This is a genomic window from Agathobaculum sp. TL06, from assembly GCF_054658635.1.
In genome coordinates this window covers 1-110,109 of record NZ_BAAGGY010000004.1, presented here as the reverse complement: position 1 = coordinate 110,109, position 110,109 = coordinate 1, and the positions used below count along the sequence as shown (strand labels likewise).

119 protein-coding genes, 1 tRNA gene and 1 riboswitch (1 of these 121 only partly in view) are annotated in these 110,109 nt (G+C 62.0%); of the genes, 83 read left to right on the top strand and 37 right to left on the bottom strand.

Going from position 1 to position 110,109, the window contains the following annotated elements; translation table 11 throughout:
• Together ACYQ3S_RS03745 and ACYQ3S_RS03740 are read left to right on the top strand one after the other, a co-directional pair.
• Positions 1-1,470, top strand: the 3' portion of a protein-coding gene (locus ACYQ3S_RS03745; protein ID WP_459687393.1) for an efflux RND transporter permease subunit. The gene continues 1,647 nt to the left of window position 1, outside the view; 1,470 of the gene's 3,117 nt are visible here — the last part of the coding sequence; the start codon falls outside the window, past its left edge; it ends in the stop codon at positions 1,468-1,470.
• A gap of 93 nt (positions 1,471-1,563) precedes the next feature.
• A complete protein-coding gene (locus ACYQ3S_RS03740) occupies positions 1,564-2,253 on the top strand; it encodes a hypothetical protein (RefSeq protein ID WP_459687392.1) in 690 nt (229 codons plus the stop codon).
• Between the two features lie 44 nt (positions 2,254-2,297).
• Here ACYQ3S_RS03740 and ACYQ3S_RS03735 read toward each other — a convergent pair whose 3' ends face one another.
• Positions 2,298-3,020 (bottom strand): peptidoglycan DD-metalloendopeptidase family protein, encoded by a 723-nt coding sequence (locus ACYQ3S_RS03735; RefSeq protein WP_459687391.1) that lies wholly within the window; start codon positions 3,018-3,020, stop codon positions 2,298-2,300.
• A 105-nt stretch (positions 3,021-3,125) separates the two neighbouring features.
• Positions 3,126-4,109: a stage II sporulation protein D gene (spoIID, locus tag ACYQ3S_RS03730; RefSeq protein ID WP_459687390.1), complete on the bottom strand. Its 984-nt coding sequence runs from the start codon at positions 4,107-4,109 to the stop codon at positions 3,126-3,128.
• A 148-nt stretch (positions 4,110-4,257) separates the two neighbouring features.
• On the opposite strand from spoIID, the gene ACYQ3S_RS03725 reads away from it, so the two are divergent.
• The 3 genes from ACYQ3S_RS03725 (at position 4,258) to ACYQ3S_RS03715 (ending at position 6,599) form a co-directional block, all read left to right on the top strand.
• Positions 4,258-4,494, top strand: coding sequence for a hypothetical protein (locus ACYQ3S_RS03725; RefSeq protein ID WP_459687389.1), 237 nt, complete (start codon positions 4,258-4,260; stop codon positions 4,492-4,494).
• Complete coding sequence (locus tag ACYQ3S_RS03720; RefSeq protein ID WP_459687388.1) at positions 4,472-4,789, top strand: RNA polymerase sigma factor; 318 nt, start codon at positions 4,472-4,474, stop codon at positions 4,787-4,789. The genes ACYQ3S_RS03725 and ACYQ3S_RS03720 overlap by 23 nt, the downstream gene beginning before the upstream one ends.
• A gap of 82 nt (positions 4,790-4,871) precedes the next feature.
• Entirely contained in the window at positions 4,872-6,599 is a 1,728-nt protein-coding gene (locus tag ACYQ3S_RS03715) for a hypothetical protein (protein WP_459687387.1), read from the top strand.
• Positions 6,600-6,642: 43 nt separating this feature from the next.
• On the opposite strand, the gene ACYQ3S_RS03710 is transcribed toward ACYQ3S_RS03715, so the two are convergent.
• Positions 6,643-6,810: a hypothetical protein gene (locus ACYQ3S_RS03710; protein WP_459687386.1), complete on the bottom strand. Its 168-nt coding sequence runs from the start codon at positions 6,808-6,810 to the stop codon at positions 6,643-6,645.
• 102 nt (positions 6,811-6,912) lie between these two features.
• On the opposite strand from ACYQ3S_RS03710, the gene ACYQ3S_RS03705 reads away from it, so the two are divergent.
• On the top strand, positions 6,913-7,164 hold the full coding sequence (locus ACYQ3S_RS03705) for a helix-turn-helix domain-containing protein (RefSeq protein WP_054327498.1): 252 nt from the start codon (positions 6,913-6,915) through the stop codon (positions 7,162-7,164).
• An 86-nt stretch (positions 7,165-7,250) separates the two neighbouring features.
• Here ACYQ3S_RS03705 and ACYQ3S_RS03700 read toward each other — a convergent pair whose 3' ends face one another.
• Both ACYQ3S_RS03700 and ACYQ3S_RS03695 read right to left on the bottom strand, forming a co-directional pair.
• Positions 7,251-7,490, bottom strand: a complete 240-nt coding sequence (locus ACYQ3S_RS03700) for a hypothetical protein (RefSeq protein WP_459687385.1) — start codon at positions 7,488-7,490, stop codon at positions 7,251-7,253.
• A gap of 162 nt (positions 7,491-7,652) precedes the next feature.
• The gene (locus ACYQ3S_RS03695; RefSeq protein WP_459687384.1) at positions 7,653-8,537 is read right to left on the bottom strand and encodes an SPL family radical SAM protein; all 885 of its coding nucleotides are present in this window, start codon (positions 8,535-8,537) and stop codon (positions 7,653-7,655) included.
• Positions 8,538-8,660: 123 nt separating this feature from the next.
• Here ACYQ3S_RS03695 and ACYQ3S_RS03690 point away from each other — a divergent pair, with 123 nt between their 5' ends.
• From ACYQ3S_RS03690 to ACYQ3S_RS03670, 5 genes are all read left to right on the top strand, one after another.
• Entirely contained in the window at positions 8,661-9,491 is an 831-nt protein-coding gene (locus ACYQ3S_RS03690; RefSeq protein WP_459687383.1) for a MerR family transcriptional regulator, read from the top strand.
• A gap of 57 nt (positions 9,492-9,548) precedes the next feature.
• Positions 9,549-10,925, top strand: coding sequence for an MATE family efflux transporter (locus ACYQ3S_RS03685; RefSeq protein WP_459687382.1), 1,377 nt, complete (start codon positions 9,549-9,551; stop codon positions 10,923-10,925).
• A complete protein-coding gene (locus ACYQ3S_RS03680) occupies positions 10,922-11,581 on the top strand; it encodes a CatA-like O-acetyltransferase (RefSeq protein ID WP_459687381.1) in 660 nt (219 codons plus the stop codon). The genes ACYQ3S_RS03685 and ACYQ3S_RS03680 overlap by 4 nt, the downstream gene beginning before the upstream one ends.
• A 501-nt stretch (positions 11,582-12,082) precedes the next feature.
• Positions 12,083-12,349 (top strand): 30S ribosomal protein S15, encoded by a 267-nt coding sequence (gene rpsO / locus ACYQ3S_RS03675; protein WP_031476090.1) that lies wholly within the window; start codon positions 12,083-12,085, stop codon positions 12,347-12,349.
• A 173-nt stretch (positions 12,350-12,522) separates the two neighbouring features.
• Positions 12,523-14,646, top strand: a complete 2,124-nt coding sequence (locus ACYQ3S_RS03670; RefSeq protein WP_459687380.1) for a polyribonucleotide nucleotidyltransferase — start codon at positions 12,523-12,525, stop codon at positions 14,644-14,646.
• 72 nt (positions 14,647-14,718) lie between these two features.
• Here ACYQ3S_RS03670 and ACYQ3S_RS03665 read toward each other — a convergent pair whose 3' ends face one another.
• The 5 genes from ACYQ3S_RS03665 to ACYQ3S_RS03645 all read right to left on the bottom strand — a co-directional run bounded on the left by ACYQ3S_RS03665 (position 14,719) and on the right by ACYQ3S_RS03645 (position 18,215).
• Positions 14,719-15,180, bottom strand: a complete 462-nt coding sequence (locus tag ACYQ3S_RS03665) for a TIGR04076 family protein (RefSeq protein WP_459687379.1) — start codon at positions 15,178-15,180, stop codon at positions 14,719-14,721.
• A gap of 4 nt (positions 15,181-15,184) precedes the next feature.
• Complete coding sequence (gene ndk, locus ACYQ3S_RS03660; protein WP_459687378.1) at positions 15,185-15,589, bottom strand: nucleoside-diphosphate kinase; 405 nt, start codon at positions 15,587-15,589, stop codon at positions 15,185-15,187.
• Positions 15,590-15,672: 83 nt separating this feature from the next.
• On the bottom strand, positions 15,673-16,227 hold the full coding sequence (locus ACYQ3S_RS03655) for a prolyl-tRNA synthetase associated domain-containing protein (protein WP_459687377.1): 555 nt from the start codon (positions 16,225-16,227) through the stop codon (positions 15,673-15,675).
• Positions 16,228-16,276: 49 nt separating this feature from the next.
• Positions 16,277-17,644: an MATE family efflux transporter gene (locus ACYQ3S_RS03650; RefSeq protein WP_459687376.1), complete on the bottom strand. Its 1,368-nt coding sequence runs from the start codon at positions 17,642-17,644 to the stop codon at positions 16,277-16,279.
• Positions 17,637-18,215, bottom strand: coding sequence for a TetR/AcrR family transcriptional regulator (locus ACYQ3S_RS03645; RefSeq protein ID WP_459687375.1), 579 nt, complete (start codon positions 18,213-18,215; stop codon positions 17,637-17,639). Before ACYQ3S_RS03645 ends, ACYQ3S_RS03650 begins: the two co-directional genes overlap by 8 nt.
• A gap of 161 nt (positions 18,216-18,376) precedes the next feature.
• Between ACYQ3S_RS03645 and ACYQ3S_RS03640 the strand changes: the two genes are divergently transcribed.
• Positions 18,377-18,724, top strand: a complete 348-nt coding sequence (locus tag ACYQ3S_RS03640) for a PadR family transcriptional regulator (RefSeq protein WP_082397169.1) — start codon at positions 18,377-18,379, stop codon at positions 18,722-18,724.
• Positions 18,711-20,174, top strand: a complete 1,464-nt coding sequence (locus tag ACYQ3S_RS03635) for a permease prefix domain 1-containing protein (RefSeq protein WP_459687374.1) — start codon at positions 18,711-18,713, stop codon at positions 20,172-20,174. Before ACYQ3S_RS03640 ends, ACYQ3S_RS03635 begins: the two co-directional genes overlap by 14 nt.
• Before the next feature lie 120 nt (positions 20,175-20,294).
• Here ACYQ3S_RS03635 and ACYQ3S_RS03630 read toward each other — a convergent pair whose 3' ends face one another.
• Positions 20,295-20,699, bottom strand: a complete 405-nt coding sequence (locus ACYQ3S_RS03630) for a hypothetical protein (RefSeq protein ID WP_459687373.1) — start codon at positions 20,697-20,699, stop codon at positions 20,295-20,297.
• Between the two features lie 363 nt (positions 20,700-21,062).
• Between ACYQ3S_RS03630 and ACYQ3S_RS03625 the strand changes: the two genes are divergently transcribed.
• The 4 genes from ACYQ3S_RS03625 to ACYQ3S_RS03610 all read left to right on the top strand — a co-directional run bounded on the left by ACYQ3S_RS03625 (position 21,063) and on the right by ACYQ3S_RS03610 (position 24,680).
• Positions 21,063-21,557, top strand: coding sequence for an RNA polymerase sigma factor (locus ACYQ3S_RS03625; RefSeq protein WP_459687372.1), 495 nt, complete (start codon positions 21,063-21,065; stop codon positions 21,555-21,557).
• Positions 21,558-21,621: 64 nt separating this feature from the next.
• The gene (locus ACYQ3S_RS03620) at positions 21,622-22,644 is read left to right on the top strand and encodes a DUF4179 domain-containing protein (RefSeq protein WP_459687371.1); all 1,023 of its coding nucleotides are present in this window, start codon (positions 21,622-21,624) and stop codon (positions 22,642-22,644) included.
• 110 nt (positions 22,645-22,754) lie between these two features.
• The gene (locus ACYQ3S_RS03615) at positions 22,755-23,684 is read left to right on the top strand and encodes a DnaD domain-containing protein (RefSeq protein WP_459687370.1); all 930 of its coding nucleotides are present in this window, start codon (positions 22,755-22,757) and stop codon (positions 23,682-23,684) included.
• A 3-nt stretch (positions 23,685-23,687) separates the two neighbouring features.
• A complete protein-coding gene (locus ACYQ3S_RS03610; RefSeq protein ID WP_459687369.1) occupies positions 23,688-24,680 on the top strand; it encodes an ATP-binding protein in 993 nt (330 codons plus the stop codon).
• Positions 24,681-25,370: 690 nt separating this feature from the next.
• On the opposite strand, the gene ACYQ3S_RS03605 is transcribed toward ACYQ3S_RS03610, so the two are convergent.
• Positions 25,371-25,874: a superoxide dismutase family protein gene (locus ACYQ3S_RS03605; protein WP_459687368.1), complete on the bottom strand. Its 504-nt coding sequence runs from the start codon at positions 25,872-25,874 to the stop codon at positions 25,371-25,373.
• A gap of 113 nt (positions 25,875-25,987) precedes the next feature.
• On the opposite strand from ACYQ3S_RS03605, the gene ACYQ3S_RS03600 reads away from it, so the two are divergent.
• The 6 genes from ACYQ3S_RS03600 (at position 25,988) to ACYQ3S_RS03575 (ending at position 31,383) form a co-directional block, all read left to right on the top strand.
• A complete protein-coding gene (locus ACYQ3S_RS03600) occupies positions 25,988-26,806 on the top strand; it encodes a P-loop NTPase (RefSeq protein ID WP_054327485.1) in 819 nt (272 codons plus the stop codon).
• Positions 26,803-27,246: a NifB/NifX family molybdenum-iron cluster-binding protein gene (locus ACYQ3S_RS03595; protein WP_459687367.1), complete on the top strand. Its 444-nt coding sequence runs from the start codon at positions 26,803-26,805 to the stop codon at positions 27,244-27,246. Before ACYQ3S_RS03600 ends, ACYQ3S_RS03595 begins: the two co-directional genes overlap by 4 nt.
• A 249-nt stretch (positions 27,247-27,495) precedes the next feature.
• The gene (locus ACYQ3S_RS03590; protein WP_459687366.1) at positions 27,496-28,746 is read left to right on the top strand and encodes a DapH/DapD/GlmU-related protein; all 1,251 of its coding nucleotides are present in this window, start codon (positions 27,496-27,498) and stop codon (positions 28,744-28,746) included.
• A gap of 35 nt (positions 28,747-28,781) precedes the next feature.
• Complete coding sequence (locus ACYQ3S_RS03585; RefSeq protein WP_054327482.1) at positions 28,782-29,741, top strand: ribose-phosphate diphosphokinase; 960 nt, start codon at positions 28,782-28,784, stop codon at positions 29,739-29,741.
• 109 nt (positions 29,742-29,850) lie between these two features.
• The gene (locus ACYQ3S_RS03580; protein WP_459687365.1) at positions 29,851-30,378 is read left to right on the top strand and encodes a dihydrofolate reductase family protein; all 528 of its coding nucleotides are present in this window, start codon (positions 29,851-29,853) and stop codon (positions 30,376-30,378) included.
• A 219-nt stretch (positions 30,379-30,597) separates the two neighbouring features.
• Positions 30,598-31,383 (top strand): TIGR00282 family metallophosphoesterase, encoded by a 786-nt coding sequence (locus ACYQ3S_RS03575; protein ID WP_459687364.1) that lies wholly within the window; start codon positions 30,598-30,600, stop codon positions 31,381-31,383.
• A gap of 3 nt (positions 31,384-31,386) precedes the next feature.
• On the opposite strand, the gene ACYQ3S_RS03570 is transcribed toward ACYQ3S_RS03575, so the two are convergent.
• Positions 31,387-33,081, bottom strand: coding sequence for a DUF975 family protein (locus tag ACYQ3S_RS03570; RefSeq protein ID WP_459687363.1), 1,695 nt, complete (start codon positions 33,079-33,081; stop codon positions 31,387-31,389).
• Between the two features lie 59 nt (positions 33,082-33,140).
• Here ACYQ3S_RS03570 and ACYQ3S_RS03565 point away from each other — a divergent pair, with 59 nt between their 5' ends.
• Positions 33,141-34,322: a metallophosphoesterase gene (locus ACYQ3S_RS03565; protein WP_459687362.1), complete on the top strand. Its 1,182-nt coding sequence runs from the start codon at positions 33,141-33,143 to the stop codon at positions 34,320-34,322.
• 258 nt (positions 34,323-34,580) lie between these two features.
• A complete protein-coding gene (locus tag ACYQ3S_RS03560; RefSeq protein ID WP_459687361.1) occupies positions 34,581-36,455 on the top strand; it encodes a DUF4914 family protein in 1,875 nt (624 codons plus the stop codon).
• A 57-nt stretch (positions 36,456-36,512) separates the two neighbouring features.
• On the opposite strand, the gene tsaA is transcribed toward ACYQ3S_RS03560, so the two are convergent.
• Positions 36,513-37,193 carry a tRNA (N6-threonylcarbamoyladenosine(37)-N6)-methyltransferase TrmO gene (tsaA, locus tag ACYQ3S_RS03555; protein ID WP_459687360.1) on the bottom strand — a complete coding sequence of 227 codons (681 nt, stop codon included), beginning with the start codon at positions 37,191-37,193 and terminating at the stop codon, positions 36,513-36,515.
• Between the two features lie 163 nt (positions 37,194-37,356).
• On the opposite strand from tsaA, the gene ACYQ3S_RS03550 reads away from it, so the two are divergent.
• The 3 genes from ACYQ3S_RS03550 to ACYQ3S_RS03540 all read left to right on the top strand — a co-directional run bounded on the left by ACYQ3S_RS03550 (position 37,357) and on the right by ACYQ3S_RS03540 (position 41,111).
• Positions 37,357-38,037, top strand: coding sequence for a response regulator transcription factor (locus ACYQ3S_RS03550; protein WP_459687359.1), 681 nt, complete (start codon positions 37,357-37,359; stop codon positions 38,035-38,037).
• A 3-nt stretch (positions 38,038-38,040) separates the two neighbouring features.
• A complete protein-coding gene (locus ACYQ3S_RS03545; RefSeq protein ID WP_459687358.1) occupies positions 38,041-39,492 on the top strand; it encodes a sensor histidine kinase in 1,452 nt (483 codons plus the stop codon).
• A 149-nt stretch (positions 39,493-39,641) separates the two neighbouring features.
• Positions 39,642-41,111 carry a S1C family serine protease gene (locus tag ACYQ3S_RS03540; protein WP_459687357.1) on the top strand — a complete coding sequence of 490 codons (1,470 nt, stop codon included), beginning with the start codon at positions 39,642-39,644 and terminating at the stop codon, positions 41,109-41,111.
• A 217-nt stretch (positions 41,112-41,328) separates the two neighbouring features.
• Here ACYQ3S_RS03540 and ACYQ3S_RS03535 read toward each other — a convergent pair whose 3' ends face one another.
• The gene (locus tag ACYQ3S_RS03535; RefSeq protein WP_459687356.1) at positions 41,329-42,531 is read right to left on the bottom strand and encodes an ATP-binding protein; all 1,203 of its coding nucleotides are present in this window, start codon (positions 42,529-42,531) and stop codon (positions 41,329-41,331) included.
• Between the two features lie 109 nt (positions 42,532-42,640).
• Here ACYQ3S_RS03535 and ACYQ3S_RS03530 point away from each other — a divergent pair, with 109 nt between their 5' ends.
• From ACYQ3S_RS03530 to ACYQ3S_RS03405, 26 genes are all read left to right on the top strand, one after another.
• A complete protein-coding gene (locus ACYQ3S_RS03530; RefSeq protein WP_459687355.1) occupies positions 42,641-42,880 on the top strand; it encodes a DUF3343 domain-containing protein in 240 nt (79 codons plus the stop codon).
• Positions 42,877-44,004, top strand: a complete 1,128-nt coding sequence (locus ACYQ3S_RS03525; RefSeq protein ID WP_459687354.1) for an aminotransferase class V-fold PLP-dependent enzyme — start codon at positions 42,877-42,879, stop codon at positions 44,002-44,004. The genes ACYQ3S_RS03530 and ACYQ3S_RS03525 overlap by 4 nt, the downstream gene beginning before the upstream one ends.
• A 104-nt stretch (positions 44,005-44,108) precedes the next feature.
• Positions 44,109-45,011, top strand: coding sequence for a diadenylate cyclase CdaA (gene cdaA / locus ACYQ3S_RS03520; RefSeq protein WP_459687353.1), 903 nt, complete (start codon positions 44,109-44,111; stop codon positions 45,009-45,011).
• Positions 45,008-46,354 (top strand): CdaR family protein, encoded by a 1,347-nt coding sequence (locus ACYQ3S_RS03515; RefSeq protein ID WP_459687352.1) that lies wholly within the window; start codon positions 45,008-45,010, stop codon positions 46,352-46,354. The genes cdaA and ACYQ3S_RS03515 overlap by 4 nt, the downstream gene beginning before the upstream one ends.
• Entirely contained in the window at positions 46,351-47,934 is a 1,584-nt protein-coding gene (locus tag ACYQ3S_RS03510; protein ID WP_459687351.1) for an NAD(P)/FAD-dependent oxidoreductase, read from the top strand. Before ACYQ3S_RS03515 ends, ACYQ3S_RS03510 begins: the two co-directional genes overlap by 4 nt.
• 52 nt (positions 47,935-47,986) lie before the next feature.
• Positions 47,987-48,400 (top strand): SoxR reducing system RseC family protein, encoded by a 414-nt coding sequence (locus tag ACYQ3S_RS03505; RefSeq protein ID WP_459687350.1) that lies wholly within the window; start codon positions 47,987-47,989, stop codon positions 48,398-48,400.
• Between the two features lie 120 nt (positions 48,401-48,520).
• Positions 48,521-49,405: a DUF5685 family protein gene (locus tag ACYQ3S_RS03500; RefSeq protein ID WP_459687349.1), complete on the top strand. Its 885-nt coding sequence runs from the start codon at positions 48,521-48,523 to the stop codon at positions 49,403-49,405.
• Positions 49,392-50,003, top strand: coding sequence for a J domain-containing protein (locus ACYQ3S_RS03495; protein WP_459687348.1), 612 nt, complete (start codon positions 49,392-49,394; stop codon positions 50,001-50,003). Before ACYQ3S_RS03500 ends, ACYQ3S_RS03495 begins: the two co-directional genes overlap by 14 nt.
• 1 nt (position 50,004) lies before the next feature.
• The gene (locus ACYQ3S_RS03490; protein ID WP_459687347.1) at positions 50,005-50,511 is read left to right on the top strand and encodes a hypothetical protein; all 507 of its coding nucleotides are present in this window, start codon (positions 50,005-50,007) and stop codon (positions 50,509-50,511) included.
• Between the two features lie 16 nt (positions 50,512-50,527).
• Positions 50,528-51,403: a YicC/YloC family endoribonuclease gene (locus ACYQ3S_RS03485; RefSeq protein ID WP_459687346.1), complete on the top strand. Its 876-nt coding sequence runs from the start codon at positions 50,528-50,530 to the stop codon at positions 51,401-51,403.
• Positions 51,404-51,428: 25 nt separating this feature from the next.
• Positions 51,429-51,692, top strand: coding sequence for an extracellular matrix/biofilm regulator RemA (gene remA, locus ACYQ3S_RS03480; RefSeq protein ID WP_082396900.1), 264 nt, complete (start codon positions 51,429-51,431; stop codon positions 51,690-51,692).
• The gene (gene gmk, locus ACYQ3S_RS03475; protein WP_459687345.1) at positions 51,685-52,245 is read left to right on the top strand and encodes a guanylate kinase; all 561 of its coding nucleotides are present in this window, start codon (positions 51,685-51,687) and stop codon (positions 52,243-52,245) included. The genes remA and gmk overlap by 8 nt, the downstream gene beginning before the upstream one ends.
• A gap of 56 nt (positions 52,246-52,301) precedes the next feature.
• The gene (gene rpoZ / locus ACYQ3S_RS03470; protein ID WP_176564525.1) at positions 52,302-52,691 is read left to right on the top strand and encodes a DNA-directed RNA polymerase subunit omega; all 390 of its coding nucleotides are present in this window, start codon (positions 52,302-52,304) and stop codon (positions 52,689-52,691) included.
• A 3-nt stretch (positions 52,692-52,694) separates the two neighbouring features.
• Positions 52,695-53,900 (top strand): bifunctional phosphopantothenoylcysteine decarboxylase/phosphopantothenate--cysteine ligase CoaBC, encoded by a 1,206-nt coding sequence (coaBC, locus tag ACYQ3S_RS03465; protein WP_459687344.1) that lies wholly within the window; start codon positions 52,695-52,697, stop codon positions 53,898-53,900.
• A 70-nt stretch (positions 53,901-53,970) separates the two neighbouring features.
• Positions 53,971-56,424, top strand: a complete 2,454-nt coding sequence (priA, locus tag ACYQ3S_RS03460) for a replication restart helicase PriA (protein ID WP_459687343.1) — start codon at positions 53,971-53,973, stop codon at positions 56,422-56,424.
• Between the two features lie 25 nt (positions 56,425-56,449).
• Positions 56,450-57,052 (top strand): N-acetyltransferase family protein, encoded by a 603-nt coding sequence (locus tag ACYQ3S_RS03455; protein WP_459687342.1) that lies wholly within the window; start codon positions 56,450-56,452, stop codon positions 57,050-57,052.
• Between the two features lie 6 nt (positions 57,053-57,058).
• Entirely contained in the window at positions 57,059-57,565 is a 507-nt protein-coding gene (gene def / locus ACYQ3S_RS03450; protein WP_459687341.1) for a peptide deformylase, read from the top strand.
• On the top strand, positions 57,562-58,485 hold the full coding sequence (fmt, locus tag ACYQ3S_RS03445) for a methionyl-tRNA formyltransferase (RefSeq protein WP_459687340.1): 924 nt from the start codon (positions 57,562-57,564) through the stop codon (positions 58,483-58,485). Before def ends, fmt begins: the two co-directional genes overlap by 4 nt.
• A 10-nt stretch (positions 58,486-58,495) precedes the next feature.
• Complete coding sequence (locus ACYQ3S_RS03440) at positions 58,496-59,203, top strand: zinc metallopeptidase (protein WP_459687339.1); 708 nt, start codon at positions 58,496-58,498, stop codon at positions 59,201-59,203.
• Positions 59,196-60,545 carry a 16S rRNA (cytosine(967)-C(5))-methyltransferase RsmB gene (gene rsmB, locus ACYQ3S_RS03435; protein WP_459687338.1) on the top strand — a complete coding sequence of 450 codons (1,350 nt, stop codon included), beginning with the start codon at positions 59,196-59,198 and terminating at the stop codon, positions 60,543-60,545. Before ACYQ3S_RS03440 ends, rsmB begins: the two co-directional genes overlap by 8 nt.
• Positions 60,542-61,588, top strand: coding sequence for a dual-specificity RNA methyltransferase RlmN (rlmN, locus tag ACYQ3S_RS03430; RefSeq protein WP_459687337.1), 1,047 nt, complete (start codon positions 60,542-60,544; stop codon positions 61,586-61,588). The genes rsmB and rlmN overlap by 4 nt, the downstream gene beginning before the upstream one ends.
• A 129-nt stretch (positions 61,589-61,717) precedes the next feature.
• Positions 61,718-62,470, top strand: coding sequence for a Stp1/IreP family PP2C-type Ser/Thr phosphatase (locus ACYQ3S_RS03425; protein ID WP_459687336.1), 753 nt, complete (start codon positions 61,718-61,720; stop codon positions 62,468-62,470).
• A gap of 6 nt (positions 62,471-62,476) precedes the next feature.
• Positions 62,477-64,519, top strand: a complete 2,043-nt coding sequence (gene pknB, locus ACYQ3S_RS03420; protein WP_459687335.1) for a Stk1 family PASTA domain-containing Ser/Thr kinase — start codon at positions 62,477-62,479, stop codon at positions 64,517-64,519.
• Positions 64,520-64,536: 17 nt separating this feature from the next.
• Complete coding sequence (rsgA, locus tag ACYQ3S_RS03415) at positions 64,537-65,436, top strand: ribosome small subunit-dependent GTPase A (RefSeq protein WP_459687334.1); 900 nt, start codon at positions 64,537-64,539, stop codon at positions 65,434-65,436.
• Positions 65,406-66,065, top strand: coding sequence for a thiamine diphosphokinase (locus ACYQ3S_RS03410; RefSeq protein WP_459687333.1), 660 nt, complete (start codon positions 65,406-65,408; stop codon positions 66,063-66,065). Before rsgA ends, ACYQ3S_RS03410 begins: the two co-directional genes overlap by 31 nt.
• A 161-nt stretch (positions 66,066-66,226) precedes the next feature.
• On the top strand, positions 66,227-67,420 hold the full coding sequence (locus ACYQ3S_RS03405; protein ID WP_459687439.1) for a pyridoxal phosphate-dependent aminotransferase: 1,194 nt from the start codon (positions 66,227-66,229) through the stop codon (positions 67,418-67,420).
• Between the two features lie 39 nt (positions 67,421-67,459).
• Here ACYQ3S_RS03405 and ACYQ3S_RS03400 read toward each other — a convergent pair whose 3' ends face one another.
• Positions 67,460-68,092 (bottom strand): GNAT family N-acetyltransferase, encoded by a 633-nt coding sequence (locus ACYQ3S_RS03400; RefSeq protein ID WP_459687332.1) that lies wholly within the window; start codon positions 68,090-68,092, stop codon positions 67,460-67,462.
• A 249-nt stretch (positions 68,093-68,341) separates the two neighbouring features.
• Between ACYQ3S_RS03400 and purB the strand changes: the two genes are divergently transcribed.
• The 8 genes from purB to ACYQ3S_RS03360 all read left to right on the top strand — a co-directional run bounded on the left by purB (position 68,342) and on the right by ACYQ3S_RS03360 (position 76,399).
• Positions 68,342-69,772 (top strand): adenylosuccinate lyase, encoded by a 1,431-nt coding sequence (gene purB / locus ACYQ3S_RS03395; RefSeq protein ID WP_459687331.1) that lies wholly within the window; start codon positions 68,342-68,344, stop codon positions 69,770-69,772.
• Between the two features lie 92 nt (positions 69,773-69,864).
• Positions 69,865-71,154, top strand: a complete 1,290-nt coding sequence (gene secD / locus ACYQ3S_RS03390; protein WP_459687330.1) for a protein translocase subunit SecD — start codon at positions 69,865-69,867, stop codon at positions 71,152-71,154.
• Between the two features lie 18 nt (positions 71,155-71,172).
• Positions 71,173-72,087, top strand: coding sequence for a protein translocase subunit SecF (gene secF, locus ACYQ3S_RS03385; protein ID WP_459687329.1), 915 nt, complete (start codon positions 71,173-71,175; stop codon positions 72,085-72,087).
• Between the two features lie 89 nt (positions 72,088-72,176).
• A complete protein-coding gene (locus ACYQ3S_RS03380) occupies positions 72,177-72,968 on the top strand; it encodes a sugar phosphate isomerase/epimerase family protein (protein ID WP_459687328.1) in 792 nt (263 codons plus the stop codon).
• Positions 72,969-73,067: 99 nt separating this feature from the next.
• Positions 73,068-73,523: a transcriptional regulator NrdR gene (gene nrdR / locus ACYQ3S_RS03375; RefSeq protein WP_054326682.1), complete on the top strand. Its 456-nt coding sequence runs from the start codon at positions 73,068-73,070 to the stop codon at positions 73,521-73,523.
• 275 nt (positions 73,524-73,798) lie between these two features.
• Positions 73,799-74,818, top strand: coding sequence for a methionine ABC transporter ATP-binding protein (locus ACYQ3S_RS03370; protein ID WP_459687327.1), 1,020 nt, complete (start codon positions 73,799-73,801; stop codon positions 74,816-74,818).
• Positions 74,805-75,458, top strand: a complete 654-nt coding sequence (locus ACYQ3S_RS03365) for a methionine ABC transporter permease (RefSeq protein ID WP_054326684.1) — start codon at positions 74,805-74,807, stop codon at positions 75,456-75,458. Before ACYQ3S_RS03370 ends, ACYQ3S_RS03365 begins: the two co-directional genes overlap by 14 nt.
• Positions 75,459-75,550: 92 nt before the next feature.
• Complete coding sequence (locus ACYQ3S_RS03360; RefSeq protein ID WP_459687326.1) at positions 75,551-76,399, top strand: MetQ/NlpA family ABC transporter substrate-binding protein; 849 nt, start codon at positions 75,551-75,553, stop codon at positions 76,397-76,399.
• A gap of 88 nt (positions 76,400-76,487) precedes the next feature.
• Here ACYQ3S_RS03360 and fabD read toward each other — a convergent pair whose 3' ends face one another.
• On the bottom strand, positions 76,488-77,405 hold the full coding sequence (gene fabD, locus ACYQ3S_RS03355; RefSeq protein ID WP_459687325.1) for an ACP S-malonyltransferase: 918 nt from the start codon (positions 77,403-77,405) through the stop codon (positions 76,488-76,490).
• A 145-nt stretch (positions 77,406-77,550) separates the two neighbouring features.
• Here fabD and ACYQ3S_RS03350 point away from each other — a divergent pair, with 145 nt between their 5' ends.
• The 10 genes from ACYQ3S_RS03350 to acpP all read left to right on the top strand — a co-directional run bounded on the left by ACYQ3S_RS03350 (position 77,551) and on the right by acpP (position 85,822).
• Positions 77,551-78,540, top strand: coding sequence for a beta-ketoacyl-ACP synthase III (locus ACYQ3S_RS03350; protein ID WP_459687324.1), 990 nt, complete (start codon positions 77,551-77,553; stop codon positions 78,538-78,540).
• Positions 78,541-78,556: 16 nt separating this feature from the next.
• Positions 78,557-79,504 carry an enoyl-[acyl-carrier-protein] reductase FabK gene (fabK, locus tag ACYQ3S_RS03345; RefSeq protein WP_459687323.1) on the top strand — a complete coding sequence of 316 codons (948 nt, stop codon included), beginning with the start codon at positions 78,557-78,559 and terminating at the stop codon, positions 79,502-79,504.
• 13 nt (positions 79,505-79,517) lie between these two features.
• Complete coding sequence (gene fabG / locus ACYQ3S_RS03340; protein ID WP_459687322.1) at positions 79,518-80,246, top strand: 3-oxoacyl-[acyl-carrier-protein] reductase; 729 nt, start codon at positions 79,518-79,520, stop codon at positions 80,244-80,246.
• A 75-nt stretch (positions 80,247-80,321) separates the two neighbouring features.
• Positions 80,322-81,554, top strand: coding sequence for a beta-ketoacyl-ACP synthase II (gene fabF / locus ACYQ3S_RS03335; RefSeq protein ID WP_207724480.1), 1,233 nt, complete (start codon positions 80,322-80,324; stop codon positions 81,552-81,554).
• Between the two features lie 3 nt (positions 81,555-81,557).
• Entirely contained in the window at positions 81,558-82,025 is a 468-nt protein-coding gene (gene accB / locus ACYQ3S_RS03330) for an acetyl-CoA carboxylase biotin carboxyl carrier protein (RefSeq protein WP_459687321.1), read from the top strand.
• A 73-nt stretch (positions 82,026-82,098) separates the two neighbouring features.
• On the top strand, positions 82,099-82,524 hold the full coding sequence (gene fabZ, locus ACYQ3S_RS03325) for a 3-hydroxyacyl-ACP dehydratase FabZ (protein WP_054326691.1): 426 nt from the start codon (positions 82,099-82,101) through the stop codon (positions 82,522-82,524).
• Positions 82,525-82,537: 13 nt separating this feature from the next.
• Positions 82,538-83,884 (top strand): acetyl-CoA carboxylase biotin carboxylase subunit, encoded by a 1,347-nt coding sequence (gene accC, locus ACYQ3S_RS03320; RefSeq protein ID WP_459687320.1) that lies wholly within the window; start codon positions 82,538-82,540, stop codon positions 83,882-83,884.
• A 15-nt stretch (positions 83,885-83,899) separates the two neighbouring features.
• Entirely contained in the window at positions 83,900-84,778 is an 879-nt protein-coding gene (gene accD, locus ACYQ3S_RS03315) for an acetyl-CoA carboxylase, carboxyltransferase subunit beta (protein ID WP_459687319.1), read from the top strand.
• A complete protein-coding gene (locus tag ACYQ3S_RS03310) occupies positions 84,768-85,589 on the top strand; it encodes an acetyl-CoA carboxylase carboxyltransferase subunit alpha (RefSeq protein WP_459687318.1) in 822 nt (273 codons plus the stop codon). The genes accD and ACYQ3S_RS03310 overlap by 11 nt, the downstream gene beginning before the upstream one ends.
• Before the next feature lie 5 nt (positions 85,590-85,594).
• A complete protein-coding gene (gene acpP, locus ACYQ3S_RS03305) occupies positions 85,595-85,822 on the top strand; it encodes an acyl carrier protein (protein ID WP_054326695.1) in 228 nt (75 codons plus the stop codon).
• Positions 85,823-85,889: 67 nt separating this feature from the next.
• On the opposite strand, the gene ACYQ3S_RS03300 is transcribed toward acpP, so the two are convergent.
• Together ACYQ3S_RS03300 and ACYQ3S_RS03295 are read right to left on the bottom strand one after the other, a co-directional pair.
• Positions 85,890-86,948 (bottom strand): hypothetical protein, encoded by a 1,059-nt coding sequence (locus ACYQ3S_RS03300; RefSeq protein ID WP_459687317.1) that lies wholly within the window; start codon positions 86,946-86,948, stop codon positions 85,890-85,892.
• Positions 86,914-87,414: an RNA polymerase sigma factor gene (locus ACYQ3S_RS03295; protein ID WP_459687316.1), complete on the bottom strand. Its 501-nt coding sequence runs from the start codon at positions 87,412-87,414 to the stop codon at positions 86,914-86,916. Before ACYQ3S_RS03295 ends, ACYQ3S_RS03300 begins: the two co-directional genes overlap by 35 nt.
• Before the next feature lie 124 nt (positions 87,415-87,538).
• On the opposite strand from ACYQ3S_RS03295, the gene ACYQ3S_RS03290 reads away from it, so the two are divergent.
• Positions 87,539-88,105 carry a hypothetical protein gene (locus ACYQ3S_RS03290; RefSeq protein ID WP_459687315.1) on the top strand — a complete coding sequence of 189 codons (567 nt, stop codon included), beginning with the start codon at positions 87,539-87,541 and terminating at the stop codon, positions 88,103-88,105.
• A 49-nt stretch (positions 88,106-88,154) separates the two neighbouring features.
• On the opposite strand, the gene ACYQ3S_RS03285 is transcribed toward ACYQ3S_RS03290, so the two are convergent.
• Together ACYQ3S_RS03285 and typA are read right to left on the bottom strand one after the other, a co-directional pair.
• Positions 88,155-88,541, bottom strand: a complete 387-nt coding sequence (locus tag ACYQ3S_RS03285; protein WP_054326698.1) for a RidA family protein — start codon at positions 88,539-88,541, stop codon at positions 88,155-88,157.
• A gap of 44 nt (positions 88,542-88,585) precedes the next feature.
• Entirely contained in the window at positions 88,586-90,412 is a 1,827-nt protein-coding gene (gene typA, locus ACYQ3S_RS03280; RefSeq protein ID WP_459687314.1) for a translational GTPase TypA, read from the bottom strand.
• A 359-nt stretch (positions 90,413-90,771) separates the two neighbouring features.
• On the opposite strand from typA, the gene ACYQ3S_RS03275 reads away from it, so the two are divergent.
• Positions 90,772-90,845 (top strand) — tRNA-Gln (locus tag ACYQ3S_RS03275).
• 112 nt (positions 90,846-90,957) lie between these two features.
• On the opposite strand, the gene ACYQ3S_RS03270 is transcribed toward ACYQ3S_RS03275, so the two are convergent.
• Together ACYQ3S_RS03270 and sigK are read right to left on the bottom strand one after the other, a co-directional pair.
• On the bottom strand, positions 90,958-91,806 hold the full coding sequence (locus tag ACYQ3S_RS03270) for an aldo/keto reductase (protein WP_459687313.1): 849 nt from the start codon (positions 91,804-91,806) through the stop codon (positions 90,958-90,960).
• Between the two features lie 72 nt (positions 91,807-91,878).
• Positions 91,879-92,574, bottom strand: a complete 696-nt coding sequence (sigK, locus tag ACYQ3S_RS03265) for an RNA polymerase sporulation sigma factor SigK (protein ID WP_459687312.1) — start codon at positions 92,572-92,574, stop codon at positions 91,879-91,881.
• Between the two features lie 147 nt (positions 92,575-92,721).
• On the opposite strand from sigK, the gene yajC reads away from it, so the two are divergent.
• The 7 genes from yajC to ACYQ3S_RS03230 all read left to right on the top strand — a co-directional run bounded on the left by yajC (position 92,722) and on the right by ACYQ3S_RS03230 (position 96,756).
• Positions 92,722-93,054 (top strand): preprotein translocase subunit YajC, encoded by a 333-nt coding sequence (gene yajC / locus ACYQ3S_RS03260; RefSeq protein WP_054326700.1) that lies wholly within the window; start codon positions 92,722-92,724, stop codon positions 93,052-93,054.
• Between the two features lie 62 nt (positions 93,055-93,116).
• Positions 93,117-93,530: a TIGR04086 family membrane protein gene (locus tag ACYQ3S_RS03255; RefSeq protein WP_459687311.1), complete on the top strand. Its 414-nt coding sequence runs from the start codon at positions 93,117-93,119 to the stop codon at positions 93,528-93,530.
• 12 nt (positions 93,531-93,542) lie between these two features.
• Positions 93,543-93,686, top strand: coding sequence for a six-cysteine ranthipeptide SCIFF (gene scfA / locus ACYQ3S_RS03250; RefSeq protein ID WP_078096990.1), 144 nt, complete (start codon positions 93,543-93,545; stop codon positions 93,684-93,686).
• Between the two features lie 82 nt (positions 93,687-93,768).
• Entirely contained in the window at positions 93,769-95,139 is a 1,371-nt protein-coding gene (scfB, locus tag ACYQ3S_RS03245; protein WP_459687310.1) for a thioether cross-link-forming SCIFF peptide maturase, read from the top strand.
• Between the two features lie 109 nt (positions 95,140-95,248).
• Positions 95,249-95,722 (top strand): hypothetical protein, encoded by a 474-nt coding sequence (locus tag ACYQ3S_RS03240; protein WP_459687309.1) that lies wholly within the window; start codon positions 95,249-95,251, stop codon positions 95,720-95,722.
• A gap of 65 nt (positions 95,723-95,787) precedes the next feature.
• Positions 95,788-96,327 (top strand): hypothetical protein, encoded by a 540-nt coding sequence (locus ACYQ3S_RS03235; protein WP_459687308.1) that lies wholly within the window; start codon positions 95,788-95,790, stop codon positions 96,325-96,327.
• Between the two features lie 84 nt (positions 96,328-96,411).
• A complete protein-coding gene (locus ACYQ3S_RS03230) occupies positions 96,412-96,756 on the top strand; it encodes a TIGR04076 family protein (protein ID WP_459687307.1) in 345 nt (114 codons plus the stop codon).
• Positions 96,757-96,849: 93 nt separating this feature from the next.
• Here ACYQ3S_RS03230 and thiC read toward each other — a convergent pair whose 3' ends face one another.
• The 3 genes from thiC to ACYQ3S_RS03215 all read right to left on the bottom strand — a co-directional run bounded on the left by thiC (position 96,850) and on the right by ACYQ3S_RS03215 (position 100,327).
• A complete protein-coding gene (gene thiC, locus ACYQ3S_RS03225; protein ID WP_459687306.1) occupies positions 96,850-98,172 on the bottom strand; it encodes a phosphomethylpyrimidine synthase ThiC in 1,323 nt (440 codons plus the stop codon).
• Positions 98,173-98,331: 159 nt separating this feature from the next.
• Entirely contained in the window at positions 98,332-99,522 is a 1,191-nt protein-coding gene (gene thiH / locus ACYQ3S_RS03220) for a 2-iminoacetate synthase ThiH (RefSeq protein ID WP_459687305.1), read from the bottom strand.
• 40 nt (positions 99,523-99,562) lie between these two features.
• Positions 99,563-100,327, bottom strand: a complete 765-nt coding sequence (locus tag ACYQ3S_RS03215; RefSeq protein WP_459687304.1) for a thiazole synthase — start codon at positions 100,325-100,327, stop codon at positions 99,563-99,565.
• Positions 100,328-100,423: 96 nt separating this feature from the next.
• Between ACYQ3S_RS03215 and mscL the strand changes: the two genes are divergently transcribed.
• Entirely contained in the window at positions 100,424-100,840 is a 417-nt protein-coding gene (gene mscL / locus ACYQ3S_RS03210; RefSeq protein WP_459687303.1) for a large conductance mechanosensitive channel protein MscL, read from the top strand.
• A gap of 51 nt (positions 100,841-100,891) precedes the next feature.
• On the opposite strand, the gene thiF is transcribed toward mscL, so the two are convergent.
• Positions 100,892-101,527: a sulfur carrier protein ThiS adenylyltransferase ThiF gene (gene thiF, locus ACYQ3S_RS03205; protein ID WP_459687302.1), complete on the bottom strand. Its 636-nt coding sequence runs from the start codon at positions 101,525-101,527 to the stop codon at positions 100,892-100,894.
• Positions 101,528-101,532: 5 nt separating this feature from the next.
• Complete coding sequence (thiS, locus tag ACYQ3S_RS03200) at positions 101,533-101,727, bottom strand: sulfur carrier protein ThiS (RefSeq protein WP_459687301.1); 195 nt, start codon at positions 101,725-101,727, stop codon at positions 101,533-101,535.
• A gap of 72 nt (positions 101,728-101,799) precedes the next feature.
• A riboswitch (TPP riboswitch) is annotated at positions 101,800-101,902 on the bottom strand.
• An 88-nt stretch (positions 101,903-101,990) separates the two neighbouring features.
• Here thiS and dinB point away from each other — a divergent pair.
• Complete coding sequence (gene dinB, locus ACYQ3S_RS03195; protein WP_459687300.1) at positions 101,991-103,211, top strand: DNA polymerase IV; 1,221 nt, start codon at positions 101,991-101,993, stop codon at positions 103,209-103,211.
• Between the two features lie 90 nt (positions 103,212-103,301).
• Here dinB and ACYQ3S_RS03190 read toward each other — a convergent pair whose 3' ends face one another.
• The 9 genes from ACYQ3S_RS03190 to ACYQ3S_RS03150 all read right to left on the bottom strand — a co-directional run bounded on the left by ACYQ3S_RS03190 (position 103,302) and on the right by ACYQ3S_RS03150 (position 109,996).
• Positions 103,302-103,682, bottom strand: a complete 381-nt coding sequence (locus ACYQ3S_RS03190) for a hypothetical protein (RefSeq protein WP_459687299.1) — start codon at positions 103,680-103,682, stop codon at positions 103,302-103,304.
• A gap of 82 nt (positions 103,683-103,764) precedes the next feature.
• Positions 103,765-105,192 (bottom strand): MocR-like pyridoxine biosynthesis transcription factor PdxR, encoded by a 1,428-nt coding sequence (pdxR, locus tag ACYQ3S_RS03185; RefSeq protein ID WP_459687298.1) that lies wholly within the window; start codon positions 105,190-105,192, stop codon positions 103,765-103,767.
• A gap of 34 nt (positions 105,193-105,226) precedes the next feature.
• On the bottom strand, positions 105,227-105,604 hold the full coding sequence (locus ACYQ3S_RS03180; protein ID WP_459687297.1) for a DUF5655 domain-containing protein: 378 nt from the start codon (positions 105,602-105,604) through the stop codon (positions 105,227-105,229).
• Positions 105,605-105,678: 74 nt separating this feature from the next.
• Positions 105,679-106,170 (bottom strand): N-acetyltransferase family protein, encoded by a 492-nt coding sequence (locus tag ACYQ3S_RS03175; protein ID WP_459687296.1) that lies wholly within the window; start codon positions 106,168-106,170, stop codon positions 105,679-105,681.
• 37 nt (positions 106,171-106,207) lie between these two features.
• Positions 106,208-107,152 carry an AEC family transporter gene (locus ACYQ3S_RS03170; protein WP_459687295.1) on the bottom strand — a complete coding sequence of 315 codons (945 nt, stop codon included), beginning with the start codon at positions 107,150-107,152 and terminating at the stop codon, positions 106,208-106,210.
• Positions 107,145-107,609 (bottom strand): MarR family winged helix-turn-helix transcriptional regulator, encoded by a 465-nt coding sequence (locus tag ACYQ3S_RS03165; RefSeq protein WP_459687294.1) that lies wholly within the window; start codon positions 107,607-107,609, stop codon positions 107,145-107,147. The genes ACYQ3S_RS03170 and ACYQ3S_RS03165 overlap by 8 nt, the downstream gene beginning before the upstream one ends.
• Before the next feature lie 747 nt (positions 107,610-108,356).
• Complete coding sequence (locus ACYQ3S_RS03160) at positions 108,357-108,560, bottom strand: helix-turn-helix domain-containing protein (RefSeq protein WP_459687293.1); 204 nt, start codon at positions 108,558-108,560, stop codon at positions 108,357-108,359.
• Positions 108,532-108,990 (bottom strand): RNA polymerase sigma factor, encoded by a 459-nt coding sequence (locus ACYQ3S_RS03155; RefSeq protein ID WP_459687292.1) that lies wholly within the window; start codon positions 108,988-108,990, stop codon positions 108,532-108,534. Before ACYQ3S_RS03155 ends, ACYQ3S_RS03160 begins: the two co-directional genes overlap by 29 nt.
• Positions 108,991-109,384: 394 nt before the next feature.
• Positions 109,385-109,996, bottom strand: a complete 612-nt coding sequence (locus tag ACYQ3S_RS03150; protein ID WP_459687291.1) for a cytidylate kinase-like family protein — start codon at positions 109,994-109,996, stop codon at positions 109,385-109,387.
• Positions 109,997-110,109: the final 113 nt, after the last annotated feature.

The window sequence follows — 110,109 nt, the reverse complement described above, 5'->3', positions numbered from 1 at the left end:
GAGCTGATTCCGGAGATGGACCAGGGCTCGATCAGCGTATCGGTCGGTATGCCGAGCGGCTCCACAATGGAGGAGACCGCGGCGATTCAGGACCGCATTGTGGCGATCGCGGAAAAAACCATACCGGAAATGGAGCAGGTTTACTACAGCACGGGCAGCTCGGCCTCGGTCATGTCGAGCGCGTCCGGCTCGAGCGTTACGATTTCGCTGGTCGATCTGGAGGAGCGCGACCGCTCCTCTGCCGAGGTCGCCAACCAGCTTCGCCGCGACCTGGCGGATATCGCGGGCTGCGAGATCACCGTCTCGGCCAGCAGCATGTCGATGGGCGAAGGTTCGGATATCAGCGTTCAGCTTTCCGGCAAGGATTATGACCAGCTCGCGGAAGTGGCCGACGATCTGGTGCAGGAAATCAGCACGATACCGGACGCGATCAATGTCGAGTCCTCTTCCGGCGACGAGGTGCCGCGTGTGGCAGTCAAGGTCAACCGCGAGAACGCATCCCGCTTTGGTTTGACCGCGGCCACGATCGGCACGCTGGTGCGCGGCGAGCTGACCGGTTCGACCGCGACCACGCTGCGCATGGGCGGCGAGGAATACGATGTGACCATTTCGGGCGACGAGACGCTTTCGCAGGATATCGACGCGCTCAAGTCGCTGCAGCTTCCGGCCGCGACCGGCGGCACGGTGCCGCTCTCCATGGTAGCGGACGTCTACACCGAGCTGTCTCCGCAGTCAATCACCCGTATCGATCAGGATGAAACGGTCACGATCACGGGCGAAAGCGAATCGGGCGACAGCGTCGGCATCATGCAAAAGGTCAATGAGATCGTAGCGGGCTACCAGTTCCCAGAAGGGGTACAGATTGAAGACGGGGATACATCGGCCTCCAGCATCGCGGAAACGACAGGGTCCCTGCTGACCGCGCTGGCGGTCGCCATCCTGCTGGTGTATTTCATCCTGGCGAGCCAGTTCAACTCGTTCGCCCTGCCGGTGGCGATCATGCTGATCCTGCCGATCGGCCTGCTCGGTTCGCTGATGCTGCTGTGGCCGACGGGCAACAAGGTGTCCATGGTTGCGCTGCTGGCGGTCATTATCCTGGCCGGTACGGTGGTCAACTCCTCGATCGTGCTGGTCGACTATATCCTGCAGCGGCGGGAGCGCGGCGAGGATAAGAACACCGCGATCCTGAACGCCTGTCCGCGCCGCGTGCGTCCGGTGCTGATGACCGCGCTGACCACGATCCTCGGCCTGGTGCCGATGGTGTTTGCGGGCGGCGAAGGCTCGGAGATGATGGCGCCGATGGGCGTGGTAATGATGACCGGCATGGTCATTTCCACCGTTGCGACCCTGTTCATCACGCCGGTATACTATTCGTTGACGGACAGCGTGGTTGAGCGGATCAAAAAATGGGCGAACCGGCCGAAAAAAGAGCATGGCTGGCGGAAGAAATGGAAAAAAGGCGAGGAATAACCGCGTTTGCCGGATAACTGGCCATTGCTTTTTTCGCGTGGATACGGTATCATAATAAAACGTATGGAAACAGCGAAAAAGGAGGCAGGCAAGGTGAAACGATCGATCGCGGTTACCGCGCTTTGCGTACTGGTGCTGTCCGGCTGCGCCGGACAGACCGATACGGTAGGACCGGCGGCGGAGGAGGCCGGCAAGGTTAATCCTCAGCTGCAGGCCCTGGAGCAGGCAGAGCAGGCCGGCCTGCTGGACGGAGACGCCGTGGGCGGCGGAACGCTGTCCGAGGAAGAGGTGCTTCGCCAGGTGGGCGAACTGTTTGACACGTCGCGCTATGTGGCCGCCGCGACCGGCGAGACCCTTTCGGTCGGCGCCGAGGCCGGCCGGACGCATGAATACCTGGTGGTGGAGGTCAGCGATGAGATGGGCGAGCCGGTCGGAAAGCTCGCGGTCGACCGCGAGACCGGAGAGACGTACCATTACCTGGGGGACGGTGTGCTCGACGATTACGCCACCTTCCCGCTGTATGATCCGGCAGCGGTGCATACATACGGCTGGGCGGGTTCCTATGCGGGACCTGCTTCGGTCGGGCTGGAGATCGCGCAGGAGGAGGAAGGCCGGCTGACCTACCGCTTTTCAGACGGCACCGAAGGCGTCGCCGAGATAACGGGCGAGACCGCCAAATCCGCGGACGGGGAGATCAATTTCCTGCTGGCGGAGAATATCGTGACCGTTGCGGGCGGCGGGCTGACAGGCAACTACACCGCCCAGCCCGCAGTAACGGAATAACGCGCGCAAAAAAGCCGCGGGACGTTGGTCCCGCGGCTTTTCCGTTATTCCGTGCCGCTTTCTCCCAGCAGCTCGAGTACGTCGATCGCCGTGCCGGCGCGGGACGCCTCCACATGGACGTGGGGGTCGAGCGCCGCTTCCGCGTCGATGCTTTCCGCGCATGCGCCGAGCGCTTCGCCCGCCGTGACCGCCTGGCCGGCAACGACGCGCACGTCGGTCAGGCCGCGGTAGGTGGTCATCAGGTCCGCGTCGTGCGAAAGCGTGACGCAGGTGCCGTACAGCCCGTCCTCAAAGACCTCCTGCACGGTGCCGTCGGTCAGGGCCAGCACGGTCTCGCCGGCCTCCGCACCAAAGTCCGTGCCGGAATGGACGCGCCAGTCGCCGAACGTGGGCTGGAACAGCAGCTCGTCGCCGGAGAACGGCGTAATGACGGCGCCCGAGGTCGGCCGCACATAGACCGGCGCGGACACGGTGACCGCCGGCTCAGCCGGCGCAGGCTCCGGTTCGACCGGCGCGTCCACCGGCTCGGCCGCCTCGTCCGCAGGCGCTTCCTCGGACATGACCGGCGTATCGTCGGACAGGTCGGGGAGGGCTTCTGTCGGCGAGATGATCGGCGTGCTTGGCGCCGGGGCTGCCTGCTCCGGTGCGGTGGAATTCGACCAGAGCACCCATGCGGATACGGCAATAATCAGGCCGCATACGGTCAGGATGGTGTAAAAGCCGCGCGTAGAAAGGGCAGCGGTGTGTTTGGAATTATATTGTTTCATATCCCTTTACCTCCGTTGACCCAAGTATGGCCGTGGAGATAAAAAAATATACAAAAAATTTGATTTATCTGCGAGGCGCACCGCTCCGGCGCGCTCTGGGAAGCGTCAAATCCGCGTCAGGACCGTATCCTGGTAATAGTTGGAGAGGATATCCTGGTACGTCGCGCCCTGCTCCGCGAGGTATTTCGCGCCGTATTGGGAAAGGCCCACGCCATGTCCATAGCCGATCGTGTGGAAGGTGATACTGTCCTCGGTGGTGGTGATGGTGAAATTGGTGGAGTTCAGGCCGAACAGCTCGCGCACCGCCGTGCCTTCTACCGTCAGGCCGCCGAGCTTTACCGTGATGACGCCGCCCGCATCCGACCGGACGGAGGCCTTGAACCAGGTGTCCGGCGCGCCGGATACCTCGGCGGAAGGAAAGCTTTCCTGAACGGTCTGACGGAAATCCTCCACCGGTACGGTGACGGACGACTCGTATTCGCTGCAGGCCGAGCCGCCGGGGCTGACCTCGCTCTGCAGGTAGGGGATATCCTCGCCCCAGACGTCGGCCGCCGCTTCGGTGCGCGGTCCGCTGACACAGTGGAAGACAGCGGCGATCGGCGCCCCGTCGTAGGTGAGGATCTCCCCCTCGGTATCCCGAACCGCCTGCCGCACGCGGGACAGGTCGCTGCCGGCGGCGGTTTCCACCGCAACGTCGCGGTAGGCCGCGCAGTGGTGGTAATCGTCGCAAAGGTCGGCGTCCGGATGGACGTCGGGACGGCCGCGGGAGAGCTTATAGACCGCGTAGGTGCGCGCCGCGACCGCCTGCGCGCGGATTGCCTCGAGCGGGAAATCGTTGGATATCTCCGCGGCGACAACCCCCTCCACATAGGTTTCCAGCGGGAGTGAGGTCGGGGTTCCGTCGATTTCCACCGTGACGGTTGAATAATCCGCCGCTCCGGCGTCCGCGGCCGCGTCCACCGGCGCGGCGTCGGGGATCAAGGGCATCTCCGGTGCCTGCCCGTCCGCAATCCCGCCAAACGACCACACCATAGGCAGCAGGTACAGGACGGAAACCAGGCCGCAGCCGGCCAGCAACAGCTTGCGCATGTCCGACGCCTCCTTTCTCTGGAACTATATGCAAAGCAATTAATTGATAGAACACCAAATATAGGTTGTTATTGACAGCGCTTCCAATATGTAGTATTATTTGAACTACAGAATACGAACAAATGTTCGATTAAATGGGAGGGCTGTTATGACGCTTCACGAGATGGCGCGGGAATACAGGTCGAATACCGCGTTGCTGGAGCTGCGTCTGCGCCAGCTTCAGGTGGCACAGCGGCGCGCGCGCCAGAAAGAGGTCAAATACCGGTTAAAGCAGCGTATCGGCTGTCTGCGCGTGCTGATCAACGAGAGCCGCAAGACAGCGTTCGTGCTGGAGCATTATTATCAAAAAGGAGGCATGCAGAATGAGGACAAGCGGGCTGTTTGAACGCGAGGCCGACCGTGCGGCATACGAGGATTATGTCGCCGCGCTGGCCGGGGACGACAGCGCGTTCCGTGCGGCGTTTCGGGAGGCGTTTTTCCGCGCTCTGAAGGAGCAGCTGACCGGCAGGCAGTATGAGGTGCTGTGGCTCAACGAGGTGGAAGGGCTTTCCGGCAAGGAGATCGCGTACAAGCTGGGCATCAGCCAGTCGGCGGTGTCGCGGCACCTGACGCGCGGAAAGACGCGGCTGCGGCGGCTGCTGGCATATAACCTGGAGCTGCGCAACCAGAGCTTTTCTTAGACTGTGCGAAAAGGGATTGACAAATACCGAGAGGAGAGTATATAATTGTGCTATTAAAATAATACAAAAGGAGCGGTGAAACATGAACATGAAACGCTGGCTGGCAGGCTGCCTGGGCGCGGCGGTCATACTGGGCTGCCTGCCTCTGGCGGGCGCGGCGGACGATGCGGCGCAGCGGCGACAGGAGGATCTGGACTATTTGGTGGAGACGCTGACCACAAAGCATCCGGATTTTTACGCCAATACGACCGAGCAGGCGGTCGCGGACAAAAAGGCGGAGATCGAAGCCGAGCTGGATACCGCGTCCGATCTGGATTTTGCGATCGGGCTTGCCGAGCTGGCGGCGCTGGCGCATGATTCGCATACGATGCTGTCGGTCGGCAGCGCGCTTTCCGGCCAGCTCAGACAGCTTGGCATGGTGCCGAAATGGTACGGCGGCCGCTGGACGCTGACCGGCGGCGTGGCCGATTGCCGGTCGTATATCGGGCAGGAGATCACGTCGATCAACGGCATGCCAATCGATGAGGTGACCGAGCGCCTTTCGCCCATGATAAGCTACGACAACGCGGTCGAGCAGCGCATACGGGTAGGGCAGCTGCTTTATGTGGCCGATGTGTTGGAACATTACGGTGTCATTGATGCGGATTCCGATATGGTTACGGTCGGCGTGCGGGATGCGGCGGGAAAAGAAACCGTGCTGCATATCCCCTGCATGACGCAGGCCGAGGCGGCAGCGGCGCTGAAAGCGGGGGAATGGATCACCCGCGACATGCTGCGGAAGGACGTGCCTGCGACCGAGCCGGACGGGAGCGTTTACTACAAGCTGCTCGACCTGGGCGGCGGCACACTGTATATGCAGTATAATAAATGCTTTGAGGATCCGAACCTGCCGATGGAGCAGTTTGCCGCTGAGGTCGAAGGAAAGCTCGCCTCCGGCGAATACACAAAGTTCGTCATTGACCTGCGCAGCAACGGCGGCGGGTCGGACGGCGTGCTGTACCCGATCACCTATCTGGCGCAGCAATTCCTGGCCAAAGGAAACGCTGTGTACGCGCTCGCGGGAGAGAATACCTTTTCCTCCGCGCTGATTAATACGGTGCAGCTCAAGGACATCGGCGCTGCTGTGGTCGGTACGCCGACCGGTGGCAGCGTGGATCATTTCGGTGCTGTGACCGTGTTCGAGCTGCCCAATTCCAAGTTCCGCGGCCAGTATTCCAACAAATTCATCGATTTGGGCAGCTATTATGAGGCGGCCAAGCCCTACGGCGTTGAAAGCTTCCCGCCCGATATCACGGTCGGACAGTCCTTCTCGGATTACCTCAACGGCATAGATACCGCCGTGCAGTATATCCTGACGCATGACGCAGTGAAGCCGGAGCTGCGCAAGTCCGCCGTGGTTTCCGGCGCGAAAATAGAGGTGAACGGCACGCCGGTCGCGGCTGCGGCGTATGAAATCGAGGGCAGCAACTATTTCAAGCTGCGCGACCTGGCGATGGCCTTTGCGGGGACGAACACGGCGTTCAGCGTATCCTGGGATGGGGAAGCGAACCGAGTGACGATCGCCGCGGGCGCTTATACGCCGGTCGGCGGCGAGCTGGAGCCGCTCAGCGGCGGCGGGCAGACCGCGGCCCGTGCCACCGCGGAGGTGTATCTGCAGGATATGGGGATGCCGCTGGTCGGCAAAGCCTATGAGATCGACGGCAACCACTATTTCAAGCTGCGCGACCTGTGCTTCATGCTGGGCGTGCGCGTGGAATGGGACGACGCCGCGCAGACCATCCGCATCGATACGACAAAGCCGTATATTTGAAAAAGAATGCAATAAAAATGATCCCCCAGACTTGTCTGGGGGATCATTTTTCGTCTTCCATCGGGATGTGGTCGACCAGAAGCAGTTCGCCGCCGGCGGCGCGCCAGCCCGCAAGGAAAGCCTGCTCCGCCAGGGCGCGGCGGGCGTCGCTGTCCGCAGCGGCGCCGGCTTCCCTGAGGAAGCGCTGCAGGGCCTGTTCGTAAAAAGACATTGTGCAACCTCCATTTGACATTTAGTGAATGTCATTCTTGCTTGCAGTATAGCACATAATAAGGCTGATGACAATTACTAAATGTCAACGGGAGGAAAAAGAATGTACAAGAACCGTTTAGCAGATGGAAGCTGCAATATCTGCGGCAGAAAGGTCGCGCGGCTGCGTTCCGGCCTTTCCCCGAAGGTATCCCAGCGCGCGTTGGCCGAACGCATGCAGTTGGAGGGCGTTGACCTGGATAAGAACGCGATACAGCGGATCGAGTGCGGCAAGCGGTTTGTCACGGATATCGAGCTGCGCGCGCTGGCCGCGATCTTCAAAGTCCCTGCGGAGGAACTGCTGTCGGAAGAGTGACGGCGGGGAGGCCGAAACCGTATGCAGCGCAAAAAGAACGTCCCGCACGCGGCGGGACGTTCTTTTTCCTGTGCGGGCAGCGCGGCTCAGTCCAGATAGCTGCCGACGGGGCTTTGGTTGTACTGCTTGATGATGCGGACGACGATCGAACCGTCCGGCTGTTCGGCCTCCTCCACGATCCTGTACTGGGTGCGGTTGCGTTCCAGCGAACGTTTATAATGCTCGACCTCCTCGCGGATCTGGCGCACTGCGCTGGCGCGCGGCGCGTCCTCCTTGAGCAGAAAGTGCAGGGTTTGGCAGATACAGGCCGCCTGAATGCGTTTCATTCCGGTTTCCTCCCTTTCACAAAATAGTTAAGCTGTCCAAACAGCATGGAGCTTGCGGATAAGCTGCACGCTGCGCTTTTATTTTAGGAGAAAACGGCCGAAACCGCAAAGGCGGTTTTGAACAAATTGCGGCAGGGAATTTTTTGTGCGCTTTGCGCATGGTCAGAAAAACGAAAGCTGTCCGCAGCCGAAGCCGCGCTGGTAGCGGCGGGTGATGTCGCGCATCCGGTAAAAGATGCCCGCTTCGTCGCAGGCGCGGGTGAAAACCGTCCAAAGCTGCCGTGCGTGCGGGCTGGCGCACTGGTAGCGTGTGCCGTAGCGCGCGATGTATTTCTGCTTCAGGCCGGGGAAGGCGCGGTCGAGCTGCTGGTAAAAGTAGGCGCGCTGGCGGTCGCGCAGGGTCAGGCCGAGCGCGGGATAGATATACGGCACGCCCGCCTCTCTGGCCCGCCGTACCAGCGTGCGGATGTTTTCCTCGGTATCGGTCAGCCACGGCAGCACAGGCATGAGCAGGATGCAGGTGGGCAGGCCCGCGTCCGACAGGCGGGCGAGCGCGTCCAGCCGCGCGGAGGGCGGGGGCGCGTACGGCTCGATCACGCGGGCGAGCGCGTCGTCCGCGGTGGTCACGGTCAGCTTGCACAGCACGGGCGCAGCCGCATGGATCTCGCGCAGCACGTCGATATCGCGGCAGATCAGGTCGCTTTTGGTGGCGATGGCCGTGCCGAAGCCATAGGCCGCGAGCAGTTCGAGCGCGTGACGCGTGAGCTGCTCAGCGCGCTCGAACGGGTTGTATGGGTCGCTCATCGCGCCGGTGGAGACCACGCCCGGCTGCGTTTTGCGCCGCAGGTCGTCGCGGATGATGCGCAGCGCGTCCTGCTTGGCGCAGACGATGTCGAAATCGTCGTTGCGGTAGCATTCCGAGCGGCTGTCGCAGTAGATGCAGCCGTGGGAGCAGCCGCGGTAGATGTTCATATTGTAGCGCGCGCCGAACCAGCCCGCGCCGTTTTTGGTGCTGGTGACGATGGTTTTTGCCAGTATGGTCCGCATGGCCGCACCGCCTTTCCTGGGGGTTGCGCTATCATTATACCAGAAAAAACGGACAATGCGTGTCCGGATATGCTATAATAGCCGCAGGAGAATGCCCGGGCAAACGCGGAAAGGACGGTAGGGATGAAGGACCTGTTCACGATTGGGGAGATGCATAAGCTGTTCGCCGTGCCGGTGCGCACGCTGCGGTTCTATGACGAGATCGGCCTGCTCCGGCCCGAGCGGGTGGACCCGCGCACCGGCTACCGCTATTATTCCGCGGGACAGTTTGAACGGCTCAACACCATCAAATACCTGCGCGCGCTGGGCGTGTCGCTCGAGCGCATCCGCGGTTTTTTTGAAAACCGCGATACCGACGTGGTGGAACGGCTCCTGCAGGAGCAGTTGGCGGACACGCGGCGGCGGCTGGACGAGCTGCAGCGCATCGAGCGGCGGATCGGCCGGCGGCTGGATGACCTGCGGCGCGCGAGGACGGCCGAGACCGGCGTTGTGCTGCAAAAGACGCTGCCCGCCCGCGCGATCGCATTCCTGCGGCAGGAGATCCCGCAGGGCGGCGATCTGGAAACGCCGCTGGCCGAGCTGCAAAGCCATATCCGGCAGGATGCGGCGGTGTTCCTGGGCAAGGTGGGCGTATCGATTGCGCGCGAGCGGTTGTACGCGCGGCAGTTCGACCGCTACACGGGGATATTCCTGTTCGTCGAGCCGGAGGAGCAGTACGGCGGTCCCGTGCTCCACCTGCCCGCGGGCGAATGGCTGACCGTGTGCTACCGCGGCACGCATGCGCACAGCGCGCCCTCCTATGAGCTGCTGCTGGACGAGGCCGCGCGGCGCGGGTTCGAGCTGGCCGAGGACTCGGTTGAGGTGACGCATATCGACGCGGGCTTCACCAGCGATGAGACCCAGTATTTGACCGAGCTGCAGGTGCCGGTGAAAAAAAGTGAAAATACCCCTTGACCCTCCAGTTGCTGGAGGGTTTATGCTTTTCTTGCAGACAACAAGGGAGGCATATCCATGACAGAGAAAAACCTATTGACCGAGGGGCGCGTGCTGCCCGTGCTGATGCGTTTCACCGTGCCGTTCCTGATCGCTAATATCATCCAGGCGCTGTACGGCGCGGTCGATCTGGCGGTGATCGGCTGGTTCTGCGATCCCGCGAGCGTGGCCGCGGTATCGACCGGCACGCAGGTGACGCAGATTGTCACCAGCCTGATCACCGGCCTGACGCTGGGCGGCACCATCCTGGTCGGCAAATACACCGGCATGCGCGACGAGGAACAGACCTGCAAGTCCATCGGCACCACGCTGACCGTATTCGCGGCGTTTTCCGTGGTGCTGATGCTTCTGGTGATCGGGTTGGCCTCGCCCATCCTGACCGCGCTGCAGACGCCGGAGGAGGCGTTTGTGCTGGCGCGTCAGTATGTGGTGACCTGCGGCTGGGGCATCCCGTTTATCTGCGGATATAACGCCATCAGCGCCATCCTGCGCGGCTACGGCGACTCCCAGCGGCCGATGCTGTTCATCGCGCTGGCGTGCGTGCTCAATATCGCGGGCGACCTGCTGCTGACCGGCGTGTTCGGCTGGGGCGTGCGCGGCGTAGCGGTGGCCACGATCGCGGCGCAGGCGGTCAGCATGGTATGCGCGATCGTGTACCTGAACCGCGGGCATTTTATTTTCAAGTTTACGCTGCGCAACCTGCGCATCGACGGCGCGCGCGCCCGCGAGCTGGCGGGCGTGGGCATCCCGATCTCGTTCCAGGAGCTGATGGTGCGCATCTCCTTCCTGTACCTGACCGCGGTCGTCAACGCGCTCGGGGTGGACGCGGCCTCCGCGGTCGGCGTGGCGAGCAAGTACGACGTGTTCGCCATGCTGCCCGCGACCTCGGTCGCCTCGGCGCTGGCCGCGTTCACGGCGCAGAATTACGGCGCGCAGCGGCCGGCGCGCGTGCGGACCGCGGTGGGCGCGGGGCTGGGGTTCGCGCTGGCCGCGGCGGCGTGCTTTTTCCTGTGGGCGCAGCTTTCGCCGCAAAGCATGATCGGCCTGTTCACCCGCGACGCGGCGACCATCGCGGCGGGCGTGCCGTTCTTCCGCGCCTGCTCGTTCGACTACCTGATGGTGACGTTTGTGTTCTGTCTAAACGGGTATCTGAACGGCCGCTCCAAAACGCTGTTCACCATGTTCTCCTGCTGCTTCGGCGCGCTGTGCGTGCGCATCCCGCTGCTGTATCTGGTGCAGACCTACCGCCCTGACAGTCTGTTTCTGCTCGGCTGCGTCGCGCCGCTGGTCTCGGGCGTGATGGCGGTATACACCATCGCGTACACCGTGCGGCAGTTCCGGCTTGACCTGCGCCCCGCCCCATGCTACGATGGGGAAAAGGAGGCGTGGATATGAACCCTTATCGGGAGATCGACCTGACGGACTGGCCGCGCGCAACGCACTGTGCGGTGTTCCGCGAGCACCTGCTGCCGTCCTATTGCGTAACGGCCGAGCTGGATATCACGCGGTTCCTTGCGCAGGTGCGCGCGCAGGGCTGGTCGTTTACGCTGGCCATGACCTATGCGGCGTGCCGCTGCGCCCATGCGGTCGAGGCGTTCCGCTACCGTTTTGTGGCGGACAAGGTCGTGCTGTTTGACCGGATCGATACGGCGTTCACCTGGCTGGAGTCGGAGAGCGAGCTGTTCAAGGTAGTGACCGTGCCGCTTTGCCCCACCATGCGGGAATATGTGGCGCTGGCGGCTGAGACCGCGCGGCGGCAGACGGCGTATTTCACCGGCCCGTTGGGGACGGATGTGTTCCAGTGCTCCGCGCTGCCGTGGGTGCGGTATACGCATATCTCGCATACCGCGTCCGGCGGGAAGGACAACGGGACGCCGTTGTTCGACTGGGGCCGGTACGGGGAAAAGCAGGGGCGGACAGTGCTGCCGTTTTCCGTGCAGGCGCACCATTCGTTTGTGGACGGCCTGCACATCGGGCGGCTGATCGACGGCCTGCAGGCCTATCTGGACGGCTTTGACGCGGAACAGGAGCTGTCATACAGCACGGAGTGAAACGTGCGGCCGGCCGGCGTGCGAAAAAAGAGACAGGCACCGGCCTGTCTCTTTTCCTGGTTTTGCGCAAAAAATATGTTTTGCGCAAAAAAAGAACGCGACTTCAGGCCGCGCTATTGCACCGCCCCGTCGCGTGTCTTAGCAATAAATAAAAACGGCTTCGAGCGAGAACGTCTCAAAAAAGCTGTCCACCGAAGATGTTAAAATTATAGCGCCAAGAATTTTTGAAAGCAAGATGAAAAACTGACAAAAACACGTTTACAATTTATTCATAATTGTTCATTTCGACAAAACTTACAAAGAAAAGTGTAAAAATGCGGCAAGGTGAATAAAAAGATAGAAAATACTTTACAAAACCGCAAACGCATGATATGATAATTGTACTTTCGCCCCGCGCTTAGCCGACGGACAACCGGACACGTTCCTACCGTGTCCATTTCACCATGCCGCGGCCCGGCCTGTGGGTAAGTAAAAATCTATCAACGAAAGGTGAAACGCCACATGATCCGCAAGGAAGACAAGACTGCCGTTATCGAGGCAAACCGCACGCACGCGACCGACACCGGTTCTCCGGAAGTCCAGATCGCGATCCTGACCGCGCGCATCCAGGAGCTTACCGAGCACCTGAAGGTCCACAAGAAGGACAACCATTCCCGCCGCGGCCTGCTCAAGATGGTCGGCCAGCGCCGCTCCATGCTTGCATACCTGCAGAAGAAGGACATCAACCGCTACCGTGCGCTGATTGCCAAGCTCGGTATCCGTAAGTAAGTGAAACAAGGAAATAGGGGAGCAGTCTGCTCCCCTGTTTCTGTATTTTATAGGAAGGCGGCCAACCCGCTTTTTAGCAGTTGAAGGAGCGCCGAAGCGCGTGCTTCGCCCCTGCTTCAAGTGCTAACAAAGCAAAAAGCCGCCCTCCGTCAAACAAAAAAGGAGGAAAAATAATGGCAAATATCAATCCCTTTGAGTTTAAGAATTACCGTGTTTTCGAAACCGAGATCGCCGGCCGCAAGCTGACCGTCGAGACCGGCAAGATGGCGCAGCTCGCCAACGGTTCGTGCCTGGTGCGCTACGGTGAAACCGCAGTGCTCGTCACCGCGACCGCGTCGGCCAAGCCGCGCGACGGCATCGATTTCTTCCCGCTCTCCGTGGACTTTGAGGAGCGCCTGTACGCAGTCGGCCGCATCCCGGGCAGCTTCATGCGCCGCGAGGGCCGTCCGAGCGAAAAGGCGATCCTCGCCTCCCGCCAGATCGACCGCCCGATGCGTCCGCTGTTCCCCAAGGATCTCAGAAACGACGTGTCCATCGTCTGCACCGTGCTGGAGAACGACTATGACAACTCCCCCGAGGTCGTCGCCCTGCTGGGCGCGTCCATCGCGGTATCCATTTCGGACATCCCGTTCGACTATGTTGTGGCGGGCTGCCAGGTCGGTATTGTGGACGGCCGGACGGTCATCAACCCGACCAGCGAGCAGCGCAAGGTTTCCGAGATGGACGTGACCCTGTGCGCCACCAAGGATAAGATCGTTATGATCGAGGCGGGCGCAAAGGAAGTACCCGAGGACGACATGTTCAACGCCCTGATGGAAGCGCACGAGGAGCTGAAAAAGATCTGCGCGTTTATCCAGGGGATCAAGGACGAGATCGGTAAGCCCAAGTTCGAGTACGAGCATCATGATATTGACCACGACCTGTTTGACAAGCTCGAGGCCGCGGTAAACGACAAGTTCGAGGTCGCGATGGACACGGACGACAAGACCGTCCGCGACGCGGGCGTGCGCGCAATCGTAGACGAGTTCGAGGCCGGCCTTTCCGACGAGTACAAGGAGGAGCACGGCGCGAACCTTGCGGAGTGCGTGGACAAGCTGCAGAAGAAGATCGTGCGCCGCTGGCTGGCCAACGGCAAGCGCGTGGATGGCCGCGGTATGGAGGAAGTCCGTCCGCTGGCGGCCGAGGTACACGTTCTGCCGCGCGTACACGGCTCGGGCATGTTCACCCGCGGCCAGACCCAGGTGCTGACGCTCTGCACACTGGGTACGCTGGGCGACGCGCAGGAGCTGGACACCATTTTTGAAGAGACCGAAAAGCGCTATATCCACCACTACAACTTCCCGTCCTTCTCGGTCGGCGAAACCCGCCCGTCTCGCGGCCCGGGCCGCCGCGAGATCGGCCACGGCGCGCTCGCGGAGCGTGCGCTGCTGCCGGTTATCCCGCCCGTGAGCGAGTTCCCGTATGCGCTGCGCCTGGTATCCGAGGTCATTTCGTCCAACGGCTCGACCTCGCAGGGCTCGGTGTGCGGCTCTACCCTCGCGCTGATGGACGCGGGTGTGCCGATCAAGGCGCCGGTTGCGGGCATTTCCTGCGGCCTGATTACGGACGGCGGCCAGGAAACCACCTTCACCGATATTCAGGGCGTGGAGGACTTCTACGGCGATATGGACTTCAAGGTTGCGGGTACCAAGAAGGGCATTACGGCCATCCAGGTCGATATCAAAGTGGACGGCCTGACCCCGAACATCATCAAGCAGGCGTTTGAGAAGTGCCGCGTTGCCCGTTACGGCATCCTGGACGAGATCATGCTCAAGGCGATCGACAAGCCGCGCGCGGACGTTTCCGACTGGGCGCCCAAGATGACCACCATGCACATCCATCCGGATAAGATCCGCGAGGTTATCGGCAAGGGCGGCAGCGTGATCCAGAACATCGTTGCCGAGTCGGGCGCCAAGGTCGATATCGAGGACGACGGCACGGTCACCATCGCGGCGGTCAAGGCGGCCGACGCGGAGAAGGCCAGAAAGATGATCGAAGCCATCGTCAAGGAGCCCGAGCCGGGCGAAATCTACTACGGCAAGGTCGTGCGCCTGATGAACTTCGGCGCGTTCGTCAACCTGCTGCCGGGCAAGGACGGTATGGTGCATATCTCCAAGATGGCCGACCACCGCATTGAAAAGGTGGAGGACGCGGTCAAGGAAGGCGATATGGTCTGGGTCAAGGTCATGGAGATCGACGACAAGGGCCGTGTCAACCTGTCGATGAAGGACGTTAAGGAAGAGGAAAAGATCAAGTAAGCCTGCTTCCCGCAGCCTAATGAAAAAGGGCTTCGGAACCCAATGGTTCCGAAGCCCTTTTTGTATGCCGTTTTATCCAAGCAGCGCGAGCGCGCGGGGATACAGCGGGTCGAGCGCGCAGCCGCAGGAACCGCATTCCCGCTCCGCCTGCCGGATGGCGTCAGTGAGCGCGGCGCGGTCGCCCGCCCCGTCCAGCCATGCCTGCGCGGGTGCGGCGATCAGCGGCCAGCCGGAGGCGGCAAACTGCCGCAGGATCGCGCGCAGCTCGTCCCCATCCTCGAGCCGTTCGATAAGGAACACGTTGGCCGTATCCGCATCCGGACAACAGAAGCGTGCAGTGCCGGCCGGCTCGCCTGGAAGCGCGCCGCCGTAGCGCAGGATATCGGCGTACAGAAACGCAACATGCATGGCCAGCGGGCAGATGCGCCCACGCTCGGCGTCAAAATCAAAGCTGTCGCCCGGCTGGTGGCCGCGGTGGCAGCCCCTGGGACCGAGCCTGCCGGTCACGGAGATGCGAATACGGGGACGTCCCACGGTGTCATACCTCCCCGAAGAAACGGCGGATTTCGGCCTCGGCGCTTTCCGGAGCGTCCGAGCCGTGGATCACGTTATAGGTGGTCGAGCTGGCGAAGTCGCCGCGGATGGTGCCGGGCAGGGCATTCTCGTTTCGGGTGGGACCCATCAGGGTGCGCATCCCCTGGATGACGTTTTCCCCCTCCACGATCATGGCCAGCACCGGCCCGCTCGTCATATAGTCCACCGTGGATGGGAAAAAGGGCTTGCCAGCAATGTGCGCGTAATGCTCCCGAAGAATCGCCTCGTCCAGCTGCATGGTCTTCATGCGGGTGATGCGGTAGCCCTTGCGCTCGATGCGCGCGAGGATTTCACCGGTAATGCCGCGCTGCAGCGCGTCCGGCTTGAGCATGATATAGGTCCGTTCCATAAAACCGCCTGCCTTCCTGTTTTTCATTTCGTGCCGCTGCCCTTAGTATAACACAGGCGCGGGTAAAAACAATCCCCTTTTGCTTACAGGGAAACGTAGTCCGGCTCGTGCCGCAGGGCGGGCAGGATGCGGCCCGTCAGGTCGGCGGTCGCGATGCGCAGGGAGGAGGTGTTCCGGCAGGGATGGCAGGCGAAGAACTCCGGCTGCAGGACGTCGCGGTCGATCACCAGACGGACGCGGTTTTCCGTGTCGTTCAGCAGGCCGAGGACCGAAACCGAGCCGGGCGTCACGCCGAGCAGCTCGCGCATGGGCTCCTCCCCCGCGAAGGAAAGGCGGGAGCAGCCGAGCTGGCCGGTCAGGTCCTTGGTATGGAACGGCTTGTTCCCCGGCATCAGCAGCAGGTAGAACTGGGTCTTTTGGCGGTTGCACAAAAACAGGTTTTTGCAGATCTCCGCGCCGAGCAGCGCTTCAACCGCGGCGCAGGCCTCGATGGAAGGCGTTTCGCTGTGGTCGGCGCGGCGGTAGGGTACGCCAAGCCCGTCAAGAAAATCATAGCAGGCGGTTTCTGCCGCGCTCCGGCCGGAGCAGTCGGACGGGCGTCCGTCATACAGGGTGGGGTCGAGGGTGAATTCGTTCATATCTAAAACTCCTATTAGTATTATTAACTGAAAATATTGCTTTTGGGATTCAGCGCTTATCGGGGTTTTCGCCGCGCGAAAGGGTGCGGAGCACAGGGACGGTCAACAGCGTAGACAGAGCAAAAGAGCAGATATCGCTGGCCGGCTGGCAGAGCTGCACGCCGAACAGCTCCCAAAACAGGGGCAGCACCAGCGCGAACGGGATGAAGAACAGGCCCTGCCGCGCTGCGGCGACGATGCTGGCCCGCATGGTCATGGCGATATTCTGCAGCAGCATGTTGCACATGGTCACCCAGCCGACCAGCGGGAAAGAGATGCACTGCAGCCGCAGCGTGAGCGCGCCGATGCGGATGACCTCGGGATCGTCCGCGCGGAAAATGGCGATGATCTGCGGCGCGCATACCCAGCCCGCCACGGCCAGCAGCAGCAGGACGGCCGACGAGGATTTGACGCAGAACCAGAAGCCGCGGGTGACGCGGTCGTATTTGCGCGCGCCGAAATTAAAGCCGCAGACCGGCTGGAAGCCCTGGCCGAAGCCGATCATGGCCGAGCCGGCAAACTGGGAAACGCGCGTGACAATGCTCATGGCGGCGATGGCCGCGTCCCCGTAGGGGCGGGCCGCGGTGTTCAGGCAGGTGACCGCGATGGACGCCAGCCCCTGCCGGCACAGGCTGGGTATGCCGCCGCCCGCGAGCGCGAGATAGCGCTTGCGGCTGGGGGAAAACAGGCGCAGCCGGATCTGGATGCCGCCGGACAGCTTCACGCCGAGCAGCAGCAGACCGAAGCTGATTAACTGGCTGAGTATCGTGGCGACAGCCGCGCCCGCAATGCCCAGCTTGAGCACGAAAATGAACAGCGGATCGAGCGCGATGTTCAGGATGCCGCCCGATACCAGGCCGACCATCGCATAGGTGGCGTTGCCCTGCAGACGGAGCTGATTGTTGAGTACGAGCGCGGCGGTCATCCAGGGCGCGCCGATCAGGACGATACACATGTAGGCAAGCGCATAGGGGAAAATCGTCTCCGTTGCGCCGAGCAGATGGCAGAGCGGCGTGCGGAACAGCAGGCCGAGCGCGAGGATGACCGTCCCCGCGCCAAGCGCGGAGAAAAAGCCGGTGGCGGCCATCCGTTCGGCCTCCGCGCGGTGCTGTGCGCCGAGCATGCGGGAGATGTAGTTGCCCGAGCCCTGCCCAAAGAAAAAACCGACCGCCTGTATCAGCGCCATCAGCGGGAACACCACGCCGACCGCGCCGGTGGCGCTGGTGCCAAGTCTGCCGACGAAAAACGTGTCCGCCATGTTATAAATCGAGGTAATCAGCATGCTGATTACGGTCGGTACGGCCATTTTGCAGATCAGCGGCTCGACCGGAGCCTCGGTCAGCTGCTTGTATTTGCGGGCCTGCGCGTCGTTATCCATATGACTGTGCCTCCTTTTCCACGGCCGCGCACAGCAGGGCGACCAGGCTGTCAAAGCTGTCGTCCGGCGACGCGAGCGGGGATTGGAAAAAGCCCGCCGCGGTGAGCGCGCAGTAGCCGTGCAGCGCGCTGCGGATCGTGCGGGAGAGATGGATGCGCCGGTCATCCGGCAGGCGGCAGGGCGCCAGCACGCGGTTGAACAGGTCCATAAAGGCATACTTGCGTTCGACCAGGCTGGGGTCGGAAAAGCGCGGCAGCGACACCATGGCGCGGTAAAGCTGCGGCTGTTCGCGGGCAAAGCTGCGGTAGGCGTCGGCGAGGGCGCGCAGCCCCTCCGCGCCGGTTCTGCCCGCCATGGCGGTTTCGAGCGTGTCCATCAGGCGGTCGAGCGCGCGTTCGGCCAGTCGGGCGTTCAGCTCGGGCAGGCCCTGCAGGTGGTTGTACAATGAGGCGGTCTTGACGCCGAGCGTCTCCGCCAGCTCGCGCAGGGTGAGGTTTTCCGCCCCTTTTTGCTCGGCGAGCGCGGCGGCTGTGTCAATGATCGCCTCCCGACTGAGTCCTTTTCGCGGCATATGCATTCCTCCAAACTAACGGCGTTAGTTTTCTGTATCTTCAGCATAACCGAAAGGGGGGCGTTTGTCAAGCGCGCGCAGGAGGAGAAAAAGGCTTGACATATATCGATTATCTATATATACTGAATATATCGAACATCGATATAAGGGAGGATGGAATTATGGCAATCGATAAAAGCCTGCTGGCGGGCAGTACGGGGCTTCTGATCCTGCGTCTGCTGGAGGAGGGCGACCTGTACGGCTACCAGATGATCGAGCGCCTGCGCGAGCGGTCGGACGACACCTTTTCCCTCAAGGCGGGTACGCTGTACCCGCTGCTGCACACATTGGAGGTGCAGGGGCTGGTGCGCTCCTACGAACGGGCGGCGGACGGTGCGCGCGTGCGCAAGTATTACCGCCTGACCGATCTGGGGCATACCCGTCTGGCGGAAAAGACCGAGGAATGGCGGCGGTTTTCCGGCGCGGTCGAGCGTGTGCTGAAGGGGGGAGAAAGCCATGCGTTTGCCTGAATGCGTGCGGCGGCAGATGATCCGCCTGCTGGGGCGCGACGCGGCGGAGCGCGCGCAGACCGCCGCGGAGCTGGACGCGCTGGACGCGGATTATAGCGAGCCGCCGCTGCCCGAAGCCTTGCTCGGCTGGCTGAACGATGCGACCGGACAGATGCGCTGGAAGCGGGCGCGTCCGGTTGCGGCAGAGGAGCTGGCCGACCACCTGAGCGACCAGTACGAAGCTTTCCGGTCCGAGGGCATGGGCGAGGACGAGGCCGCGCAGGCCACCATCCGCGAAATGGGCGACGCGGTGGAGGCCGGCACACGGTTGGACCGTGCGTGGCGGCCGCGGCCGGACTGGGTGATGCTGGTGCTCGTGCTGGCAACTGCGGCGGCAGGGCTGGCGCTCCAGTACATCCTGCGGCAGCCGTTTTGCGCGTGGATGGGGATATCACCGGGGAATAGCCTGGCAAACCAGCTCTTTTATTTTGCGATCGGCACGGGGCTGCTGTTTTTGGGGTATTTTATGGATTACACCATACTGGGGCGGCATATCCGTCTGCTGTATGCGCTGTGGCTGGCGGTCGGGCTGTTTTTGGCGTTCAGCCCGTGGCGCGCGGTATATAACGGACGGCTGTTTTACACGGCACAGTGGATATGGTTTTTTCCGGTGCTGTTCGCGGGCGTGCTGTACAGCCAGCGCGGCAGGGGGGCGGAGGGCGTCCGCAACTGCCTGCTGAGCCTGCTCGGCATGTGGTTTCTGGCGTGTATCGCGCCGTATATGTCGGCCCTTGGCATATTGACCGTGGTCTGCTGCGGGATGCTGGTGATGGCGGTGCGGCGCGGCGCGTTCGGCAGGTGTACCAGGGGCAGGCTCGTGTTGGCGGTATCGCCGCTGCTGGCCCTGCTGGGATATTTCCTGTTTCTGCTGTATGCCGTACCGCATGCGCGGGAGCGTCTGGCGTTGGTGTTCCATCCGCAGGCGGATGCGTCAACAGCGGGCTATCAGGGCTCCGCGATCCAGTACATCATGTTCGGCATCCCGTTTACGGGCAGCGAAACGATTGACGGCGCAGAGTGGATCAAGCTGGACGGCGCGGGCGATTGGCTGCTGCTGTCGGTCAAATACCTCTGGGGGTGGACGGCCGTTCTCCTGCTTTTAGCAGCGGTTTTGCTGCTGCTGGCATGGGGCTTCCGCATTGCGCGGCGGCAGAACGGCCTGCTCGCGCGCAGCGTGTGCATGGGCGTGATGCTCACTTTTGCGCTGCAGGCCGCGCTGTATGTGCTGCAAAACTGCGGCATCATCGTGTTCGCGTCCCACGGCCTGCCGTTGCTGTCTTACGGCGGCATATATTTGTGCCAGACCATGCTGCTGCTCGGCTTACTGCTCTCCGCGCAGCGGTCGGGCGGGCTGGAACGCGCGGAACAACAGCGGCCCGCGCTGCGGGAAACGGCCGGTTCCCTGCGGTAAAGTCCGCTTTGTTATGACTGGCCGCTTCTTTCTGCCTGCCGGTATGAAAAAACGGCAGTCGATTTTCTCGGATGTCCTATTTCGTTTTGCTGCATATTGCGCGATAAATGGGGATTTGCATTATGCTACAATGCTCTCTATATAGCTATAATCAATTTTTCCCTTTGTGACAGAATAGAAAAATGGGTCTTTCCGAATCGTGTCAGCGGAATTGATGATAAAGTTATTCCAATCATCTGCTTCATTGCCATTAGATAAGTAAATTGTCATCTTAAAGCGATATCCCATATACCCAACAGAGGGTTTTGCTCTCTTTTCAATATCATTCAAGTTATCAATAATATGCTGGATTTGCTCTTTGTCTTCAATGTGTGTTCCGTTTCCGCTATTCCCATTAAAAACAACAATTTCCATCACTTCATTGGGGTCTAAATTCATCAAGTCAATTGGAGCATTATACCACGCGGCAGCCCCTAAAATCAGAATGAGCACACCTGCTAACAATATGGATGCTTTCTTTTTCATATTCGCTCGGACCTCCCTGTCAAATTCGGATTTGCCGCTCTGTTTCTTTAGAAAAAGTATAGCATAAGATGATAAGCCGGTCTATATCGCTTCAGCCTGCCGGCCGCTGTGGTATAATAGCCGCAAAGCGGCCATTATACATTTATCTCAATTATTATACCACCAGCGGCGCTTTGTGGCCGCTTCAGGCAGAAAAGCGCCGGCCGCTGTGGTATAATAGGGACAGCCTGCAACCAGGCTGTCCTTTTCCTTGCCGAAAAATTTTTCTCCCGCTGTCAGGAATGGCGCGCCCCATTCGTATTGTAGGTGAAGCGACGTTGCTGACACAGCCGGTCGGCTGTTCCCAAAGGAGTTGATAAACCCATGAGACAATTCGATCAGGAAGAGGCCGAACGGCTGGTGAACACCTATTCCGACCTGATCCTGCGGCTTTCCTATACCTACCTGAAATCCACGCACGACGCGGAGGACATCTGCCAGACCGTATTCCTCAAGCTGCTGACGGGCGGGCAGACCTTCGACAGCCCCGCGCACGAAAAGGCGTGGATCATTCGGGCGGCCGCCAACGCCTGCAAAGACCTGCTGCGCAGCGCGGGGCGGCGGCGCACGGTGGGGCTGGAGGCCGTGGCCGAAACGGCCGCGCCGGAAGCGCCGGAGTCCTGCGTGCTGGACGCGGTGATGGCGCTGCCGGATAAATACCGCGAGGCGGTGTACCTGTATTATTACGAGGGCTATTCCGCGCGGGAGATCGGCGCGCTGCTCGGCCGCAGCGAAGCGGCGGTAAACGCACACCTGAGCCGCGGCCGGAACAGGCTGCGCACCATGTTGGGAGGCGAATGTTGTGAACACGGAGTATAATGATAACAGAGAGTATAAAAACGCGCTCGACGGGCTGCGTTTTTCCGAGGAGGCAAAGGCAAGGATGGCAAAGAGACTGATGGATACCATCGAGCGGCCGGAACAGGCGCCTGAGACGCGGCGGCGCGTCCGCCGCCTGCCGCGCATCGCTGTGATCGGCGTGGCGGCGGCGCTGGCGCTGGGCGTGGGCGCGAGCGCGACCGGCGTACTCAAAACCGCGGGTGAGGCGTTCGCGGGCGTGTTCGGCCCCACCGCGGATACCGAGATTATCGATAAGATCGGCCGGCCGGTCGGCGCGAGCGACACGGATAACGGCGTGACCGTCACCGCGGACGCCATTATCGGCGACAAGTACCACTACGCGGTCACCTATTCGATCGCAAAGGAGGACGGCACCGCCTTTGATATCGACCTGACCGATATCGTTGGCACAAATCTGCTGCCGATGGGCTTTGCCGACTGGGATACCTCGCTGATGGGCTATTTCGGCGGCACGCACGGCGGCTCGTATTTTTACGACGCCGATCCGGCGGACAACGCGATCCAGTATGTAGAAACGCGCGAGATCAGCGACGGCGAGGTGCGCGGCCACGCGGTGCGGGCGAAGTTCAGCGACCTGTGTGTGTACGCGGAGAACGATGCGGGCGAGCTTGAGCGCCGCGTCATCGCCGAGGGAGACTGGTCGCTCAAGTTCAACCTGGATTTTGAGGATACCTCGGTCAGCCTGCCCGCGGGGCAGACGTTCGAGCTGAACGGCATGAACGCCGTGATCGACGAGATCACGCTGTCCCCGCTGGCGCTGCGCGTGGACTACACGGTGGACAGCGCGGTGCAGTGGGATGAAAACGCGCAGTCCGGCCGGCAGAGCGAGCATGACAGCGCGCAGATGCACAAATATTTTGAAAGCGTGCAGATCCTGGTGAACAGGAAGGACGGCGCCAGCATCGACCTGTCCAATGCGGGCGGCAGCATCGGCCCCGAGGGCGGCAAGACCGTCTGCCAGAAGGGCGATATTTTCACCGAGATCATCCCGATTGAGGAGATCGCGTCGCTCACGGTCGCCGGTATGGAGATACCGGTGCAGTAACCGGATACCGTCGGAAAGGGGCCGCATTGATGCGGCCCCTTTTGTGTTTGCCCCAACGCATCGGGTGTGCTATAATAAAAGACAATCCCGATCTGGAAAGGAAATGAGCCATGGCCCCCACCTCTGTACTGCTTCCCGAGGGCGAGCTGCGCGTCGCGCGCTGCGATATGCTGGACAAGCTGATCGCGGTCGGCGACGGAGACGCGGCGCTCCTTTATCTTTACATCCTGCGGCACGGCGGCGCGGCGGACGCGAAAGCGGCCGCGCGGGCGCTGCACCTGTCCGGAGAGCGGTATGAGCGCGCGGCGTTCACCCTGAACCAGCTCACCGCGCCGGTGCAGGCGCCGGAGGCGGACAAGCCCGCGGATGCGCCGCAGTATACGACGGACGAGCTGCGCCGCGCGCGCATGGACGACCACCGCTTCGCGGCCGTCTGTGAGAGCGCGGAGGCCACGCTCGGCCGGACGCTGACCGAGGGGCAGCTCCGCTGCCTGCTGACCGCATACGACCATTTGGGGCTGGACGCGGGGGCGATCATTGAACTGCTGGCCTATCTGAAAAAGGAGAAAGGCACGGTGCGCCTGGCCGATATCAAGCGCGAGGCTTACCAGTGGGCGGATATGGGGATCGTGACCGCGCCGGACGCGCAGCAATACCTGGCGCGCAGGGTGAACGAAAAGCCGCTCAGCGACGCGGTCTATCGGGCGCTTGGCGCCGACCCCGCGCAGCCCGCGCCCAAGGAGCAGCGCGTCTGCCGGTTCGCGCTGGCGCACGGCTTCCCGCCGGAGGCGGTCGAGCTGGCCGTGCGCCGCACGGACAGGCACCAGGGCCGCCGGAGTCTGGATTATACGCTTGGCATCCTGCGCAAGTGGGACGCAGGCGGGGTACATACGGTCAGCGAGATCACTGCGCTCGAACCGGAAGCGCGCGCGGCGGTCGGTCAGACCGCCGCGCAGCCGACCGACAGCGCCACGCTGGCCGCATGGGAGCAGGATTGGGCCGCGCGCGTGCGCAGCCACCGCCGCAAAACGGAGGAATAAGCTATGGCATATGATAAAAAGGTCCTCGCCGCCGCCCGCCGCGAGCTGGAGCGCGACCGCGCCGCCCGTGCGGATGAGCTGGAGGCGCGCCGGCGCGAGATATACGCCCGCGAGCCGCGCGTCCGCGCGATCGACCGCGAGCTGGGTACGACCGCCGCGGCCGTGCTCAGGGCCGCGCTCGAATCCGGCGGCGACCCGTCTGCCGCGATTGAACAACTGCGCGGCCGCAACCTTGCCCTGCAGGAGGAACGGGCTGCGCTGCTGCAACAGCTCGGCCTGCCGGCCGATTACCTGACGGACAAGCCGATGTGCGCGGCCTGCGGGGACACGGGCTACGCGGGCAGCGCGGTCTGCGCCTGCGTGCGGGAGCGGTACGCCCGTATCCTCAAGGAGCAGTTGTCCGATATCCTGCCGATCCAGGACCAGAATTTTGCAAAATTCAATATGGCGTATTATTCCACCCGTCCGGACGCGCGGCTCGGCCTGTCCCCGCGCGAAAATATGGAATATAATCTGGACGAATGCAAGGCATACGCGGCGCGGTTCGGAAAGGATTCCCCCAACCTGCTGCTGTACGGCTCGACCGGCCTGGGCAAAACGTTTTTATCCACCTGCATCGCGGAGGCCGTGTCCGCGCGCGGCTTTTCCGTGGCGTATGACACGGCGATCAACATTGTCGCGGCCTATGAAACGATTAAATTCGGCAACGGCGACGGGGAGGCCGCCGCCGAGCGCGCGGCGCGCTATGAGCGCGCGGACCTGCTGATTATCGACGACATGGGGACCGAAATGGGGACGGCGTTCACGGTTTCCGCGCTGTACAACCTGATCAACAACCGCCTGATGGCCAAACGGCCGATGATCGTCAACACCAACCTGCCGCCGGAAACGCTGGGCGAGAAGTATTCGCCCGCCGTGGCCTCCCGCCTGCTGGGGGAATTTATGGCGCTGCGTTTTTTCGGGGACGACATCCGGCTGCTGAAAAAGAAAATGTAAACAATTCTTTCACAGGACGTTCAAATTCTGTTCATATATTCGCGGGGGAAATGGGGTATACTAAGCATGTCGATAAGGGAAGCCGCAATCCCGAATCGACAAGCAGCCTACCGATCTTTTATTTCTCTTTTACCCCCCTTTATTTTGTGAAATGACCGAAAAAGCCCTGGTTCCGTTTCCCCCATGGAACCGGGGCTTTTTCCCCGTTCCGCAGAGGAAGCGCTTTGTAAAAAACCTTTTAAAGTCTGTTCAAAAGTTATTCACATATTCGGGCGCGGGCTGCGGTATACTATAACCGTCGAAAGGAATTGGAACGTTCCTGGAAGACAACCTCTTATTACACCTATTTCCCCTTTCTTTCATCTTTTCTTTTATCCTCTTTTTGAGAGCAACGGCTGCGCCCGGCCTCCATTTCCCCCATGGAGGCCGGGCGTTTCCCGTTTGCTGGAAGTGCTGGAACGGACGGCCAAAAATCTTTCACAGCCTGTTCAAAATCTATTCACACATTCCGCGGCAAAGCGCGGTATACTGAATACGTCAGCAAGGGAAGCCGCAATCCCGAAGCTGACAGCCTACCGATCTTTTTATTTCTCTTTTACCCCCTTTTTTGAATCTGTGTAGTGAACCGGCAAAGCGCCGTTGTCTCGTTTCCCCCAACGAGGCAGCGGCGCTTTCCATTTGCCAGCAGGGCTACCGCCTGGTCGGCGTGATTACGCCGCACGCGATTTTAGCGCCTGCGTTGCCGGAAGGCTGGGTCGTGAAATCATCCGGCCGGCTGTGTACGATAACGGTCCGGCCGAGGATATCCGGCACGCGGAAGCGGTCGGTCAGCACAGCCATCCATGCGAAGCCGGTCAGGTCCGCAAACAGCGGCGGCAGGTCGCCCGCGTGATAGGGGTGCGGGCAGCCGGCGGGATTGTAATGCGTCCCCGCGTCGGCAAACGGGTCGCCCGCGTTGCCGGTGCAGGACGCGCCCTCGTGGATGTGCAGCGCGAAAATGGGCTGCGCGCAGGCCATGCGCGTGACCGGCAGGCCGCGCACGGCGGCTGTGACCAGCACGCCCTGCGGCGTCTGGTAAAACGAAACGGTGCCTTCGATGCGCCCGCCGCCCGGCGCGGCCTGCAGCACGGCGGCCGCGTCCGGAAGCCTGTTTTGGATGACCGAGGCAAAATATTGTGAATTGGTTTGTTTCATGGTTGATTCCCTCCGTAAATCATCCTATGCGGCTGCGATTGCCCTTGCGAAAGACGCGGGGATGCGGTATACTAAAAATCAGGCAAGAAAAGATATGTTAGGAGTTGTTAACTATGGGTTGTTCGCATAACTGCGATTCCTGCTCCGCGGGCTGCGGCGGCGAAAAGAGCCTCAAGGTCGCGGCCAATCCCGCGGCAACGGTCAGAAAGGTGATCGGCGTCGTTTCCGGCAAGGGCGGCGTGGGCAAAAGCCTGCTGACCTCGATGCTGTCGGTCGGCATGACGCGCAGGGGCTATACCTGCGGCATTCTGGACGCCGACATCACGGGGCCGTCCATCCCCAAGACGTTCGGCGTGCATGACAAGCTGGAGGGCTGCGAGGAGGGCATCCTGCCCGCGCGCAGCGAAGGCGGCGTGCAGATGATCTCGATCAATCTGGTGCTGCCGAACGAGGATGATCCGGTCATCTACCGCGGGCCGATCATCGCGGAAACGGTCAAGCAGTTCTGGTCGGATGTGATTTGGGACGACGTGGATTTCCTGTTCGTCGATATGCCGCCCGGCACGGGCGATGTGCCGCTGACCGTGTTCCAGTCCCTGCCGGTGGACGGCATCCTGGTTGTCACCTCGCCGCAGGACCTGGTTTCGATGATTGTGGGCAAGGCGGTCAAAATGGCAAAGATGATGAATATTCCGCTGATCGGCGTGGTCGAGAATTACAGCTATCTCGCCTGTCCGGACTGCGGCAAGCATATTCCGGTGTTTGGGGAGAGCCGTGTGGACGCGGTCGCGGCGGAGTACGGGCTGCCCGTGCTGGCCAAGCTGCCCATCGACCCGAAGCTCGCCGCGGCGGTCGACGCGGGCAGGATAGAGGACGCCAAGCTGCCGGACGAGCTGGCGGGCGCGCTGAAAGCGGTGGAGGATATCCGATGAACATCGGCGTAGCATATGAAAACGGGCGGATCGCGGGCAATCTGGGCGATTGCCGCACGTTCCTGATTGTTTCCGCGGAGGGCGGCAACCCGACAGGCAAGCGCCTTGCCGCGGTGGAAGGCGGGAATACGACCGACCTGATCAAAATGGTGAGCATGGAAAAGGTGGACGTGCTGATCTGCGGCGCGCTCGGCCTTGCGCTGCGCAACGCGCTGGAGATGATCGGCGTGCTGCTCGTGCCGGGCTGCGAGGGCGCGGCGGAAGAAGCGGTCGCCAAGTTCCTGGTGGGCGAAAAACAGGGCGACCCGACCCTGCTGGAGATCGGCCGTGAGGAGGATCCGGACGATCCGATGGCGTGCATGCACGACTGTGCGAAGTGCGCGGGCTGCGGCCCGATCGAGATCCTCCGCCAGATACCCGCGGAGGAAGCGGGGCAATAAGGCATAAACGGCGTGTTCCTTGGGGCGCGCCGTTTTTTCAGATGAAAAAAGAGTTCGCGCTGCTGCTGGGCTGCACGGTGCGGGGATTTGGCATCGACATGGACGTGCATCAGGCATAGGGATGCAAAAACGGACGGGGGAAATCGTATTTTTCTCCAAAAATACCGATGCAATTTGCACGGGAGTGTTGTATAATACTCGTGTAACTGAAAAATGGGCGACTGCGCCCAGAACGAAAGGATTTTCAGGATGATGGATATTTCCGCCGCCCTGGTTGGCGGCCTGTTTGACGAGGACGGCGTTCCGGCCTACGCCCGTCCGGTGCTGTTCGGCACGGCGGGGGATGCGGTAAGCGCCTATCTGCCCGACGCGGTGGGCGCGCGCTTTTTCGTGCAGGGAGAGGGCGAGCCGCCGGTCGCGGGGACAGTGTGCGTCGCGGCGCAGGAGGGCGGCCGTTTTGCCGCGCTGAAAGCGCTGCCCGCGTGTGGGCATGTGCTGGTGATCGCGGCGCCGTTTGCCCTGACGGAGCAGGATGCGCTGTACCATCTGGTGCAGACGCATACGGCCGCCGGCTATGGCGTGAGCGTGCTGGCCGCCGAGCAGCAGGGCTTTGACGCGGAGGGGCAGCCCATCCCGCGCGACGAGCGCTGCGTTGCGGCGGTATTTGCCTATGAGGTGCTGCAGAAGGCGCTGGCGGCGGGCTCGGATTCGCTGGACAGCCTGGTTGCCGCAGCGGTCGCCGCAGGCGCGCAGAAGGGCGTTGCGGTCACAAACGAGATCGTTGAGATCCGCGACGGGGGCTCGGCGTTTATCGCGTTCCGAGCCATGGTCAATCAGGTCAACTTCGGCCTGATCGAACAGGGCGTGCAGATTTTCGACCCCGCGAACACCTATATCGCGCCGGACGCGAAGATCGCCCCGGGCGCCACCATCCTGCCCGGCTGCCATATCCGTTCGGGCTGCAAGGTGGGTGCAGGCGCGGTCATCGGACCGAACTCCATTTTGGAAAAAGCGGAGATCGGCGCGGGTACCACGGTCAACAATTCCCAGGTGTACGAGTCCACGGTCGGCGCGCACGTCACGGTCGGCCCGTTCGCCTATATCCGCCCGCAGTGCGTGGTGGGCGACCATTGCCGCATCGGGGACTTCGTTGAGCTGAAAAAATCCTCCATCGGCAACGGCACCAAGGTGTCGCACCTGACCTATATCGGCGACGCGACCGTCGGCGAGCGGGTCAACTTCGGCTGCGGCACGGTGGTTGTCAATTACGATGGATACCACAAAAACCAGACCGTGATCGGGGACGACTGCTTTATCGGCTGCAATACCAACCTGGTTTCGCCTGTCACGCTGGGTGACCGCGTGTTTACCGCGGCCGGCACCACGGTGACGAAAAACGTGCCGGATGGGGCGCTGGCGGTCGCGCGCGCGCGGCAGACCACGCTCGAGGGATGGAACGACCGCCGCCGCGCGGCGCACGAAAAAGAGAAGGACCAATAAAACAGACATAAAAATATGACGGAGGGGCAAATCGAATGATTTCTCACGGAAAAAACATCAAAATCCTGTCCGGCAACTCGCATCCGGCGCTCGCCATGCAGATCGCGTCGGCGCTCGGTCTGCCGATCGGCAAATCTCTGATCTCCACCTTTGCGGATGGAGAGATCTCGGTATCCATCATGGAATCGGTGCGCGGCTCGGATGTGTTCCTGGTGCAGTCCACCTGCGGTCCGGTGAACAACAACCTGATGGAGCTGCTCATCATGATCGATTCCTGCAAGCGCGCGTCCGCGGGCCGCATCACGGCGGTCATCCCGTATTTCGGCTATGCGCGGCAGGACCGCAAGAGCAAGGCGCGCGACCCGATCTCCGCCAAGCTGGTGGCCAACCTGATCACGGCCGCGGGCGCGGACCGCGTGCTGACCATGGACCTGCATGCGGCGCAGATCCAGGGCTTTTTCGACATACCGGTGGACAATATGCTCGGCTCCTCCGTGCTCATCCCGTATATCGCGGGCAAGTTCGGCGTCGGCACGGACGATACGGTTATCGTCTCGCCCGACCTCGGCTCGGTTACGCGCGCGCGGAAATTCACCGAAAAGCTGGACATGCCGCTTGCGATCATCGACAAGCGCCGCCCCAAGGCGAACGTGTCCGAGGTTATGAACATCATCGGCAACGTTGAGGGGAAGAAATGTATCCTGGTGGACGACCTGATCGACACCGCCGGCACGCTGTGCCATGCGGCGGACGCGCTGGTGGAAAAAGGCGGCGCGACCGAGGTATACGCCTGCGCCACGCACGGCGTGCTCTCCGGCCCCGCGATCGAGCGCATCAAGGACAGCCCGATCAAGGAGCTGGCGATCCTGGATACCATCCCGCTGGCGAGCGAGAAAAAGCTGGACAAGATCAACGTCCTGTCCGTGGCGCCGGTGTTTACCGAGGCGATCGCGCGTATTTACGAAGAAGTATCGGTATCGACGCTCTTCGACTGAGCAGCGGGGGCGGCCCTCTGTTAAAAATGCCGCGCGGGCCGCGGCTTGCAATGAGAATGGGGGAGGCGGACAGTCGGCTGTCCGCCTCCTTTTTGGGAAAGGAGCGTATATGCGGAAAGCGGTTGCCTATCTGGCAGTCAGCCTGGATGGATATATCGCAGACGCGGACGGCGGCGTGGGCTGGCTGGACGCGTTTGCGGACGCGCAGGAGGACGGCGGTTACGAGGCGTTTGTGCAAACCGTGGACACGGTCGTGATGGGCGGGCGGACCTACCGCCAGATCACGGAGGAGCTCTCGCCCGGCGCGTGGCCGTACGAGGGGCTGGATTGCTGGGTCTGGACGCAGGGAAACGGTCCGCTGCCCCACGCGCGCCGCATGGAAAGCGGGCTGGCGGCCTGGCTGCGTGCGGAAAAGCAAAAGGCCGGCAGGGATATCTGGCTGTGCGGCGGCGCGGCGCTGATCGCGGCGGCAGCGGACGCGGGCGAGGTCGACCGCTGGCACCTGACCGTGCTGCCCGTCCTGCTGGGCGGCGGCATCCGGCTGTTCCCTGAGGGACAGGCGCAGCGCCTGCGGCTGATCTCCGCGCGGCAGGCGGGCGGCGCCGCAGAGCTGATTTATGAGCCGGCGGTGGGGTAAAATACCGGTGCAACGCACCGCAGCGGACAAAAATGCGTCCGGCTGGTATGCCGGACGCGAGGTGATCGGATATAACATGCGGAGAAAAGCTCAAAGCGCTCCGCATCAAAGCGGAATACTCGCGGGAGAAACCGGAAACAACCGGCAAGAGCCGCTGCTGGAGCATTTCGCTGTATGATATCACGATGCCGCTGCGCAAAACAAACAAGAGGTGAAGTAATGAAGGTATTGGCGATTGGCGACGTGGTCGGCGAGGCGGGGATCGACACTCTGCACGGACTGCTGCGCCGCATCAAACGGGAACACGGGGCGGGTTTTGTCATTGTCAACGGCGAGAACGCCGCCGGGCGCGGCATCACGCCAAAGCAGGCAGACGATATTTTTTCCGCGGGCGCGGATATTATCACGCTGGGCAACCACGCGTTTTCCAAGCAGCAGATCGCGCCCTATCTGGACGAGCATCCGGACGTGCTGCGTCCGGCCAACCTCGCCCCGCAGAGCCCGGGGCGCGGCTGGGGCGTTTTCGACGGGCCGCAGGGCCTGCGCCTGCTCGTGATGAACCTGATCGGCCGCTGCGATATGCACTACGGGCCGGACAACCCGTTCCTGTGCGCGGATAAAATCCTGCGCGAGGCGGCGGGACAGTACGATATCGCGCTCGCCGAGATCCACGCCAACGCCACCAGCGAAAAGCTCGCCATGGGCTATTACCTGGACGGGCGCGCGGCCGCGGTCTGGGGTACGCACACCCATGTGCAGACCGCGGACAACCGCGTCAACCCCAAGGGCGCGGGCTATATCACGGATATCGGCATGACCGGTCCGGTCGTATCCGTGCTGGGGGTGTGCGTGGAGCAGTCGGTCGCCATGTTCCGCGGCGATTTGACCGAATATTTCAAAACCGCCCCCGGCGACTGTGCGCTTTCGGGAGCGGTCTTTACGATCGGGCGGGACGGCCGGTGCGCGTCCGTCGCCCGCGTATGGGAGCGGTGGGCCGTCCGCTGAGGGCTATTCGGACAGGACGGCGGTTACAGAATCGTTTGCAGCTTCGGGCAGCAGGGCGTCCCTGGCGGCGTCCTGCTGCCAGTCGTTATAGTCCGTGATGCCCTCGCCCGCGTTCGGGTGGAAGTGCGAGTACGCCAGGTCGGCCGCGAACAGCGCGAGCAGCACGGCGCACAGCGTGTTCTGCCGGGCGGGGGAGAGCCGGTCGAGCAGCCCGCCGAGCAGCGGACCGGCGAAATACACGACCGCGCAGCAGCCCAGGCCGAAGATCACCGCGCCTTCCAGGCAGATGCGGCCGTTCAGGTTCATGAAGTAGCCGCTGTAATCCCACCAGCGGATGCCCTTGGTGACCTCCAGATACCAACTGGAGAAATACTCGATGACCGAACACAGCACCATGGAGACCAGGAAAGTCGCCACCGGACGGGTGAACAGCTTTTTCAGCAGCAGGAGCACGAGCGCGCCGCCCGCGCCATAGATGGGCAGCCAGGGGCCGAGCATCGTGCCGCGGTTGACGAACATACCCTTGGTGACGATGTGCAGCGCGACCTCCCAGACCCAGCCGATGAACGCGAACGTGAAGAACAGCAGGATGAGCGTGCGCAGGCCGTAATGCCGGTTATAGTCCAGCTTGTGCCGCTGGGCGTAGTGGAACACCGGATCCTCCGGCAGGCGCACATCCGCGTCGGGCAGGTGGGGTTTTTCGCCCGTCGGCGCCGTCTCGCCGAAAGCGGTGACCACAAACAAGGCGGAAAGCGGCGTACCCGCGTCAAGCTGCGCCTGCCGCAGCGCGGCGTACAGGCCCGCGTCGGTGGCGGAGCGGTAGCCGTTGACGAACAGCAGGGACAGCAGTCCGGCCGCTGCCGCCGCGAGCGACTGGCACAGCACGACCTCGCCGGTCGCCAGGCCGATGGCCGTTCCGAGCACGGTGGAGGCCAGCAGGGGCAAAAAGGTCCAGTGCAGGTAGAACGTCAGGTCAAGCACAAAGCAGCGCCATTTGTTGCCCTGCATCATCTGGCGGGACAGGCGGATCGCCTCGGCAGGACCGGCCTGCGGGTTTTCCGCCAGGATATACGGCACCATGCGGTAGGCGTACAGCTTGATCGGAAAGCCGACGATGGTACACGCCCACAGCAGCAGGAACAGTGAGCGCAGGAACATGCCCTTTGCCACGTTCCACCAGCAGCCGCGCTGGAAAGGCGTGAACATCGCAGCGATGCTGATATTGTCGCGCACGCGGCTTTCCAGCAGGAAGCGCCGCGCGCCCACGCTGATCGCGCTTAGCACCCAGATGCTAAACCACAGCCCGCCCGCGATGCCGAGCGCGGCCAGCGCGATATCCAGCCAGCCCGCAAACCGCGAGCGTTCGAGCAGCGCGAAAAACGCGGAGAACGGCGCGGTAAGCGTATCAAAGGCCGGCGCGAGGCTCTGGTCAGCCGCGGCCCACATGGGGTGCGTGCCGTCCATCGGGTCGATGTGCAGCCATTCGAGCAGCAGTTCCCAGTTGGACAGGTTGACCTCCTGGATTGCGACCTGGTCGTCCGGCAGCATGGCGGACGGGTCAAACTGGCCGATGAAATCCGCCGACCCCGCAAATTCCGCGCCCGTGAAGGCGAGGATAAAGCACACCGCGACCGTGGCGGCCCAGTTCCGCAAAAACTGCCGCTTGCCGCGCCGCTTGAGTTCTTTTCGTTGCCACATAAAAATTGCTTCCCCTTTTTCTTTTTGTGAATTTGACAAATTATGATGGAGTTTTGACAATGCTTGCTTTTATTCTCGCACCTTTTTACATATTCGTCAACGTATTTTTGGCGCGCTGGGTGCTGCGGTGGACGGGCGCTTGCCATCGGGTGTTCGGCACGCGGGCGTTCCGCGTGCTGTTTCTGGCCGTTTACAGCTTTGCCGCCCTGACCCCGCTGACCGGTTTTCTGGTGCAGTCCCCGCCCGCGCTGCGGCGGCTGCTCAAGCAGATCAGCAATTACTGGCTGGGCTGGATGCTGTACCTCCTCCTCGCTGTGCTGGCGGTGGAGGCGCTCCTGGCCTGTGTGCGCCGCATCCGGCGCAGGGACTTCGCGCAGATGCAGCGCGTGCGGCAGGTGCAGGGCGGCGCCGCGTTGGCGCTGGTATGCGCGGTGTGCCTGTACGGCATGGTCAACGCCCGCACGCTGCGCGTGACGGAGTACGCGGTCACGCTGGAGGGCGCGGGGGAGGACATGACCGTCGCGCTGTTGGCCGACCTGCATCTCGGCTACAGCACCGATCCCGCCTATATCGAGCGGGCGGCGCAGGCGGTGAACGATATGCGGCCCGATTTGATTGTAGTCGCGGGGGATATCTTTGACAACGAATATGAAGCCGTGCCGGAGCCCGACCGCATCGCGGCGGCGCTGGCTTCCATGCATAGCACATACGGCACTTATGCATGCTGGGGCAACCACGACCTGTCCGAACCGATCCTGGCGGGCTTTACCTGGGATACCGAGGATGAGGAGAAAAACGACCCCCAAATGGCCGGTTTTCTGCGGCGCGCGGGGATAAATCTGCTGGAAGATGAAAAAGTTACATTAAAAAACGGCGTCCAGCTCGTCGGCCGCAAGGACCCCTCGCGGGACAGGAAATTGGGGGATGAACGGCTCAGTCCTGCAGAATGGGCCGGCCTGATCGAGGCGGAAAAGCCCGCTTTCGTGATCGACCATCAGCCGAAAGAGCTGGAGGCGCTGGCCGCGGCGGGCTTTGATCTGGATCTGTCCGGACATACGCATGACGGACAGGTGTTTCCCGGCAACCTGATTATGGATTTTTTGTGGGAAAATCCCTGCGGAATGGTGCAAATAAAGGACATGTTTTCGGTTGTCACGTCCGGTTTAGGGGTGTGGGGACCGGATATGCGGGTCGGTACGGCAAGTGAGGTCGTGAAAATCAGTGTGCATTTTTCGCGATAATGCACGGAATACAGGTGTCCATATGAGGGAAACACACGAAAATGGAACGCTGAATTTGTACATAGTGCAAGAACTTGAGAGACGGCTTGCAAAAATTCGAAAATTTATTGACGGCGGCCCAGGTTTTGATGTATGCTATAAATGAACTACAATAGGCCTTGGCAAATTATGTGAAAAATTTGTCGAAGCCGTGTATGGCACACCGATCGAGCGCGTGGGAAACCGCCGGAAAACGGTGTGAAAGGAGGAAAAGAACAGATGAACCAGTTGCTGAAAAAATTCACTTTTACAGACGAACTGACCGATGTCATCGAAAACTGTAAGGGCGTATCCGTGCCGACCAGCAAGGCGGAGCTGTACGACATGGTGTTCGGTCCGGACAAAGCCGATGTATTTGACGTTGTGTTCGATGTTCCGGGCAAGGGTCCGGTGAAGGAAGCGGACGTGACCCGCTGCAAGAACGGCGCTTCGGTCAACTTTGTGGAGGACTACATGCGCCGCCGCGAGCCGGACTGCATGCGCATCGCCGACGATAAGCCGACCGATAAAAAGCGTTTTGCTGACGTTTACGGCTATCCCTTCAGCGACCTGCGGAAAGAAACCATGGAGTGGTTCAAAACGCAGGAGCTTATCCTCATGCCGTTTAACTCGGGCGGCAACATCTATGGCTACGGCTCCATGCTGGTCTGCCCCAAGCCGTGCGCGTTTTTCGCGTTCGCGCTGGCGCATCTGCAGGGCTTTGTCAACGCTGAGGAGACCGAGGGCTATAAGCCGCGCGCGATCGTTTATGTCGCGCCCCCGTTCCGCCACACCCACTTCGAGGGCAAGCAGGTCGTGGTACACAACCGTCTGGACGACTGCCACGAGGTGTTCTCCTACAACCTGTATCCCGGCCCGTCCGCGAAAAAGGGCGTGTACTCCGTGCTGCTCGATATCGGCGAGCAGGAGGGCTGGACCACCTGCCACACCTCCTGCGGCCGTCTGATTACGCCGTATGAGAACGAAATGGTCATTATGCACGAGGGCGCGTCCGGCGGCGGCAAGAGCGAGATGCTGCAGGATATCGCCCGCGAGCCGGACAACCGTGTGCTGCTTTCCAAGAACACCGTGACCGGCGAGGAAACCTACCTCAACATGGGCCAGACCTGCGCCATCGAGCCGGTGTGCGACGATATGGCGACCTGCTATCCGGCGGTCCAGAACAACTCCGGCAAGCTCGTCCTGGTGGACGGCGAGGACGGCTGGTTCCTGCGCATGGACGGCGTGACCCATTACGGCTGCGATCCGGTATACGAGCGCATCTGCACCGAGCCGAAGGAGCCGCTCTGCTTCTTCAACATGGAGGGCCATGCAGGCGCGACCCTGCTGATCTGGGAGCATACGCTCGATTCCAACGGCAAGCCCTGCTCCAACCCGCGCGCGATCGTGCCGCGCTGGGATATCCCGCATATCGTCAAGGAGCCGGTAGAGGTTGACGTGCGCTCGTTCGGCGTGCGCATGCCTCCCTCCACCCGCGAGAACCCGAACTACGGCATCATGGGCATGATGCATATCATCCCGCCCGCGCTCGCCTGGCTGTGGCGCCTGGTCGCGCCGCGCGGCTTCAACAACCCGTCCATTGTGACCGGCAACGAGCTGAAGAGCGAGGGCGTCGGCTCCTACTGGCCGTTTGCCACCGGTCTGCGCGTCAAGCAGGCCAACCTGCTGCTCGACCAGATCCTCAAGAGCCCGAACACCCGCTATGTGCTGATCCCGAACCAGCATATCGGCGTGTACAAGGTCGGCTTTGCGGCCGAGTGGATCAGCCGCGAATACCTGGCGCGCCACGGCGGCGCGAAGATTCGCCGCGAGCACCTCGAACCGGCCCGCTGCCCGCTGCTCGGCTACGCGATGAAGGATATGACCATCGACGGCCAGCGCATCCGCTCCAAGTATCTGCGTGTCGATACCCAGGACCGCGTGGGCGAGGATGGCTACGACGCCGGCGCGAAGATCCTGACCGACTTCTTCCGCAAGGAGGTTGCCAAGTTCGATACGCCGGATCTCGATCCGCGCGGTAAGCAGATTATCGACTGCCTCATGAACGGCGGCACGCTCGCGGACTACGAAGCGATCACCCCGACCAACCTTTGATCCGCGCGGCGGAAAGAATAACGCAAAACCGCTCAGGGAATCTCCCTGAGCGGTTTTTTAAGTGGGTGTGATGGAAAGCACGGTCAGTACGCCGTCCTCCACGGTGAAGCGCACCTCAAAGCCGGCGAATGGGAAGCCGTAGACGCGGCCAGGCTCGTCCTGATAGCCGGGGCGCGGGTCCTGCGCGAGTACCGCGAGCAGGGCCTGCCGCCGGCCGGCGGGCAGGCTGTCGAGCAGGCGGGGCGGGCAGGAAACCTGCACGGCGTTCGTGGGCAGGGCGAAGCCGCTCGAAGCCTCCGGATGCGCGTCCGTGTAGGCGAGGTAGGGCTTGATATCCAGGAGGGGCGTGCCGTCCATCAGGTCGGCGCCCGACACATGGAGCACCGGCCCGTCCGGCGTCCGCGGCTCGACGCGCTCCAGCCGGACCGAGGAAAGGCCGATGGCGTTCGGCCGGAACGGCGAGCGCGTCGCGAATACGCCGACGCGCCGGTTGCCGCCGAGCTTGGGCGGCCGCACGGTAGGCGACCAGTCCTCCCGCACCGCTTCGGAAAACTGCCAGATCAGCCACAGGTGGGAAAATCCGTCGATCCCGCGCAGCGCGTCGGCGTTGCGGTAAGGGGGCTCGAATACGATGCGGGCCGGCGTGTCCGCCAGCCCGCTCTGGCGCGGGATGCCGAACTTGGTGGGGAAGTCGCTGCGGATGCGCGCGATGATGTGCATGGGGATGGGTTGTGACATGGGGTTGGCTCCTCTGCTTTGGGATTGTGTCCAGTATAGCATGCCCGCGGCGCCGGCGCAATCCGGCGGCGGAAGGTCCGCGCAGTCTTTTACAGATTGTTAATGCTTTTTCGAATGGAAAGCGGTATAATGGAAGCATACTATCGGAAAGCAGGGGAGAACAATGCCCAAAAAGATATTGATTGTTGAAGATGAAGCGAATATCCGCGAGCTGCTCCGCCTTTATCTGGAGCGGGAGGGCTATATCGTGATAGAAGCGGAAAACGGCGTTGAGGGGATCAAAAAGTGGAAGTCCGAAAAGCCGGACATGCTGCTGCTCGACGTGATGATGCCCGTGATGGACGGCTGGGCCGTCTGCAAGGAGATCCGCGCGGAAAGCGATGTGCCGATCATCATGCTGACCGCGAAGGGCGAGACCGCGGACCGCGTTTCCGGCCTGGAGATGGGGGCGGACGACTATATCGTAAAGCCGCTTGAAATGCCCGAGGTCATCGCGCGCGTGCGCGCGGTGTTCCGCCGCATGGCGCCGGACGACGCGCCGGAGAAGCTGTCCTTCGACAACCTGGTGATCGACAAGCAGGCCTATGACCTGGTCATCCGCGGCAAGCGCGTGGACGCGCCGCCCAAGGAGATCGAGCTGCTGTACTACCTCGCGTCTAGCCCCAACCGCGTGTTTACGCGCGCGCAGCTGCTCGACGATGTGTGGGGCTTCGATTATTTCGGCGATACCCGCACGGTGGATGTGCATGTCAAGCGCCTGCGCGAAAAGCTGGAGGGCGTTTCGGATAAGTGGGAGCTGAAAACGGTCTGGGGCGTGGGCTACAAGTTCGAGACCAAGGAGTAAGCGATGGGCAGACACAGCTTTTTTTTCAAAAACTATGTGACGCATCTGGTGCTGATCGTATGTGCGTTTGCCATGGCGGGCGGTGTGTTTTATTATCAGATGAGCAACTACGCGCTCTCCGCCAAGCAGACCGAGCTGCGCACGACCGTGCAGAGCATCGCGGAGCAGACCGAGCTGCTGCGCGGCAGCACCTCGGAGGAGTTCGAGCAGTTTTACATCCTTTCGATTGCGCGCGTTGCCAAGGAGGACGCTATCACCGTGCTGGTCACGGATGAGGACGGTATCATCCAGATGGCCGCCGCGCCGGACGGCACGGCCTATACCATGCCGGGCTATATGATCCCGCCCGAGGTCGCCAGCCAGGTGCGCATATCCGGCGCGTATGCCGCGGTCGGGTCGCTCGGTGTGCTGACCGCGGCGTCGAGCTATACGGTCGGTACGACGGTGGTCAATGAGGCGGGCGAGATCACAGCTCTGGTGTTTGTCTCCGCGCAGGATCCGGAGACCGCGGGCGTGGTGCGCCACTCCACGCAGACCCTGGTGCTGATCCTGCTGATTACGCTGGTGGTCCTGCTGATTATTTCGTTTATCATTTCGCAGCATGTCACCCGCCCGCTCAAGGTGATCGCGGCGGCGGCGAAGGAATTCGCGGCTGGCAATTTCGATGTGCGCGTGCCGGAGGACAACCGTTCGTATGAGATAGACGAGCTGGCGGTGTCGTTCAACAACATGGCGCGCGACCTGGACCAGCTCGAGGAACTGACGCGCGGCTTCATCTCCAACGTCAGCCACGAGTTCAAGACCCCGATGACGACAATCGGCGGCTTTGTGGACGGGATGATCGACGGCACCATCCCTCCCGACCAGCATGACAAATACCTGCGCATCATTGCCGAGGAGACGCGCCGCCTGTCCCGCATGGTGAACCGCATGCTGGACGCGGCCAAGATACAGTCAGGCGAGCTGCTGCTCGCGCCCGCGCCGTTCGATTTTTCCGAGATGACCAGCCAGATCATCCTTTCATTCGAGCAGAAGATTGAAAAGAAGCGGCTCGACGTGGCGTGCGAGCTGGACGACCGGCTGATGGTCATGGGCGACCGCGACCATCTGTACCGCGTGGTGTATAACCTGGTGGACAACGCGGTCAAATTCATCAATGAGGGCGGCCGGCTCACGCTGCGCGCCCATCCGGAGGGGACGTTCTGCGCCTTTTCCATCAGCAACACGGGCGCGGGCATTTCGGCGGAGGACCTGCCGCATGTGTTCGACCGCTTTTACAAGGCCGACCGCTCGCGCTCCATGGACAAGACCGGCGCGGGGCTGGGGCTGTATATCGTCAAAAACATCATCAACCTGCACGGCGGGGAGATATCCGTCCGTTCGGATGACGGGGAGACCGAGTTCTCGTTTACGCTGCCGCTGGCTCCGCCGCAGCTGCCGGGCAGCAAACCATGACGCGATGCGCGCAGCGGCGGAGGATCGGCCGGTCCTCCGCCGTTTTTTGCGCACGGGGCCGAATTCATGATTTGTTCATATTGTTTTCAACAAACTGCCACAATGGCGGGTTAGAATGAAAGCACAAAACCGATAGGGAGGCCATTACAATGGACGACTTCAATAACAACTATACGCCGGCCCCGGGCGGCGATGAGCATACCGAACCGCAGCAGCCCGTTATGGAGCCGCAGAACGAAACGCCGGCACAGCCGGCTCAGGGTGCGCAGGAGACGCCGCGGGAGGAGCCGCAGGCATCCGATGCGCCGCGCGCCGAAGAACCGCGCACCCCGTACCAGACGCCGGTGCAGCATCCGGCGTATCAGGCCCCATACCAGGCGCCGTATGCCGAACCGGCCGGCCAGCCGCAGCCGCCGAAAAAGAAGAAAGGGCGCGGGAAGGGCATTGTTATCGGCCTGTGCAGCGTCGCGGCGGCCTGCCTGCTGTTTGCGGGCGGCGCGGTAATCGGGCATGTCGTTTCCAATACCGGCGGCGCGCCTGCGGGCGGCGGCGTCACGGCGGGCAGCATGCCCACCGTGCAGATATCTGGCACGCCGGAATACGATCCGGATAATTACGACGTGGTCAACGGTCTGGCGGGCGAGGAGATCTACAAAAAAGTAAGCCCGTCGATCGTATCGGTCATTGCGACCGGCGGCAGCGGGTCGGGCGTCATCATGAGCGAGGACGGCTACATCATCACCAACAACCACGTTGTCGAGGGCGCGGAGCAGGTGATGGTCCAGCTCAGCGACGGGACGCAGATGCCGGCCGAGATCATCGGCACGGACGAGCAGACCGACCTGGCGGTGCTCAAGGTGGAGCCGGAAGGGACACTCACGGCGGCCGAGTTCGGCAATTCGGATGAGCTGCAGCCCGGCGAATATGCGTACGCGCTCGGTTCGCCCGGCGGCGTGCAGTTCGCCAACACGATCACAGGCGGCCGCATTTCCGCGATCAACCGCGACGTGACCATCAACGACCGCGTGATGACCCTGATCCAGACCGACGCCTCTATTAACCCGGGCAACTCGGGCGGCGCGCTGATTAACAAATACGGGCAGGTGGTCGGCATCACCTCGGCCAAGCTCTCGAGCAATGCGTTCAGCGAGGCGTCGATCGAGGGCATGGGCTTCGCCATCCCGATCAACACGGCCAAGGAGGTCGTCGATGAACTGATTGTCAACGGCTATGTCGCGGGGCGTCCGTCCATCGGCATTTCGGGATATAACGTGGAATCCGCGGACGGCAGCATCGCGGGCGTGCAGGTGGACTCGATCGACTCGCGCGCCAAGGCGGCCGACGAGGGGCTGCAGGTTGGCGACGTCATTGTAGCGGTGGATGGTACGCCTACCCCGACCATGGACGACGTGAATGAGGTCAAGGAGGACAAAAAGGCGGGCGACAGGATTACGCTGACGGTTTACCGCATTTCGACCGGCAAGCGGCTCAACGTCACGATCACACTGATGGACGCGCACGACCTGGAGGGCGAGGATCCGGCGGCGCAGGACGCGCAGAGCCAGCAGGATGATGGCTCGCAGTATTACCAAAGCCCGTTCCCGTTCTTTGGCTGGTAATGTATCTCGCTGAACGCATACGGCTTTCAGCGAGGCGGGACGCACCGCGGCGTGGCCGCGGATGCGTCCAAAGCTCCGGCGCGCGCAGCGCGCGAAGCCTTGCTCCACACTGGTATAAAAGCCGAGGCGCTTGTCCTCGGCTTTTATGAAAACAGGCCGCTTGTGCGGCCTGTTTTCTGTTTGATGCGCGCCTTGCGGCGCGTTTTTTTGTATGCGGTTACTTTTCGTATTGCTCGGCGAGCTGCTGGCTGATGAACTGCCGCGCCGTGCGGGGGGAGCGCCCATTCCGGCGCAGCGCGAAGCGCTCGGCCAGGAGATGAAGCTGCTCGCCGGACAGCGCCAGGCCGTTCTCCGCGGCGAGCTGGTCGACGATGTACAGGTACTCGTCCTTGTCCGGCACGGAGAACGTGATCTCCAGCCCGAAGCGGTCGGAGAGCGAGGTCACGGTTTCCAGGCTGTCGCGCACGCGCACCTCGTCGCCCTCGCGGTCCGCGAAGGTTTCGCGGATCAGGTGGCGGCGGTTGCTGGTCGCATAGATGACCAGATTGGAGGGCTTGCCTGCCAGTCCGCCCTCGATAAAGGCCTTGAGCGCGGCGAAGTTGTCGTCCTCCCGACTGAAAGAGAGGTCGTCCAGGAACACGATGAAGCGGAACGGGGAACGGAGCGTGTCCGCGAAGATGCGCGGGAAGCAGGCGATATGCCGCGGCGACATCTCGATGATCTTCAGGCCGCGCTCGGCGTATTCGTTGACCACCGCCTTGACGGTGGAGGATTTGCCCGTCCCCTTGTCGCCGTAGAGCAGGATGTTGTTGGCCTCGCGCCCATCCAGGAACGCGCGGGTGTTTTTGAGGATCTGCTGCTTCTGGCGCTCATAGCCGGGCAGGTCGCGCAGGCGGATGGCGTCCGGATGCCTGATCGGGGCCACCGTGCCGTCATCCTGTACGGCGAAAGCGGAGGCCTGCGCGAAAAAGCCGTAGCCCTGCGCGCGGTAAAAGCTGGCCAGCGCCGCCCCGTCGCGGAACGGCAGGGGGGCGGCGGCCGGATAATCCGGCAGGTCGCGCAGCGCGGGCATGCGGTAAACGCCGGCGGCCGCGGACTTGAGCGTATTGCCGTCCAGGGCGAGCAGGGCGTTGAGCGCCTGGATATCGTGCGTGGCCGCGCCCAGCAGGGTGGCGGAGGGCGCGTCCAGCGTATCGGTCATGGTGTTGACGTCAAAATGCACCGCGTCCAGCATGGCGCGGCTGACGTCGCCGCAGGCGAAGATCTGGGCGCACAGCGCGCCGTAGGCCCGCGCGAAATCCGCGTCGTCGGTTTTGAGCGCGTCAAAGACCGCGAGGTAGGACGAGACGAACGGGTGCCGCTGCAGGCCGCGCAGCACGGAAAGCGCCCGCACGCGCAGCGAAAGGATAGAAAGCTCCATTTGTTTCACTTCCAAACTGTATTTTTTCGATCGGTTCCAGCATAACACACTTCGGCGGCTTTTTCAACATAGCATGAGGATAGACTATGCTTGGAGGGAGAGACAAACAATGAGCCAATATGCGCTTTTGATATGCCGCAGCCAGACGGAAGCGATCGGGCTGCGGCGCCATCTGGGCCAGATGGGCGTGCCGGGCGAGGTCGCGCGGCCGCCGCGGCACGAGCGGACCGAGTCGTGCGGCTGGGCGGTGCGCGTCGGGGCGTCGCAGGCGGACGAGGCGGTGCGCCGCCTGCGGCAGCTGGGGCTTTCGCCCTGCCGCGTCATGCCGGACGAGGGGGGCGGCACATGATCTATCTGGACAACGCCGCGACGACGCTGTATAAGCCGCGCGCGGTGGATGAGGCGGTGCGCCGCGCAATGCACGCGGCGGCAGGCTATGCGCGGGGCGGCTACGCGGCGGCGGCGCGCGCGGGCGAGCTGGTATACGGCTGCCGCGAGCAGGCGGCGGCGCTGTTCGGCGTGCGCGATCCGGCGCGCGTCGTGTTCACGATGAACGCCACGCACGCGCTCAATCTGGCCATTCACGCGCTGGCGAAGCCGGGCATGCGGATCGCGGTCGGCGGATATGAGCACAACGCGGTCATGCGGCCGCTCACGCTGCGCGGGATCGAGCCGGCCGTGCTCGACGCCCCGCTCTGGGACGCCGCGGCGATGGAGCGGAAAGCGCAGGAAGCGCTGGCTGCGGGGACGGAGCTGTTCATCCTCAACCATGTGTCCAATGTGTTCGGCTTTGCCGCGCCGCTCGACGGGATCGCCGCGCTGCTGGATGCGGCGGGCGTGCCGCTGATTCTGGACGCGTCCCAGTCCGCCGGCATGCTTGGGATCGACGTGCGCCGCCACCCCTGCCTTGCCGCGGTGTGTATGCCCGGCCACAAGGGGCTGTACGGGCCGCAGGGGACGGGCATCCTGCTCGCGCTCGACGACCGCATCGCGGCCGCGCCGCTGCTGGCGGGCGGCACGGGCAGCCTGTCGGAAGAGCTGCGGCAGCCGGATTTCCTGCCGGACGCGCTGGAGAGCGGCACGCCCAATGTGCCGGGCATCGCGGGGCTTGCGGCGGGCATCGCGTTTGTGCGCGCGGTCGGTCCGGAGAATATCCTCGCGCATGAACAGGCGCTCCGGCGTGAGTTTGTGCGCGCGCTGGAGCGGGAGGAGCGGATCGAATGCTTTTCCGGCGCGCCGCAGACCGGCGTGCTGTCGCTGCGGGTGCGGGGGATGCCCTGCGAAACCGTGGCGGAGGAGCTGGCGCGGCGGCAGGTCGCGGTGCGCGCGGGCCTGCACTGCGCGCCGCTCGCGCACCGCACGGCCGGCACGGAGGAAACCGGTACCGTACGCTTCTCTTTCTCCTTTTATTCGACCGCGCGCACGGCGGAGCATGCGGCCGATTTGCTGTGCAAAACCGTAAAAAATCTGTGAATACGCTATACAGGGGAAGCGATTTGTGGTAGTATAGGTAATGTTGAAACCCCGCGTCTCCCCTGCTGTGCGGAGGAAGGAAAAATCACAGGACAGGTGGCTTTATGGAGACTTTCCAAAATCTTTTCAATACAGCGGCGTTCCAGAATTTCGATCTGCTGTCCTCGCTGCGAAGCAGCGTAAACTCGCTTCAGACAGCGGGCCTGATGGACGTGGTCGACGTTCTGATCGTCGCATATATCATTTACCGCGTGATGAAGCTGCTCAAGGATACGAGCGCGGCGCGGCTGGTCAAGGGCATCATCGTGCTGCTGCTGGTCATGCTGCTCGCCAGCGTGGCGGGACTGACCACGATTTCGTTTATCCTGCGCAATTCGCTGGGCATCGGCGTGTTCGCCGTGATCGTGATTTTCCAGCCCGAGCTGCGGCGTCTGCTTGAGCAGCTCGGCAAGGGCAACCTGAGCCGCCTGCTCACGCCGGCGGACAACAAGGACGAGATCGAGGAGGCCATCGGCGCGACGGTCGCCGCCTGCGCGGATATGTCCAGAAGCCGGACCGGCGTGCTGATCGTGTTCGAACGGCGGGAGCGCCTCGGCGAGATCGTCGCGACCGGCACCCTGCTGGACGCCGACCCCTCGCCAGAGCTGCTCAAAAACATCTTTTTCAAGAACAGCCCGCTGCATGACGGCGCGCTGATTATGCGCGACGGCCGCATCTGCGCCGCGGGCTGCGTGCTGCCGCTTTCGGGCAGCCAGAACCTGTCCCGCGACCTGGGTACGCGCCACCGCGCGGCGGTCGGCATGAGCGAGTCCTCGGACAGCGTACTGGTCGTCGTTTCGGAGGAAACGGGCGCGATCTCGGTGGCGATCGGCGGCATGCTCAAGCGCCATCTGTCGCCCGAGGTGCTGAAAAAAGTGCTGGAAAGCGAGCTGCTCACCGAGGAAAAGCCGGAAAAGAACCGGCTGACAGCGCTCCGCAACATCTGGAAAGGGGGCGCGGGCAAGTGAGGCAATTCCTGAAAAAGCATGACGTCTGGCTGCGCCTGCTGTCCCTGCTGCTCGCGTTCGTCCTGTGGATCATCGTGCGCGACGCGGATAATCCGGTCAAGCAGAATACCTTTCGGGACATCCCCGTCACCATCACCGGCGAGGAAGAGCTGCTGGCAAGCCAGGGCCTGTCGGTGATCGAAAGCACCGCGACCGTGGATGTGGTCGTGGAGGGACGCAACAACGAGGTAACCGACCCGACGCTGCGGCGCAAGATCACGGCCACGGTCGACGTATCCGCCATCACCGACGGGGCGGGCGAGTATAACCGGCCCGTGCAGGTCGCGGTCAGCAGCGCGGACATCGATCCGGTGCGGGCCAATCCGGTGAGCGTGAGTGTGCTGGTCGATAAGGTGACCACGGTCAGCGTGCCGGTCCGCATCGACGTGACCGGAACGCCCGCGGAGGGATACCGCGCGGGCAAGGCGGTCCCCACGACGACCGAGTCGGTAACGGTCGAGGGGCCGGAGGCCGAGCTGAAGGAGGTCGCTTACGCCTATGCGACGATCAGCGTGGAGGGCGAGCGCCTGACCGTCACCGGCGAGTGTTCGATCGCCCTGTATAACGACGCCGGCGTCCCGATCACGGGGACGCATGTGACCTGCCAGACGGATACGGTCAATGTGCGTGTGCCGCTTTACCCGATCGAGACCATCCCGCTCACCGTTACGCTCAAGGACGGCGAAACGCTCAAGGGCAGCCAGGTGCGCGCGTCCATCAGCCCGCAGAGCGTCAAGGTCCTCGGCGACCAGAACACGCTTGCGGAGCTGACCGAGATCAGCCTGGGCGAGATCGATCTGGACAGCGTCCGGACGGATGTACCCATCCAAATGGATATCAAGCTGCCGGACAACGTCCGGCTGGACGAGGGGCAGCCCTCTACCGCCAGCGTGACCATCACCGTGGCGGATGAAACCGACGGCATTGCGACGCGCAAGGTCCAGGTCACGCAGTTCGCCCCGAACGATACCTCGCAGGAGCAGACGCCCTACACGGTCAACGTGCTGACCGGCTCGGTGGAGATCGAGCTGCGCGGCACGGAGAGCGCGCTCGACCAGGTGGATACCGACGGCTTTTCGATCGGTTTGACCTTTGATTCGGATTCGCTTGGCGCGGGCAGGCATACGGTCAAGGGCGTGGTCGCCGCGACCAGCCTGCCGGCCGGCGTGACCGTGGTGGAAGAGGACGTGGAGGTTGAGATCGAGATTGTGGACAACGGCTCCGGCGGTACGGACGGGGACGCCGCGGCGGGAACCGCCCCGCCGGATGCGGCCCAGCCGGAGGAAAGCGGGGACGGCGCGTGAGCATTCTGGTGAGCAATATCCGTCTGCCGTTTGACGAGCCGGAGGCGCTTGCGCTCGCGCAGGCGCGGCGGCTGACCGGCCTGGACGAAGCGCAGGCGGCGGTGTCCCGCGTGAGCATCGACGCGCGGCGCGGGCGGATCTTCCGCGTATATACGGTGCGCCTGGACGCGCCCGTGGACGAAAAGGCATTTGCAGAAAAGCTGCAAATGCCCTTCGTGCGTTATAAGCCCGATGAAAAAGCGGCCGTTCCGCGCGGGAAGAAGCGGCTGCAGCACCGGCCGGTGGTCGTCGGCCTGGGGCCGGCGGGCCTGTTCGCGGCCTATACGCTGTCCAGGCACGGCTACGCGCCGCTGGTGCTGGAGCGCGGCGGCGACCTGGACGCGCGCGACCGCGCGGTGCAGGCGTTCTGGGAGGGCGGCGCGCTCGATCCGGACTGCAATATCCAGTTCGGGGAGGGCGGCGCGGGCGCCTATTCGGACGGTAAGCTGACCACCCGCATCGGCGATTCCCTGTGCGACGAGGTGCTGCAAACGCTTGCCGCGCACGGCGCGCCGGAGGATATCGTCAAAAAGGCCAAGCCCCATGTGGGTACGGACATCCTGAAAGACGTTGTGCGCTCCATGCGGCGGGAGATCGTGCGGAACGGCGGGGAGGTGCGCTTTCGCACCCCGCTGACCGGCGTGGATGTGCAGAACGGCGCGCTGCGCGCCATCCGCACAGCCGGCGGCGAGGTCGCGTGCGAGCGCGCGGTGCTGGCGGTCGGCCATTCGGCGCGCGATACGTTTGCTGCGCTGCATCAAAACGGGGTATACTTTGAACCAAAGGCGTTTTCGGTCGGCGTGCGCATCGAGCATCTGCAAAGTGAGATCGACCGCGCGCTGTACGGGAAATATGCGGGGCATCCGCTGCTGCCGCCCGCGGAATACAACCTTTCCCGACGGGCGGGCGGACGGGCCTGCTACTCGTTCTGCATGTGTCCGGGCGGCGTAGTCGTCGCGGCGCAGAGCGAGCCGGATACGGTCGTTACCAACGGCATGAGCTATCATGCGCGCGGCGGCAGGAACGCCAACGCGGCGCTCGCGGTTTCGGTGGAGCCGGCGGATTTCGCGGACGGGACCCCGTTCGGCGGGGTCGCGCTCCAGCGGCGCATCGAGCGCGCGGCCTTCGCGCAGACCGGCTCGTACCGCGCGCCCTGCCAGCGCGTGGGGGACTTCCTTGCCGGTAAGCCGAGCAAGGCCGCAGGCGCGGTGCGGCCCAGCTATCCCGTCGGGGTAGAGTACGGCGCGGCCGTAGCCAGCCTGCCCGCGTTTGCGCAGGACATGCTGCGCGACAGCCTGCCGTTTTTCGGCGGGAAGCTGCGCGGCTTTGACGCGCCGGACGCGCTGCTGACCGGTCCGGAAACCCGCACCTCCTCGCCCGTGCGCATGACGCGCGGGGACGACCTGTTCGGCCTGGGCTGCGCGGGGCTGATCCCCTGCGGGGAGGGCGCGGGCTACGCGGGCGGCATCATGTCCGCCGCGGTGGACGGCATACGGGCCGCGCACCGCATCATGGAGGAATTCCGGCCAATCATGGACTGAACGCGCGCCGCGGCGCGCGGGAGCAATATTTTTTCAGAACGGAGCGATAACATTGACCCAACAGGGAACGATAAAAAAGCTATTGCCCGGCCGCATGGCCGAGGTGGAGGTGACACGCCGGTCGGCGTGCGGGCATGACTGCGCCAAATGCGGCGGCTGCGGCGGTCTGGAGACACAAACCCTGTATGTGACCGCGTTCAACAGCGTGGCGGCGCAGGTGGGCGACCGTGTGCTGCTGGAGGGCGAAACCGGCCGTGTGCTGGGCATCGCGGTGCTGGTCTACCTGCTGCCGGTCGTGCTGTTCTTCGTCGGCTACGGGGCGGGAAGCGTGCTGGGAGGCGGCGCGGCGCAGGCCGCGCTCTGCGGCGGGCTCCTGTTCGTGCTGGGCATACTCGGCGCGATGTGGTACAGCCGCCAAATGAAGAAAAAGAACGACGTACCGTTCGCAATCACCCAGCGGCTTTAAAAAAATTGTGAATTTTTCCGGCTTTCCTGCGCTTATCTCTTGTCTTATCGGAAAAAGTCCGGTAAAATAGATTGAATGTGAAAAGCGTGCGCGCAGCACGCGGCGCGAAAGGGTTTTGTGATGTTTGGCTTTATCCGTCCGGTCAAATCCGAGCTGCGGGTCAGGGAGGCCGACCGGTTCCAGCAGGTATACTGCGGCCTGTGCCATGCGATCCGCGCGCGGTACGGCCGGTTCTATACGCTGTTCCTGAGCTACGACATGACGTTTTTCGCCCTTGTCGCCGGCGCGGAGCGGGAGGGAACGCCGCCGCCCTGCAGGAAGCGGTGCGACGCGCATCCGCTGTTCAAGCGCCCCTGCGCCGCGCCCGACGACGCGCTCGCGCTGGCGGCCGATGTGAGCGTGCTGCTCTCCTATCATAAATTCCGAGACAGCCTGGCGGATGAAAAGGGCGCGAAGCGGCTGCTGGCATGGCTGCTGTGCGGCCTGGGGAAGCGCGGCTATCAAAGGGCGCGCGCGCGTCTGCCGGACGCGGACCGCGAGATCGTGGCGGCGCTGGACGACCTGCAGGCGATAGAACGCGAGAAATGCCCGTCCATGGACCGCGCGGCGGACGCCTCGGCGCGCATGACCGCGGCTGTGGTCCCCCGCACGGGGGACGCGCGCGAGCGCGTGCTGCGGCAGATGTTTTACCATATCGGGCGGTGGGTCTACCTGCTCGACGCCGCGCAGGACGTGGCGGAGGATCTGGAACAGGGCAATTACAATCCGGTGGTGCTGCGCTATGACCTGCGCACGCCGGATTTGACAGAGATAAAGGATGCGCTCGAGCGGACGCTCGAACGCTCCCTCGCTGACGTGTGCATGGCGTTCGACCTGCTGGACGCGCAGCGCGACGCGGAGCTGATCCGCAATATTATTTTTCTCGGTATGCCGCTCGTCACGCGACAGGTGCTCGACGGAACGTACCAAACGAACGGAGGATGGGGCAAACATGGATCCCTATAAAGTGCTGGGCGTCACGCCACAGACAAGCGACGACGACGTCAAGCGCGCATATCGGGAGTTGGCGCGCAAATATCACCCGGACAATTATATCAATAACCCGCTGGCCGACCTTGCCGAGGCGCGTATGAAAGAGATCAACGAAGCCTACGACATGATTATGAACGAACGGTCGGGCAAAGCCGGCGGCGTGGGCGGCCAGCAATACGGCGGGCAGCAGTATGGCGGCGGCCAGCAGCGCGCGTATTCCGGCGCGAACGCGGCGCTGTACAGCCAGGTGCGGCAGGCGATCAACCAGGGCAACCTGGGCCTGGCCGAGCAGCTGCTGCAGCGGTCGAGCGCGCGGGACGCGGAGTGGTTCTACCTGATGGGTACGGTTTATTACCGCAAGGGCTGGTATGACGAGGCGATGCGCGCCTATACGCAGGCCTGCCAGATGGACCCCTCCAACATGGAGTACCGCACGGCGCTCAACAATCTGAACATGTCGGGCGGCTACGGCGGCTACCGGCCCATGCAGGAGGCCAACATGTGCGATATGTGCATGCAGCTGGCGATCTGCAACTGCTGCCTGAACATGTGCTGCAACGCGGGCTGCTGACATGGGCGCGCGGGATATTGCACGGGGCGGCTTGCTGGCGGCGGTCGCGTTCGTGCTGCTTTATCTGGGCGGGGTGTCGCCCTATGCCGCGGTTGCGGCCTGCATCGCCGCGGGTGTGACGAGCGCGGTTCCGCTGATCCGCCATGCGCGGGTCCGCCTTGCGGTGCTGTTGTATCTGGCGGTTTCGGTGCTCAGCCTGCTCCTGGTGCCGCGCAAAAGCGTGGCGATAGCCTATGTGCTGCTGACCGGACTGTATCCGATTGTAAAATATGGGATCGAATGCCGCCTGCCGCGCAGTACGCAGCAGATGATTAAATTGGTTTACTGCAATCTGGTGCTGGCGGCGGCGTATCTGCTGGTCTGGTGCGGCTTTTTGCCGCAGGCCGAGCTGCCGGGAACGGGCCTGCTGGCCGCCGGCTGGATTGCGGCCAATGTGGTTTTTTTACTATACGACGTCGGTCTGTCGCGGCTGATCGCGACGCTGCGCAGAAGCCTGCCGCCCGACTGAAAAGAGGGAACGTAACATGAAGAGTATGACCGGCTATGGCCGCGCCAAGGAAGAACTGGACGGGAAAACGATCACGGTCGAGCTGCGCTCGGTCAACCACCGCTATCTGGACTGTACGGTCAAAGCGCCGCGCCAGTACGGCTTTCTGGACGAAGCGGTCAAAAAAGCGGCCGCGTCGCGCATCGCGCGCGGCAAGGTTGAGGTGTTCGTGGGCGTCGAGGTGCAGGAGGGCGGCGACGTGGCCGTTACGGTCAATCATGCGCTGGCCGAGCGGTATCTGGCGGCCCTGCATGAGATCGCGGACAAATACGGCCTGCGGGACGACGTGACCGTGACAAGCCTGGCCAAAATGCCCGACGTTTTAGGCTCCGAACGCATCGAGCAGGACGCGGACGCCATGATCCGCGACGTGACCGCCGTGTTTGAAAAGGCCTGCGCCGGCTTTGACGAGATGCGCCTGCGCGAGGGAGAAAAGCTCGCGGAGGATGTCAAAGGCCGCTGCGCGGCCATCGGGCGCATGGTGGGCGAGGTGGAGGCCCGCTCGCCGGAGCGCGTGCGCGAATATCGGGAAAAGCTGCTCGCGCGCATGCAGGAGGTGCTGGCGGACACCAGTATCGACGAGACGCGCATCCTGACTGAGGCGGCGATCTATGCCGACAAGACCGCGGTGGATGAGGAGACCGTCCGCCTACGCAGCCACCTGCACCAGCTTGACGCCATGCTGCGCGAAACGCAGCCGGTGGGCCGCAAGCTGGACTTCCTTGTGCAGGAGATGAACCGCGAGGCCAATACGATCGGCTCCAAGGCGAACGATGTGGAGATGGCGCGCATCGTGGTGGATATCAAGAGCGAGATCGAGAAGATACGCGAGCAGATACAGAATATTGAGTAAAAGGTCATAAAAGGGGGCAGCGCGGGTGAAGCTCATCAATATCGGTTTTGGGAATATGGTCGCATCTTCGCGGCTGATCGCGATCGTCAGTCCGGAGTCCGCGCCGGTCAAGCGCACCATACAGGAGGCGCGCGACCGCGGCATGGTGATCGACGGCACCTACGGCCGCCGGACCCGCGCCGTGCTGATTATGGACAGCGACCATGTGGTCCTGTCCGCCCTGCAGCCGGAAACCGTTGCCGCGCGCTTCGCGGGCGACAGCGAGGAAGGGGGGAGCGAGGATGAATAAGGGTACCCTGTATGTGTTTACCGGCCCTTCCGGAGCGGGCAAGGGTACGCTGCTTTCCCGCCTGATGGCCGGGGACGACCGCCTGTTCTATTCGATCTCCGCGACCACGCGCGCGCCGCGCCCGGGCGAAACGGACGGGGTGCAGTACTACTTCCTGACCCGTGCGGATTTTGAGCGGAAGATCGCGCAGAACGCTTTTCTGGAGCACGCCCGATATGTGGATAATTATTACGGCACACTCGAAGCGCCGGTCAACGAAAAGCTGGCCGAGGGGTACGATGTGATCCTGGAGATCGAGGTGCAGGGCGCGATGCAGGTGCATCAGAAGCGTCCGGACGCGGTGATGGTGTTCATCGCGCCGCCGTCGTTCGAGGAGCTGGCCGCGCGGCTGCGCGGACGCGGCACGGAGGACGAGGAAAAGGTGCGAAAGCGTCTGGAAACCGCGAAAGAGGAACTGAAAAGCAGGGACAGGTTCGACTATGTCGTCGTCAATGACGAGATCGACCGCGCGGTGCGCGAGCTGCAGGGCATTCTGGCGGCGCGGCGTACATAACGCGCAGATCATAAGCATAAATAATACAAAGGGTAATATAAGGAGAATGGATTACAATGCTGAAACCTTCGATGCAGGAATTGATGAAACGTGTGGGCAACCGCTATCTGCTGGTCAACCTCGCGGCGCAGCGCGCCCGCGATATCGCCGACCAGGCGGAGGAAACGGGCGAGCAGCTTTCCGATAAGGCGGTCAAGCTGGCGCTGGACGAGATCGCCGCAGGGGAAGTGGTGTACCGCCCGGGACCGCGCACCGCGCCGGTCATCGTCAAGAACAACGCGATCGCGGCGGCGATGGTGGATGTGGACGATTCGATCGATCTGGATGAAGACGAGGACGAGGAAGGCGCCGAGCGTGAGGAGGACGAGGAGGAGGACGACCGCCGCCTCGACGAGTTCGACGATCATGAGCTGGACGACGGCGACGTACCGGAAGAGGACCGGTAAGCCATGCGCCTGAGCGGAAAGACCGTAGTCCTGTGCGTGACCGGCGGCATCGCGGCGTATAAGGCCGCCGACCTGACCAGCAAGCTGCGGCAGGCCGGCGCGCAGGTACGCGTGCTGATGACCGAGTCGGCCACGCAGTTTATCTCCCCCATGACGTTTGAAACCCTGTCCGGCTACCGGACGGTCGTGGATACGTTCGACCGCAGCTTCGCGTGGGAGGTCGAGCATATCTCGCTGGCCAAGGCGGCGGATGTGTTTGTGATCGCGCCCGCGACCGCGAACGTCATTGCCAAGGCCGCGCTCGGCATTGCGGACGATATGGTGACGACGACGCTTCTGGCGACCCGCGCGCCGGTCGTGGTCGCGCCCGCGATGAATACGGGCATGTACGATAATCCGGTCACGCAGCAGAACCTGCGGACGCTGCGCGAGCGGGGCTTCCATATCATCGACCCTGCGGCGGGGCATCTCGCCTGCGGCGACACCGGCCGCGGCAAGCTGCCGGACACGCCCGCGCTGCTCTGGGGCATTGAAAAAGCGCTCACCCCGCAGGATCTCGCCGGACGGCGCGTGCTGGTCACTGCCGGACCGACGCAGGAGGCGATGGATCCGGTCCGTTTCCTGTCCAACCACTCCACGGGCAAGATGGGCTACGCGGTAGCGGCGCGCGCGGCGCTGCGCGGCGCGGAGACAACGCTGGTTTCCGGACCGACCGCGCTCGGCACGCCGGCAGGCGTTCAGCGGGTGGACGTGGTTTCCGCGCGCGAGATGTACGACGCGGTCGTGTCCCGCGCGGCGGAGCAGGATATGATCGTCAAGGCGGCCGCGGTGGGGGATTACCGCCCCGCGGAGACCGCGGCGGAAAAGCTCAAGAAGGGCGAAGGAGAGCTGACGCTCGCGCTGGCGCGCAATCCGGACATCCTGGCCGAGCTGGGGCGGAAAAAGCGCCCCGGGCAGCTGCTCTGCGGCTTCGCGATGGAAACCCAGAGCCTGCTGGAGAACGCCGCGGACAAGCTGCGGCGGAAAAACTGCGATATGCTGGTGGCCAACTCCCTGCGCGACGCGGGCGCGGGTTTCGGCACGGATACCAACGTCGCGACGCTCCTGTTTGCGGACGGGCGGCGCGAGACCCCGCCCCTGATGAGCAAGGAAGCGCTCGCGGACGTGATTTTGGACCGGCTGCTCGCAATGCAGCAGGCGCGGGCGTGACCGCCCGCCGCGGGGATGGGATGCGCGTCCCCCGCGCGGCGGATATCAGGCGCATAAGGAGGCGTATCCATTGGCGGAAAAAATCTGCGCGGTCGCCGTGGATGCGGCGACCTATGCGATCGACAAGCTATATTCCTACCGTGTGCCGGACGAGCTGCGGGAACAGGTGCGGATCGGCACCCGTGTTCTCGTGCCGTTCGGCTTTGGCAATAAACGGGCGGAAGCGGTAGTGCTCGCGTTCCGGAAGGACGACGGCGGGCATCCGCTCAAGCCCGTGGTGGAGGTGCTGGACGACGCGCCGGTGCTGGATGCGCGGCAGCTGAGGCTGGCCGCGTGGATGCGTGAGCGGCTGTACTGCACCTATTTCGACTGTGTGCGCGTCATGCTGCCCGCCGGTCTGTGGTTCAAGCGGAACGAAACCTACACGCTCGCGCCGGACGCCGACCTCGCCGCGCTGCGGGCGCGCGAAGGCGAGGCGGGCGCGGTGCTCGCGCTGTTTGACCGGCCGGGGCAGACGCTCGCAGCCTCGGATATCCGGCAGCGGCTGGGCGGCAGAAGCATGACCCGCGTGCTGGACGCGCTGGCGGGCGAGGGCGTGCTGACCTACCGCAGCAATACCGCCCAGCGGTCGGGCGATAAGACCGAACGGATGCTTTCCCTGGACGTGGAGGCCGGCGCCGCGGCGGCGCGGATCGGCCGGCGCAGCCCCGCGCGGCTGGATGTGGTGTCTATCCTCGCGGATGGCGGCTGGATGAGCTGGAAAGAGCTTTGCTACATGACGGGCGTATCCGACGCCGCGCTGCGCGATATGGTCAAAAAAGGGCTGCTGCGTATGCGGCACGAGGAGCGGCTGCGCGCGCCGGATTTTTCCGAGGTGCCGAAAGCCGCGCCGCCGGTGCTCAGCACGCAGCAGCAGCAGGCGTTCGACGGGCTTGCCGCGCTCCTGGACGAAAGGACGCCGCGCGCCGCGCTGCTGTTCGGCGTGACAGGGAGCGGCAAGACGCAGGTTTACCTGAAGCTGATCGCCAGAGCGCTGGAGCAGGGGCGCGGCGCGGTTGTGCTGGTGCCTGAAATCGGGCTGACGCCGCAGGTGCTGCGCCAGTTCGCGGCCCAGTTCGGGGATGAGGTTGCGGTGCTGCATTCCGCGCTCTCGGCCGGAGAGCGGTACGACAGCTTCAAAAAGATACAGTCCGGCCGCGCGCGCGTGGTGATCGGCACGCGGTCGGCGGTGTTCGCGCCGGTGAAAGACCTCGGCATCCTGATTATCGACGAGGAGCAGGATGGGGCGTACCGGTCCGAGCAGTCCCCCCGCTACCACGCGCGGGATGTGGCCAAGTATCGCGCCGCGCAGGAGAACGCGCTGCTCGTGCTCGGCTCCGCGACCCCGTCGGTCGAGACCTATTACGGCGCCCGACAGGGGAAATATCCGGTGTTTACGCTCAGCGAGCGGTTCCTCGGCGCGGGGCTGCCGGATGTGCTGATCGCCGACATGCGCGGCCTGGCCCGAGAGGGACGGGAGGGCGTGATCGGCCCGCAGCTGGAAAGCGAGCTGATCGGCGCGCTCGGGCGGGGAAAGCAGGCGATCCTGTTCCTCAACCGGCGCGGCAACAGCCGCGTGATCGGCTGCGCGATCTGCGGCTGGGTGCCGGAATGCCCCTCCTGCTCAACCAGCATGACCTATCACTCGGCCTCCGGACGGGCAATGTGCCATTACTGCGGGGCGTCGGTCAGGATCACCGGAAGGTGTCCGGCCTGCGGCGGGGAAAGCCTGTTTACCGAAACGCCCGGCACGCAGAAGGTCGAGCAGGAGCTGCATGAGAAATTCCCCGCCGCGCGCGTGCTGCGTATGGACGCGGACACCATGCACACCAAGGGCGCGCATGAAAAGCTGCTCGCGCAGTTCGCCAAGGGCGAGGCGGATATCCTGCTCGGCACCCAGATGGTGACCAAGGGGCTGGATTTTGAGAACGTCACGCTGGTCGGCGTGCTGGACGCGGACCAGAGCCTGTATGCGCAGGATTACCGCGCGCGGGAGCGCACGTTTTCGCTCATCACGCAGGTGGTGGGGCGCGCGGGACGGCGGTTCGATACCGGAAAGGCGGTCATCCAGACCTACAGCCCCACGCATCCGGTCATCCTGGCCGCGGCGCGGCAGGATTACGAGGCGTTTTTTGAGCGCGAGCTGGAAACCCGCCAGGCGCTGCGGTGTCCGCCGGTATGCGACCTGACCGTGCTGACCGCGGCGGGCGAGGTCGAGCAGCAGGTGTTGAAAAGCCTGCTCGCCCTCAAGACCCGCCTGCAAAGCCTGATGGAAGGGCAGTACGCGGACGTAAAGGCGCCGGTGCTGGGGCCGGCGGCGGCGCAGGTGGTGCGGGTGATGGGGCGCTACCGCTATCACCTGACCATGCGCGCGCGGAACACCGCGCGGTGGCGCTCGCTGATCGCGGGTGTGCTGCGCGAATTCCTGCTTGACAGCAAAAACCGCGGCGTGACCGTGTTTGCGGATGAAAATCCGGACCTGTAGCGCGCCGCGCAGGAGAGAAACGATTATGGAACAACAATGGACCATCCGGCTGGCGGCGCCGCAGGACGCGGCCGCGCTGCTGGATATTTACACGCCGTACATCACGGATACGGCCGTAACCTTTGAATATGACGTACCCACGGCGGAGGAATTCGCCGCGCGGGTACGGGAGATATCCGCCTGGTACCCTTATCTGGTGTGCGAGCGGGCGGGGGAAATCGCGGGCTATGCCTATGCGCACCGCCTGCGCGAGCGGGCGGCATACGACTGGGCCGCCGAGCTGTCCGTATATCTGGCGCGCGGGGCGCAGGGGAAAGGATTGGGCGCCGCGCTGTACCGCTGCCTGATCGAATTGCTCGGGCTGCAGCATTTGCGCAGCCTGTACGGCTGCGTCACGCTGCCGAATGAAAAAAGCGAGCGACTGCACAGAAAGCTCGGCTTTGTGGACGCGGGGATCTGGCGCGCGTCGGGCTGGAAGGCGGGCGCATGGCACGATGTCGGCTGGTTTGAAAAGCGTCTCGGCGGCGCGGGCGCGCCCGAACCGACGATCGCTTTCCCGCTGCTGGACGAAAAGAAGATACAGGAATGTTTGCAACGCTACACGGAAATGCTGAATATGGAGGAATGAAACGCTATGGCACTTCGTAAAATTCTGACGCAGGGCGACGAGCAGCTTTTGAAGCGCAGCCGCAAGGTGGAAAAGTTCGACGCGCGCCTGCATACCCTGATCGACGATATGCGCGAAACGCTTGAGAACTCGGGCGGCGTGGGACTGGCTGCGCCGCAGGTCGGCGTGCTGCGCCGCGTGGTCGTGCTGCTGGACGTGAACCAGGAGCCGGAGGAGATGGTTGAGCTGGTCAACCCCGAGGTGGTCGAGCAGAGCGGCGAGCAGCGCATCGTGGAGGGCTGCCTGTCCGTGCCGGGCGTGTACGGCTACGTCACCCGTCCGACCTGGGCCAAGATCCGCGCGCAGGACCGCGACGGCAACTGGTTCGAGCGCGAGGGCGAGGGCATCGTCGCCCAGTGCTTCTGCCATGAGACCGAGCATCTGGACGGACACCTGTTCACCGAAAAGGTGGAGGAGTATGTGGACATCGAGGAGCTGCAGCGCGAGGACGGGGAAGAGGGCGAGCCGGAATGAGGCTTGTGTTTATGGGTACGCCGGATTTTGCCGTGCCGAGCCTGCGGGCATTGCTTGACGCGGGGCATGATGTGTGTGCGGTATATACCCAGCCGGATAAGCCGCAGGGCCGCAGGCAGGTGCTGACCGCGCCGCCGGTCAAGGAGCTGGCGCTCGCGCACGGCATTCCGGTCTGCCAGCCCGCGACGCTGAAAAACGAGGACGAGCAGGAACGGCTGCGCGCGCTCGCGCCGGAGGCTGTCATCGTGGTGGCGTACGGCAAGCTGCTGCCGCGGGCAGTGCTGGATATCCCGCCGCGCGGGTGCATCAACGTACACGGCTCGCTGCTGCCGCGCTGGCGCGGCGCGGCGCCTATCCAGTGGTCGGTCATCGCGGGCGACGAAAAGGCCGGCGTGACCACCATGCAGATGGCCGAGGGGCTGGACACCGGCGATATGCTGCTGACCTATGAGACACCGATCGGCGCGCGGGAGACCGCGGGCGAGCTGTTCGACCGGCTGGCGCAGGCGGGCGCGGCGCTGCTGGTAGAGACGCTGGAACGTCTGGACCGCATCACGCCCGTCCCGCAGGACGACAGCCGGAGCTGCTATGCGCACATGCTGGATAAACAGATGGCGGTGATCGACTGGACCCAGTCCGCGCGCACTGTGGACTGCCTGATCCGCGGGCTCAACCCCTGGCCGGTCGCGCTGACCACGCTCGCGGGCGCGCGGCTCAAGGTATACGCCGCCGAGCCGGTTTCCGGACACGGCCGGCCGGGCGAGGTGCTGGAAAGCGACCCGAAAAAGGGCCTCACCGTTGCGTGCGGCGAGGGCGCGCTCCGGCTGACCGAGATTCAGCCCGTGGGCGGCAAACGCATGGGATGCGCGGATTTCCTGCGCGGCCATGCGGTGGAGAAGGGAAGCTTTTTAGGCGGATAAAGGAGTAGCTATGCCTTATTATGGTTTTTACGGGATTGATATGTACTATATCGTGCTGGTTGTACCCTGCATCATCCTGGCGTTCTGGGCGCAGGCCAGGGTAAAGAGCACGTTTAACCGGTATTCGCAGGTGCTGAACCGCCGCGGCTTGACCGGCGCGCAGGCGGCCGAGGCCGTGCTGCGCCAGAACGGCGTGACCGGTGTGCGCGTTGAATGGGTGGCGGGCAAGCTGACCGACCATTTTGACCCGCGCACCAACACCATCCGCCTGTCGAACGCGGTGTATTCCTCCACCTCGGTCGCGTCGGTCGGCGTGGCCGCGCACGAGGCCGGGCATGCGGTGCAGTACGCGGTCGGATATTTCCCCATCCGTCTGCGCGCGGCCATCATTCCGGTGACGCAGTTCGGCTCAATGGCCGCGTTCCCGCTGATTATCCTGGGGCTGTTTATGAATTCGGGCATCCTGATCGACCTTGGCATCTGGGCGTTCGCGCTGTCGACCGTGTTCCAGCTGGTGACCCTGCCGGTTGAGGTCAACGCGTCCAACCGCGCGCTCGCCGCGATCGAGCAGGGCGGCCTGCTGGCCGAGGACGAGTATCCGATGGCAAAGAAGACGCTGACCGCCGCCGCCATGACCTATTTCGCGGCGCTCGCCGTATCGCTCGCGCAGCTGCTGCGCCTGTTGCTGATTTTCGGGGGACGGAACCGCCATGATTGATAAGCGTCCGCGCACCCCGCGCGAGGCCGCGGCATTCTCCCTGTTCTCCATGCAGGAGGAGGGCGCCTGGTCGGACGGGGCGCTGCATCACTACCTCGCCCGCGCGGGGCTGACCGGCCGCGACGCGGCGCTGGCCGCGCGGCTCACCTACGGCACGGTGCAGAACGAGCTGCTGCTCGACTGGTACCTGCGGCAGTTTTCCAGCGTGCGGCTGAAAAAGATCTCGCCGCGCGTACTGGCCTGCCTGCGCATGGGGCTGTACCAGCTCATCCTGCTGGACAAGATCCCCGCGCACGCGGCAGTATCCGAAACGGTCGCGCTGGTGCGGCGGTACTGCCGTGCGAACGACCGCACGGTGTCGTTTGCCAATGCGGTGCTGCGCCGCGCGGCGCAGGCCGCGGAAGCCGGCGCGCTGCCCGCGCCCGACTGTCCGGATAAGGAGAGCTATTATGCGCTGCGATACAGCCATCCCGAATGGCTGGTGCGGCTGTGGTCGGCGCAGTTCGGCCTGAAGACGGCCGAGGCGCTCTGCCGTGCGGACAACGCGGACACGCCGGTTTCCGTGCGCGTCAACACGATGAAAACCACGCCGGAGGCAGCCCGCCGCGAGCTGGAAGCGGCGGGGCTGACGGTAACGCCGCACCGCGCCTTTCCGGAGATCCTGCTGTGTGTCGGCGGGGACGCGGCCGCGCTGCCCGCGTTCATCGAGGGGCGCGTCACCGTGCAGGACGCGGCGAGCGCACTCGCCGCCGCGGTGGCCGATCCCCAGCCAGGGGACGCCGTACTCGACTGCTGCGCCGCGCCGGGCGGCAAGAGCTTCGCCATGGCCGAACGCATGCGGGGCAAGGGCAGCGTCATATCCTGCGATATCTACGAACATAAGCTCAAGCGCATCCAGGCGGGCGCGGCGCGTCTCGGCCTGCCGAACATCCGCACCACCCTGCAGGACGCCGCCGCGCCGCGCGCGGACTGGGCCGGCACGGCGGATGTGGTGCTGTGCGACGTGCCGTGCTCCGGACTCGGCATCATCCGCAAAAAGCCCGAGATCCGCTACAAGGCTCCGGCTGGACTGGAGGGGCTACCCGCCTTGCAGGCGGCGATTTTACAGAACTGCGCGCGGTATGTGCGGCCGGGCGGCACACTGGTCTATTCCACCTGCACGATCCTGCGGCGCGAAAACGAGGACGTGGTGCGCACCTTCCTGGAGCGCAACGCGGATTTCGCCGCCGTTCCGTGGACGCATCCGGTGTGCGGTGCGCGGGAGGACGGGATGGCGACTTTGCTGCCGCCCGTACATGATACCGACGGCTTTTTCATTGCCAAGCTGAGGAGAAACGCATGACAGAAATCAAATCCCTGACAATCGAAGAGCTGAAAACCGCGCTGGCGGATATGGGCGAGAAGCCCTTCCGCGCGGGACAGATCTTCAAATGGCTCCACCAGGGGGTAGAGTCCTTTGAAGAGATGTCCAACCTGTCCAAAGACCTGCGCGCGCGGCTGGCCGAGCGCTTCGTGCTGACCGTGCCGCAGGTCGCGCGCAGACAGGTCAGCCAGGTGGACGGCACGGTCAAATACCTGTGGCGCCTGCGGGACGGGGACTGCGTGGAGTCCGTGCTGATGCACTACGAGCACGGCGTATCCGTGTGCGTTTCCACGCAGGTCGGGTGCCGCATGGGGTGCCGGTTCTGCGCGTCCGGACTGAATGGGCTCAAGCGCCACCTGTCCGCGGGCGAAATCCTGGACGAGATTCTGTTCATGCAGAAGGACAGCGGCGAAACGGTGTCCAACATCGTGCTTATGGGTACGGGCGAGCCGCTGGACAATTACGACAATGTGCTCAGGTTCCTGCATCTGGTGAGTTGTCCGGAGGGGGTAAATATTGGACAGCGGCATATCTCCTTGTCAACCAGCGGAATTGCTGATAAAATAGAGAGGTTAGCAGGGGAGAAGCTGCAGATCACCCTGTCCGTGTCGCTGCACGCGCCGGACGACGAGACGCGCTCCTCCATCATGCCGGTGAACGAGGCGTATCCGGTCGAGCGGCTCATGCGCGCGTGCCGGTATTATTTCGATACCACCGGCCGCCGTATTTCCTATGAGTACATGATGGCGCGGGATACGACCGACCGCATCTGGCAGGCCGAAAAGCTGGCAAAGCTGCTGCGCGGCCGGCCGGCGCATGTCAACCTGATCCCGCTTAACGAGGTGGCCGAAAGCCCGCTGCGGCCCTCGCGGCCGGAGGCCGTGCGACGCTTCCAGCAGGCGCTGGAAAAGCGCGGCGTGACCGCGACCGTGCGGAGAAGGCTTGGTCCGGATATCGACGCGGCCTGCGGCCAGCTCCGGCGCAGGGAGCTTGACCGGACAGCGGCGGGCGGCGCAGAATAGACGGTTTGCCCGCAAAAGCGCGTCCCGTGCGGGGCGCGGCGCGGGGATTGGGGATGCGGCTGCGGAGCGTGCGCATCCCCTGTAAACGGGGGCTGCGGCTCCCTGTCAAGACGCAGGAGGTGTTCTGTTGTGGAATGGTTCGGCTTGACCGATAAGGGGCGCGTGCGTCCGACCAATCAGGATATTTACCAGATCGAGGTGCGCGAGCCGAACGAGTCCGCGCTGCTTGTGGTGTGCGACGGTATGGGCGGCGCGAACGCCGGCAACGTGGCGAGCCGCTTTGCCGCGCAGGTGTTCGTGGAGGAGGTGCGGCCCCAGCTGGATGGCGCGCTGGAGGAAAAAACGCGCCAGGAAGCGTTGACCGCGGCGCTCGACGCCGCAAACGGCACGGTGTTCGCCCTGGCAGGGCGGCAGCCCGAATTCCGCGGCATGGGTACGACGCTGGTCGCAGCGCTCGTCAAAGGGGAGCAGGCGACCATCCTCAACGTGGGAGACAGCCGCGCTTACCTGTTCGACGGAGAACGGCTGCGCCAGATCACCGAGGACCATTCCTATGTGGAGGAGATGCGCCGCCAGGGCCGCATCACCGAGGCGGACGCGCGCACCCATCCGCAGAAGAACCTGATCACCCGCGCGGTCGGCGTGGAGCCGGACGTTGAGGGCGACCTGTTCGAGGTGCGGCTGAAGGAGGACGAGGTCCTGCTGCTCTGCTCGGACGGGCTGAGCGGCATGGCGGAGGACGCGCAGATCGCGCAGACCATCCGCAGCGCGAAAACGCTCGCGCTGGCGGGCGACGCACTGCTGACCCTTGCGCTGGAAGGCGGCGGCCGCGACAATATCACCGTTGCGCTGTTCACCCGCGGCGCGGGAGAGGAGGCGTGACCGCATATGGATAAATACATCGGCAAACTGCTCGGCGGCCGGTACGAGATCATCGACGTGGTCGGCGTGGGCGGCATGGCGGTTGTCTACCGCGCGCGCTGCCATGTGCTCAACCGCTATGTGGCGGTCAAGATCCTCAAGGACGAATACGCCAGGGATCCGGATATCCGCAAGCGCTTCTCCATTGAGTCGCAGGCGGTCGCCAAGCTTTCGCACCATAATATCGTGTCGGTCTATGATGTCGGCAGCGACAACGGCACGGATTATATCGTCATGGAGCTGATGGAGGGCGTCACGCTCAAGGAATACCTGCAGAAAAAAGGGCATCTGCCCTGGCAGGAGGCGCTGTTTTTCGCACAGCAGATCTGCCGCGCGCTGGTACACGCCCATTCCCGCGGCATCATCCATCAGGATATCAAGCCGCAGAACGTCATTATCCTGCGGGACGGCACCGCCAAGCTAACCGACTTCGGCATTGCCTCCTTCGCCACAACGCAGGAGACGCGCGTCGTGCAGGAGGCCATCGGCTCGGTGCATTATATCTCGCCCGAGCAGGCCAAGGGCTCCAAGATCGATTACCGGACGGATATCTACTCGCTCGGCGTCGTGATGTACGAAATGCTGACGGGCAAGCTGCCGTTTGAGGGCGAGACCGCGCTGCAGGTCGTCATGCAGCACCTGAACGCGGTGCCGCTCGCGCCGAGCGAGCGGCAGCCCGACGTTCCCAAGGGGCTGGACGAGGTCGTGATGCACGCGATGTGCGCGAACATCAGCAGGCGCTATGCGTCGGCGGAAGAGCTTCTGGCCGACCTGGACCGCCTGAAAAACGATGCGAACGCGCAGTTCCATTACAGCTGTGTGCAGGACGAGGCGGGCGAAACGCAGGTGCTGGGCCGCGAGGTGCAGCAGGCGGCGCGCCGCACGCCGGTATCGCCCGAGCGCGATCGGGCAGGCGGGCGGGACCGCCGCGCACCGGCGCCCGAGCCGGAGCCGGAGGGCTTTTTCGAACGCCTGGCGGAGCGGCCGGGGCTGGCCGCGGGCATCGCGGTGGCCGTATTCGCGGTGATCGCGCTGCTGGTGACGGGCATCCTGCTGTTCACGGGCGGCAACAGGGAGCAGAAGATCAGCGTTCCGGCGCTTGTGGGCCGCGATATCGAGGAGATTCTGGCGGATACCGAAGTGACCGGAAACTTCACGATCAAGGAAGCGGACAAGCGCGTTGCCTCCAACCGGCCGGTGGGCGAGGTGCTGGAACAGGACCCGGGTACGGGCGAAAGCGCGGTCAAGGGTACGATCATTACCGTTACCGTATCCGCGGGCGGCGACAACGTGCAGAACACCTATAAGATCGTTGATTTCAAGGATAAGACGCTCGAATATGTGCAGGCCGCGCTGGCGGAGGAGGACATCACGCTCAAGACCGCCGAGGAGCCGTCGGACGAAGTGGAAAAGGGCAAGGTCACGCGGACCGATCCCGCCGCCGGGCAGGAGCTTGCGCGGGGCGCGACGCTGACCGTCTATATCAGCACCGGCAAGGAAGAAAAGGAGACGCAGGTACCCAACCTGTTCGGCATGACGCAGAGCGCGGCGCAGAAGGCGCTGGAGGAAAAGGGCCTCGCGCTCGGCTCGGTCAGTCCGGTTGAGAGCGACGCCGCGGCCGGCACGGTCATCTGGCAGTCCGTGGAAAAGGATTCCACGGTCAGCGAGGGTACTGTGGTCAACATCCAGATCTCCAAGGGCAGGACGCAGACGCCCGAGGGGGAGCCGGACAAGCCGGACGATAATCCGGACAGCGGCGAAGCGGACAACGGGGACGAACCCGAGCAGCAGGAGCCGCAGGTCGGCTACGCGAGCGTTTCGGTCGCGCTGCCGGACAACACGGATATGGCGCATGTGGTCATTTCGGTGGACGGGATGGTGCAGTACGACCAGACGCACGCGACCGATTCGGGCAGCGTGACCGTCCGCGTGAAAGGCACGCCGGGACAGCATGAGGTCACGGTCAGCGTTGACGGAAACGCATCGACCTCCACCTACACGTTCAGTTGACAAAAGGGGCGTATTTTTTGATCGAAGGGATCATTCTCAAGGGCATCGGCGGGTTCTATTATGTGGATACGGCCGAGGGGCTGATCGAGTGCAAGGCGCGCGGCCGTTTCCGCAAGACGGTCGGCAAGCCGATCATTGGCGATCGGGTCACGCTGGAAATCCAGCCGGAGGATGGTACGGGCTACCTGACCGACATCCATCCGCGCAAAAACAGCCTGGTGCGTCCGGCGGTCGCAAACCTGGACCTGCTGGCGGTGGTCGCCTCCGCGGCCCCGCCGGTGACCGACCCGTTTTTGATCGATAAGGTAACGGCGATCGCGGTCCATAAGGGGATCGGCGCGCTGGTCGTCATCAACAAAACGGACGAGGACCCGGGGGACGAGCTGTTCCGCATTTACGAAAAAAGCGGGATCGAAACGCTGCGCGTCAGCGCGCTGACCGGAGAGGGCATCGACCGCCTGAAGGACCGCATCCGCGGCAGGGTGGCGGCGTTCGCCGGCAACTCCGGCGTGGGCAAGTCCAGCGTGCTCAACCGGCTGGACAGCGGCTTTGGCGCCGAGGTGGGCGCGATCTCCGACCGCATCGGCAGGGGGCGGCATACGACCCGCCATGTCGAGCTGCATCCCGTGGAGGGCGGCGGCTATATCGCGGACACGCCCGGCTTTTCCTCGTTCGAGACCGGACAGATGGATCTGGTGCTGGCCGAGGATCTGCAGTACGCGTTTCCCGAGTTCGCGCCCTATTTGGGCCAGTGCAGGTTTACTGGCTGCGCGCATGTGAAGGAAAAGGGCTGCGCGGTGTGTGCGGCGGTCCAGGCGGGGGAGATCGCGGAGAGCCGGCATGCGAGTTATGTCAAACTCTATGAGAGCGTAAAGGATCTGAAAGAATGGGAGCTTTTGAAAGGCGGCACGCGCTGATTTTCGCGGCCGCGCCGGAAACCGAATACGGTTATATCCGCGCGTTCCTGAAGGAGCATCCGGACGCGCTGATCGCCTGCGCGGACGGCGGCCTGCGCCATGCCCGCGCGCTCGGCCTGCATCCGGACTTCATGATTTCGGACTGCGACTCCATGCCGGAGGTCGAGGGGACCGAGGTTGTGCGCCTGCGTCCGGAAAAGGACGATACGGACACGCAGGGCTGCTTGCGCGAGGTGTTCCGCCGCGGCTGTACCGAGGCCACGCTGGTCTGCGCGACCGGCGGGCGCATCGACCATATGCTCGCCAACCTGTCCCTGCTGGAGGAGGCGTATGCCATGGGCGGGCGCCTGACAGTGCTGGACCGGCAGAATCAAATCGTTTTGCATGAGGGCGGCTGTCAAAAATTCAAAATGCCGCCGGAGTACGCCTATTTTTCGCTGGTGCCGCTCGATGCGGTTTTGACCGGCGTAAGTATTGAAAACGCCAAGTATCCGCTGCGCGACGCGGTCGTCACGCGGGCGGGAATGGTCACGATATCCAACGAAGCAATCGCGGACTGCTTTTCGGTAACCATCCGAGAGGGGCGCTCGCTTGTGATCTTTTCGCGCGACTGGACGCGCGCTTTGTGAAAAATCCACACCAAAACCGCCGGCAGGGGCGGTTTTTTTATCCCTTTCGTTTTTGCAATTTTTTGATAGCAGACTTGCAAAACGAAAAAAGGAAGCATATAATAAGGATTATAGAGAGAAATGGGAACAGACTTGTAAAGGGAGAGTGCTGTATCGTGGCATTGAAGCCGATTTCCAAAATCGCCGCCGGCGTGCAGGCGTCCACCACGCTTGCGATTGATTCGCTGTTCAAGCAGATGAAAGCAGAGGGGAAGGACGTCGTCGGCTTCGGCGCGGGCGAGCCGGATTTCCCGACGCCCGAGCATATCAAGCAGGCGGGCATCGACGCGATCGAAAACAACTTTACCAAATATACGCCGGCCGCGGGCCTGATGCAGCTCCGCGAAGCGGCGAGCTACCGCCTGAAGGCGGATTTCGGGCTGGAATACGCGCCCAACCAGATCGTGGTCGCGTCCGGCGCGAAGCATTCGGTCTATGTGGCGCTGATGACGCTGTGCGACCCGGGCGACGAGGTTGTGATCGCCGCGCCCTACTGGGTCAGCTATTCCGAGATGGTCAAGCAGGCGGGCGCGGTGCCTGTGATTGTCGCCGCGGGCGAGGCCGAGGATTTCAAGATCACGGCGGCGCAGCTCGACGCGGCGATCACCGACCGGACCAAGGTGTTTATGCTCAATTCGCCCTGCAACCCGACCGGCATGGTCTATACGCGCGCAGAGCTGGAGGCGATCGCCGAGGTATGCTGCCGCCGCAACGTCTATGTGATCGCGGACGAGATTTACTGCAACCTGGTCTATGACGATATCGAGTTCGTATCCTTTGCTTCGCTGGGCGAGGAGGTCAAGGAACGGACCATCCTGGTCAACGGCGTGTCCAAGAGCTATGCCATGACCGGCTGGCGCATTGGCTACACGGCCTCCAATCCGGAGCTGGCCCGTGTGATGGGCAATTATCTGAGCCACTCCACTTCGGCGCCCTCCACGATCTCCCAACACGCGGCGATCGTGGCGCTGCGCGGCCCGCAGGAGGATATGCAGGCCATGAAGCGCGCGTTTGAAAAGCGCCGCGACCATCTGGTCGGGCGCATGAACCGCATTGAGGGCGTTTCCTGCATCAAGCCGCAGGGCGCGTTCTATGTGATGATGAACATGAAAAGCTTCATCGGCAAGTCCATGTACGGGAAAACGATCGGGAGCGCGGAGGATTTCGCGCATCTGTTCCTGGAAAAAGGGCTGGTGGCGACCGTGCCGTGTACGGCGTTCGCGGCGCCGGGCTTTGTCCGCTGGAGCTACGCGACCTCGCTGGCCGAGATCGACAAGGGGCTGGACCGGCTGGAACAGTTCATCCAAAACGCATAATGACAGGAAAAAGGGAGGACGGCTGTCCTCCCTTTTGTATTATTCGAGCGGCTTGAGCAGGCGGTATTCCGTGAATGCGCCGCAGGTGTGAACCTGCTTGAGCTGGAAACCAAAATGCAGGTAAATCGGCACATTCTCCCGTGAAAAGGTTTCCAGCACGATTGCCCGGCAGCCCAGCGCCGCCGCGCGGGCGAGCGCGCCGTCCATCAGTTCGCGGGCGATGCCCGTGCCGCGGTGCGCTTTGGCGACCGCGAACTGCGCGATGTAGTACGGCCGGTCGCAATAGCGCCGGTACCAGTTCATACTGTGTACGGCCATAACGGGCCGGCTGTTGCGTGTGAGCTGTGCGAGCAGGCGCTTGGGAATGCCGCGCAGCGCGCGGCCGCGCCGCAGCAGATAAATGATCTGCGCGAGCGGACCGAGCGGGGCGCGCCTGCACGGGTCGGTGCCGACCAGCGCGCCGGTGAGCGCACCGTCCGCAGTCTCGCAGACGAAAACATCGCCGTGTTCGAGGAAATAGTCCTGCCCGAGACTGAGTATGGTCGGGCCGATCCGGCGGGCGGTTTCCATATCCACGCCGGAAAACTGCTGCTGCAGCTCTTCCTTTTCATAAAACTGGTCGAACATCAGCGCGGCCAGCGCTGGAAGCTCGTCCTGACGGGCTTTTCTCATGTTGCACCTCCGGTTTGTGGCTGACTTGATGATAGCATGCAGGCCGCGGTCCGTCAAGCCGCGGCGCGGCGCTGTCAAATCAATGGCGCGCACGGGGGATTTCTTTGTTTATTGTTACAATGTGTGCGCAAAACAAGGCGGTTTTGCTTGAAATGCGCGGGATGGGGTGATAAACTAAGAGCGGACTGTTTCAGTCCGTTCTTTTGTGTTTCCACAAAAAATGAAGATAGATCGGAAAGGACGACTGACATGAACAACGTGTACGAAAGCCCGCTTTCTTCGCGCTACGCTTCGGAGGAGATGCTGTATACCTTTTCCTCGGATATGAAGTTTTCTACCTGGCGCCGCCTGTGGGTGTCGCTGGCCAAGGCGGAGATGGCGCTCGGCCTGCCCATCACCCAGGAGCAGGTGGACGAAATGGAGGCGCATTTGACCGATATCGATTATGATACGGCCAGGGCGCGCGAGAAAGAGGTTCGCCACGACGTGATGGCGCACGTCTATACGTTCGGCAAGGCCGCGCCCAAGGCGGCGGGCATTATCCACCTTGGCGCGACGAGCGCCTATGTGGGCGATAACACGGATATCATCCAGCTCCGCGCGGGCCTGCTGCTCGTGCGCAAAAAGCTGGCCGTGGTGCTGGACAAGCTGGCGCGCTTCGCGGACGCGCACAAGGCGCAGCCCACGCTGGGCTTCACCCACTTCCAGCCTGCGCAGCTCACCACGGTCGGCAAGCGCGCGACCCTGTGGATGAACGAGCTGCTGATGGATCTGGCCGAGGTCGAGTACCGCATTGAAAACCTGCGCATGCTGGGCAGCAAGGGGACGACCGGCACGCAGGCGTCCTTTATGGAGCTGTTCGACGGGGACGAGGGCAAGGTCAAGGAGCTGGAAGCGCGCATCGCGGCGGACTTTGGCTTCGCAGGCGTGGTGCCGGTTTCCGGACAGACCTATTCGCGCAAGATCGACGCGCAGACGCTGGCCACCCTGTCCGGCATCGCACAGTCGGCGTCCAAGTTTGCCACCGACCTGCGTTTGCTGCAGCACCTCAAGGAGATTGAGGAGCCTTTCGAGGCGCACCAGATCGGCTCGTCCGCGATGCCGTACAAGCGCAACCCGATGAGAAGCGAGCGCATCTGCGCGCTGGCGCGCTATGTCATCACGGACAGCCTGAACCCCGCTTTCACCTCCGCTACCCAGTGGTTCGAGCGCACGCTCGACGATTCGGCGAACAAGCGCATCTCCGTGCCGGAGGCGTTCCTCGCGGTGGATGCGATTCTGAACATTATGATTAACGTGGTGTCCGGCCTGGTGGTATACCCCAAGGTTATCCATCAGCGCGTGATGAACGAGCTGCCCTTTATGGCGACCGAAAACATCATGATGGGCGCGGTCAAGCGCGGCGGCAACCGGCAGGAGCTGCACGAGCGCATCCGCGAGCATTCCATGGCCGCGGGCAAGCGCATCAAGGAGGAAGGGCTGGACAACGACCTAATCGACCGCATCGCCGCGGACCCGATGTTCGGCATGACGCGCGAGCAGATCATGGAGCATCTGGACCCATCCGCGTATATCGGCCGCTGCCCGTCCCAGGTGGACGAGTTCCTCAGCGAGTGCGTCCGGCCGGCCATCGCGCCCTATCTGGACGGCGGGGACGTCACGGTAGAGATCAACCTGTAAGCGCGGCGGCCAGGCGCGGCAATATTGACTTTTCTGCGGTTTCGCAGTATACTAAATCAGTTGTGTAAGAAAACAAAGGAGGCTGTAAAACATTGAAAAAGAGTGTGATTTCCTTCATCGCAGTCATGCTCGTGATCGTTTTGCTCGGTCTTTGCGCGGTAATGGGCTTTACCGTGGCGGGGCGCACGATCATCCCTGCGGTGAATGATACCGAGCACGGCATCCGGCTCGGCCTCGATCTGGTGGGCGGTTCGCGCATCGTATATGAGGCGGAGCTGCCGGAGGGCTACGATGCGGGCAACCTGTCCAGAGATATGGAAACGGCGCAGTCCATGATTCGTCAGCGCCTGACCAACAAGGGCTTCACCGAGGCGACTGTCGCGCTTTCGGGCGACAACCGTATCTCGGTCGAGATCCCGCAGATCACCAATCCCGAGGAAGCCGTGCAGACGCTGGGCTCGACCGCGCAGCTTGTGTTTATGGACGCGGACGGCAAGGAGTGGCTGACCGGCACGGATATCAAGCGTGCGACCGCCATGTACGGCCAGCCGACCGGCGCGGAGCTGACGGACGAGCATTACGTCCAGATCGAGTTCACCGACGAGGGAACGCAGAAATTCTCCGAGGCGACCGCTTCGATCGCGGCGCGGAAAAATACGGACGGTATGAACTTCCTTGCCATCGTCATGGACAATCAGGCGATTTCCACACCGATGGTGGAGAACCAGCTGACGCAGAGTACCTGCGTGATCTCGGGCGGCAACTTCACGGCGGAAAGCGCCAAGGAGCTGGCGGACCTGATTAACGTCGGCCAGATGCCGTTCAGCCTCAAGCAGGTTGAGCTTCGCTCGGTCGGCCCGCAGCTCGGCGCGAACGCCCTGCAGACTTCGCTGCTCGCGGGCGCGATCGGCATTGTGCTGGTCTGCCTGTTCATGCTGATCGTTTACCGCATCCCGGGTCTGGTCGCCTGTCTGGCACTCGGCTTCTATATCGTCATTGAAGCGGTTGTGTTCGGCCTGATCCGTGTCAACCTGTCCCTGCCGGGCATCGCGGGCATCATCCTGTCGATCGGCATGGCGGTCGATGCGAACGTTATTATCTTTGAGCGCATCAAGGAAGAGCTGCGCGCGGGCAAGACTGTCAAGAGCGCTATCGATTCCGGCTTCAAGCGCGCGTTCACCGCGATCCTGGACTCCAACATCACCACGCTGATCGCGGCCGCGGTGCTGTTCTGGATGGGTACCGGCACAATCGTCGGCTTTGCGACCACGCTGGGCCTCGGCGTTATCATTTCCATGTTTACAGCCCTGACGGTGACCCATTTCCTGCTCAACCGCATGGTGGATTTCCATGTTCGCAGCCCCAAGGCTTACGGCGCTTAAGAAAGGAGGAGATAAATTATGAAACCCAAGTTCCCCATTCTGAAGAATTTCAAGATTTTCGGCATTATCTCCGCCCTGCTGTGCGCGACCGGCCTGGTGGCCCTGATCGCGCTGCCGTTCGGCCAGAATTTCTTTAACCTGAGCATTGACTTTGCCGGCGGCACGGAGATGGAGTTCAACCTGCACAAGACGGTGGACCAGGCGGTCCAGACCGAGGTGCGCGAGCTGTTTCAGGAGGTAACGGGCGTCGATCCGTCCTCGGTCACCTCGTCGGGCGACAGCAATGAAAACGTGCTGATCCGCTCCACCTCGATCGATTCGGAAAAGCGCGCGGCTGTCATCGACAAGATGGTGGAAACCTACAGTCTGGACGAAGAGGGCAAGGATCTCTACAACAATAACGACGTTTCCCCTTCGGTCGGCAGCGACCTGCAGCGCGCGGCGTTCCTGTGCGCGGCGGTGGCGATCGTGCTGATGCTGATCTATATCACCATCCGTTTTGAGCTGACCAGCGGCCTGGCGGCGGTCACCTGCCTGATCCACGACCTGCTGATTATGCTGTCGGTCTATGTGTGGTTCCAGATTCCGCTGGACACCGGCTTTATCGCCGCGGCGCTGACCATACTCGGCTATTCGATCAATGCGTCCATCATCGTATTCGACCGCATCCGCGAGAACCTGCGCGCGGCGCGCAAGGAGCCGTTTGAGGAGGTCGCGGAGCGCAGCGTCTGGCAGACCATGGGGCGTACCATCAACACGACCCTTACCACGCTGTTCACGGTCGGCATGATCTTTATTCTGGGTGTGCCGTCGCTCAAGCAGTTCACGCTGCCGCTGATCGTGGGCATCGTTGCGGGCGCCTGGTCGTCGATCATGCTGTCGGCAAGCTTCTGGTCGTTCTACCGCAAGCATTTCCGCAAGAAGCGTATCTGAATATAGGAAAAAGCGCATACTGCGCGAAACAACGGACGGGGGTGCGGCGCGTATCCCCGTCCGGTTTTTTTGGAAAAGGAGGGACCCCCTTGCGTCTGGGCATTTCGACCGCGTGCTTCTATCCGCAGCCGGTGGAGGAGATACTGCCCATCCTGGCCGGACTGGGCGTGCATGCGGTCGAGGTTTTCTTTAATACGGAGAGCGAGTTCTCGCCGCGCTTTTATGAGCAGTTGGGTGCGCAGGCGCGGCAGCTGGGACTGGATATCGTGTCGGTCCACCCCTACACCTCGCTGATGGAGGGGCTGCTCCTGTTCTCCGACTACCAGCGCCGCACAGAGGACGGGCTGATGCAGTACCAGCGCTATCTGGAATGCGCGGCGGCGCTGGGCGCGCGCTTTTTCACTTTCCACGGGGAGCGCGATATGGGGCATGCGGACGATCCGGCGCGCTGGGCGCGCAAGTGCGGGGTATACCGCCGGCTGTGCGGACTCGCAGCCTCCTGCGGCGTGACGCTCGCGCAGGAGAATGTGGCGTGGTGCCGTTCGCGCGACCCCGCGTTTCTGCGCGCCCTGTACCGCGACGTTCCCGCGCTGCGGTACACGCTCGACATCAAGCAGGCGCACCGCGCCGGCCGCCACCCGCGGGAATTCATCGATGCGGTGGGGGACCGGCTGGTAAATATCCATATCAACGATTTCTCGGCCGAGCAGAGCTGCCTGCTGCCCGGGGCGGGGACGATGGATTACGCGGACTTTTTCTCACGCCTGCGCGCAGCCGGCTACAGCGGGCATGCGCTGATCGAGGTATACCGCTCGAATTTCACGGGGCCGGACGACCTGGCGCGCGCCGTGCGCGTGCTTTCCCGCTTTTTAACGGTTTGACGGGGTAAATGCGCCCGCTGTGGTTGACTTTTTTATACAAGGGGTGGTATAATAACCACAAATGATTCACATTTTATAGGATTGCGAGGGTGAAGCCCGATGAAATGTCCGTTTTGCGGCTATGAGGACAGCAAGGTAGTCGATTCGCGGCCGACCGACGAGGGGACGAGTATCCGCCGCCGGCGCGAATGCCTCAAATGCCTCAAGCGTTTTACCACCTACGAAACGGTCGAGCGCATGCCGCTCATGCTGGTCAAGCGGGACGGCACCCGACAGGCCTACGACCGCCAGAAGCTGTTGAACGGGCTGATGAAGGCCTGCGAAAAGCGGCCGGTTTCGCTCATGCAGCTCGAGCAGATTGTGGATAATGTGGAGCAGAAGGTGTTCGGCTCGCTCGAGAGCGAGGTATCCAGCAAGGTCATCGGAGAATTGGTCATGGAGCAGCTCCGCAAGGTGGACGAGGTGGCCTATGTGCGCTTTGCCTCGGTCTACCGCCAGTTCAAGGATATCAATACGTTCATGGAAGAGCTTAACACTTTGATTAAAGATAAATAAAAATCCTTGACAAATCCCGCAAAGCGCGGTACACTAATAAACAAGCAATATACTATAGAAATTGTAGGAAAAGGAGGAGACCGTAATGCTGGCACTGCGAATGTCCATGTGCATGATGTGCGGTTTTGCTCGTTTTTCTGCAATACAGCCGTAACAGGGCTGGTTATGCTGCAAGCGGGCCGTATTTGTCATGCGGCGCGATGCGGTTCAGATGGAAAGCGAGCGGAAAGCAGGACTGCTTTCCGCTTTTATTTTGAAACGAGGGGGAATAAGGTTTGGAACAGGATGTCATTGTGCGAATCCAAAACCTGAACAAGACGTTCCGCGGGCGCGCGGGTACGGTCGTGGCGCTTGACGGCGTCAGTCTGGACATCAGGCGCGGCGAGATATTCGGCATCATCGGCCTGTCCGGCGCGGGCAAATCCACGCTGGTGCGGTGCATCAATTTTCTGGAAAAGCCGACCGAGGGTACGGTCACGGTGGACGGGCAGGAGCTGGGGGCGCTTTCCAAAAAGGAGCTGCTGCAGGCGCGCCGCTCCATGGGCATGATCTTCCAGCAGTTCAACCTGCTGCAGCAGCGCACTGCGCTGCAGAATATCTGCTTCCCGCTGGAAATCGCGGGGACAGGTAAGGCGGAGGCGGAAAAGCGGGCGCGTGAGCTGCTCGATATCGTCGGCCTGAGCGACCGCGCGGGCAATTATCCGTCCCAGCTTTCCGGCGGCCAGCAGCAGCGCGTGGCCATCGCGCGGGCGCTGGCGACCAACCCCAAGATCCTGCTCTGCGACGAGGCGACCAGCGCGCTGGACCCGACGACGACGCGCTCCATCCTCGCGCTGCTCAAGGAGATCAACCAGACGCTCGGCATCACGATTGTGGTCATCACGCATGAGATGGCGGTTATCGAGGAGATCTGCCAGCGCGTGGCGATCATCGATTCCAGCCGCATCGCAGAGGTCGGCACGGTCGATCGGGTGTTCACCCGCCCGCAGTCCGCGATGGCAAGGAAGCTGATCTATCCGGATGGCAGGCGGGAGCGCCTGGCCACGGGCAGGCATTACTGCCGCATCGTGTTTGACGGAAACTCGTCGTTTGAGCCGGTGGTATCCAACATGGTGCTGGAATGCAAGGCGCCGGTCAATATCATGTTTGCGGACACCAAGGATATCGACGGGAAGGCATATGGCCAGATGATCCTGCAGCTGCCGGAGGATGAACGCGCGGCAAAGCGGGCGCTGGCCTATCTGGAAACGCAGAACGTGCATGTAGAGGAGGGCGACGCGCATGCTTTCACCTGATTTCTGGGCGCAGGCCCTGTGGGAAACCCTGTACATGGTCGCGGTATCCACCGTGGTCTCCTATGCGATCGGGCTGCCGGTCGGCCTGCTGCTGGTGGTGAGCGATAAGGGCGGCATCCGCCCGATTCCGGTGCTCAACACCGTGCTGGGCGTGGTTGTCAATATCCTGCGCTCGGTGCCGTTCCTGATCCTGGGCGTTATGATTACGCCGATGACGCGCGCGATCACAGGCTCCTCGATCGGCACGACCGCGATGATCGTGCCGCTGACCATGGCGGCCGCCCCCTATGTGGCGCGCATGGTCGAATCCTCCATCAAGGAGGTGCCGTTCGGCGTGATCGAGGCCGCGCAGTCCATGGGGGCAAGCCCGTGGCAGATCGTGTGGAAGGTGCTTGTGCCGGAGGCCAAGCCCTCGCTCATGGTCGGCGGCGCGATCTCGGTCGTCACTATCCTGGGCTATTCCGCGATGGCTGGCTTTATCGGCGGCGGCGGCCTGGGCGCGGTGGCGGTCACCTACGGCTATAACCGCTATCAGTTCGATATTATGCTGGTCGCGGTGATTATCATTGTCGTGGTCGTGCAGATCTTCCAGGAGGCCGGCCTTTGGCTGGCGCGCCGGCTGGATAAGCGCAACCGGTAAAGCGGTTTGTTTTGTTATCATTAAATTAATGATATAGGGGCGTCGCTGCGGCCGCGCGCCGTCCCACCAATGAGAAAAGGAGAGAACTGATTATGAAAAAGAAAATCGCAGCCCTGCTTGCGGGCGCGCTGTGCCTGACAGCGCTTGCAGCCTGCGGCGGGAACAACCAGAACCAGGCCGCGGATAACGGCGGCGCATCGGATGACGCGGCAAAGACCATTACGGTCGGCGCGTCGCCCACGCCCCATGCGGAGATCCTGAAGGCGGCAAAGGACGTGCTGGCCGAGGCGGGTTACACGCTCGAAGTGGTGGAGTTCACCGACTATGTGACCCCGAACACCGCGCTGGTCGAGGGCGACCTGGACGCGAACTATTTCCAGCACATCCCGTACCTGAACAACTTCAATAAGGAGAACAACGGCGACCTGGTCCCCGCGATCGAGATGCACTATGAGCCGTTCGGTATCTACCCGGGCAAGACCGCGACGCTGGACGAAGTGGCGGACGGCGCCACCATCGCCGTACCGAACGATGGCTCCAACGAAACGCGCGCGCTGCTGCTGCTGCAGGATGCGGGCCTGATCAAGCTCAAGGACGGGATCGACCCGACCTCGGACGCGACCAAGCTGGACATCGTGGAAAACCCGAAGAATCTGGATATCCAGGAGATCGCCGCGGAGCAGCTCCCGCGCTCGCTGCAGGACGTTGACCTTGCGGTCATCAACGGCAACTATGCCCTGCAGGCCGACCTGAACGCCAAGGAGGACTCGCTCATCACGGAGAATCCGGAGTATGCGCAGGTATACGTCAACGTGATCGCCTGCCGCAGCGGCGACGAGGACAGTGAAAAAATGCAGGCGCTGGCCGAGGCGTTGCAGAGCGATACGGTCAAGCAGTTCATCGAAGAGACCTATAAGGGCGCCGTGGTGGCGACCTACTAAAACAGGCCTTCCGACAGGGAGACAAAGCCGCCCGTTTGGGGGAATGGATAAAAAAAGAACCGCTGGAAAGCGGTTCTTTTTTTGATTCTCATTCTGCCGCGGCTTGTACGCCCGCCATGTCCTGCACGGGCTTGCACGCCAGCTCCTTGCTGATTTTGCCCGCGAAGCCGGTGAGCGTTTTGCCCGGGCCGATCTCGCACGCGGTGGTAAGACCCGCCGCCATGCCGTTGCGGATGAGCTGCGTCCAGCGCACGGGGGAGATCATGTGCTGCTCCAGATGCGCGGGCAGGTCGGCGCAGTCGAGCACGTTGCCGTCCAGATTGGAGTAAATGTCCATCTTGGGCGCGGAGAAGGTAAAGTCCGACACATAAGCGCGCAGCTCGGCCGCCGCCTTTGCCATCAGCGGCGTGTGGAACGCACCGGAAACCGCGAGCGGAAGCGCGCGCCGCGCGCCGACCGCCTTGCAGTTCTCAACCGCCTCGTCGAGCGCCTTGCGCTCGCCCGCGATGACGAGCTGGCCGGGGCAGTTGTAGTTGACCGGACGGACCAGGCCGCTTGTCACTTGGGCGCAGGCCTGCTCGATCGCCGCATCGTCCAGTCCGAGGATGGCAGCCATGCCGCCGTCGATCGAGTCCGCCGCCTGCTGCATCAGCTTGCCCCGCATGGACACGATCCTGACGCCGTCCGCGAGCGACACCACGCCGGCCGCCGCGAGCGCCGTGTATTCGCCCAGCGAGAAGCCCGCCGCGGCCTTGAAAGATACGCCGGCCTCCTGCAGCGCCGCGAGCGCGGCCATCGAGTGCGTAAAAATCGCGATCTGGCTGTTTTCCGTGCGGGAAAGCGTCTCCTTGTCGCTGTCAAAGCAGAGCTTTGCAACGTCCAGGCCCGCTCCGTCGCTGGCCTCTTCAAAAACCAGCCGTGCGGCCTGCGAATTTTCGTACAGATCCCTGCCCATGCCCGGGGCCTGCGCGCCCTGGCCGGGGAAAAATGCAAAACCGTATTCCATTTCGTTCCTCCAAATATCGATGCCAGACCTCGGAAAAGGTTGACATTTTCGTGTCCTTTTATTATAATAGTCAAGGATTACTTTGTCAATCAAACTATTGTCGCTTTTCCACGGTTTTTGGGAGAGCGATTTGATTTTAGGGAGCGTGGCTATCATCAACACTCAACTGATCGGCACGGGATCGTGCATTCCGGAGTTTGCCCTGACCAATGCGATGCTCGAGCAGATGGTCGACACCAGCGACGAGTGGATCGTCAAGCGCACCGGCGTGCGCGAGCGCCGCATCGCCAAGAACACCCGCACATGGGAGCTGGCGCTCGGCGCGGCGCAGAACGCGCTGGCGGACGCGGGAATCACGGCGGAGGAGCTTGACCTGATCCTGGTCAGCACCTGCACACCGGATACCAACACGCCCAACACCGCGAGCGTCCTGCAGGACAAGCTGGGCGCGCGCCAGGTTGGCGCGATGGATATTAACAACGCCTGCGCGGGCTTCATCTCCGCGACCGACATCGCGGACAGCTACATCCGGTCGGGCAAGGCGAAAACCGTGCTCGTCGTTTCGGCGGAAACGCTGCACCGTATCACGGATTACACCGACCGCTCCACCTGCATCCTGTTTGGCGACGGGGCGGCCGCGGCGGTCTACCGCGCGACCGAGGACGCCGCCGTGGGCATCCAGTCCACGTTTATCGCGGCGGACGGCTCGGGCGCGGAGTACCTGTACATGGAGGCGCTGCCGGTTGAAGACCCGTTCGCGCCCGAGCGGACGGTCGACCCCAAGGCGCGCTTCCTCAAGATGCAGGGCGCGGCGGTCGTGCGGTTCACCGCGCGCGCGGTCCCGCTGGCAATCGATACCGCGCTGCAGCGCGCGGGCGTTTCGGCCGAGGAAATCGACTGGGTGGTGCCGCATCAGGCCAACCTGCGCATCCTGGACGTGATCGCCAAGCGCTACCATCTGCCGAAAGAAAAGGTCTATGTGAACATGGACCGCTTCGGCAACACCTCTTCGGCCAGCGTGCCGATCTGCCTGGACGAGATGCGCCGGAAGGGCCTGCTCAAAGCGGGCCAGACCATCGTCTGCACCGGCTTCGGCGGCGGGCTGACCTACGGCGCGTTTGTACTTAAACTGTAAAAGGGGAGCGAATCAAATGAAAACCAAGATCACAGAACTTCTCGGTATTGAATATCCGATCGTGCAGGGCGCGATGGCGTGGATCGCGGAGCATCACCTCGCGGCGGCGGTGTCCAAGGCGGGCGGCCTGGGCATCATCGCGGGCGGCGCGGCGCCGGTGGATTATATCCGCGACGAGATCCACAAGGCACGCGCGATCACGGACAAGCCGCTGGGCATGAATATCATGCTGCTCTCCCCGAACGCGGACGACCTCGCCCAGCTCGCCATCGACGAGAAGATCGAGGTGCTGACCACGGGCGCGGGCAATCCGGGCAAATATATGGAAAGCTGGAAGAACGCGGGCATCAAGGTGATGCCGGTCGTCGCGTCGGTCGCGCTGGCCAAGCGCATGGCGCGCGCGGGCGCGGATGCGGTCATCGCGGAAGGCATGGAGGGCGGCGGCCACATCGGCGAGCTGACGACCATGCCGCTCGTGCCGCAGGTGGTGGACGCGGTGGATGTGCCGGTTATCGCGGCGGGCGGCATCGCGGACGGCCGCGGCATGGCCGCGGCGCTCCTGCTGGGCGCGGAGGGCGTGCAGTGCGGCACGGTGTTCCTCGCGTCCGACGAGTGCTATATTTCGGATAAGTACAAGGAGCTTGTGCTCAAGGCGAGCGATATCTCCACGGTTGTTACCGGACGCCCGTCCGGCCATCCGGTGCGTTCGCTCAAAACGCCGATGGCGCGCAAGTGCCTGGAGCTGGAGAAGATCGGCACCGAGCAGTCGCTGGAGGAGCTGGAGGCCGCGACCGCGGGCTCGCTGCGCAAGGCGGTGCAGGATGGAAACTATGAGGAAGGCACGTTTATGTCCGGCCAGATCGCGGGCATGCTCACCGAGCTGCGCCCGTGCGCGGATATCCTGCGCAGCATGACCGAGGGCGCGGAGCAGCTGCTCCGCACCGCATATCAGCGCTTTGAATAAGGAGAGCGGGAACATGGGTGTTGCAATTGTAACCGGCGGCTCGCGCGGCATCGGCGCGGCCATTTCGGAAAAGCTGGCAAAGGACGGCTATGATGTTGTAATCAACTGCGCCTCCTCGGTGGAGAAGGCGGAGGGCGTCGCGGAGAAGTGCCGCGCGCACGGCGTCAAGGCGGTCGTAAAGCAGTGGGATGTTGCGGATTACGCGGCGTGCGAGGCGGCGGTCAAGCAGATCAAGGAGGAGCTGGGCGTGCCGGCGGTGCTGGTCAATAACGCGGGCATCACGCGCGACGGGCTGCTCGTCCGCATGAAGCCCGACCAGTTTGACGCGGTTGTTTCGACCAACCTGAAGGGGACCTTCAACATGACCCAGATCGTCGGCGCGATGATGATGCGCGCCAAGGCGGGCAGCATTGTCAGCCTGTCGAGTGTGGTCGGCATTTCGGGCAACGCGGGGCAGGCGAATTACGCGGCCTCCAAGGCGGGCGTGATCGGCCTGACCAAATCCGCGGCCAAGGAGCTGGGGGCGCGCGGCGTGCGCGTCAACGCGGTGGCGCCGGGCTTTATCGAAAGCGATATGACCGACGTGCTGCCGGAGGATGTGAAGAAAGGCATGCTGGCGCAGATCGCCATGAAGCGCTGCGGCCGTCCGGAGGAGATCGCGGATATCGTTTCGTTCCTCGCGTCGGACGCGGCCTCGTATATCACCGGACAGGTCATCGTTGCGGACGGCGGCATGCTTTGACCGGCTGCACGGAAGCAGAAGGGCGGGACAGGCGCAGGCGGCGCGTCCCGGGAAAACGAGGAAGAAGGAGATGCTTTGATGGAACGGGTAGTTATCACTGGTATGGGTGCGGTCACGCCGGTCGGCAACGACGTCCAGACGTTTTGGGAGTCGCTCAAGGCCGGTAAGTGCGGTGTTGGGCCGATCACCAAGTTCGATGTATCGGAATTTAAGGTAAAGCTGGCCGCCGAGGTCAAGGACTTCGACGTGACGCAGTATGTAGATAAGCGCGAGGCGCGCCGGATGGACGTCAACTGCCACTTTGCGCTGGCGGCGGCGCAGCAGGCGGTCGATCAGGCGGGCCTCAGGGAAGGGAACTTCGATCCCTACCGCACGGGCGTGATTTACGGCTCGGGCGTGGGCGGCCTGCAGATCGCCGAGCAGGAGATCCCCAAGCTGAATGAAAAGGGGCCGGGGCGCGTGTCACCGCTGTGCATTCCGGAGATGATCGCCAACATGGCGGCGGCGTATATCTCCATGCGGTTCGGCTTCAAGGGCGAGAATTTCTGTCCGGTTTCCGCCTGCGCGACGGGCAACCATGCGATCGGCGAGGCTATGCGCGCCATCCGGCATGGCTATCAGGACGTCGTGGTCTGCGGCGGCACCGAGAACGGCATCATCCCGATCTCGATGGCCGGCTTCCAGAACATGAAAGCTGTGCATATGGGCGAGGATCCGGCGTGCGCCTCGATTCCGTTCGACGCCCGCCGGTCGGGCTTTGTGATGGGCGAGGGCGCGGGCTGCCTGGTGCTTGAGAGCCTGACGCATGCCCAGGCGCGCGGCGCGACGATCCTTGCGGAGATCGCGGGCTACGGCGCGACCGGAGACGCCTACCACATCACCAGCCCCTCTCCGGACGGAGAGGCCGCTTCGCGCGCCATCCTGGGCGCGATCACGGACGCAGGCCTGACCCCTGCGGATGTGGACTATATCAACGCGCACGGCACGTCCACCCCGCTGAATGAAAAGTATGAAACCATCGCCATCAAAAAGGCGTTTGGGGACGAGGCGTACAAGGTCAAGGTGTCGTCCACCAAGTCGATGACCGGCCACCTGCTGGGCGGCGCGGCCGCGGTTGAGGCGATCGCGTGCGTCATGGCGATCCGCGACGGTGTGGTGCCGCCGACCATCGGCTATCAGGAGGCGGATCCGGACTGCGATCTGGATATCACCCCGAACCGGGCGGTTGAGATGCCCGTGAACGTGGCGATTTCCAATTCGCTGGGCTTTGGCGGCCATAACGCCTGCATCCTGATTAAGAAGGTGTAATATATGGATATCAAGGAACTGAAAGACGTTGCCATCGAGCTGATGGATGCGCTCAAGGCCAAGGGCCTGGGCGAGGTAGAGATCGAGCTGGACGACGTGAAGCTGAAGATCAAATCCGCGCCTCCCGCGCCGGTTGTGGCGGCTCCCGCGGCACCGGCCGCAGCGCCGGCGGCTGCCCCCGCTGCCGCGGCGGAGGACGAGGCGCCCGCCGCGGCTGCGGCCGAGGACCTGCCCGAGGGTACGCCGGTCAAGAGTCCGCTGGTGGGAACGTTCTATTCCTCCCCGTCTCCGGACGCGCCGCCGTTCGTGCTGGTCGGCCAGAAGGTCAAGGAGGGCGACACGCTGTTCATCGTGGAAGCGATGAAGACCATGAACGAGATCAAGTCCCCGTGCGACGGAACGGTCGTGCGCATTCTGGCGCAGCCGGGCGATATGGTTGAGTATAACCAGACCATCGTTGTGATCGAATAAGGGAAACGGCAGCCGGTCCGCCGCGGGGCGCGGCAGGAAAGGGCTTGCGTTTTCACAGGAGAGGGATTATAATATGCTGAACAAAGAACAGATCATGGAGATCCTTCCGCACCGCCCGCCCATGCTGCTGGTGGACGAGATCCTCGAAATGGACGAGGAGCACGCGGTAGGCACGCTGCACCTGACGGGCGACGAGTTTTTCTTCCAGGGCCACTTCCCGGGCAACCCGATCATGCCCGCCGTGTTCCGGCTGGAGGCGCTGGCGCAGGTCGGCGGCGTGGCGCTGCTGTCCATTCCGGAATTCAAGGGAAAGACCGCAGTGTATACCGGTATTGATAAGGCGAAATTCCGCGCCATGGCCAAGCCGGGCGATACACTCCGGCTGGAGGTGCGGTTTGTCAAGCGCCGCGGCCCGATGGCGGTCGCCGAGGGCGTAGCCTGGGTCGGCGACCAGAAAGCCGCCGAGGCGGAAATCAAGTGCATGGTCATCATGGACTAAGGCAGGGGAAACAATGTTTCAAAAGGTACTCATCGCGAACCGCGGCGAGATCGCGGTCCGCATCATACAGGCTTGCCGCGACCTGGGCATCATTTCGGTCGCGGTATATTCCGAGGCCGACCGCGAGGCGCTGCACGCGCAGATCGCGGATGAAGCGGTGTGCATCGGGCCGGCGCGCGCCTCGGAAAGCTATCTGAATATGGAGAACATCATCTCCGCGGCGCTGGCCTCGGGGTGCCAGGCGATCCATCCGGGCTTCGGCTTCCTGTCGGAAAATCCGGATTTCGCCGAGCTTACCACCCAGGCCGGACTGGCGTTCATCGGGCCGACCTCGGCCACCATCCGTCTGATGGGCGATAAATCCGAAGCCAAGCGCAACGCCATCGCGGCGGGCGTGCCGGTTGCGCTCGGCACGGATGGGCCGCTGCGCGATTTTGACGAGGCGATCAGCGAGGCCGAGCGCATCGGGTATCCGGTTATGCTCAAGGCCGCGTCGGGCGGCGGCGGCAAGGGGATCCGCGTGGCGCACAGCGTTCGGGAGCTGAAGGACGCCTACGACAGCGCGGCGGCGGAAGCGGTCGCCAATTTCGGCGACGGGCGCCTGTATATGGAAAAGTACATCCAAAATCCGCGCCATATCGAGGTGCAGATCATCGGGGACAATTTCGGCAACGTGGTACACCTGTTCGAGCGCGAATGCTCGGTGCAGCGCCGCCATCAGAAGCTGATCGAAGAAAGCCCGTCCGCGTTCGTCACACCCGAGCTGCGCGAAAGGATGACCAGGGCCGCGGTCGATCTGGCCAAGCGCGTGGGCTACCGCAACGCGGGTACGATCGAATTCCTGGTGGATAGCGACCGCAACTTTTATTTCTGCGAAATGAATACCCGTATTCAGGTGGAGCATCCTGTTACCGAACAGGTGACCGGTGTGGACCTGGTGTGCGAGCAAATTCGGGTCGCGGCGGGCCGGCCGCTCTCGTTCGCGCAGGAGGATTTGACGCTGCGTGGCCACGCGATCGAGTGCCGCATCAACGCCGAGGACCCTGCCCGCAATTTCGCGCCCTGCCCGGGGACACTGGTGTCCATGCACCTGCCGGGCGGACCGGGCGTGCGCATGGATACGGCGGCCTATCAGGGCTATCAGATACCGCCGTTTTATGATTCCATGATCGGCAAGCTGATTGTTTACGGCGCGGACCGGCAGCAGGCGATCGCGCGCATGCGCCGCGCACTGGCCGAGACGCTGTTCGAGGGCGTCGTGACCGGTACGGATTACCAGATGCACATTCTGCGCTCCAAGGCCTTCGAGGAAGCGCAGTTCAACGTCAATTCGATCGCCAACGGCGATTTTGACCACTAATAAGGGGGGAACGGTATGGGACTGATCGACCTTTTCCAGAAAACGCGCGAAACCTCCATGGAGATGAAGCCGCAGGAGGAGGAAGGCGTCAAGGTAGTCAAATGCAAGGGCTGCGGCGCGGAGATCAAGGCATATGCTTACGGGAAAAACCTGTACGTCTGCCCGCACTGCGGCCGGTACGGCCGCCTGCTGGCGCGCACCCGCATTCGGCAGGTCGCGGATAAGGACAGCTTTACCGAGCTGTACGCCGACCTGGCACCCGCGGACCCGATCGATTTTCCGGGCTATGCGGACAAGGCTGCGGAGCTGGCCGAAAAGGTCGGCATGCTGGACGCGGTCAAAACCGGCGTGTGCCGCATTGGCGGCGTGGAAACCTGCATCGGCGTGATGGACAGCCACTTCATGATGGCGTCCATGGGTTCGGTTGTGGGCGAAAAACTGACCCGCCTGTTTGAATACGCGACCGAAAAAGGGCTGCCCGTGGTGGTTTTCACCTGTTCGGGCGGCGCGCGCATGCAGGAAGGGATGTATTCGCTCCTGCAGATGGCCAAGGTATCCGCCGCGGCGCGGCGGCACTCGGACGCGGGACTGCTGTATATCACCGTGCTCACCGACCCGACGACCGGCGGCGTGACCGCCTCGTTCGCGATGCTGGGCGACATCATCCTCGCCGAGCCGCGCACGACCATCGGCTTTGCGGGCCGGCGCGTGATCGAGGGAACTATCGGCGAGACGCTGCCGGAGGATTTTCAGTCCTCGGAGTTCTTGCTTTCGCATGGCTTCTGTGATAAAATAGTTCCGCGTAATCAACTGAGGGGAACTCTGGAGAACCTGCTCAAGCTCCACTGTGCGCCCAAGGGGAAGAAACGGCAGGTGTGGCGCCATGAAGAATAACAGGCCGGCAAGCGAAAAAATGCGCATCATACACGATACCAAGCGGCCTATGCTGAGCGACTATATCGAGACGCTGTTCGATGATTTCATCGAGCTGCACGGCGACCGCTATTTCGCGGACGACCACGCGATCATGGCGGGCGTCGGCTGGCTGAACGGCACGCCGGTGACCGTGATCGGCCACCGCAAGGGCCGCACGATCGAGCAGAATATGGACGCGAACTTCGGCATGGCCAATCCGGAGGGCTACCGCAAGGCGCTGCGCCTTGCGCACCAGGCGGAGAAGTTCCGCCGTCCGGTCATCAATTTTGTGGACACCTCGGGCGCATACCCGGGCGTGGGCGCGGAGGAGCGCGGGCAGGGCGAGGCGATCGCCCGCTGCCTGTATGAGTTTATCGAGCTGAAGACGCCGGTGATTTCAATTGTCACGGGCGAGGGCGGTTCGGGCGGCGCGCTGGCGCTGGCTGTGGCCGACCGCGTGCTGATGCTGGAAAACGCGATCTATTCGGTCGTTTCGCCGCGCGGCTGCGCGTCTATCCTGTGGAAAGACCCCACGCGCGAGGGCGAGGCCGCGGACGCGCTGCGCATCACCGCGCAGGACCTGTACGAATTCGGCATGATCGAGGGCATCATACCGGAGGGACAGTCGGGCTCCCAACTGATCCGCAACGTGGGCCGTGCGCTGCGCGACACGCTCGCGGAACTGGCGGCCGAGCCGGATATGGATACGCTGCTGCAAAAACGGTATGAAAAATTCCGTAAGATCGGAGTTTTCAGACAAATAAAACAAGAAGAAATCGAAGGAGTGTAAGACCCATGTTTGAAAAGATCTGTGAGCTGCTGGCTGACAAGTTTGACGCTGATGCTTCTACCATGACCATGGACACCAAGATCAAGGAGGACCTGAATGCGGACTCCCTCGACGTTGTCGAGCTGATGATGGACCTGGAGGAGAACTTCGGTATCACCATTTCCGATGAGGAAGCGACCCAGATGAGCACCATCGGCGATATCGTCAAGTATATCGAGGAGCATCAGGACTGATTCCACCCCAAACGGAAAAAGGCTTCGGAACCTTCGGGTTCCGAAGCCTTTTTTGTCATGCGGGGCGTTATTCTTCCCCCAGCCGGAAAGTGACCTGCCAGATACCGTCCAGCCGCGCGGAGGCAGAGTACAGGTTGGTGGACAGGGTACAGCCGGCCAGCGCCTCATAGGAGACTGGATAGACGAAGTCCGTATAGCAAACATCCTGCTCCTGATCGTTGTAGGACACGGTATATTCATGCCAGATCTGCGTCCCGTCCGGCGCGTACAGGAACAGGTCGGCGTGGTTATCCAGCGCCAGCGGTTTGCTTGCCGCATACTGCAGGTGCAGGCGGCCGTCGGAATAACCGGCGGCAACCAGGGAGAAATTGCCGTTTTCGCTCTGCCAGAGCGGCTGTTGCGGCACAAGGAAATCGTAGGTCGATTGCGATAGGACAGAGTCGGTTTGCACGCTGGGGGACCAACTCGCACCAGTGATCGGATGCGTTTCGGTCGGCGGATCGAGAGGGACCGCGGACAGGTCTGCGTCCACGGCAATATCGTCCTGGTGCAGCCGTCCGGTCAGGAGGGTGCGGACCGAAAAGGTGAATTTATCGCCCTTGTACCGCTCGCCGTCCATATTGGTGATTTCCAGATAATAGGTGGCGGTGCTGGTATCCGGAGCGTACTGGATCAGCGTGCAGTTGCTGACCTGCCCGACACGCGCCGGATAATGGAGGGAATAGCTGTCATACAGGTCGGGCGCGCTGTCCCCGAACAGGGCGCCGGTCGTGTCGGTCAGCGTCAGGTATACGCCCGCCGTATCGCCCTCGACAAAGGCGGAGACAACCTCCATCCGCACCCCCTGGTCCTCGCAGACCTCGTTGACCGGCATCAGCGCCTGCGCGGCCGCTGGGAGGAGGGCGTAAAGCACCTCGTAAACCGCGGGTACGTTCGCCGCGAGCGCGGGCGTGACGCACCCGACCGCTACTGCTGCGGCCGCGGCAATGGCGACGATGCGGCGCAGGCGGCACGGCGCGCGCCGGGGACGCTGCCCCTGCCGCATGCGCGCGAGCGTGTCCGACACAAGCGCCTCGTCCGGTGCGATGCGCTCATTCATGCTCTGATACGGTTTGCGGAAATCCATCGTCAAGCTCTCCTTTCATGATTTCACGGAGCTGCGCCCGCGCGCGGGTCAGGCGCGTGCGCACGGCGGAGGCCTTCTCGCCGCTCATGCGCGCGATCTCCTCGGCGGTATAGCCCTCATAATAGAACAGGTGGATTGCGGCGCGGTACTTGGGCGGGATGCGCCGCAGCGCCTCGTCCAGCGCGCTTTCCTCCGGCGCGGGGAAAGGGATGCGCTCGTCGAGCGGCACGTCATGCCGCCGCCAGGCGGCGCGCCAGTGGCTTTTCAGGCGGTTGAGCGTGACGCGGAGCAGCCACGCCCGTTCGTGCGCCTCGGTCTCAAAACAGGGGCGGCGCTGTACGACCTGCAGGAATACGTCCTGAAAGATATCGTCCGCGTCTGCGCGGCTGCGCGTCTGTGCATAGGCCAGACGGTATACCATATCGCCGTAAACGCGGAGCAGCTCCTCCGGCGTTTTGCTTGTCATGCGTTCCAGCCTCCTTTCAACTGTAATACGCCGCACAGGCGCGGAACGCTACACATTTTGCCTGTTTTTTTGTTGCAACAGGGGAGGGTATCTGCTATAGTAAAAGAAAAGGGAGGGGATCGAGATGGAAGAAAATTTAGAGGGAATCCAGCGGCCGGTTTACCGGAACCTGCGGATCATCTGGCAACTGCTGCTGATCGGCTCTGTGCTTTCGTTTTTTGACAACATTCTGGTCACGGTGGCCAGCATTGTTTTGCTTATCGTGCGGATTGTGCAGGTGCGCGCGCTGGCCGACGTATCGGATGGGATGGCGCGCGCATACCGCGTGCTGATTATCGGACTGGCACTGACGGTTGGTTGCTCGCTGCTCGGGTTGCTGTCGCTCGGCTCGATACTGAGCGTTATCTTTGTGCTGGCCGCGCTGGCAGGGGCGATTGTACTGATCGTTGCAGATTATTATTTTTATTTCGGATTGGACGACCTGGCTGCCTTGCGCGGCTATGCTTATCCGCAGGGCCGTATCAAGCGGTGCTTCTGGCTGTCGCTGATTGGCGGGGTGGTCGTTGGAACTGCGGAACAGAACGGGGCGGCATGGTTCGCGGAAGCGTGCAATATCGTGATAATGGTCGTCACGCTGGTGCTGTTCTGGCAGTACCTTGAGGCGGTAAAACAGGCCGAGCAGAACGCATAGCAAAAAAGAGGACGGAAATTTTCCGTCCTCTTTGCTTGTCTATCCGTCCTCAGCCTCTGACCGCGATGACTTCCACCTCGACCTTTGCGCCGAGCGGCAGCGCCGCGACCTGCACGCAGGAGCGCGCGGGCGGATTTTCGGGGAAATACTTGGCGTACACGCCGTTGAACGCCGCGAAATCATTGATGTCGGACAGGAAGCAGGTGGTCTTGACCACACGGTCGAACGCCACGCCGCCCTGAGCGAGTACATAATGCAGGTTTTTCATGACCTGCTCGGTCTGCTCCTCGATGGTAGCGGCCTCGATCTTGCCGGTCTTGGGGTCGATCGGCACCTGGCCGGAGGTGAAGATCAGGTTGCCCGTGACAACGGCCTGGGAATACGGGCCGACCGCCTTGGGCGCGAAATCGGAATGAAGCACTTCTTTGATTGCCATGGTGGAAAAACTCCTTTATTGAAAATGGTTTTGGTTGAACAGGATTATTTTTTGCCGCCCTTTACCTTTTTCAGGCGCTCGGTGTTGGAGAGGATCTTTTTACGGATGCGCACGCTTTTGGGCGTGATTTCGAGCAGCTCGTCGTCCGAAATGAATTCCAGCGCCGCTTCGATCGACATCTGGCGCGGCGGGATCAGGCGCAGCGCGTCGTCCGAGCCGGAGGCGCGCATGTTGGTGAGCTGCTTTTTCTTGCACACGTTGACCGCCATATCGTCCCCGCGCGGGTTCTCGCCAATGACCATGCCCTCGTACACCTGCGTGCCGGGGCCGATGAACAGCGGGCCGCGCTCCTGCGCGTTGAACAGGCCGTAGCCGACCGCCTCGCCGGTTTCAAACGCAATCAGCGAGCCGGTGGTGCGCTTGGAGATATCGCCCTTATACGGCTGGTAGCTGTGGAACACCGAGGACAGCACGCCCTCGCCCTTGGTATCGGTCAAAAACTCGGTGCGGTAACCGAACAGGCCGCGCGCCGGAATGAGGAACTCGAGGCGCATGCGGTCCGCGCCCTTGGGGTTCATGGAGACCAGCTCGCCCTTGCGGTTTCCCATCTTTTCCATGATCGCGCCCACCGCGTCCTGCGGCACGTCCGCGATCATGCGCTCGACCGGCTCGCAGGTTTTACCGTCGATCTCGCGGAACAGCGCCTTGGGCGCGCCGACCTGGAACTCGTACCCCTCGCGGCGCAGGTTCTCGATCAGGATGGACAGGTGCATCTCCCCGCGGCCGCACACGCGGAAGGAATCGGTCGTATCGGTTTCGTTAACGCGCAGGGACACGTCCTTGAGCAGCTCGCGGAACAGGCGCTCGCGCAGATGGCGGGAGGTGACGAACTTGCCCTCGCGTCCGGCGAACGGGGAATCGTTGACCGAGAAGGTCATCTCGACCGTCGGCTCGGAGATTTTGACGAACGGCAGCGGCTCGACCGTGTTCGGGTCGCACAGCGTTTCGCCGATGGTGACGTTTTCAATGCCCGAGAAGCACACGATTTCGCCGGCGGTGGCCTCGTCCACCGGCTTGCGCTCCAGCTCCTCGATGGTGTAAAGCGTGACCACCTTGGCGTTGTACGGCTGGGTCGTGCCGTGGTAGTCGCATACCGTGACCTGCTGGCCCACCTTCATCGAGCCGCGCTCGATGCGGCCAATGCCGATGCGGCCTACATAGTCGTTGTAGTCGATCGAGGAAACCAGCATCTGCGTCGGGCCGTCGGTATCCACCTGCGGGGCCGGAATGTGCTCCAGAATCTGCTCGAAGAGCGGGGTCAGGTCGGTCCCCTCGGCGTTCGGGGACATGGAGGCCGTACCCGCGCGGCCCGAGCAGTAGACGATCGGGCTGTCGAGCTGCTCGTCGGTCGCGTCGAGGTTCAAAAGCAGCTCGAGCACCTCGTCGCCGATCTCGTTCAGGCGCGCGTCCGGACGGTCGATCTTGTTGACTGCAATGATGATCTTGTGGCCGAATTCCAGCGCCTTCTGCAAAACAAAGCGGGTCTGGGGCATGGGGCCTTCGGCCGCGTCCACCAGCAGGACGACGCCGTCCACCATCTTGAGGATGCGTTCGACCTCGCCGGAGAAATCGGCGTGGCCCGGGGTGTCAACGATGTTGATTTTAACGCCTTTATAGTGTACCGAGGTGTTTTTGGCAAGGATGGTGATGCCGCGCTCGCGCTCGATATCGCCCGAGTCCATCACACGCTCCTCGACCACCTGGTTCTCGCGGAACGCGCCCGCCTGCTTGAGCATCTGGTCGACCAGCGTGGTCTTGCCGTGGTCGACGTGCGCGATGATGGCGATGTTGCGCAAATCGTTTCGGATCATGTATATTCCTCCATCAGCGGAAAATTTTCGTGCAGATATTATTATACTGTTTTTTTAGTGGGTTTTCCACTTGTTTTATCATCAAAAATAGTGCAATATAAAGGCATAAAACTGTCAATATTTGCGATTTCCGCGCGGTTACGCAACGCTTGCGGCGGGGAAGGGGAAGATGCGCCGGCCCTGCGTCCGCGCTTGCGGCTGGGATTGTAGTATGGACGGAAAAACCGCGCCCTATGCCGCGGCGGCGCCCGCCCCGCCGGACGGGACGAAAAAAATTAAAAAAATTTGGATAAAAGCTTGACTTTGCGGCAAAACCTATTGTATAATACTTTCTGTCAGTTTGACTGGCAAACATTGATAGCCGAATTGTGTAAAGGTAGCACGACAGACTCTGACTCTGTTTGTGAGGGTTCGAATCCTTCTTCGGCTGCCACCGAAAAAGCAGCTTTCCACAAAGGAAAGCTGCTTTTTTCTGCTTCAGACACAGGCTTGCGCGCGGGAGCGCGGCAAGGGGAAAGGGCGGCGCGCAAGCGCCGCCCTTTCCATTAGTATACCAGGTGATCGGGGTCGAGTCCGGACCATCCGCAGCCGGTCAGGGTATCCAGCGTCCGCATATCCGTCTGGTCGAGCGAAAAATCGAAAAGCCGTGCGTTTTCCGCAATGCGGGCGGGCGTGACGCTTTTGGGAAGCGGGATCACGTCATGCTGCAGCGCCCAGCGCAGGCAGAGCTGCGCGACCGAGCGGCCGTATTTTTCCGACATGGCCTGGATTTCCGGCGACTGGAATATGCGGCCCGAGCCGAGCGGGCTCCAGCCCTCGACGGCCATGCCGTGCGCGCGGCAGAATGCTACGGTCTCCTGCTGTGTCATGCCGGGATGGAACTCGATCTGGTCGACCATGGGCTTGACCGTACAGGCGCGCAGGATGTTTTCGATATGCCTGGGCCGGAAGTTGGACAGGCCGATCGCGCGGACCTTGCCGGCTTGATACAGCGCTTCAAACGCGCGCCAGGTTTCCAGGTTGACCTCCTGCCAGTTGTCAAAGTATTTGGGGTCGTGCGGCCAGTGGATCAGGTAAAGGTCCACATAATCCGTTCCCAGTGCGAGGAGAGAGCGGTCGCACGCGGCGAGCGTGGAGCGGTAGCCCTGGTCGGGATTCCACAGCTTTGTGGTGAGGAAAAGCGCGCCGCGCGGGATGCCGGAGGCGGCGACGGCCTCGCCCACGGCCTGCTCGTTGTGGTAGGCGGCCGCGGTGTCGATATGCCGGTATCCCGCGGCGAGCGCGGCGGCAACCGAAGCGGCCGCCTGACTGACGGGTGTTTTCCATGTGCCGAAGCCGACACAGGGGATGGCGGTGCCGTTTGCAAGCGGGATGCGGTCCTGGATATGGTTCATGGCGCTGGCTCCTTTTTCACATCTTTTCCCCAGTATAGCATAAACCGCGCCGCGCGGCAACAGAAGGCGCCGCTACGCCTGTTTGAGCGCGTCGCGCAGCTTCTCCAGCGCCCGCTTTTCGATGCGGGATACATAGCTTCGGGAGATCCCGAGCTGCTTGGCGATTTCGCGCTGGGGCAGCGGGGCGGGCAGTCCCAGGCCGTAGCGCAGGCGGATGATCTCGCGCTCGCGCGGGGAAAGGCTGTGGGCGAGCGCCTGGTGCATGGCGTCGTACCGGTCGTGCTCGTCGACCGCGGAAAGCCCGTCGTCCTCACAGCAGATCACGTCCTGCAGCGCGAGCGCGTTGCCGTCCCCGTCGGTGTCCAGCGCGTCCGAGAGCGACAGCTCGCCTGCGGATTTCCGCTTTTGGCGGAAGTGCATGAGAAGCTCGTTTTGGATGCATTTGGAGGCATAGGTGGCCAGCTTGATGTTTTTATCCGGCTTGAAGGTGTTGACCGCCTTGATCAGCCCGATGGTGCCGATTGAGATCAGGTCGTCCTGTTCGGCGCTGGCGGCGTAATATTTTTTGACGATATGCGCGACCAGCCGCAGGTTGTGCTCGATCAGCAGCGCGCGGGCCTTTTCATCCCCCTCCTCCTGCATCCGGCGCAGCAGCCGGCCCTCTTCTTCCGGCGTGAGCGGCTTGGGGAAGGAACCGTCCGCGCCCTGCACGCGCAGGACGAAGAAAAAGAATGCGCCGCCGAGCGCGAGCAGGGCGGGAAACAGCATGGGACATGCACCTCGTTTCGGTTGGAATACCGCTACCCTATGCGCGCCGCAGGATGTCCTATGCCTGAGAAAATAGGGCTTGTATTTTGGCAAAATATCCAGTATAATATTAATACTAACGGCAAAATGCACGAGGAGGTGTAACAAATGCCAGGTGGACAGGAATACCTGAATGCAATCATGAGCTTTGCTCCGCTGGTCATTATCATCGTTCTGTTCTATTTCCTGCTGATCCGTCCGCAGCGCAAGCGCGACAAGGCGGAACGCGAGATGCGCAACTCGATTGCGGTGGGCGATGAGATTTCCACGATCGGCGGCTTCATCGGCCGTGTCGTCAACATCAAGGACGACGTGCTGATCATCGAGTCGTCGAACGACCGCACCAAGCTCAAGATTTACCGCTGGGCGATCCGCGGCAAGGAGGCCGAGCCGACCGAAACGGTCGAAGCCCCCAAGGATGCCAATAAGGACGCCAAGTAATATCCTTGATTCTTGCCGAATATGCTAAACCATCATATGTTCGGCGGGAGGATGCGTAAGCTATGAGAAAAACCAATGAGGGCCGGTCGCCGGCCGGCATTTTGTTGCCGTCCGCGGCGGCTGGTTTGTTGACGACCCTGTTCCTGATGCTGGTGGGAGCGGTTTTTGTCCAGCGCGGAACGCTGGAAGAAGGGATGATCGCTCCGGTCGCCTTGGCCTTTCTGGCGCTCGGCTGCCTGGCGGCGGCGTTTATTTCCGCAAAGCGCGCCTCCGGCGGCAAATTCTTCTGGGCGCTCGGCGCGGGGATGTTGGTTTTTCTGATCCTGCTGGTCACAGGAGCCGCGCTGCTCGACCAGCCGGCACATATCGTACGCGTTGCGATCAGCCTGCTCTGCGCGCTGGCCGCTTCGGCGCTCGGCGGTTTGGCGGGCGCCAGTATGCGCAAGAAAAAGCGTTACAGTCATTTGAAAAAGTAGGAGGGAATTATCATGAAGCATGTATCCACGCTGACCTCTGCCACCCTGAAGCAGACCGCGGCCCACGGCGGCTGCGGCGAATGCCAGACTTCCTGCCAGTCCGCCTGCAAGACCTCTTGCACGGTGGCCAACCAGAAGTGCGAACACGCGAAGTAACCGCGGGTCCCCATGAAGTCAATCGCAAGGCGTGCCGGTCAAGGCGCGCCTTGTTTGCTGTATTATCGGAGGAAATAATAAAATGATCCATCGTTATGTGAAAAACGGGCTGCACTTTGTGCTGGATGTCAACTCCGGCGCGGTGCATGTGCTGGACGAGCTGTGCTATGCCGTGTCCGGTCTGATCGATGCCGATATGGCGGAAGCATGCCCGCAGGCGGTCGTGGACGCATTGCCGCAGTATCCGGCGGACGAGGTGCGCGAGGCCTATGGCGAGCTGTACGAGCTGAAGCAGGCGGGCCAGCTGTTTGCGGAGGACGACTATATCGATGTCAGCCGCTACATACCGGTCGGCGCGCCGGTCAAGGCGCTTTGCCTGCATGTCGCGCACGACTGCAACCTCAGGTGCAAATACTGCTTTGCATCCACCGGCGATTTCGGCCAGGGACGCAAGATCATGCCGCCGGAGATCGCGAAAAAGGCGATCGATTTTGTGATCGCGCGCTCGGGAAAGCGGCATAATATCGAGGTGGACTTCTTCGGCGGCGAGCCGCTGATGGCGTGGGATACGGTTGTCCAGACGGTCGATTATGCCCGCAGCCTGGAGGAAAAGCACGGCAAAAAGTTCCGCTTTACCATCACCACCAACGGCCTGCTGCTCGATGCGGACAAGCGGGCGTATATCAACGAGAATATGGATAACGTCGTGCTCTCGCTCGACGGGCGCCCGTCGGTCAACGACGAGTTCCGCAAGACCGTGTCCGGCGCGGGCAGCTATGACGTGATCGTACCCAAGTTCAAGGCGCTGGTCGATGCGCGCGATCCGGAAAAGGACTACTATGCACGGGGTACGTTCACCTCGCACAACCTGGACTTTGCCGAGGACGTCGTCCATATCGCGGACGCGGGCTTCGACCGCCTTTCGGTCGAGCCGGTCACGGCGGACCCGGGCTGCGGCTATGACCTGACCGAGGCCGACCTGCCCCGAATCGAGGCCGAGTACGACCGCCTGACCGAGATCATGCTGGAGCGGAAAAAGGAGGGGAAGCCGTTCTCGTTCTTCCACTTCATGGTCGATCTGGACCAGGGACCGTGCGTGGTCAAGCGGCTGCGCGGCTGCGGCGCGGGTTACGAATATGTCGCGGTCACGCCGGACGGCGACATCTATCCCTGCCACCAGTTTGTCGGCAAGGAGGAATTCAAGCAGGGCAGTGTGCTCGACCAGTCGTTCGATATGGACATCGCGGCCCGCTTTGCCGGCATGAATATTTATTCGCGCCCCAAGTGTCAGAAATGCTGGGCAAAGTTCTACTGCTCGGGCGGCTGCTCGGCGGCAAATTACAATATGAACCATGATATGAACGATTCCTACGATCTGGGCTGCGAAATGGAGCGCAAACGCCTGGAATGTGCAATCTACTTGAAAGCAATGGATAAAATGTGCAATAATTGAGCACAGTGCCGATTAAGGTGAAGTTTTTGTAAAATTCGTTGCAGATGTGGTATATTGTGCCGTATAATGAATACTGTATTTTTCAGTGCTTCGCAAAGGAGATGATGGTATGCCGCACAATATCCGTGTAGCTGTAATCGGTGAGGATGAATATGTGCCGCGCCTGGTCCGCGCGATTCTGGACCGGCAGATCATCCCCGCCGGCAATATGTTCCTGTCCGCGCAGGACAAGGCGGCGGTCGAAGCGGCCGCGGGGCGCGGTGTGCAGCTCTGCGAAAGCAGCGCCGCGGCCGTGGTCAACAGCGAGATCGTGCTGGTCTGCGCTTCCAGGCGGGAGATGGGGACCGAGCTTGCGCCGATTTCCCAGTGTACCCGCGGGCGAACGTTGGTTACCGTCTGCGACAGCGGCGCGGTGGATATCGCGTTCGTCAAGGAGCGCGTGGTCTTTGGGACGGAGATCATCGCCGCTACCATCCACCGCGGCGAGGACGGCGGCCTGTATGCGACCTATGCGATCGACGACGGGGTGCGGCTGTTCCTGCACCAGCCCTGCCGTGATATGGTGGACGCGCTCTGCCGCTGAAGCGGGTTCTAAAAATCCCGAACCGAGAATATGCTGTTTCATGACCTTCCGTGAGGGGGAGACGTATGAAGAAACAGCATATTCTCGGTTTTTTTGATTCCCTGGTGCGCACGCCGGCGTTCCTGTTCCTGTGCGCCATGTTTTTGTGCGGCGCGCTGGCGGGCGGACTCACCGGCCTGCATGCCAGCGAGGGGGACAGCGCGGTTGAGCTGACCGCCATGCTCGCAGCGCTGCCGGAGCAGGCGGTGAAAAGCGTGCTGTGCGCGGTGCTGTGGGTGGCGCTGCCGCTGGTGTGCGTGCTGCTGCGTCCGGCGGCGCTTTTCCTGTCCGGACTGGCGGCGGCGCGCGGCTTTGTGCTTGCGCTGACCGTAGCGGTCGGCGTTGGGCGGGAGGAAAGCCTGCTGCTTTCGCTGTGCGCGGCCGGTATACCCGCTGTGCTCAGCGTTTCCGCCCTGCTGGCGGCCTGCGCGATGGTGTGGCAGAGCGGGGAAACGACGGGGCGGTATTCGCTGCGCGCCTGCCGCGCGCCGTATGCGCTCTGTATCCTGCTGGCCGCCTGCGGCGCGCTGCTCCGCGTGGGCTTTGCCGCGCTGTGGAGCCTGTGACGCGCGGCGGGACCGGATATTTCCCGACGCGGGCTTGCCCGCGCTTTCCCTTTATAGTACAATGGAAAAAGGAGGGATAAGGATATGAACAAGGTAAAAATCACGGTGCTGAAAACCACGCTGGATGAAGAACTCGCGCGGGAGTATGGGGCCGAGGGGCTGAAGGCCTGCCCGATGCTCCGCGAGGGACAGGTGTTCTACGCCGATTATGCCAAGCCGGACGGGCTGTGCGACGAGGCGTGGAAAGCCATCTACCAGTATGTATTCGCGCTGGCGCACGGCGCGGGGAAGGAAACGTTTTATTACGGCGACTGGATCCGCAAGCCGGGCGTGGCGATCTGCAGCTGCAACGACGGGCTGCGGCCGGTCATCTTCAAGCTGGAGGCGACGGAGGAGCGGTCGGAAATCGATTATACCCCCGTCCGGTAAACAGGCTGCCGCGTGGGAAGCGTAAAAAAACAGGCCGCGCCGCGGCCTGTTTTTTTTATCCCCTGGCAGGCGGGCCTGCCGGAACGGTCTGCATCAGCAAGCGTCCTTTTCGCTGCAGAACGCAACCTTCTTCCCTTCCAGGATAAGGTTGGTCGTGCGCACGGCGCACATTTTGCCGCACATCGAGCATTGGTGCCGTTCGCTCGGCGGCACCTGGTTGTAGAATCGCTCGGCTTTTTCCGGATCGAGCGCGAGCGAGAACTGCCGCTCCCAATCCAGCCGGTGACGGGCCTCGGCCATAGCGTTGTCGCGGTCGCGCGCGCCGGGCAGGCCGAGCGCGATATCCGCCGCGTGCGCCGCGATCTTGCTGGCCACGATCCCCTCGCGCACGTCGTTCTCATCCGGCAGGCGCAGATGCTCGGCCGGCGTGACGTAGCACAGGAAATTCGCGCCGGCCTGCGCCGCGATCGCGCCGCCGATGGCCGAGGTGATATGGTCATAGCCGGGCGCGATATCGGTCACAAGCGGGCCGAGGACATAGAACGGCGCGCCGTGGCACAGGCGTTTCTGCAGCTTCATGTTGGCTGCGATCTCGTCCATCGCCATATGGCCCGGCCCCTCGACCATGACCTGCACATCGCGCGCCCAGGCGCGGCGGGTCAGGTTGCCCAGCTCGATCAGCTCGCTGAGCTGGCCCGCGTCCGAGGCGTCGGCCAGGCAGCCGGGGCGCAGCGCGTCGCCGAGCGAAATGGTCACATCGTACTGGCGCAGGATGTCGAGCACATCGTCGTAATATTCGAAAAACGGATTCTCATTGCCGGTCATCTGCATCCACGCGAACAGCAGCGAGCCGCCGCGCGACACGATATTCATTTTGCGCCCTTCGCGCATGAACGCCTCGACCGCGCGGCGGTTGATGCCCGCGTGGATGGTCATGAAGTCCACGCCCTCCCTGGCGTGCGCCTCCACCACGCGCAGGAAATCCTGCGCGGAGATCTCCAGCAGGTCCTTTTCCAGATACCCGATCGCGTCGTACATGGGTACCGTGCCGATCATGGCGGGGGAAAGGTCGATGAGCTGCCGGCGGAACGTGTTGGTCTTGCCGTAGTTGGACAGGTCCATGATGGATTCCGCGCCCATGTCGATGGCCATGCGCACCTTGCGCATCTCCATCTCATAATCCTTGCAGTCGCCCGAAATGCCGAGATTGACGTTGATCTTGACACGGGTGCCGTCGCCCACCGCCTCCGCGGACAGGCTTTTGTGGTTGATGTTGGCCGGAATCGCAATCGTACCCTTTGCGACGCGTTCCATGATGAACTCGACCGGACGGTTCTCCTTTTTGGCGACCGTTTCGATCTCCGGCGTGACGATGCCGCGCTTGGCGGCGTCCATCTGGGTTGCATAGTTTCTCATGGCTTGCTGATGCTCCTTTTCTGATATTGTCACCCGAACACGGCGTTTTCCGGACCGCCGCGGCATGCGGTGCGCTCTGTCCGCGGCGGCGCGCCGTGTTCCGGCGGCTGACAAAAGACTGTGGGAGGAAGCCCCTCCCATGCGGGATGCCTGCAGCGGTCAGACGTACAGATAATCGGCCATGACCGGCTGAAGCCCGTGCCGGCAGATGGCGTCATAGACCTCTTCGACCGAGCGCCCGTCCGAGATTTCGAACTGTTCGTCGCCCTTTTCCTCGCCCGAATGGCCGCCGATGCCCACATCCACGCCCGCTGAGATCTTGGTCGCGGCGATGCCGATGATGTTGTCGCGGAAGCCCGCGCGCTCGCGCGTCGAGATCGTGATGGACGCGAACGGCATGAATATGCGGTAGGCGCACACAACCTGCAGAAGCTGCGGCTCGTGTACGTCCTTCGGCCCCACCTTGTCGTTGTTGATGATCGGCCGCAGACGCGGGCAGGAGAACGCGATCTCCGCGTGCGGGTACTTGCGCTGGATGAGGTAGGCGTGCAGGCCGGTTGCGAACGCGTCCCTGCGGAAGTCGGACAGGCCGAGCAGCGCCGCGAAGCCCACGCCGCGCATGCCGCCCATCAGCGCGCGCTCCTGCGCGTTCAGGCGGTAGGGGAAGATGCGTTTGTGTCCGCCCAGGTGCAGAGTCTTGTATTTGTCCGCGTCGTAGGTTTCCTGGAACACGGTCACATAATCCACGCCGCACGCATGCAGATAGGCGTATTCCTCCACATTGAGCGGGTAGATTTCGACGCCGATCACACGGAAATACTTGCGCGCGCGCCTGACCGCCTCGCCGATGTAGGAAACCGGCGACATGGAGCGGCTTTCGCCGGTGAGCAGCAGGATCTCCTGCAGGCCGGTGGCCGCGATCGCCTGCAGCTCCCGTTCGATCTCCTCCGCGTCGAGCTTGGCGCGGCGGATCTTGTTATGGCAGTTGAAGCCGCAGTAGATGCAGTAGTTTTCGCAGTAGTTGGCGATGTACAGCGGGGTGAACATCTGCACCGAGTTGCCGAAGTGCTTGCGCGTTTCGGCCTGCGCGCGCCGCGCCATCTGTTCGAGGAAAGGCGCGGCCGCGGGCGACAGCAGCGCGGCGAAATCCTCGGGCTGCAGCACATCCCGCTGCAGTGCGCGCTGTACATCCGCGGCGGTGTAGCGGTCCGCGTCGTAGGCGTTCATACGGGCGATGACCTCGTCCTGTATTTCCGAGCCGATGTCGTCCATGCCGGGCTGGTACGCCATGTGGTCGGTTTCGGCGGTGATATAGCTTGCGGAGACAAGCTCCGTCTTGTTGTCGTTCATGAAAAAGATCCTTTCCTGCGGTTTTCGGGGGGAACGCGGCTCAATCGTGCAAAAAGCCGGTCAGCGGGGAGGAGGCGGACGCGGTCTCGCGCACGCGCCCCAATCCGGAGAGGTACGCCGTGCGGCCCGCTTCGATCGCCTGCCGGAACGCCGCCGCCATTGCCGGAATGTCGCCCGCGGTGGCGATCGCGGTGTTCGCCATGACCGCGGCCGCGCCCATTTCCATGGCCTCGCAGGCCTGCGAGGGGCGGCCGATGCCTGCGTCCACGATGATGGGCAGGTCGATCTCATCGATCAGGATCTGGATGAATTCCCGTGTCGCCAGGCCCTTGTTCGTACCGATCGGCGCGCCGAGCGGCATGATGCACGCCGCGCCCGCGCCGGCCAGGTCGCGGGCCACATTCAGGTCGGGGTACATATACGGCATGACGATAAAGCCCTCCTTGGCGAGGATTTCGGTCGCGCGTATGGTTTCCTGATTGTCGGGCAGCAGGTATTTGCTGTCGCGCATGATCTCGATTTTGACAAAGTCGCCGCAGCCGCATTCGCGCGACAGGCGCGCGATGCGCACGGCCTCCTCCGCGTTGCGCGCGCCCGAGGTGTTGGGCAGCAGGGTCACGCCCGCGGGGATGTAGTCCAGAATGTTGGCCGCGCCGCCTTCATTCGCGCGGCGCAGCGCGAGGGTGATGATCTGCGCGCCCGCGTGGTGTACGGCGGCGTTGATCAGGTCGAGCGAATATTTGCCCGAACCGAGGATGAAGCGGGAGGTGAATTCATGCCCGCCCAGAATCAGCTTGTCTGCCATAAAAAAGCTCCTTTTTTGTGAATTTTTGCTTGACCGGCTCGAAAAAGGTCGATATACTATGAAAAGAGAAAAAATAAAAGATTTTGAGGTGCCAGTATGAAAAAGTTTATTGAGGAATTCAAGTCCTTCGCGCTGCGCGGCAACGTGATGGATATGGCGATCGGTGTTATCATCGGCGGCGCGTTCACCAGCATTGTGACCTCGCTGACCGACAACCTGATTAACCCGATCCTCGGCCTGGCGGGCAACACCGACCTGAGCGCGTTCACACTGCAGATCGCGGGGATCGAGCTCAAGTACGGCGCGTTCCTGACCTCGGTCATCAATTTCCTGATTATGGCGTTCGTGCTGTTCTGCATGCTCAAGGCGGTCAACAAGCTGACCAGCCTGGGCAGGAAGCCGGATGTGCCCGCCGCCCCGACGACCAAGAAATGCCCGTATTGCTGCAGCGATATCCCGATCGCGGCGACCAAATGCGCGCACTGCGCCTCCGAGCTGCCCCGTGAGGAGTAAGCGCCGACCCCATCCGGAAAAGGCCCGCAGGGCCTTTTTCTTTTTTGCCCGTTACGGTTCGCGCTCGCCCAGCAGCAGGCGCAGCGTCATGGCCGCCTGGTGCGCCGCGCAGACCGCGACGCGCGGCGCCATCAGCCCCAGCCCGTCGGATACGTCGCTCGTCCCGTCTCCGCAGAGGTACAGGCGGCCGAACCGCCGTTCCGTGCGGATGGCGTTGGCCGAGCCGAAGCCTGCCATGCCGCTGCCGGAGACAATGGGGGTTTCCGGCAGCTGTTCGAGCAGCGTTTCGATCAGCATGGCTTTCTGGTCGGGGCGGTCGAACGCCTCGCATACCACGTCGCAGCCCGCGAACAGACGGACGGCGTTTGCCGGAATGATACGCTCGGTATACGTTTCGTAATTTAAGTATGGATTGATTGCTTCCAGTTGTTCCAGGAGGGCGAGTGTTTTGGGGATGCCGATGTCCTTCATGGTATAGTGCTGGCGGTTGAGGTTGGTCACATCGACCACGTCGAAATCGACAAGCACCAGCCGGCCGACCCCGAGCCGCGCGAGCGATACGGCGATGTGGGAGCCGAGCCCGCCCAGACCCGCCACGCCGACCGCGGCGCGGTCGAGCTTCGCCTGAACAGCGGCGCCGTGCCGGCCGGCAAGCGCGTCGTGCAGCTCCTTTTGTGTTAAAACCATCGCATTCAGCCTCCGCCCACGAACTGCACGATCTCGACCGTGTCGGCGTCGCACAGCGCCTCCTCCGCAAAGCGGCTGCGCGGGATGATATGCCCGTTCTTTTCCACCGCCACGCGCTGCGGGTCAAGGCCGCGCGACTGCACAAGGGCCTGCACGGTCATTCCTGCCGGACAGGGCTGCGCTTGTCCGTTTACTTTCATCAAAATACCCCTCTTTTCCGCAAGAAAAAATGCCTCGGTTTCACCATGCGGTAAAACCGGGGCATTTGGATGTTCTGCGATGCGACAGCTTCCCTACGATGGTGCTAACCAACAGGTTCAAAAGGTTAGGCTCTCGCCCTCTCAGCCGCTCATCACGGCACCCTTGCTTGCAAGCTCAGTATAGACCTGATCGGATACGGTTGTCAAGACGGAATTTTCGCGGTATAATAAAAGAAACAAATGTTCGGTGGGGAGGGGACGCTGTGGAACGCACGATCCTGCACTGTGACTGCAACGCGTTTTATGCCTCGGTGGAGACGCTGCTCGACCCCACGCTGGCCGAAGGGCCGAGCGCGGTCTGCGGCGATCCGGAAAGCCGGCACGGCATCATCCTTGCGAAAAATGAGAAGGCGAAAGCGTTCGGCGTGCAGACGGCCGAGACCATCTGGCAGGCCAGGCGCAAGTGTCCGGACCTGCGGCTGGTCGCGCCGCACCGGTCGGAGTATGTCAAATATTCGCGCCGGTGCAACGAGCTGTACCTGCAGTATACCGATCTGGTTGACCCGTTCGGCATTGACGAATCCTTTCTGGATGTGACCGGCTCGGCGCATCTGTTCGGCACGGGGGAGCAGATCGCGGACGAGCTGCGCCGCCGCATGCGTGCGGAGGTCGGGCTGACGATTTCGGTGGGCGTGTCGTTCAACCGCGCGTTCGCCAAGCTGGGCAGCGATTACAAAAAGCCGGACGGGACGACCGTGTTTTCGCGCGGGAATTACAAGGACAAGGTCTGGCCGCTGCCGGTCAGCGCGCTGCTGTATGTGGGCCGGCACGCGCTGGACAAGCTCAGCCGCCTGGGCGTGCATACCATCGGCGATCTGGCCGTGTGCGACCCTGCGTTTCTGCACAGCGTTTTCGGGAAAATGGGCGACACCCTGCTGCGCTACGCCCGTGGGGAGGACGACGAGCCGGTGCGCCCGTTTTACGAGGAGCGCGAGGTCAAATCCGTGGGGAACAGCATGACATTCGCGCATAACCTGGTGGGCGAGGACGAGTGCCGGATGGGGCTGACCGCACTGTGCGACAATGTCGGCCGCCGCCTGCGGCGGCATGGGCTGGTGTGCCAGACCGTGCAGCTCGGCATCCGCGATCCGGAATTCCGCAACCGCTCGCGGCAGGTCACGCTGGAACGCCCGACCAATTCCACGCGCGCGCTGATCGATATTTCCCTGGCCCTGCTGCACGCGCACTGGCAGATCGGCAGGCCGATCCGGCTGCTATCGGTCACGGCGGCGAACCTGCTGCCCGAAGCGCAGTCGTGCGAGCAGCTTTCCCTGTTTGACGCGGCGGAAGCGCGGCAGGCGCGCGAAAAGCAGCGCCGGCTGGACCGGACGGTGGACGCGCTGCGGGAGCGGTTCGGAGACCAGTCGGTAGTGTTCGCCCACTCTGTAAAGAAAACAGAGAAAAACGGTCCGAAAGAATCGTAAAAAAAGAAAAAAACGTCCTGCTTTTTCAAGCAGGACGAAAAACATAGTAAAAGCCCGACAGAGCCGACCTGCCGAATACACCGATGACAATTAGTGGGCTCTAAAGTTCTTATACGCGTTATGCAAATAGTAATAGGGAATAACCAGCAACGCGGCGTTGGCAATAATTAACCCGATCTGATTTTGGAGATGGATAAAATGGATCAACTGGGGGATAAACAGCGCAATTCCGCAGATGACTGCCAGGAAAGACCGCTTGCCAGCCCTTGCCAGAGCGACGAGACCGGAAAAAATCTGAAATGCGGCACCGCAGTAATTTAACGCCAATACCCCCAACGCACGTTCTGGATTGAGCCCCGCGACGCTGACATCGCCTGCAGAAAGCAGAAAATAGGTCAGAGCGATCGTCAGTATGCCTAAAATAATTTGAAGAACGCCCGCGATACGAAGATTTTTTGCAGCTTTTGTCATACACATCACCTTTTATTTCTGTTTTATGGTTCCTGAACCGTTTTGTTTTTATTATACCATACATTTTTCGAAATGTAAATTTTCACGGCATAGAAATAGAACAAGCAGTTGCACTCCAGGCCTGCCGCAGAAGCGCGGCGGCTTCGTCGATCTGGCGTTCGGTCAGGCCGGCGTAGCCGAGCACCAGCGTGGCCCGTGGCGGCTTGACCGGCGGCGTGTAATAGGCGGACAGACCGTAGACCCGCACCCCGACCGCGCGCGCCCGTTCGATCAGCTCGCCCTCCAGCATGCCGTTGCGCATATGCAGCAACAGGTGCAGTCCGGCTTCGGAGCGCGAAACCTCGTGCGGCTGGCCAGCCAGCTCGCGGTCGAGCGCAGCCATGAGCGCGTCGCGCCGCGCCTGGTACACCTTGCGGCTGCGGCTGATATGCCGTTCGAAGCCCCCCGTGCGCATAAACGCGGCGAGCGTATGCTGGTCAAAGCTGGGTACGGTGGAGGAATAGAGCGAGAACTGCGCGCGGTAGCGGGCCATGAGCGCGTCCGGCAGCACCAGATAGCCGATGCGCAGGCCGGGCGCCAGGCTTTTGGCGAAGGTGTTGACATACACCACGCGGCCCGCGCGGTCCAGTTCGCCCAGCGCGGGGATGGGGCGGGAGGCATAGCGGAACTCGCTGTCGTAATCATCCTCGATGATATATCGGTCCGGAGCGGCGGAGGCCCAGCGCAGCAGCTCGAGCCGCCGCGCCGCGGGCATGACCGTGCCGAGCGGGAAATGGTGCGAGGGCGTCAGGTAGACCGCGGAGGCGTCGCTCGCGGCGAGCGCGTCCGCGCGCAGGCCCTGCTTGTCCAGCGGGATCGGGCGCGCCGTGATGCCGTTCACCGCGAAGATCTGGTACAGCTTGCGGTAGCCGGGGTTTTCCAATGCGTACACACGGTCGCGGCCCAAAAGCTGGATGACCAGATGCATCAGGTATTCCGACCCCGCGCCCACCAGAATGTTGTCCGGCGACACGTTGATGCCGCGGAAATCGTACAGGTAGCGGACGATCTCCGCGCGCAGTTCGGCCGCGCCGCAGGGGTCGGTCGCGCGCAGCAGGCGGTCGGAGTATTCGCTCAGCACGCTGCGCGACAGGCGCGCCCAGGTGGAAAACGGGAAGCAGCCGTTGTCCACGATGTTGGTGCGGAAATCATAACGGCAGGCCTGCTCCGGCGCGTCCCGCTGCGGCGCCTGCGCAGCCGCAGCGTGGGACGGGGCGGCCGGCACAGCGAGCTGCCGCTGCACAAAATAGCCGCGCCGCGGCTCGGAGGTCAGATACCCCTCGGCCAGAAGCTGACTGTACGCGGTTTCGACCGTGATCTGGCTGACGCGCAGGTTGGCGGCGAGCTGCCGTTTGCTGGGCAGGCGTTCGCCGCCTGCGAGCGTGCCGGACATGATATCCGCGCGCACCGCGCGGTAGAGCTGTTCATACAGCGGGGTTTTTGCATGTGGATCGAGATGATAGGTGAGCATGGAACCTCCTTGCAGGGTGTGGCCAAAAGCGGGCTTATTTGGCCGCCGCGAATGCGGCGGCTTCTGTTATCCAGCCCAGCAGCTCCGCATCGAGCTGCGTCTCGTCCGAGAGCAGCAGATGGTGCGTCCACCGGTTGGGGTACGGCTCGACCGCCATCCAGATGCGCGGTGAGGGTATCCGGTACGACAGCCCGAAGCTGACCACGACAGACGGCTCGCTGACCTTGCGGCGCGGCAGGGAGACAAACGCAAACCCGTGCCGGTTTTCCAGCGTGATCTGGCTTTTCAGCACGCGGATATGGGTATCCGGACAGGCGGCCAGCACCTTGTCAGCAAAAGCCTGGTACAGTTCAAGCTCGCGCGGGCGGCGGTCAAAAAACCGCAGCGCATCCATCGCAGAAAAATCCGGCATAGCAAATCCCTCCATACTGGCATTGTTATCTTTACAATACCAGTGCAGAGGGATAATGTCAATGATATATACGGTTACAGAACATGGTAGTGCGGGATGATATCCTCGTACCGGCCGTCCTTCCTGCGGAAGCCGCCGGGGATGACGCCGAGCTGCACAAAGCCGAGCCGCCGGTACAGCGCGAGCGCGGGCGTGTTGGTGCGGACGACCGCGTTGAACTGCAACACACGGAAGCCAAGGTCCCTGGCGGTTTCCATACAGTGCCGCACGAGCGTCTCCCCGATATGATGCCCGCGCAGCCCGCTTTTTACGGCATAGCTCGCATTGCAGATGTGGCCGCACCGGCCCACGTTGTTGGGATGCAGGATGTAAAGGCCGACGACCTGGCCGCTCTCCTGATCGACCGCAACACCGGTAAAGGACTGCCCGCTGAAAAACGCCAGACCGGAGGGAAAATCGAGCGTTTCGGTCTGCGGGAAAGCCATGCCCTCCTCGACGACCTCGTTCCAGATTTCGACCGCCGCCGCATTCAGCGACGGCTCGAATTTTTTGACAATGATATCCACGGTGAAGCCTCCTTTTGGCAGTGTGCGGATACGGCGGTCAGACCAGCCCGAGCACGCGTACGATGTACAGCAGTACGGTCAGCGTTACCGCGCTGAACGCGGTGGTCATAACAACGATGGAGGAGGCGAGCTCCGCATCCCCGTGCAGCTTCTTCGCCATAACGTAGCCGGCCGGAGGGGCGGGTGTGCCAAGCATAATCAGGATGGTCACAAGCGCCTGCCCGCGGAAGCCCATCCAGACCGCAACCGGCAGGAACACGACCGGCAGGCCGACCAGCTTGATGAACGACGCAGCCGAGGTCGGTACGATCTTCTTGAGTGCTTTGGCGCCCTCAAAGCTCGCGCCGATGCTGAGCAGGGCGAGCGGCGTGGCGCAGTTTGCCAGCGCGTCGAGCGTTTTGACCACCATGGCGGGGAACTCGACCTGCAGGAAAGAGAACGGCAGCGCGATCAGGATGCCGAGGATGATGGGGTTGGTGACTACACCGTGAAGCGTGCGGCCCGCAAGCCCCTTTTTCTGAGAGGGTTCGGCGGCGCTCAGCGTGAGCGCAACGACCGAGAAAATATTGAACAGGGGTACGCTTGCCAGAATCATCAACGGCACCAGGCCGGCGTTGCCGTAAAGGTTTATCATAAAAGCCATGCCGAGGATCGCCTGCGAGCCGCGGAAAGCACCCTGGGTGAACGCGCCAACCATGGCCTTTTCGGGCAGCAGCAGGTTCGCGCCCGTCCAGATCACGAAGAACGAGAGCAGCGTCGCGCAGAAGCAGAACAGGAAAAAACGCAGGTCGAACTGCTCGGCGATGCTGTTGGAGGAGATGCTGCGGAAAAGCGAAATGGGCAGCAGCAATTTGAACACCAGGTTGTCCATATCCTTCATCGTGGCGGGGGAGAGAAAATGCCAGCGCTGCAGCACCTTGCCCAAAATAATCAGGACAAAAATCGGTACGGTGGCGTTGAGGCAGAAAATCAGGTTATCCATTTGCGGCGCCCCCCATTCCGGCCTCTTCCTGCTGGAAGAAGTCCTGCAGCTTTTCCAGGCTCTGCGCCAGAATAGCAGCCTGCTCGGGCGAGAGCGTGTCCATGACCGACGCGATCATGCGGTCGTGGAACGCGCGGTGGTATTCGTAAGCCGCGCGGCCTTTGTCGGTGAGCGTGACGTTGACCACACGGCGGTCGCTTTTGTCGCGCGAGCGCCGCACGAGATCCTTTGCCTCCAGCTTGTCGCAGGCCACGGTCAGGGTGGCCAGCGTGACGCCGATTGACCGCGCGACCTCGCTCATACGGATCGGCTCAAGCGCGCCGATTTTTTCGATGATATGGATCTCTGTGATCGAGACCGCGCTGCCCAGGCCGTCCGCCATGGCGCGCTCCTCGATTTTATTGATGCGGCCGAACATATCGACCAGAAAGGAATTGAGCTGCTCTGCGCTGGCCATCTATGCACCGCCTTCCCATCAGTTACTTATACTAACTAAATATTAGCATACCAAAACAAAAAAAGCAATAAAAAGGGCTTCCCTTTTAGATGAACACCGATAAGGAAGTTTGGAAAACAAACTAACTTAACGGCTGACAAACAGGTTTGCAAACAGAAACAGAGAGTTTACCATTTTCAAAGTGGTCGGCTCTCTGTTTTTCTATCTCCGCATTGTTACGCAGTAGAACCTCATTTTTGAGGGAAAAGGTATAAATCCCTTACCTTTGATATTTTTGTGTCTGTAAGCCGCTTAAATCAAGGCTTTTTCGCCCTCTACTGCGTAACATTACTATGGCAATTCATATTGCTGTTCGCGCGAAACGAAATCTATGTGTCATTCCGGCTTCCGGTGTTGGATTACCCGATATTGGATTTTCCGACATCGGGTAATCCGACGTCGGAAAATCCAACGCAATTAAATAAAGATATATAAAGTAAAGATTAAATAATTACGGATTTAATCAAATACCTATTCCTTTCCTTTCCGTCTCTTAATGTTTCCTTTACCCATAAGCTGCCGGAATGGAAGCGAAAGGAATCGGAAATATAGAAGTATTATCAGTTGAGAAATTCCACAATTCATAGAGAGCGCAAGCGGTCTATCCGATTGCGCTCTTGATTACCACATAGCAAGGACAGGGAAAACCGTCAAGGACGCGCAAGCGTGCATTTTATCCTTGACGGCTTTCTCTGGCTTTGCTACTCTCTACCTGTCAAAACGAAATTGCAGGATAGCTTTGATAAGCTGCGCTTTCAAACGGTCTTGAATATCGTCGTTGATATGTCCCTGGTATTTGGATAGATACTTAATGCGCGGACTGTAATGCTGTAAAACAACTTCAATCGCTTCCGGCTCTCCGGCGACTGCTTTTTCAATGACTTCAAAGGGTATCAGCTTTTTGTTCCTCATGTTCTAATCTCTCCATTTCTTTTCGTAGCTGTTTTAATGCCGCTAACTTCCAGTAATTCGCTGTGCTTCTGTTCCTTCCATACTCTTTTCCGATTTGAGCGTCGGTGTAACCGAAGAAAAAGTACAGAAATAAAACATTGCGTCTTTGCTCGGTTAATTTCAATAGTGCATCGGCTAACCGCTTACTTGCGACAACAATCTCTTGTCCTTTCAAAACAAAAACAGTCGGTTGGTCGTATTGCTCAAAATAAGTATCTGTTGTGAACGCTTCAAACGACGTTTCAGACATCAAGTATTCAAGCGATACTTCCCGTTGTTGTTTTCGTCCGAAATCACGATAAGCAGTCATTGCCGCATTGTGGAGAACCACCTTACAAAAAGCGGCAAAAGCATACTCGATATGCTCTTTGTATTCCTCCGAATAAATCATCTAACTCACCCCCTTTCTTCCCAGTAGGGGGTATTACAACAAACGCCCATGCAGTCATAAAACCACATAGGCGTTTGGTAATATGAGTTATTTAAGCGTGTAGAATGATATGTGTGTTCATATTGATAACCGGAATATCCCGTTTTATGGAATAGGCTTTTTTAATGATTGAAGAATTTTAACGATATAGAAAAAGGATATGACGATACCTCCTAATGTCTGCATTTGATACCGCCATATCCTTAAAAATGGTTGAATACACCCCACCCAATCTGCTTTTATTAAGAGGAAACGGCGGCTGGAACCGTTATTTCCATACCGCCGTTCAATCTTATTGTATACAGTCTGCAAAAACCGAAACGACGGTATTTGTGTACTGTGTGAGAATGATATGTTAGTTATTTCCTATGTTTTGTAAATATGCTTCGATTGTTTGTACGGCTCCCTCGATACCAATTTTTGATGTGTCGATTGCAAAATCGAAACTTTCAATACTTCCCCATTTGCAGGTATTATAATGATTAAAATGGAAACTTCGTTTTCTGTCATTTCTGCGTATTGTGTCGATTACATTTTCCGAAGTACAGTTATAATACTGAATCGCTCGAAGCGCACGAAACTCGTTATTTGCATAAATAAAAATGCGAACACAATTCGGTAGACTGCGTAAAATTTCTCCTGCACAACGTCCAATCATAATACACGCTCCTTGTGTTGCAAGTTCTCGTATGACTTCGGACTGTGCGTAATATACCTTGTCTCCTGGTGGTGCAATATAAGGTGTATTAAAACCTGTGATTTGCCCCATAGCAATAGAATAAATCATACTATTTTGAGCGTTTTCATCGTTACTTTCAATCAGTTTTCTATCAAGTCCGCTTTTTTCCATGCTTTGCGTAATAAGTTCCTTATCATAAATTGGAATATTATATTTTTCCGCAAGGCGACGACCTATCTCATGACCGCCGCTTGCAAACTGTCGGCTGATACACACAATTTTATTCATGTTAATCCTCCTTTCTCGGGTTAAAAGATTTGCCTGCCACTATTGAAATCTCTTTTATCATAGGCAGAATGAGTAAAGCACAACATAAAAGTGATAGATAGTCGGCTATTACT

Bases quoted from the DNA above. Each gene is read 5' to 3' on its own strand.
- ACYQ3S_RS03585 (WP_054327482.1), top strand. From the start codon at position 28,782: ATGATTTCTCACGGAAAAAACATCAAAATCCTGTCCGGCAACTCGCAT.
- ACYQ3S_RS03300 (WP_459687317.1), bottom strand. From the start codon at position 86,948: ATGGATTTCCGCAAACCGTATCAGAGCATGAATGAGCGCATCGCACCG.
- thiF (WP_459687302.1), bottom strand. From the start codon at position 101,527: ATGGTTTTAACACAAAAGGAGCTGCACGACGCGCTTGCCGGCCGGCAC.
- yajC (WP_054326700.1), top strand. From the start codon at position 92,722: ATGCCAGGTGGACAGGAATACCTGAATGCAATCATGAGCTTTGCTCCG.
- accB (WP_459687321.1), top strand. From the start codon at position 81,558: ATGGATATCAAGGAACTGAAAGACGTTGCCATCGAGCTGATGGATGCG.
- ACYQ3S_RS03310 (WP_459687318.1), top strand. From the start codon at position 84,768: ATGAAGAATAACAGGCCGGCAAGCGAAAAAATGCGCATCATACACGAT.
- spoIID (WP_459687390.1), bottom strand. From the start codon at position 4,109: ATGCGCAAGCTGTTGCTGGCCGGCTGCGGCCTGGTTTCCGTCCTGTAC.
- cdaA (WP_459687353.1), top strand. From the start codon at position 44,109: ATGGAGACTTTCCAAAATCTTTTCAATACAGCGGCGTTCCAGAATTTC.
- ACYQ3S_RS03525 (WP_459687354.1), top strand. From the start codon at position 42,877: ATGATCTATCTGGACAACGCCGCGACGACGCTGTATAAGCCGCGCGCG.
- pdxR (WP_459687298.1), bottom strand. From the start codon at position 105,192: ATGCTCACCTATCATCTCGATCCACATGCAAAAACCCCGCTGTATGAA.
- ACYQ3S_RS03685 (WP_459687382.1), top strand. From the start codon at position 9,549: ATGACAGAGAAAAACCTATTGACCGAGGGGCGCGTGCTGCCCGTGCTG.
- rpsO (WP_031476090.1), top strand. From the start codon at position 12,083: ATGATCCGCAAGGAAGACAAGACTGCCGTTATCGAGGCAAACCGCACG.
- secF (WP_459687329.1), top strand. From the start codon at position 71,173: ATGAAACCCAAGTTCCCCATTCTGAAGAATTTCAAGATTTTCGGCATT.
- ACYQ3S_RS03620 (WP_459687371.1), top strand. From the start codon at position 21,622: ATGGCAAAGAGACTGATGGATACCATCGAGCGGCCGGAACAGGCGCCT.
- fabZ (WP_054326691.1), top strand. From the start codon at position 82,099: ATGCTGAACAAAGAACAGATCATGGAGATCCTTCCGCACCGCCCGCCC.
- ACYQ3S_RS03165 (WP_459687294.1), bottom strand. From the start codon at position 107,609: ATGGCCAGCGCAGAGCAGCTCAATTCCTTTCTGGTCGATATGTTCGGC.
- ACYQ3S_RS03655 (WP_459687377.1), bottom strand. From the start codon at position 16,227: ATGAACGAATTCACCCTCGACCCCACCCTGTATGACGGACGCCCGTCC.
- ACYQ3S_RS03440 (WP_459687339.1), top strand. From the start codon at position 58,496: ATGCCTTATTATGGTTTTTACGGGATTGATATGTACTATATCGTGCTG.
- ACYQ3S_RS03650 (WP_459687376.1), bottom strand. From the start codon at position 17,644: ATGGATAACGACGCGCAGGCCCGCAAATACAAGCAGCTGACCGAGGCT.
- ACYQ3S_RS03490 (WP_459687347.1), top strand. From the start codon at position 50,005: ATGGGCGCGCGGGATATTGCACGGGGCGGCTTGCTGGCGGCGGTCGCG.
- ACYQ3S_RS03595 (WP_459687367.1), top strand. From the start codon at position 26,803: ATGAACATCGGCGTAGCATATGAAAACGGGCGGATCGCGGGCAATCTG.
- ACYQ3S_RS03190 (WP_459687299.1), bottom strand. From the start codon at position 103,682: ATGACAAAAGCTGCAAAAAATCTTCGTATCGCGGGCGTTCTTCAAATT.
- fabD (WP_459687325.1), bottom strand. From the start codon at position 77,405: ATGGAATACGGTTTTGCATTTTTCCCCGGCCAGGGCGCGCAGGCCCCG.
- rlmN (WP_459687337.1), top strand. From the start codon at position 60,542: ATGACAGAAATCAAATCCCTGACAATCGAAGAGCTGAAAACCGCGCTG.
- tsaA (WP_459687360.1), bottom strand. From the start codon at position 37,193: ATGTCACAACCCATCCCCATGCACATCATCGCGCGCATCCGCAGCGAC.
- ACYQ3S_RS03215 (WP_459687304.1), bottom strand. From the start codon at position 100,327: ATGGCAGACAAGCTGATTCTGGGCGGGCATGAATTCACCTCCCGCTTC.
- ACYQ3S_RS03540 (WP_459687357.1), top strand. From the start codon at position 39,642: ATGGACGACTTCAATAACAACTATACGCCGGCCCCGGGCGGCGATGAG.
- ACYQ3S_RS03625 (WP_459687372.1), top strand. From the start codon at position 21,063: ATGAGACAATTCGATCAGGAAGAGGCCGAACGGCTGGTGAACACCTAT.
- ACYQ3S_RS03545 (WP_459687358.1), top strand. From the start codon at position 38,041: ATGGGCAGACACAGCTTTTTTTTCAAAAACTATGTGACGCATCTGGTG.
- ACYQ3S_RS03240 (WP_459687309.1), top strand. From the start codon at position 95,249: ATGCCGCACAATATCCGTGTAGCTGTAATCGGTGAGGATGAATATGTG.
- ACYQ3S_RS03365 (WP_054326684.1), top strand. From the start codon at position 74,805: ATGCTTTCACCTGATTTCTGGGCGCAGGCCCTGTGGGAAACCCTGTAC.
- accD (WP_459687319.1), top strand. From the start codon at position 83,900: ATGGGACTGATCGACCTTTTCCAGAAAACGCGCGAAACCTCCATGGAG.
- ACYQ3S_RS03360 (WP_459687326.1), top strand. From the start codon at position 75,551: ATGAAAAAGAAAATCGCAGCCCTGCTTGCGGGCGCGCTGTGCCTGACA.
- ACYQ3S_RS03530 (WP_459687355.1), top strand. From the start codon at position 42,641: ATGAGCCAATATGCGCTTTTGATATGCCGCAGCCAGACGGAAGCGATC.
- ACYQ3S_RS03290 (WP_459687315.1), top strand. From the start codon at position 87,539: ATGGAAGAAAATTTAGAGGGAATCCAGCGGCCGGTTTACCGGAACCTG.
- ACYQ3S_RS03575 (WP_459687364.1), top strand. From the start codon at position 30,598: ATGAAGGTATTGGCGATTGGCGACGTGGTCGGCGAGGCGGGGATCGAC.
- pknB (WP_459687335.1), top strand. From the start codon at position 62,477: ATGGATAAATACATCGGCAAACTGCTCGGCGGCCGGTACGAGATCATC.
- ACYQ3S_RS03600 (WP_054327485.1), top strand. From the start codon at position 25,988: ATGGGTTGTTCGCATAACTGCGATTCCTGCTCCGCGGGCTGCGGCGGC.
- ACYQ3S_RS03720 (WP_459687388.1), top strand. From the start codon at position 4,472: ATGAGGACAAGCGGGCTGTTTGAACGCGAGGCCGACCGTGCGGCATAC.
- ACYQ3S_RS03535 (WP_459687356.1), bottom strand. From the start codon at position 42,531: ATGGAGCTTTCTATCCTTTCGCTGCGCGTGCGGGCGCTTTCCGTGCTG.
- ACYQ3S_RS03725 (WP_459687389.1), top strand. From the start codon at position 4,258: ATGACGCTTCACGAGATGGCGCGGGAATACAGGTCGAATACCGCGTTG.
- ACYQ3S_RS03635 (WP_459687374.1), top strand. From the start codon at position 18,711: ATGCGTTTGCCTGAATGCGTGCGGCGGCAGATGATCCGCCTGCTGGGG.
- sigK (WP_459687312.1), bottom strand. From the start codon at position 92,574: ATGCTGTTTCCCGCCCTGCTCGCGCTCGGCGGCGCATTCTTTTTCTTC.
- accC (WP_459687320.1), top strand. From the start codon at position 82,538: ATGTTTCAAAAGGTACTCATCGCGAACCGCGGCGAGATCGCGGTCCGC.
- ACYQ3S_RS03570 (WP_459687363.1), bottom strand. From the start codon at position 33,081: ATGTGGCAACGAAAAGAACTCAAGCGGCGCGGCAAGCGGCAGTTTTTG.
- ACYQ3S_RS03285 (WP_054326698.1), bottom strand. From the start codon at position 88,541: ATGGCAATCAAAGAAGTGCTTCATTCCGATTTCGCGCCCAAGGCGGTC.
- ACYQ3S_RS03565 (WP_459687362.1), top strand. From the start codon at position 33,141: ATGCTTGCTTTTATTCTCGCACCTTTTTACATATTCGTCAACGTATTT.
- ACYQ3S_RS03400 (WP_459687332.1), bottom strand. From the start codon at position 68,092: ATGAGAAAAGCCCGTCAGGACGAGCTTCCAGCGCTGGCCGCGCTGATG.
- ACYQ3S_RS03580 (WP_459687365.1), top strand. From the start codon at position 29,851: ATGCGGAAAGCGGTTGCCTATCTGGCAGTCAGCCTGGATGGATATATC.
- ACYQ3S_RS03410 (WP_459687333.1), top strand. From the start codon at position 65,406: ATGGGAGCTTTTGAAAGGCGGCACGCGCTGATTTTCGCGGCCGCGCCG.
- ACYQ3S_RS03680 (WP_459687381.1), top strand. From the start codon at position 10,922: ATGAACCCTTATCGGGAGATCGACCTGACGGACTGGCCGCGCGCAACG.
- gmk (WP_459687345.1), top strand. From the start codon at position 51,685: ATGAATAAGGGTACCCTGTATGTGTTTACCGGCCCTTCCGGAGCGGGC.
- rpoZ (WP_176564525.1), top strand. From the start codon at position 52,302: ATGCTGAAACCTTCGATGCAGGAATTGATGAAACGTGTGGGCAACCGC.
- ACYQ3S_RS03150 (WP_459687291.1), bottom strand. From the start codon at position 109,996: ATGAATAAAATTGTGTGTATCAGCCGACAGTTTGCAAGCGGCGGTCAT.
- ACYQ3S_RS03590 (WP_459687366.1), top strand. From the start codon at position 27,496: ATGATGGATATTTCCGCCGCCCTGGTTGGCGGCCTGTTTGACGAGGAC.
- purB (WP_459687331.1), top strand. From the start codon at position 68,342: ATGAACAACGTGTACGAAAGCCCGCTTTCTTCGCGCTACGCTTCGGAG.
- thiC (WP_459687306.1), bottom strand. From the start codon at position 98,172: ATGAGAAACTATGCAACCCAGATGGACGCCGCCAAGCGCGGCATCGTC.
- ACYQ3S_RS03235 (WP_459687308.1), top strand. From the start codon at position 95,788: ATGAAGAAACAGCATATTCTCGGTTTTTTTGATTCCCTGGTGCGCACG.
- typA (WP_459687314.1), bottom strand. From the start codon at position 90,412: ATGATCCGAAACGATTTGCGCAACATCGCCATCATCGCGCACGTCGAC.
- ACYQ3S_RS03160 (WP_459687293.1), bottom strand. From the start codon at position 108,560: ATGAGGAACAAAAAGCTGATACCCTTTGAAGTCATTGAAAAAGCAGTC.
- ACYQ3S_RS03255 (WP_459687311.1), top strand. From the start codon at position 93,117: ATGAGAAAAACCAATGAGGGCCGGTCGCCGGCCGGCATTTTGTTGCCG.
- ACYQ3S_RS03495 (WP_459687348.1), top strand. From the start codon at position 49,392: ATGGATCCCTATAAAGTGCTGGGCGTCACGCCACAGACAAGCGACGAC.
- coaBC (WP_459687344.1), top strand. From the start codon at position 52,695: ATGCGCCTGAGCGGAAAGACCGTAGTCCTGTGCGTGACCGGCGGCATC.
- ACYQ3S_RS03695 (WP_459687384.1), bottom strand. From the start codon at position 8,537: ATGCGGACCATACTGGCAAAAACCATCGTCACCAGCACCAAAAACGGC.
- acpP (WP_054326695.1), top strand. From the start codon at position 85,595: ATGTTTGAAAAGATCTGTGAGCTGCTGGCTGACAAGTTTGACGCTGAT.
- ACYQ3S_RS03155 (WP_459687292.1), bottom strand. From the start codon at position 108,990: ATGATTTATTCGGAGGAATACAAAGAGCATATCGAGTATGCTTTTGCC.
- ACYQ3S_RS03645 (WP_459687375.1), bottom strand. From the start codon at position 18,215: ATGCCGCGAAAAGGACTCAGTCGGGAGGCGATCATTGACACAGCCGCC.
- scfA (WP_078096990.1), top strand. From the start codon at position 93,543: ATGAAGCATGTATCCACGCTGACCTCTGCCACCCTGAAGCAGACCGCG.
- fmt (WP_459687340.1), top strand. From the start codon at position 57,562: ATGAGGCTTGTGTTTATGGGTACGCCGGATTTTGCCGTGCCGAGCCTG.
- ACYQ3S_RS03455 (WP_459687342.1), top strand. From the start codon at position 56,450: ATGGAACAACAATGGACCATCCGGCTGGCGGCGCCGCAGGACGCGGCC.
- ACYQ3S_RS03670 (WP_459687380.1), top strand. From the start codon at position 12,523: ATGGCAAATATCAATCCCTTTGAGTTTAAGAATTACCGTGTTTTCGAA.
- ACYQ3S_RS03270 (WP_459687313.1), bottom strand. From the start codon at position 91,806: ATGAACCATATCCAGGACCGCATCCCGCTTGCAAACGGCACCGCCATC.
- ACYQ3S_RS03180 (WP_459687297.1), bottom strand. From the start codon at position 105,604: ATGCCGGATTTTTCTGCGATGGATGCGCTGCGGTTTTTTGACCGCCGC.
- ACYQ3S_RS03170 (WP_459687295.1), bottom strand. From the start codon at position 107,152: ATGGATAACCTGATTTTCTGCCTCAACGCCACCGTACCGATTTTTGTC.
- ndk (WP_459687378.1), bottom strand. From the start codon at position 15,589: ATGGAACGGACCTATATCATGCTCAAGCCGGACGCGCTGCAGCGCGGC.
- ACYQ3S_RS03560 (WP_459687361.1), top strand. From the start codon at position 34,581: ATGAACCAGTTGCTGAAAAAATTCACTTTTACAGACGAACTGACCGAT.
- ACYQ3S_RS03715 (WP_459687387.1), top strand. From the start codon at position 4,872: ATGAACATGAAACGCTGGCTGGCAGGCTGCCTGGGCGCGGCGGTCATA.
- ACYQ3S_RS03230 (WP_459687307.1), top strand. From the start codon at position 96,412: ATGAACAAGGTAAAAATCACGGTGCTGAAAACCACGCTGGATGAAGAA.
- ACYQ3S_RS03605 (WP_459687368.1), bottom strand. From the start codon at position 25,874: ATGAAACAAACCAATTCACAATATTTTGCCTCGGTCATCCAAAACAGG.
- thiH (WP_459687305.1), bottom strand. From the start codon at position 99,522: ATGAACGACAACAAGACGGAGCTTGTCTCCGCAAGCTATATCACCGCC.
- ACYQ3S_RS03610 (WP_459687369.1), top strand. From the start codon at position 23,688: ATGGCATATGATAAAAAGGTCCTCGCCGCCGCCCGCCGCGAGCTGGAG.
- rsmB (WP_459687338.1), top strand. From the start codon at position 59,196: ATGATTGATAAGCGTCCGCGCACCCCGCGCGAGGCCGCGGCATTCTCC.
- ACYQ3S_RS03640 (WP_082397169.1), top strand. From the start codon at position 18,377: ATGGCAATCGATAAAAGCCTGCTGGCGGGCAGTACGGGGCTTCTGATC.
- nrdR (WP_054326682.1), top strand. From the start codon at position 73,068: ATGAAATGTCCGTTTTGCGGCTATGAGGACAGCAAGGTAGTCGATTCG.
- ACYQ3S_RS03735 (WP_459687391.1), bottom strand. From the start codon at position 3,020: ATGAAACAATATAATTCCAAACACACCGCTGCCCTTTCTACGCGCGGC.
- thiS (WP_459687301.1), bottom strand. From the start codon at position 101,727: ATGAAAGTAAACGGACAAGCGCAGCCCTGTCCGGCAGGAATGACCGTG.
- fabK (WP_459687323.1), top strand. From the start codon at position 78,557: ATGAAAACCAAGATCACAGAACTTCTCGGTATTGAATATCCGATCGTG.
- ACYQ3S_RS03700 (WP_459687385.1), bottom strand. From the start codon at position 7,490: ATGAAACGCATTCAGGCGGCCTGTATCTGCCAAACCCTGCACTTTCTG.
- ACYQ3S_RS03630 (WP_459687373.1), bottom strand. From the start codon at position 20,699: ATGAAAAAGAAAGCATCCATATTGTTAGCAGGTGTGCTCATTCTGATT.
- ACYQ3S_RS03690 (WP_459687383.1), top strand. From the start codon at position 8,661: ATGAAGGACCTGTTCACGATTGGGGAGATGCATAAGCTGTTCGCCGTG.
- ACYQ3S_RS03615 (WP_459687370.1), top strand. From the start codon at position 22,755: ATGGCCCCCACCTCTGTACTGCTTCCCGAGGGCGAGCTGCGCGTCGCG.
- ACYQ3S_RS03705 (WP_054327498.1), top strand. From the start codon at position 6,913: ATGTACAAGAACCGTTTAGCAGATGGAAGCTGCAATATCTGCGGCAGA.
- mscL (WP_459687303.1), top strand. From the start codon at position 100,424: ATGAAAAAGTTTATTGAGGAATTCAAGTCCTTCGCGCTGCGCGGCAAC.
- def (WP_459687341.1), top strand. From the start codon at position 57,059: ATGGCACTTCGTAAAATTCTGACGCAGGGCGACGAGCAGCTTTTGAAG.
- ACYQ3S_RS03295 (WP_459687316.1), bottom strand. From the start codon at position 87,414: ATGACAAGCAAAACGCCGGAGGAGCTGCTCCGCGTTTACGGCGATATG.
- ACYQ3S_RS03500 (WP_459687349.1), top strand. From the start codon at position 48,521: ATGTTTGGCTTTATCCGTCCGGTCAAATCCGAGCTGCGGGTCAGGGAG.
- ACYQ3S_RS03550 (WP_459687359.1), top strand. From the start codon at position 37,357: ATGCCCAAAAAGATATTGATTGTTGAAGATGAAGCGAATATCCGCGAG.
- ACYQ3S_RS03485 (WP_459687346.1), top strand. From the start codon at position 50,528: ATGAAGAGTATGACCGGCTATGGCCGCGCCAAGGAAGAACTGGACGGG.
- ACYQ3S_RS03710 (WP_459687386.1), bottom strand. From the start codon at position 6,810: ATGTCTTTTTACGAACAGGCCCTGCAGCGCTTCCTCAGGGAAGCCGGC.
- scfB (WP_459687310.1), top strand. From the start codon at position 93,769: ATGATCCATCGTTATGTGAAAAACGGGCTGCACTTTGTGCTGGATGTC.
- fabG (WP_459687322.1), top strand. From the start codon at position 79,518: ATGGGTGTTGCAATTGTAACCGGCGGCTCGCGCGGCATCGGCGCGGCC.